The 115343-nt window shown below is 61.0% G+C and carries 103 protein-coding genes and 3 pseudogenes (2 of these 106 cut by a window edge); 52 read left to right on the top strand and 54 right to left on the bottom strand.

Annotation, left to right across the window (positions count from 1 at the left end; genetic code table 11):
- The 6 genes from paoA to ACIPSK_RS07940 all read left to right on the top strand — a co-directional run.
- Positions 1-175, top strand: the end of a protein-coding gene (paoA, locus tag ACIPSK_RS07965) for an aldehyde dehydrogenase iron-sulfur subunit PaoA (RefSeq protein ID WP_222313342.1). 473 nt of this gene lie to the left of the window's left edge; 175 of the gene's 648 nt are visible here — the last part of the coding sequence; its start codon lies beyond the left edge, outside the window; the stop codon is at positions 173-175.
- Positions 172-1122: an FAD binding domain-containing protein gene (locus tag ACIPSK_RS07960; protein WP_446532822.1), complete on the top strand. Its 951-nt coding sequence runs from the start codon at positions 172-174 to the stop codon at positions 1120-1122. The genes paoA and ACIPSK_RS07960 overlap by 4 nt, the downstream gene beginning before the upstream one ends.
- A 3-nt stretch (positions 1123-1125) precedes the next feature.
- The gene (paoC, locus tag ACIPSK_RS07955; protein WP_446532821.1) at positions 1126-3324 is read left to right on the top strand and encodes an aldehyde oxidoreductase molybdenum-binding subunit PaoC; all 2199 of its coding nucleotides are present in this window, start codon (positions 1126-1128) and stop codon (positions 3322-3324) included.
- A 55-nt stretch (positions 3325-3379) separates the two neighbouring features.
- Positions 3380-4306, top strand: a complete 927-nt coding sequence (locus tag ACIPSK_RS07950; RefSeq protein WP_446532820.1) for an XdhC family protein — start codon at positions 3380-3382, stop codon at positions 4304-4306.
- Positions 4299-4913 (top strand): nucleotidyltransferase family protein, encoded by a 615-nt coding sequence (locus ACIPSK_RS07945; RefSeq protein ID WP_170255586.1) that lies wholly within the window; start codon positions 4299-4301, stop codon positions 4911-4913. Before ACIPSK_RS07950 ends, ACIPSK_RS07945 begins: the two co-directional genes overlap by 8 nt.
- 373 nt (positions 4914-5286) lie before the next feature.
- Positions 5287-5772, top strand: a complete 486-nt coding sequence (locus ACIPSK_RS07940; protein WP_170255587.1) for a GFA family protein — start codon at positions 5287-5289, stop codon at positions 5770-5772.
- Between the two features lie 97 nt (positions 5773-5869).
- Here the strand turns inward: ACIPSK_RS07940 and ACIPSK_RS07935 are convergent, their stop codons facing one another.
- From ACIPSK_RS07935 to ACIPSK_RS07925, 3 genes are all read right to left on the bottom strand, one after another.
- Positions 5870-6451: a nucleoside 2-deoxyribosyltransferase gene (locus ACIPSK_RS07935; protein ID WP_170255588.1), complete on the bottom strand. Its 582-nt coding sequence runs from the start codon at positions 6449-6451 to the stop codon at positions 5870-5872.
- A gap of 222 nt (positions 6452-6673) precedes the next feature.
- The gene (locus ACIPSK_RS07930; RefSeq protein WP_446532819.1) at positions 6674-8011 is read right to left on the bottom strand and encodes an epoxide hydrolase family protein; all 1338 of its coding nucleotides are present in this window, start codon (positions 8009-8011) and stop codon (positions 6674-6676) included.
- 180 nt (positions 8012-8191) lie between these two features.
- Positions 8192-8791: a TetR/AcrR family transcriptional regulator gene (locus tag ACIPSK_RS07925; protein WP_162115825.1), complete on the bottom strand. Its 600-nt coding sequence runs from the start codon at positions 8789-8791 to the stop codon at positions 8192-8194.
- Positions 8792-8911: 120 nt separating this feature from the next.
- On the opposite strand from ACIPSK_RS07925, the gene ACIPSK_RS07920 reads away from it, so the two are divergent.
- Positions 8912-10138 (top strand): MFS transporter, encoded by a 1227-nt coding sequence (locus ACIPSK_RS07920; protein ID WP_170255591.1) that lies wholly within the window; start codon positions 8912-8914, stop codon positions 10136-10138.
- Positions 10139-10370: 232 nt separating this feature from the next.
- Here the strand turns inward: ACIPSK_RS07920 and ACIPSK_RS07915 are convergent, their stop codons facing one another.
- Both ACIPSK_RS07915 and ACIPSK_RS07910 read right to left on the bottom strand, forming a co-directional pair.
- The gene (locus tag ACIPSK_RS07915) at positions 10371-10673 is read right to left on the bottom strand and encodes a hypothetical protein (RefSeq protein WP_446532818.1); all 303 of its coding nucleotides are present in this window, start codon (positions 10671-10673) and stop codon (positions 10371-10373) included.
- Positions 10674-10766: 93 nt separating this feature from the next.
- Positions 10767-11687 (bottom strand): ADYC domain-containing protein, encoded by a 921-nt coding sequence (locus ACIPSK_RS07910; RefSeq protein WP_446532817.1) that lies wholly within the window; start codon positions 11685-11687, stop codon positions 10767-10769.
- 306 nt (positions 11688-11993) lie between these two features.
- On the opposite strand from ACIPSK_RS07910, the gene ACIPSK_RS07905 reads away from it, so the two are divergent.
- Positions 11994-13073, top strand: coding sequence for a LuxR C-terminal-related transcriptional regulator (locus ACIPSK_RS07905; protein WP_446532816.1), 1080 nt, complete (start codon positions 11994-11996; stop codon positions 13071-13073).
- A 52-nt stretch (positions 13074-13125) separates the two neighbouring features.
- Here ACIPSK_RS07905 and ACIPSK_RS07900 read toward each other — a convergent pair whose 3' ends face one another.
- From ACIPSK_RS07900 to ACIPSK_RS07880, 5 genes are all read right to left on the bottom strand, one after another.
- Positions 13126-14040, bottom strand: a complete 915-nt coding sequence (locus tag ACIPSK_RS07900; protein WP_446532815.1) for an SMP-30/gluconolactonase/LRE family protein — start codon at positions 14038-14040, stop codon at positions 13126-13128.
- Between the two features lie 14 nt (positions 14041-14054).
- Positions 14055-15005, bottom strand: coding sequence for an ABC transporter permease (locus tag ACIPSK_RS07895; protein WP_162115819.1), 951 nt, complete (start codon positions 15003-15005; stop codon positions 14055-14057).
- On the bottom strand, positions 15002-15949 hold the full coding sequence (locus ACIPSK_RS07890) for an ABC transporter permease (protein ID WP_162115818.1): 948 nt from the start codon (positions 15947-15949) through the stop codon (positions 15002-15004). The genes ACIPSK_RS07895 and ACIPSK_RS07890 overlap by 4 nt, the downstream gene beginning before the upstream one ends.
- A complete protein-coding gene (locus ACIPSK_RS07885; RefSeq protein WP_162115817.1) occupies positions 15946-17397 on the bottom strand; it encodes a sugar ABC transporter ATP-binding protein in 1452 nt (483 codons plus the stop codon). Before ACIPSK_RS07885 ends, ACIPSK_RS07890 begins: the two co-directional genes overlap by 4 nt.
- Positions 17398-17467: 70 nt before the next feature.
- The gene (locus ACIPSK_RS07880; RefSeq protein ID WP_260111402.1) at positions 17468-18484 is read right to left on the bottom strand and encodes an ABC transporter substrate-binding protein; all 1017 of its coding nucleotides are present in this window, start codon (positions 18482-18484) and stop codon (positions 17468-17470) included.
- A gap of 281 nt (positions 18485-18765) precedes the next feature.
- Here ACIPSK_RS07880 and ACIPSK_RS07875 point away from each other — a divergent pair, with 281 nt between their 5' ends.
- A complete protein-coding gene (locus ACIPSK_RS07875) occupies positions 18766-20004 on the top strand; it encodes an ATP-binding protein (protein WP_446532814.1) in 1239 nt (412 codons plus the stop codon).
- Positions 20005-20017: 13 nt separating this feature from the next.
- Positions 20018-20740, top strand: a complete 723-nt coding sequence (locus ACIPSK_RS07870; RefSeq protein ID WP_260111438.1) for a response regulator transcription factor — start codon at positions 20018-20020, stop codon at positions 20738-20740.
- A 57-nt stretch (positions 20741-20797) separates the two neighbouring features.
- Here the strand turns inward: ACIPSK_RS07870 and ACIPSK_RS07865 are convergent, their stop codons facing one another.
- Positions 20798-22123: an aminotransferase-like domain-containing protein gene (locus ACIPSK_RS07865; RefSeq protein ID WP_446532813.1), complete on the bottom strand. Its 1326-nt coding sequence runs from the start codon at positions 22121-22123 to the stop codon at positions 20798-20800.
- A 100-nt stretch (positions 22124-22223) separates the two neighbouring features.
- Between ACIPSK_RS07865 and ACIPSK_RS07860 the strand changes: the two genes are divergently transcribed.
- From ACIPSK_RS07860 to ACIPSK_RS07830, 7 genes are all read left to right on the top strand, one after another.
- The gene (locus ACIPSK_RS07860; protein WP_017967681.1) at positions 22224-23186 is read left to right on the top strand and encodes a nitrate ABC transporter substrate-binding protein; all 963 of its coding nucleotides are present in this window, start codon (positions 22224-22226) and stop codon (positions 23184-23186) included.
- Between the two features lie 74 nt (positions 23187-23260).
- Positions 23261-24151 carry an ABC transporter substrate-binding protein gene (locus tag ACIPSK_RS07855; RefSeq protein WP_162115812.1) on the top strand — a complete coding sequence of 297 codons (891 nt, stop codon included), beginning with the start codon at positions 23261-23263 and terminating at the stop codon, positions 24149-24151.
- A complete protein-coding gene (locus tag ACIPSK_RS07850) occupies positions 24148-25077 on the top strand; it encodes an amino acid ABC transporter permease (RefSeq protein WP_446532812.1) in 930 nt (309 codons plus the stop codon). The genes ACIPSK_RS07855 and ACIPSK_RS07850 overlap by 4 nt, the downstream gene beginning before the upstream one ends.
- A complete protein-coding gene (locus ACIPSK_RS07845) occupies positions 25074-25853 on the top strand; it encodes an amino acid ABC transporter ATP-binding protein (protein WP_170259482.1) in 780 nt (259 codons plus the stop codon). Before ACIPSK_RS07850 ends, ACIPSK_RS07845 begins: the two co-directional genes overlap by 4 nt.
- 71 nt (positions 25854-25924) lie before the next feature.
- A complete protein-coding gene (locus ACIPSK_RS07840) occupies positions 25925-27115 on the top strand; it encodes a M20 aminoacylase family protein (protein WP_017967677.1) in 1191 nt (396 codons plus the stop codon).
- A gap of 116 nt (positions 27116-27231) precedes the next feature.
- A complete protein-coding gene (locus tag ACIPSK_RS07835) occupies positions 27232-27711 on the top strand; it encodes an MEKHLA domain-containing protein (RefSeq protein WP_446532811.1) in 480 nt (159 codons plus the stop codon).
- Between the two features lie 149 nt (positions 27712-27860).
- Positions 27861-29981: a carboxy terminal-processing peptidase gene (locus ACIPSK_RS07830; RefSeq protein WP_446532810.1), complete on the top strand. Its 2121-nt coding sequence runs from the start codon at positions 27861-27863 to the stop codon at positions 29979-29981.
- An 89-nt stretch (positions 29982-30070) separates the two neighbouring features.
- On the opposite strand, the gene ACIPSK_RS07825 is transcribed toward ACIPSK_RS07830, so the two are convergent.
- The 5 genes from ACIPSK_RS07825 to ACIPSK_RS07805 are packed head-to-tail and all read right to left on the bottom strand — an operon-like array spanning position 30071 to position 35431.
- Positions 30071-31072 (bottom strand): ABC transporter ATP-binding protein, encoded by a 1002-nt coding sequence (locus ACIPSK_RS07825; RefSeq protein WP_446532809.1) that lies wholly within the window; start codon positions 31070-31072, stop codon positions 30071-30073.
- A complete protein-coding gene (locus ACIPSK_RS07820) occupies positions 31069-32040 on the bottom strand; it encodes an ABC transporter ATP-binding protein (protein ID WP_162115806.1) in 972 nt (323 codons plus the stop codon). The genes ACIPSK_RS07825 and ACIPSK_RS07820 overlap by 4 nt, the downstream gene beginning before the upstream one ends.
- Positions 32040-32957, bottom strand: coding sequence for an ABC transporter permease (locus ACIPSK_RS07815; RefSeq protein WP_446532808.1), 918 nt, complete (start codon positions 32955-32957; stop codon positions 32040-32042). Before ACIPSK_RS07815 ends, ACIPSK_RS07820 begins: the two co-directional genes overlap by 1 nt.
- Positions 32954-33874, bottom strand: coding sequence for an ABC transporter permease (locus tag ACIPSK_RS07810; RefSeq protein ID WP_017967673.1), 921 nt, complete (start codon positions 33872-33874; stop codon positions 32954-32956). Before ACIPSK_RS07810 ends, ACIPSK_RS07815 begins: the two co-directional genes overlap by 4 nt.
- Positions 33875-33910: 36 nt before the next feature.
- On the bottom strand, positions 33911-35431 hold the full coding sequence (locus tag ACIPSK_RS07805) for an ABC transporter substrate-binding protein (protein WP_170255605.1): 1521 nt from the start codon (positions 35429-35431) through the stop codon (positions 33911-33913).
- A 213-nt stretch (positions 35432-35644) separates the two neighbouring features.
- Here ACIPSK_RS07805 and ACIPSK_RS07800 point away from each other — a divergent pair, with 213 nt between their 5' ends.
- From ACIPSK_RS07800 to ACIPSK_RS07780, 5 genes are all read left to right on the top strand, one after another.
- Positions 35645-36430 (top strand): IclR family transcriptional regulator, encoded by a 786-nt coding sequence (locus ACIPSK_RS07800; protein ID WP_170255606.1) that lies wholly within the window; start codon positions 35645-35647, stop codon positions 36428-36430.
- Positions 36431-36500: 70 nt separating this feature from the next.
- On the top strand, positions 36501-37223 hold the full coding sequence (locus tag ACIPSK_RS07795) for a ribonuclease activity regulator RraA (RefSeq protein WP_017967670.1): 723 nt from the start codon (positions 36501-36503) through the stop codon (positions 37221-37223).
- A 426-nt stretch (positions 37224-37649) separates the two neighbouring features.
- Positions 37650-38480, top strand: coding sequence for a DUF6030 family protein (locus ACIPSK_RS07790; protein ID WP_446532807.1), 831 nt, complete (start codon positions 37650-37652; stop codon positions 38478-38480).
- Between the two features lie 204 nt (positions 38481-38684).
- Positions 38685-38963 (top strand): type II toxin-antitoxin system TacA family antitoxin, encoded by a 279-nt coding sequence (locus tag ACIPSK_RS07785; RefSeq protein ID WP_446532806.1) that lies wholly within the window; start codon positions 38685-38687, stop codon positions 38961-38963.
- Entirely contained in the window at positions 38960-39487 is a 528-nt protein-coding gene (locus ACIPSK_RS07780; RefSeq protein WP_446532805.1) for a GNAT family N-acetyltransferase, read from the top strand. Before ACIPSK_RS07785 ends, ACIPSK_RS07780 begins: the two co-directional genes overlap by 4 nt.
- A 114-nt stretch (positions 39488-39601) precedes the next feature.
- On the opposite strand, the gene ACIPSK_RS07775 is transcribed toward ACIPSK_RS07780, so the two are convergent.
- Positions 39602-40108 (bottom strand): hypothetical protein, encoded by a 507-nt coding sequence (locus ACIPSK_RS07775; RefSeq protein ID WP_446532804.1) that lies wholly within the window; start codon positions 40106-40108, stop codon positions 39602-39604.
- A gap of 256 nt (positions 40109-40364) precedes the next feature.
- Here ACIPSK_RS07775 and ACIPSK_RS07770 point away from each other — a divergent pair, with 256 nt between their 5' ends.
- Positions 40365-40886, top strand: coding sequence for a tetratricopeptide repeat protein (locus tag ACIPSK_RS07770; RefSeq protein WP_026154513.1), 522 nt, complete (start codon positions 40365-40367; stop codon positions 40884-40886).
- Between the two features lie 114 nt (positions 40887-41000).
- Here ACIPSK_RS07770 and ACIPSK_RS07765 read toward each other — a convergent pair whose 3' ends face one another.
- The 14 genes from ACIPSK_RS07765 to ACIPSK_RS07700 all read right to left on the bottom strand — a co-directional run bounded on the left by ACIPSK_RS07765 (position 41001) and on the right by ACIPSK_RS07700 (position 53885).
- Positions 41001-41561, bottom strand: a complete 561-nt coding sequence (locus tag ACIPSK_RS07765; RefSeq protein ID WP_170259489.1) for a hypothetical protein — start codon at positions 41559-41561, stop codon at positions 41001-41003.
- 79 nt (positions 41562-41640) lie between these two features.
- Complete coding sequence (locus ACIPSK_RS07760; protein ID WP_446532803.1) at positions 41641-42945, bottom strand: AAA family ATPase; 1305 nt, start codon at positions 42943-42945, stop codon at positions 41641-41643.
- Positions 42946-42960: 15 nt separating this feature from the next.
- On the bottom strand, positions 42961-43905 hold the full coding sequence (locus tag ACIPSK_RS07755; protein ID WP_222281325.1) for a type II secretion system F family protein: 945 nt from the start codon (positions 43903-43905) through the stop codon (positions 42961-42963).
- Between the two features lie 7 nt (positions 43906-43912).
- Positions 43913-44866 carry a type II secretion system F family protein gene (locus ACIPSK_RS07750; protein WP_017967661.1) on the bottom strand — a complete coding sequence of 318 codons (954 nt, stop codon included), beginning with the start codon at positions 44864-44866 and terminating at the stop codon, positions 43913-43915.
- Positions 44863-46308: a CpaF family protein gene (locus ACIPSK_RS07745; RefSeq protein WP_017967660.1), complete on the bottom strand. Its 1446-nt coding sequence runs from the start codon at positions 46306-46308 to the stop codon at positions 44863-44865. Before ACIPSK_RS07745 ends, ACIPSK_RS07750 begins: the two co-directional genes overlap by 4 nt.
- Positions 46309-46326: 18 nt before the next feature.
- Positions 46327-46890, bottom strand: a complete 564-nt coding sequence (locus tag ACIPSK_RS07740) for a L,D-transpeptidase (RefSeq protein WP_446532802.1) — start codon at positions 46888-46890, stop codon at positions 46327-46329.
- Positions 46887-48029 (bottom strand): pilus assembly protein, encoded by a 1143-nt coding sequence (locus ACIPSK_RS07735; RefSeq protein ID WP_446532801.1) that lies wholly within the window; start codon positions 48027-48029, stop codon positions 46887-46889. The genes ACIPSK_RS07740 and ACIPSK_RS07735 overlap by 4 nt, the downstream gene beginning before the upstream one ends.
- Before the next feature lie 29 nt (positions 48030-48058).
- The gene (locus ACIPSK_RS07730) at positions 48059-48682 is read right to left on the bottom strand and encodes a TadE/TadG family type IV pilus assembly protein (RefSeq protein ID WP_017967657.1); all 624 of its coding nucleotides are present in this window, start codon (positions 48680-48682) and stop codon (positions 48059-48061) included.
- Entirely contained in the window at positions 48676-49155 is a 480-nt protein-coding gene (locus tag ACIPSK_RS07725; RefSeq protein WP_017967656.1) for a TadE/TadG family type IV pilus assembly protein, read from the bottom strand. The genes ACIPSK_RS07730 and ACIPSK_RS07725 overlap by 7 nt, the downstream gene beginning before the upstream one ends.
- Complete coding sequence (locus ACIPSK_RS07720) at positions 49152-50750, bottom strand: TadE/TadG family type IV pilus assembly protein (protein ID WP_017967655.1); 1599 nt, start codon at positions 50748-50750, stop codon at positions 49152-49154. Before ACIPSK_RS07720 ends, ACIPSK_RS07725 begins: the two co-directional genes overlap by 4 nt.
- Before the next feature lie 91 nt (positions 50751-50841).
- Entirely contained in the window at positions 50842-51147 is a 306-nt protein-coding gene (locus ACIPSK_RS07715) for a hypothetical protein (protein WP_026154511.1), read from the bottom strand.
- Positions 51131-52618 carry a type II and III secretion system protein family protein gene (locus tag ACIPSK_RS07710; RefSeq protein WP_446532800.1) on the bottom strand — a complete coding sequence of 496 codons (1488 nt, stop codon included), beginning with the start codon at positions 52616-52618 and terminating at the stop codon, positions 51131-51133. The genes ACIPSK_RS07715 and ACIPSK_RS07710 overlap by 17 nt, the downstream gene beginning before the upstream one ends.
- A 55-nt stretch (positions 52619-52673) precedes the next feature.
- Complete coding sequence (cpaB, locus tag ACIPSK_RS07705) at positions 52674-53591, bottom strand: Flp pilus assembly protein CpaB (RefSeq protein ID WP_222281332.1); 918 nt, start codon at positions 53589-53591, stop codon at positions 52674-52676.
- Positions 53592-53690: 99 nt separating this feature from the next.
- Positions 53691-53885 (bottom strand): Flp family type IVb pilin, encoded by a 195-nt coding sequence (locus ACIPSK_RS07700; protein ID WP_130665663.1) that lies wholly within the window; start codon positions 53883-53885, stop codon positions 53691-53693.
- Between the two features lie 259 nt (positions 53886-54144).
- On the opposite strand from ACIPSK_RS07700, the gene ACIPSK_RS07695 reads away from it, so the two are divergent.
- From ACIPSK_RS07695 to ACIPSK_RS07675, 5 genes are all read left to right on the top strand, one after another.
- Positions 54145-54678 carry an A24 family peptidase gene (locus ACIPSK_RS07695; protein WP_446532799.1) on the top strand — a complete coding sequence of 178 codons (534 nt, stop codon included), beginning with the start codon at positions 54145-54147 and terminating at the stop codon, positions 54676-54678.
- 469 nt (positions 54679-55147) lie between these two features.
- Entirely contained in the window at positions 55148-56794 is a 1647-nt protein-coding gene (locus tag ACIPSK_RS07690; protein ID WP_162115784.1) for an acetolactate synthase large subunit, read from the top strand.
- A gap of 1 nt (position 56795) precedes the next feature.
- Positions 56796-58187, top strand: a complete 1392-nt coding sequence (locus ACIPSK_RS07685) for an aldehyde dehydrogenase family protein (RefSeq protein WP_446532798.1) — start codon at positions 56796-56798, stop codon at positions 58185-58187.
- Between the two features lie 307 nt (positions 58188-58494).
- The gene (locus tag ACIPSK_RS07680) at positions 58495-59619 is read left to right on the top strand and encodes a metallophosphoesterase family protein (RefSeq protein ID WP_446532797.1); all 1125 of its coding nucleotides are present in this window, start codon (positions 58495-58497) and stop codon (positions 59617-59619) included.
- A complete protein-coding gene (locus tag ACIPSK_RS07675) occupies positions 59616-62243 on the top strand; it encodes an AAA family ATPase (RefSeq protein WP_017996154.1) in 2628 nt (875 codons plus the stop codon). The genes ACIPSK_RS07680 and ACIPSK_RS07675 overlap by 4 nt, the downstream gene beginning before the upstream one ends.
- Positions 62244-62357: 114 nt before the next feature.
- On the opposite strand, the gene ACIPSK_RS07670 is transcribed toward ACIPSK_RS07675, so the two are convergent.
- From ACIPSK_RS07670 to ACIPSK_RS07630, 9 genes and pseudogenes are all read right to left on the bottom strand, one after another.
- Positions 62358-62633: a ribbon-helix-helix domain-containing protein gene (locus ACIPSK_RS07670; protein WP_017996155.1), complete on the bottom strand. Its 276-nt coding sequence runs from the start codon at positions 62631-62633 to the stop codon at positions 62358-62360.
- A 123-nt stretch (positions 62634-62756) separates the two neighbouring features.
- Complete coding sequence (locus tag ACIPSK_RS07665; protein ID WP_446532796.1) at positions 62757-64025, bottom strand: MGH1-like glycoside hydrolase domain-containing protein; 1269 nt, start codon at positions 64023-64025, stop codon at positions 62757-62759.
- 19 nt (positions 64026-64044) lie between these two features.
- A pseudogene (locus ACIPSK_RS07660) lies at positions 64045-65102 on the bottom strand (ABC transporter ATP-binding protein).
- 13 nt (positions 65103-65115) lie between these two features.
- Positions 65116-65973, bottom strand: a complete 858-nt coding sequence (locus ACIPSK_RS07655; protein WP_446532795.1) for a carbohydrate ABC transporter permease — start codon at positions 65971-65973, stop codon at positions 65116-65118.
- Positions 65970-66821, bottom strand: coding sequence for a carbohydrate ABC transporter permease (locus tag ACIPSK_RS07650; RefSeq protein WP_033183136.1), 852 nt, complete (start codon positions 66819-66821; stop codon positions 65970-65972). Before ACIPSK_RS07650 ends, ACIPSK_RS07655 begins: the two co-directional genes overlap by 4 nt.
- Positions 66822-66891: 70 nt before the next feature.
- Positions 66892-68166 carry an ABC transporter substrate-binding protein gene (locus ACIPSK_RS07645; RefSeq protein WP_446532794.1) on the bottom strand — a complete coding sequence of 425 codons (1275 nt, stop codon included), beginning with the start codon at positions 68164-68166 and terminating at the stop codon, positions 66892-66894.
- Between the two features lie 42 nt (positions 68167-68208).
- Positions 68209-69219, bottom strand: a complete 1011-nt coding sequence (locus tag ACIPSK_RS07640; protein WP_446532793.1) for a LacI family DNA-binding transcriptional regulator — start codon at positions 69217-69219, stop codon at positions 68209-68211.
- Between the two features lie 117 nt (positions 69220-69336).
- The gene (locus tag ACIPSK_RS07635) at positions 69337-69660 is read right to left on the bottom strand and encodes an antibiotic biosynthesis monooxygenase family protein (RefSeq protein WP_446532792.1); all 324 of its coding nucleotides are present in this window, start codon (positions 69658-69660) and stop codon (positions 69337-69339) included.
- A gap of 174 nt (positions 69661-69834) precedes the next feature.
- On the bottom strand, positions 69835-71370 hold the full coding sequence (locus tag ACIPSK_RS07630) for a sensor histidine kinase (protein ID WP_446532791.1): 1536 nt from the start codon (positions 71368-71370) through the stop codon (positions 69835-69837).
- Positions 71371-71729: 359 nt separating this feature from the next.
- On the opposite strand from ACIPSK_RS07630, the gene ACIPSK_RS07625 reads away from it, so the two are divergent.
- Together ACIPSK_RS07625 and ACIPSK_RS07620 are read left to right on the top strand one after the other, a co-directional pair.
- Positions 71730-73544: a putative bifunctional diguanylate cyclase/phosphodiesterase gene (locus ACIPSK_RS07625; protein WP_446532790.1), complete on the top strand. Its 1815-nt coding sequence runs from the start codon at positions 71730-71732 to the stop codon at positions 73542-73544.
- A gap of 79 nt (positions 73545-73623) precedes the next feature.
- Positions 73624-74583 carry an HD-GYP domain-containing protein gene (locus ACIPSK_RS07620; RefSeq protein WP_446532789.1) on the top strand — a complete coding sequence of 320 codons (960 nt, stop codon included), beginning with the start codon at positions 73624-73626 and terminating at the stop codon, positions 74581-74583.
- A gap of 237 nt (positions 74584-74820) precedes the next feature.
- On the opposite strand, the pseudogene ACIPSK_RS07615 reads toward ACIPSK_RS07620, so the two are convergent.
- Positions 74821-75489, bottom strand: a pseudogene (locus ACIPSK_RS07615) (redoxin domain-containing protein); the annotation flags it as partial.
- A gap of 192 nt (positions 75490-75681) precedes the next feature.
- On the opposite strand from ACIPSK_RS07615, the gene ACIPSK_RS07610 reads away from it, so the two are divergent.
- The 3 genes from ACIPSK_RS07610 (at position 75682) to ACIPSK_RS07600 (ending at position 76810) form a co-directional block, all read left to right on the top strand.
- Positions 75682-75867: a hypothetical protein gene (locus ACIPSK_RS07610; protein WP_017967633.1), complete on the top strand. Its 186-nt coding sequence runs from the start codon at positions 75682-75684 to the stop codon at positions 75865-75867.
- A 24-nt stretch (positions 75868-75891) separates the two neighbouring features.
- Positions 75892-76374, top strand: a complete 483-nt coding sequence (locus tag ACIPSK_RS07605; protein WP_170259513.1) for an NUDIX domain-containing protein — start codon at positions 75892-75894, stop codon at positions 76372-76374.
- Positions 76375-76528: 154 nt separating this feature from the next.
- Positions 76529-76810, top strand: a complete 282-nt coding sequence (locus tag ACIPSK_RS07600) for a hypothetical protein (RefSeq protein ID WP_446532788.1) — start codon at positions 76529-76531, stop codon at positions 76808-76810.
- A 35-nt stretch (positions 76811-76845) separates the two neighbouring features.
- Here the strand turns inward: ACIPSK_RS07600 and ACIPSK_RS07595 are convergent, their stop codons facing one another.
- On the bottom strand, positions 76846-77565 hold the full coding sequence (locus ACIPSK_RS07595) for a GntR family transcriptional regulator (RefSeq protein WP_446532787.1): 720 nt from the start codon (positions 77563-77565) through the stop codon (positions 76846-76848).
- Between the two features lie 139 nt (positions 77566-77704).
- On the opposite strand from ACIPSK_RS07595, the gene araD reads away from it, so the two are divergent.
- The 9 genes from araD to ACIPSK_RS07550 all read left to right on the top strand — a co-directional run bounded on the left by araD (position 77705) and on the right by ACIPSK_RS07550 (position 89776).
- Positions 77705-79441 carry an L-arabinonate dehydratase gene (araD, locus tag ACIPSK_RS07590; RefSeq protein ID WP_170256677.1) on the top strand — a complete coding sequence of 579 codons (1737 nt, stop codon included), beginning with the start codon at positions 77705-77707 and terminating at the stop codon, positions 79439-79441.
- A gap of 121 nt (positions 79442-79562) precedes the next feature.
- Positions 79563-80273, top strand: coding sequence for a ribonuclease activity regulator RraA (locus ACIPSK_RS07585; RefSeq protein WP_446532786.1), 711 nt, complete (start codon positions 79563-79565; stop codon positions 80271-80273).
- A gap of 386 nt (positions 80274-80659) precedes the next feature.
- Positions 80660-83305, top strand: a complete 2646-nt coding sequence (gene ligD, locus ACIPSK_RS07580) for a DNA ligase D (RefSeq protein WP_446532785.1) — start codon at positions 80660-80662, stop codon at positions 83303-83305.
- 122 nt (positions 83306-83427) lie between these two features.
- On the top strand, positions 83428-84156 hold the full coding sequence (locus ACIPSK_RS07575) for a FadR/GntR family transcriptional regulator (RefSeq protein WP_170256705.1): 729 nt from the start codon (positions 83428-83430) through the stop codon (positions 84154-84156).
- 19 nt (positions 84157-84175) lie between these two features.
- Entirely contained in the window at positions 84176-85162 is a 987-nt protein-coding gene (gene denD / locus ACIPSK_RS07570; protein WP_446532784.1) for a D-erythronate dehydrogenase, read from the top strand.
- A gap of 166 nt (positions 85163-85328) precedes the next feature.
- On the top strand, positions 85329-86396 hold the full coding sequence (locus tag ACIPSK_RS07565) for an ABC transporter ATP-binding protein (RefSeq protein WP_017967623.1): 1068 nt from the start codon (positions 85329-85331) through the stop codon (positions 86394-86396).
- Between the two features lie 146 nt (positions 86397-86542).
- Complete coding sequence (locus ACIPSK_RS07560; RefSeq protein ID WP_446532783.1) at positions 86543-87847, top strand: ABC transporter substrate-binding protein; 1305 nt, start codon at positions 86543-86545, stop codon at positions 87845-87847.
- Positions 87848-87932: 85 nt separating this feature from the next.
- On the top strand, positions 87933-88865 hold the full coding sequence (locus ACIPSK_RS07555; protein ID WP_017967621.1) for a carbohydrate ABC transporter permease: 933 nt from the start codon (positions 87933-87935) through the stop codon (positions 88863-88865).
- A gap of 11 nt (positions 88866-88876) precedes the next feature.
- Positions 88877-89776 (top strand): carbohydrate ABC transporter permease, encoded by a 900-nt coding sequence (locus tag ACIPSK_RS07550; protein WP_170256671.1) that lies wholly within the window; start codon positions 88877-88879, stop codon positions 89774-89776.
- A 151-nt stretch (positions 89777-89927) separates the two neighbouring features.
- On the opposite strand, the gene ACIPSK_RS07545 is transcribed toward ACIPSK_RS07550, so the two are convergent.
- From ACIPSK_RS07545 to ACIPSK_RS07500, 10 genes and pseudogenes are all read right to left on the bottom strand, one after another.
- The gene (locus tag ACIPSK_RS07545; RefSeq protein WP_446532782.1) at positions 89928-90881 is read right to left on the bottom strand and encodes a sulfonate ABC transporter substrate-binding protein; all 954 of its coding nucleotides are present in this window, start codon (positions 90879-90881) and stop codon (positions 89928-89930) included.
- Between the two features lie 281 nt (positions 90882-91162).
- Positions 91163-91509, bottom strand: a pseudogene (locus ACIPSK_RS07540) (DUF488 domain-containing protein).
- A gap of 251 nt (positions 91510-91760) precedes the next feature.
- Entirely contained in the window at positions 91761-93206 is a 1446-nt protein-coding gene (locus ACIPSK_RS07535) for an aldehyde dehydrogenase (RefSeq protein WP_446532781.1), read from the bottom strand.
- Between the two features lie 23 nt (positions 93207-93229).
- Positions 93230-94015, bottom strand: coding sequence for a coniferyl-alcohol dehydrogenase (locus ACIPSK_RS07530; protein WP_446532780.1), 786 nt, complete (start codon positions 94013-94015; stop codon positions 93230-93232).
- 40 nt (positions 94016-94055) lie between these two features.
- The gene (locus ACIPSK_RS07525) at positions 94056-95093 is read right to left on the bottom strand and encodes a branched-chain amino acid ABC transporter permease (protein WP_446532779.1); all 1038 of its coding nucleotides are present in this window, start codon (positions 95091-95093) and stop codon (positions 94056-94058) included.
- The gene (locus ACIPSK_RS07520) at positions 95090-96004 is read right to left on the bottom strand and encodes a branched-chain amino acid ABC transporter permease (protein WP_446532778.1); all 915 of its coding nucleotides are present in this window, start codon (positions 96002-96004) and stop codon (positions 95090-95092) included. The genes ACIPSK_RS07525 and ACIPSK_RS07520 overlap by 4 nt, the downstream gene beginning before the upstream one ends.
- The gene (locus ACIPSK_RS07515) at positions 96001-96729 is read right to left on the bottom strand and encodes an ABC transporter ATP-binding protein (RefSeq protein ID WP_446532777.1); all 729 of its coding nucleotides are present in this window, start codon (positions 96727-96729) and stop codon (positions 96001-96003) included. Before ACIPSK_RS07515 ends, ACIPSK_RS07520 begins: the two co-directional genes overlap by 4 nt.
- A complete protein-coding gene (locus ACIPSK_RS07510; RefSeq protein ID WP_446532908.1) occupies positions 96726-97478 on the bottom strand; it encodes an ABC transporter ATP-binding protein in 753 nt (250 codons plus the stop codon). Before ACIPSK_RS07510 ends, ACIPSK_RS07515 begins: the two co-directional genes overlap by 4 nt.
- A gap of 9 nt (positions 97479-97487) precedes the next feature.
- Positions 97488-98807 (bottom strand): ABC transporter substrate-binding protein, encoded by a 1320-nt coding sequence (locus tag ACIPSK_RS07505; RefSeq protein ID WP_446532776.1) that lies wholly within the window; start codon positions 98805-98807, stop codon positions 97488-97490.
- 67 nt (positions 98808-98874) lie between these two features.
- The gene (locus ACIPSK_RS07500; protein ID WP_446532775.1) at positions 98875-100308 is read right to left on the bottom strand and encodes an aldehyde dehydrogenase; all 1434 of its coding nucleotides are present in this window, start codon (positions 100306-100308) and stop codon (positions 98875-98877) included.
- Between the two features lie 291 nt (positions 100309-100599).
- Between ACIPSK_RS07500 and ACIPSK_RS07495 the strand changes: the two genes are divergently transcribed.
- The 4 genes from ACIPSK_RS07495 (at position 100600) to ACIPSK_RS07480 (ending at position 104098) form a co-directional block, all read left to right on the top strand.
- Positions 100600-101499 (top strand): AraC family transcriptional regulator, encoded by a 900-nt coding sequence (locus ACIPSK_RS07495; RefSeq protein WP_446532774.1) that lies wholly within the window; start codon positions 100600-100602, stop codon positions 101497-101499.
- A gap of 457 nt (positions 101500-101956) precedes the next feature.
- Positions 101957-102784 carry a DUF7946 domain-containing protein gene (locus ACIPSK_RS07490; protein WP_446532773.1) on the top strand — a complete coding sequence of 276 codons (828 nt, stop codon included), beginning with the start codon at positions 101957-101959 and terminating at the stop codon, positions 102782-102784.
- 66 nt (positions 102785-102850) lie between these two features.
- Complete coding sequence (locus tag ACIPSK_RS07485; RefSeq protein WP_446532772.1) at positions 102851-103411, top strand: AlbA family DNA-binding domain-containing protein; 561 nt, start codon at positions 102851-102853, stop codon at positions 103409-103411.
- Positions 103412-104098, top strand: a complete 687-nt coding sequence (locus ACIPSK_RS07480) for a hypothetical protein (protein WP_446532771.1) — start codon at positions 103412-103414, stop codon at positions 104096-104098. It abuts the gene before it with no gap.
- Between the two features lie 246 nt (positions 104099-104344).
- Here ACIPSK_RS07480 and ACIPSK_RS07475 read toward each other — a convergent pair whose 3' ends face one another.
- The gene (locus ACIPSK_RS07475; RefSeq protein WP_446532770.1) at positions 104345-105751 is read right to left on the bottom strand and encodes a DUF5939 domain-containing protein; all 1407 of its coding nucleotides are present in this window, start codon (positions 105749-105751) and stop codon (positions 104345-104347) included.
- A 123-nt stretch (positions 105752-105874) separates the two neighbouring features.
- Positions 105875-106360 (bottom strand): MarR family winged helix-turn-helix transcriptional regulator, encoded by a 486-nt coding sequence (locus ACIPSK_RS07470; RefSeq protein ID WP_162116223.1) that lies wholly within the window; start codon positions 106358-106360, stop codon positions 105875-105877.
- Positions 106361-106559: 199 nt separating this feature from the next.
- On the opposite strand from ACIPSK_RS07470, the gene ACIPSK_RS07465 reads away from it, so the two are divergent.
- The 6 genes from ACIPSK_RS07465 to ACIPSK_RS07440 form a co-directional block, all read left to right on the top strand.
- Positions 106560-108146 carry an AMP-binding protein gene (locus ACIPSK_RS07465; RefSeq protein ID WP_446532769.1) on the top strand — a complete coding sequence of 529 codons (1587 nt, stop codon included), beginning with the start codon at positions 106560-106562 and terminating at the stop codon, positions 108144-108146.
- A gap of 57 nt (positions 108147-108203) precedes the next feature.
- Entirely contained in the window at positions 108204-109028 is an 825-nt protein-coding gene (locus ACIPSK_RS07460; RefSeq protein ID WP_446532907.1) for a p-hydroxycinnamoyl CoA hydratase/lyase, read from the top strand.
- Between the two features lie 56 nt (positions 109029-109084).
- Positions 109085-110191, top strand: coding sequence for an NAD(P)-dependent alcohol dehydrogenase (locus ACIPSK_RS07455; protein ID WP_446532768.1), 1107 nt, complete (start codon positions 109085-109087; stop codon positions 110189-110191).
- 21 nt (positions 110192-110212) lie between these two features.
- Positions 110213-111652, top strand: a complete 1440-nt coding sequence (locus tag ACIPSK_RS07450; protein WP_446532767.1) for a coniferyl aldehyde dehydrogenase — start codon at positions 110213-110215, stop codon at positions 111650-111652.
- A 181-nt stretch (positions 111653-111833) separates the two neighbouring features.
- Positions 111834-113762 carry a diguanylate cyclase gene (locus tag ACIPSK_RS07445; protein WP_446532766.1) on the top strand — a complete coding sequence of 643 codons (1929 nt, stop codon included), beginning with the start codon at positions 111834-111836 and terminating at the stop codon, positions 113760-113762.
- An 81-nt stretch (positions 113763-113843) separates the two neighbouring features.
- Positions 113844-115343: the 5' portion of an FdhF/YdeP family oxidoreductase gene (locus ACIPSK_RS07440; RefSeq protein ID WP_446532765.1), read on the top strand. 795 nt of this gene lie beyond the right edge of the window; only the first 1500 of its 2295 coding nucleotides appear in the window; the start codon lies at positions 113844-113846; the stop codon falls past the right edge of the window.

Genomic DNA, 115343 nt, shown 5'->3' with positions numbered 1-115343 from the left:
CGTGCTCGAGGAGATCAAGGCGAACATACCGAGCCACGTCACCGGCGATCTTACGGCTCAGGCGGCTGTCACTCCGGCCGAGATCCGCGAGCGCATGAGCGGTAACATCTGTCGATGCGGCGCCTATTCCAACATTATCGATGCCATTTCGGAAGTCGCGGGGATAAAAGCATGAGAGCCTTCACCTACGAACGCGCCTCGTCCGTCGAGGCCGCGGCCAAGGCGGCCGCTTCCAATCCCGAAACAAAATTCATCGCTGGCGGCACCAACCTCCTCGACCTGATGAAGCTCGAGATCGAGACGCCGACGCACCTGATCGACGTCAACGGTCTCGGCCTCGACAAGATCGAGCCCACGCCGGAGGGCGGGCTGCGCATCGGCGCTTTGGTCCGCAACACCGAACTTGCCGCCCATGAGACCGTTCGCCGTGACTACGGCCTGCTCTCCAGGGCGCTGGTTGCGGGCGCCTCCGGGCAGTTACGCAACAAGGCGACGACGGCCGGCAACCTCCTGCAGCGCACGCGCTGTCCCTATTTCTATGACACGAACCAGCCGTGCAACAAGCGGCAGCCCGGCAGCGGTTGTTCCGCCATCGGCGGCTTCAGCCGCCAGCATGCCGTCGTCGGCACCAGCGAATCCTGCATCGCCACGCATCCGAGTGACATGGCCATCGCCATGCGGGCGCTCGATGCTGTTGTGGAAACCGTCAAGGCCGACGGCAGTCGCCGCGCGATTGCGATTGCCGACTTCCATCGGTTGCCGGGCGATACGCCTGATATCGAAACTGTCCTTGAGCGCGGCGAGTTCATCACGGCGGTGCTGCTACCGCCGCCTTTCGGCGGCAAGCACATCTATCGTAAAGTCCGAGACCGCGCTTCCTATGCCTTCGCACTCGTCTCGGTCGGAGCCGTAATCCAATCGGACGGCACAGGACGGATCGCCGTCGGCGGCGTCGCCCACAAGCCATGGCGCGTCGAGGCCGCCGAAGCCGAGTTGCCGAAAGGCGCGAGGGCGGCGGCAGGCGTTCTTCTCGCCGATGCCCATCCGACCGAACAGAACCGTTTCAAGGTCGATCTGGTCGAGCGCACGCTCGGCGCCGTCATTGCCGAAGCAAGGGGTTGAGCCATGCAGTTCGATACGCCAGCGACAACCAACCCGATCGACAATCTGAAGGTCGTCGGACAGCCGATCCACCGCATCGACGGCCAGCTCAAGACGACGGGCCGGGCAATGTATGCTTATGAGTGGCACGATCCGAATATGCGCTACGCCTATGGTTATCCCGTCGGCGCGGCCATCGCCAAGGGCCGCATCACCTCCATGGACGTTTCCGCCGCCAACACGGCTCCGGGTGTGCTTGCCGTCGTGACGACACTCGACGTCGGCGAACGGAAGAAGGGCAAGTTCAACACCGCCAAGCTCTTCGGTGGCGACGAGGTTCAGCACTATCACCAGATAGTCGCCGTCGTCGTTGCCGAGAGTTTCGAGCAGGCGCGTGCCGCAGCCGCTCTGGTCAAGGTCGATTACGCTGAAGAAAAGGGTGTGTACGATCTCGGCCAGGCAAAGGATAAAGCCGTCAAGCCGGACCAATCGCAGCAGCCCGATACCGCAGTCGGCGATTTCGAGGCTGCCTTCAGGTCAGCGCCCGTCACTCTGGACGCGACCTACACGACGCCCGACCAATCCCATTCCATGATGGAGCCGCATGCTTCCATCGCTGCCTGGAGCGGCGATGAACTGACGGTGTGGACGTCAAGTCAGATGATCGACTGGTGGCGCACGGATCTGGCGACCACACTCGGCATCGACAAGGAAAAGGTCCATCTGATGTCGCCGTTCATCGGCGGCGGGTTCGGCGGCAAGCTCTTCCTGCGAGCCGACGCCGTGCTCGCCGCGTTCGGAGCAAAGGCGGTCGGGCGGCCGGTCAAAGTCGCTCTTCCACGACCGCTCATGCCGAACAACACAACTCATCGGCCGGCGACAATCCAGCGGATCCGTATTGGAACCGAGCGTGACGGCAAGATAACCGCCATTGCGCACGAAAGTTGGTCCGGCGACCAACCCGGCGGTCAGCTTGAGACCGCCGTCAATCAGACCCGTCTTCTCTATGCCGGAGCGAACCGCATGACCGCGATGCGGCTGGCGACACTTCACCTTCCAGAGGGCAACGCCATGCGCGCTCCGGGCGAAGCCCCCGGACTGATGGCGCTCGAAATCGCCATCGACGAGATTGCCGAAAAAGTCGGTATCGATCCCGTGCAGTTTCGGATCGTCAACGATACGCAGGTCGATCCGGAGAAGCCGGAGCGGCCTTTTTCCCAGCGCAATCTCATCGGCTGCCTCAAGCTCGGTGCCGAGCGGTTTGGCTGGAGCGAACGGGGAAGACCAGGTTCCAAACGGGAGGGAAACTGGCTGGTCGGCATGGGCGTAGCCGCTGCCTTCCGCAACAACCTCGTGCTTCCTTCCGGAGCAAGGGTGAAGCTCGACCAAGAAGGCGTCGTGACGGTTGAAACCGACATGACCGACATCGGCACGGGCAGCTACACGATCATCGCCCAGACGGCGGCCGAGATGATGGGGGTCACGATCGACAAGGTTGCTGTCCAACTCGGCGACTCGCGTTTTCCTGTTTCGGCAGGCTCCGGCGGACAGTTCGGTGCGAACTCTTCGACGTCTGGCGTCTATGCAGCCTGCGTCAAGCTGCGTGAAGCCATTGCCAAGAAGCTCGGCTTCAATTCCGAAGACATCGTCTTCGAGAACGGAGAGGTCCGCTCGGGCAATCGTTCGGTGCCTCTTGCCGAGGCCGCCGGTCCGGATGGCCTTGTCGGCGAGGACACGATCAAGTGGGGTGATCTCACCGAGACGCATCAGCAATCGACATTCGGCGCGCACTTCGTGGAGGTTGGCGTCGACATTGCCACTGGGGAAAGCCGGATCCGCAGGATGCTTGCAGTCTGCGCGGCAGGTCGCATCCTCAACCCGATCACTGCCCGCAGCCAAGTCATCGGCGCAATGACGATGGGGGCCGGCGGCGCGCTGTCCGAGGAACTGGCGGTCGACACCCGTCGTGGCTTCTTCGTCAATCACGACCTCGCCAGCTACGAAGTGGCGGTGCATGCCGACATTCCGCACCAGGAGGTGATCTTCATGGAAGAGACCGATCCGATGTCATCGCCGATGAAGGCGAAGGGCGTCGGCGAACTCGGCCTTTGCGGCGTCGCGGCAGCGATTGCCAACGCCGTTTACAATGCGACCGGCGTCAGGGTTCGGCACTACCCGCTGACGCTTGACAAGCTGATCGGCGGCTTGCCGGACGTGGCCTGATCACGTCGACGGCGGTCCGAAAGCCGGACCGCCGCTAATTCCTGTAGGATTTCCCATGCATCACACACTTGCACCCGTCACGGCGCCAATTCCCGTCAGAGCCTCGTCCACCGACGACCCTGCGCAACTGCTTCGCTTCGCGATAGACGCGCATCGTCGTGGCGCGGCGGCACTTGCCACCCTCGTCGACATCCGGGGCGGGGCTGCGCGCGCGCTCGGCGCTCATATGGTGGTCGCCGCAGACGGGCGGTTCTGCGGCTATGTCTCCGGCGGATGTGTCGAAGCCGCCGTCGCTTCCGAAGCGCTTCTGGCAATGGCGCAAGGGCGCGACCGAATGGTCAAGTTCGGCGACGGCTCGCCCTTCTTCGACATCGTCCTTCCCTGTGGCGGAGGAATCTCTGTCGCAATCCATGTCCTGAAAGATGTCGGAGCTTTGCGGCATGTGCTGGAGCGTCTCGAACGCAGGCAGGCAGCCGGCCTTGCATATTCGCCAGAGCGGCAGGCGCTCGAACCGGTAGAACCGCTGCCACGGACGTGCTGGCTCGAACGAGATTTCCTGACCGTCTACCGTCCCCGTACCCGCGTCCTCATTTCCGGGCAGACGATCGAAGCGCAAGCCGTCGTACGACTGGCCGAGGCTTCCGGCTACGACGTGATTGCCGTGGCGCCGGGCGGCGTCCGGCCGGTTGCCGACATCATCGATCCCTTCACGGCCATCGTGCTCCTGCATCATGAGCTTGACGCCGAAGCTGCCATTCTCGAGACCGCACTTGCCTCGCCTGGGTTCTACATCGGCGCGCTCGGCAGCACCCGGACGCATCGTCGACGTGTCGAGCGGCTGAGAGCCATGGCTTTCAGACGGGACGACATCGCTCGCATCAAGGCGCCTATCGGGATGTTCGGCCCGACACGGGATGCAACGTCGCTCGCCCTGTCGGTTCTGGCTGATATCGCCGCGGCAAGACTGGTGGCTTATGCTTAAGGCATCGGTCTCGATCGTCGTTCTCGCTGCCGGCAAGGCAAGCCGCATGGGTGAGGGCGGGAAACACAAGTTGCTGGCCGAATTCGACGGCGTGCCGCTCGTGAGGCGGTCGGCATTGATCGCGCTCGGTGCGGATGCCGGATCCGTCATTGTCGTCACCGGCCATCGCAGGAGCGAGATCGAGGCCGCGCTCGATGGGCTCGATCTGATTTTCATCGATAATCCCGACTACGCTAGCGGCATGGCGAGTTCGCTGATGGCAGGTGTCTCATCAAAGCGGGCTAACGGTGCCGACGGCATTCTCGTCATGCTGGCCGATATGCCCGGCCTTTCCACCGCACATCTCGATGCCTTGATTTTCGCATTTCGCAATGCGGGCGGCGAGGCTGTCGTGCGCGCCGTCTCACGCGGCAAGCCCGGCAATCCAGTTATCCTTCCCCGTTCTCTCCACCGCGCAGTGTTGAGACTTGAGGGCGACGTCGGCGCGCGCGATGTCATTGCGACGTCAGGTCTGCCCGTGCTCGACATCGATGTCGGCGACGCAGCTTGCCTCGACGTCGATACGCCGGACGATATCGTGGCCGCCGGCGGCGCGATTAAGAACTAGTACGCGGACAAGGCGGCGAGGTGGTCCGGTTGCATTCGGTCTGGAACCACCACGGCTAAAGGTGGGTCGAGATATGTTTGTTCACAGGTGACGTTGACGTCCGTCAGAACACGTCGTCACAGACGGGTTTCGATCCCGCGAAATAATTGTTATTGAGGACCCGGTTGCAGGTGTGAAAAACCTGCTGCAATGGAGAAGTGAGGACCGGCTCTATGCTCACTGAAGACGCTACTTTTTGGTGCCGGCAAGGCGCCTCCGCCCTGGACACACACCCTTACCAAACGGGGGCACCGTTTCAACCATTTCGCCCCCAGGTGACACGTACTCCGCCAATACAACGCGAGCCAGCGCGATCTTTCCATGGTTTGTCCGCATGCAGACCGTCGTTCTAACGGGTGGCTGCCAATGTGGCGCCGTGCGGTACGCGCTGGAGGAGCCGCCGCAAAACGTCCATATCTGCCACTGCCGGATGTGCCAGAAGGCTGTGGGCGGTCCGTTCGCGATCATCTGCCCGGTGATGAAGCCCGCTTTTCGCCTGACGCGTGGCGCAATCAGCTATTTTCGCAGCTCGGACGTCGGCCGACGTGGTTTTTGCCGTGACTGTGGCACCCCACTCACCTTCGATTATCCCGATGGTGACGACATCGGAGTTTTGGTCGGTACCCTCGATGAGCCCGATCGGGCGCCGCCCGAAAACCAATACGGCAACGAGAGCCGGGTATCCTGGTACGCCAACCTGGCCCAAGTGCCGGGCGAGCGACCGACCTACGCCGACGATCCCCAGATGTTGCACCGGATCAGCAGCACCAATCATCAGCATCCTGACCATGATACCGACCATTGGCCGCCGTCCGGCTAACTCTCAAACTTGTCCACCCACACAACGCGCGACTGGAGCGGCGACCCCCTCGGGCGGCGTGAAGCGGGCTGCAAGCCGTCGACCGAGGGACTACAGCTTATTGAGCGCCTGAGCGCAGTTTTTCAACGGCGACGGCAAGACAGGCCTTGAACGCGGCAAGATCCGTATAGAGCGCATCCCGCGCCGCGTCTCCGACGATGAGGACACCACCGCGCCGCTCGATCCCAGCGTGCAGCATCAGATTGTCGGCCAGGCCGAAATCCTCGACCGCAATTCCATTCGGGTCTCGCAATCGACCGTCGCCATCATAGGCGATGGCCCCGCCATAAAGATCGCTCACTCGTCCGCTGTGATCGCGAGCCACATTCGTGTAAGCGAATACAGGCTTACCGCTTGCGCACATAAAGCCGAGTTCGAAGGCTGTCCCTGTATCGGCCGCAATGCCGCGAAAGGGCGTCAGGTTGGCGATGATCGCGTCAGCCTCAATCATCATCTTCTCGTCCACTGCGTTTATCGCAGCCGCCCGCTCGCGCTTCGAGTTTGTGTGCGGGATTTCGAGGTCGCCGGGCGAGAGCGGGATAAGTCCCGCCTCACGGGCAAGTGCCGCCTTGCGGTCGAGCATTTCACGGGCATTGGGAAGGAAGACCTCCGGACCGGCGAGATAAACTTTTTTTGTCATAAAATCGCACCTAAAAGGGATGGGTTTGGCATCAAAATACCTTCCTCGCTCTACAGCGAAGTAGGATCACAATCCAGTGGGCGAAACCGCCCACTGGATTGTAAGGGCTGCGTCGGCAGCGCAACGCCATCGCCACATCGGGCCTGCTCGTGCTCGATGTCGAGATTGGCGACGCGGCCCCGCTCGACGTCGACACGCCGGACGGGTATTACCGCCGGGGTATCAACGCGCCGGCCGGAACGCCTCTCGCAATTCCTCAGCGAAGAGTTTGGGCTGTTCCCAGGCGGCGAAGTGACCGCCCATATCGACACGGTGGTAATAATGCAGCGTGGGATAGGCCTGCTTGCTCCAACTCTCCGGCGCCTGGTAGATCTCCTTTGGGAATACGCTGATGGCCACCGGGATCTTGATCTCTTTGGTCTTCTGGGCGTCAGCGCTGAAATTGTTGTTGTTGTTTTCCCAATAGAACCGCGACGAGGATGCCCCGGTGTTGGTCAGCCAGTACAGCGTGATGTCATTGAGCATTTCGTCCTTCGAAAAAACGCGTTCAGGAATGCCCTCACTGTCGCTCCACTGCGCAAATTTTTCGTAGATCCATGCAGCCAGGCCAGACGGCGAGTCGGAAAGCGAGTAGCCGATCGTCTGCGGACGCGTCACCATCACGGCCCCATAGGCGGCATTCCGGCCGAAGAAGGTGCTCAACGATTCATAGGCATTCCGCTCGGGCGCTGACAGTTCCGCAGGAGCCGGGTCTCCGCTGTTGATCGCCCTCGTGAGATTGCCCGGAACGGTCGCCGGCATGTTGAGATGGATACCAAGCAAGCCCTTGGGTGCCTGGCGCGCCAGCGCGTCGGAGATAACGGAGCCGTGGTCGCCACCCTGGGAAACGTAGTGCGCGTAGCCGAGCCGCTTCATCAGGATGTCCCATGCTCGGGCAACGCGGTCAGGCCCCCAGCCAAGCTCCGTGGGCTTACCCGAAAAGCCGTAGCCGGGGATGGAAGGGATGACGACATCAAATGCGTCCTCCGCTTTACCGCCATAAGCAGTCGGATCTATAAGAGGGCCGATCGCCTTGATGAACTCAAAGGTCGAGCCCGGCCAGCCATGGGTCAGAATGACCGGAAGGGCGTTGGGATGACGTGATCGTACATGAATGAACTGGATATCGACCCCGTCGATCGTCGTGATGAATTCCGGAAGTGCATTGAGCTCAGCCTCGGCTTTGCGCCAGTCGTAATCAGTGCCCCAGTAACGCACCAGATCCTGGACGCGCGAAAGCTGAATGCCTTGCGAGGCGTCGCTCACCGTCTCCTTGTCTGGCCAACGCGTTTCGGCAATGCGCTTGCGCAGGTCGTCAAGCTGTGACTGCGGAACGTGGATCTGGAACGGGCGGATCGTTTCGTCGGCCCCGATCGGCGTCGCCGCCCCGTCCGATGTGAGGTCGGCGGCACTCGCTGGCACAAGGTAGCCGGCTGAAAACAGCAACATTGGTCCAACCGCCATCACCATTGCACCGCGGGCAAGGCGGCGCCAGGCGAGAATATTGTCTATCTTCTTCATGAGGCACTCCATGTTGTTGTCGCCCAGGGGCGACATTTCGTGACGGAGTGATGTCTGACGGGTCTGCGTATCTGGCATGTTTCAAGAAATGCCAAAAAAGTATCGGAGTGTGGCGGCTACACAGAGGCGGGAACACGATCGTCATGGAACGACCTGGTACCACTGCGCCTGAATAGGAAATCAAACACCTCTTTGCTGCCTGCGGAGGCTCTCCAGCATAGCCTTGAATCCCGTGACCGCCCGCTTCGAAACCCCCTCCGGATTCTCGGCATTGGCGATCCAAAGCGCCATATGGCTGCTGGCGCCATTGATGAGGCGGGCGGCGGTTTCGGTGTCGATGTCGATGATCTCGCCATCGGCCTTGAGTCGGTCGAGGCTGCGGGAGAGGGCGGCGATACAGCCGGGGGTGTTCTGCCATTGCGAGATGTCGCCGAGGACAGCCGGGCCATCGCGAAACATGATACGGCGGATTTCCGGTTCAAGCGCCATTTCAATATAGGCGGAGCATTCGTCGACAAAGCCCTGCCAGCGTGTCGGAGCGGCGGCCGAGACCTCGTTCAACCGCTCCGTCATCTCAGCATCGATCTCCACGATGACAGCCTGCAGCAGACCCTTCTTGTCACCGAAGTGGTGATAGAGGGCCCCGCGCGTCAATCCCGCTTCGCCGGTGAAATCGTCCATCGACGCTTCCGCGTAGCCGATCGTGCCAAAGGCACGCCGCCCGGCTGCGATAAGTTTGCCGCGGGTCTCTGCGATCATCTCCCGGCGCGGTTTGCGCATGGCTTCTCCACTGGCATACGCCGCGTATCTTTTTCATTGACATACGGAGCGTATGCATTATTTCTGAACACATACGCTCCGTATATAAGTGTTCTATCCGATAGCTGGAAGGATCGTCCCATGTCAAATCCGTATAGGCAAATATTCGCGGCACCTGGAGCCAAGGGCTTCTCCGCAGCCGGCTTTTTCGCACGCCTTCCCATCGCCATGGCGCCGATTGGCATCGTTGCTATGCTCTCCCAGGCACATGGCGAATATTGGCTGGCAGGCGCCGTGTCGGCGACCTATGCACTCACCAATGCGGTGGTCTCGCCGCAGATTTCGCGAGCGGTCGACCGGCTGGGCCAGACGGCAGTGGTCGTTCCCACAACCATCGTATCGGTGCTGGCGTTCATCGCGCTGATCGCCGCGGCCAACCAGAACTGGCCGGTGTGGACGCTCTTTGCCTCAGCCTTCCTCGCGGCGGCTATGCCAAGCATTCCGGCGCTGATGCGGGCCCGCTGGACGGAACTCTTTCGCAACCGGCCCGAGCTCAACACGGCCTTCGCGTTCGAAAGTGCCGCGGACGAACTGGTCTATATCGCCGGCGCCTCGCTGTCGGTCGGGCTGGCCGTGGCGCTATTCCCGGAAGCCGGCATGATGGTGAGCACGGCTTTTCTGGCGCTCGGGACGGCCGCCTTCATCGTGCAGCGCGGCACCGAGCCGAAGGTGCGTCATGTCGCCGGCGCGGCTTCGGTTGGCTCCGCGATCCGCCAGCGTCCGGTGCAGATCATCACACTCGCGCTGATCTTCGTCGGCGCGATCTTCGCAACCGCCGAAGTGAGTGTTGTCGCCATCACCAAGGAGCTTGGTCAGCCGAATGCGGCAAGCCTTGTCATCGGTGTCTATGCCCTCGGTTCCTTCCTAGTGGGTTTGACCCTCGGCGCGCTTAATCTGCGCATCCCCTTGCACCGTCAGTTGCTGATCGCTGTTGCGATCCTCGCACTGACCTCGCTGCCGCTGCTCGTCGCCGGCAGCTCGGTAACCCTGCTTGCTATCGCCGTCTTCGTCAGCGGCATCGCGATCTCGCCGACCTTTATAACGGCCTTCGGCCTGATTGAGCGTCGCGTGCCGGAATCGGTGCTGACGGAAGGCGTCACCTGGGTGATGACCGGCATCGGCATCGGGATGGCGCTCGGCGCCTTCGTCTCGGGCTGGGTCGTCGACACCTACGGTCCCCAGAGCGGGTTCTGGGTGTCTGCGGCGGCCGGGGCCGCCACCGTCCTTATCATCGCGCTCGGTCAGCGTACACTTTCGGGAGAGTGCACCGACGGGGAAGATTGCGCAATGCTGGAGCCGGCGCAGTAGGGTGGGCGATCGAAAGGAACGGCGCAGGAGACTTCCGAAACGCAGATGTGACTGACCTTATGCTGCAGGATATTCTGGCGGGCGTTCTGTTGCCCGGAACCAGGCTGAAGCAGATCGATCTGGAGCGCTGATCGACGCCATCGCCGTCTGCATCGAGGAATGCAATCCAACCAAGTCAAAACATCGCCTTCGCCCCGAGAGCAGGGGCGAACAGCGTTCGCCCCTCCCTGGCTCATTTCGTGATCGTCTTGCCGCTCGGCAGTTCCACGCCAATGACGTCATCGACACTACCGGCGCCGGTCTCTCCGACGGGTGCGACAGTCGCGGCTGAAAGAGCGTTCGTGTTGAGGGCATTGGCCGTAATGGCGTTCGCGGTGATGGCGTTGGCCGTTATCGCGTTCGCCGTGATGGCATTCGCGGTAATGGCATTTGCCGCTATCGCGTTTGCAGTGATGGCATTACTGACGGTCTCCGCAGATGCCGGAACTGCTGACGCGGTGAGAAGTGCGGCAACGACGAGTTGGCGGATTTTCATGATCATTTCCTTTGGTTGAAGAGAACCGAGGACAATCCAGCGGTTTTGAATTCCTGCGCTTCAAGGATTTGAAGACAGGAAACGGTGTTGCCGCTAGTGGGAGCGGTTGAAAATCAACGCCTTGCCGAACAGTCCGCTTTTGGCGTTCTGTGCCGTGCAAAGCACCGAGCCGAGGCGGTTGGCGAGGCGGGGACAGGAGCGCTGCAGACCGTCGAGCGTCATCCTGTCCGGGACACGGGTATGAGCCACGCAGACAGCACCCGCGGTACTCCATCCCGCTTCGAAACTCAGCTCATCGCTCCCGGAACTCTCGGCCTCGCGTTGGATGCCGCGATCGTCGTAGATGTCGATCTTCATGCCCGTTCGGGTCGTGGCGCGATCGCCGCAATAGTCGGCACGGACCATATTGACGCAGGCGCGGTGATACTCCGCCAGATCCGTCCCGTCGGACAGGGTTTTCCAGGGCTTGTAACCGAAGCGGACGCACTTCCCCTGTGCTCCGGCTGAACATGTAAGGGTAAAACCGGACTGCGAAATCATCTTTCCCTCCGAATTCCATTGCCCCTTGAGCGGAAACATCCAGCGATTTCCATCAGGATCAGGGTCGCAGAGTTCGACCGGTGTTCGCCCGTCGACAACGGTGACTTTGTGCAGGAGCACCTCGCCGTCGGGATCACGGCTGTCGGTCACGATGTCATCAATGCGGACACGGTGGGCAACAGCATCGCCGGACAAGCGTAGCGACAGGGTTGCGCCAACGAGTTCCTTGCCCTGAAGAACTTTGCCGCTCGAGAAGGTAAATCGGAACGCAGTTCCGACCACCTCGGTTTTCTCGATCCGCTCCGGCGGCGACGCCGCGGCCGCAGCCGGAAGCGAAGAGCTCGCGAACGCCGCGCAAAAGAGCAGAGCGCCAACAGCCAGTTTCATAAATGTTGCGATCATTATGGCCACACGATCACAATAAGTACCGCAACGGCTCTTGCGCGTTGGCGCAGTTGATAGTGGCGGATCCATGGAAGGTCTCGAGATCGAAGTTCTATGAAAGAGCGCGTCGCGCCTTGAGCAACGACGTCTAAAGGACCCTCCCGGCGCCGTCGTCATCCGCAAGTATGACGTCTTAAGCTTTGTCTCCCGCAGAGCTTGCGCCACGAAAGCTTTCGATTGCATATCTCCCAGTATTCCTGCCAGTGTCTGGCTGGCAGAGGTGGAAGAAGCGATTGCGCAGGGGACCGCATGAGTAGGCTGGGTGACGAAATACTGTCTTCGATAATCGGCGATATCTATGATTGCGCTTTGAGCCCGGAAGGCTGGACGGGTGTCATGACCCGCATTACCAGCACCATCGACGCGGCCTATACGACGATTGCACTCACTAGCGTCACGGATAGCCGAGGTAGATTTGCGGCTCAGTCTCCCTGGGACGCCGAGCAGTTGAGAGCGCTACAGGACTATGAGCTCGACGCGATACCGGGCCTGAGGGCCGCGGTCATTGGCGACATTGATCTGCCGCAGCGGACATTGTCTCTCGTCAGCGAAGGGGAACTGGAGCAATCCGCATTCTTCCAAGAATGGGCAAAGCCTCAAGGCCTACGCGAGGCGTGTACGACGAAGTTCGTCCATACTGCCGACCGGATTGGACTATTCAGTACGACGACGTGGGCGAACCGGCCGCCCATCAGCGCCGAAGAACAGCGCTTTCTGGCCTTGCTTTCACCCCACCTGCGGCGAGCTTCCCTGATTGGCGACCTTTTGGATCAGACGCGCGTCACCACCGGCATGTATCGCGGTGTCCTCGACAGCCTCGCAGTTCCCGTCATTCTCACTGGGGCAGATGGGGCGGTTCTTCACGCCAACGCCCATGCGGCAAAATTGCTTGACGAGCGTATACTTCTGCGCTCGCGAAACGGCGTTCTTCAGGCCCAGACACCCATGGTTTCACGGGCTTTGCTGGAAGCAATCGGGGCCGCAGCCCATGCGGACGCCCTGTTGGGGTCGCGCGGTATCGGCCTTCCGATTTCCACTCCGGGCCAGTCTCCGGCGGTCGCCTATATCCTGCCGTTGAGCGAAGGGACGGCTCGAGCAGCTTTTAGGCCTGCATGCGCTGCCGTGTTCATATCAACCACCATTTCGGCTTCGCCTCCGCCAGAAGAGGTGTTGATCACGCTTTACGACCTGACCCCGGCCGAGGCGCGGGTCGTCCTGCAGATCGGCAGAGGATTGAGCGCTGCGCAATGTGCTGCAACTCTGGCAATCAGCGAGAATACGCTGAAGACCCATCTTGGCCGGGTCTATGCAAAGACCTCCACCGCACGTCAGGCCGATCTCGTCGCCCTCGTTTCGACGATCGCATCACCAATCATGCACGGGATGTCGCTGGCGACATCGGCTAACACCACGTGATACGGATTGCAGGGTCGATAACTCGATCTCACCCATGGCGACCGTCAAGACCTCACGGCACCTGCGCCCCACTCACCGCGACATAGACCGAATAAACCGAATGCGTCGCTGCAATAAACAGCCGGTTGCGTTTAGGCCCGCCGAAGGTGAGGTTGGCGACGGTTTGCGGGACGCGGATCTTGCCGATCAGTTTGCCCGCCGGGTCGAAGCAATGCACGCCATCGGCCGCACTCGACCAGAGGTTCCCGCTGGCGTCGGTGCGGATGCCGTCTGGGATGCCGCTATCGATGAGGCAGAAGACGCGGCCGTTTGCCAGACTGTTGCCGTCGATCACGTCGAAAGCGCGGATGTGGCGCGGCAGGCTTTCGTCGTGGCTTGCGGCCGAATCCGCCACATAGAGGATTGTCTCGTCGGGCGAGAAGGCGAGGCCGTTCGGCTGGATAAAATCCGTAACGACAGCCGCAAGCGCGCCGCTCGTCGGATCGAGCCGATAGACGTTGCGCGTCGGTTGCTCCGGCTCGGCGCGAAAGCCTTCGTAGTCCGACATGATGCCGTAGGTCGGGTCGGTGAACCAGATCGTGCCGTCTGATTTCACCACCACGTCGTTCGGCGAATTGAGCCTGGCGCCGTCAAAATGGTCGGCGAGCACGGTGATCGAGCCGTCGACCTCGGTGCGCGTGACGCGGCGCGTCCCATGTTCGCAGGAGATCAGCCGCCCCTGCCTGTCGCGCGTATGGCCGTTGGTGAAGTTGGAGGGTTGGCGATAGACGGAGACGCCGTTCTCCGGCGTCCATCGCAGCATGCGCTGGTTGGGTATGTCGCTCCACAGCAGCTGGTTGGCGTCGTTGAACCAGACGGGACCCTCCGCCCAGCGGCAGCCGGAATAGAGTTCGTCGAGAGCGGCACTGGTCACGATCATCTGCCGGAAGCGCGGGTCGTGGATTTCGTAAATGCTGGCCTCGGCCATGGCGGTCTTCCCGTTTATCGCATGCCAGCCCGGCGACCGCCGGCGAGCATGATGACGCTGATGATGATGAGGCCGGTCAAGATCAGGCGGATGCCCGCGCCGAACCCGTAAGTGTTGAGCATGGAGACGACCAGGAACATGAAGAGCGATGCGCCCCAGATCCCCGGCACATTGGAATCGCCGCCGGCAACCGCCGTGCCGCCGATCACCACGACGGCGATCGACATCAGCAGATATTCCGAGCCCATGTTGAGCGCTGCGCCGCCGGAGAAGCAGGCAAGCAGATAGCCTGCGACCGAGGCGAGCACGGCACAGAAGAGGTAGGTGACGAAACGCGTGCCGTCGACGGGTATGCCGGCCATGCGCGCGGCCGGCATGCTCTGGCCGATCGCTGAGATCCAGCGCCCGTAGATCGTCTTCTCGAGCAGGAACCAGGCAAGCAGCGAGATGAGGAATGCGACGATCGCCGCGTTCGGCATGCCGAGCGTGTTTGACGTCGTGAATTCCGCCAGCACGCTCGGTGGTTTGATGCGCAAGCCTCGGTTCGTCCAGATCGCCGCGGACTGGACGATGAAGCTCATGGACAGTGTGGCGATGATCGGCGGAATGCGCAGCGCCTTGATGAGCGCATAGTTGCCAAGACCGACAACAAGACCGATGACGATGGCGACAAGAAGACCCGGCAGGATCATGCCGTTTTCGACATTCATCAGCTTCAGTGCCACCGTGCCGGCAAGCGTCATGGTGGCGGGAACCGAGAGATCGATGTTGCCGGGGCCGAGCGTGATGACGAACATCTGGCCAATGCCGACGATGACCGAAAAGGCGGCGAAGGTGAGGGCTGCCTGCGACAGGCCGAGCGTGCTGGCGCCGAGTGTCACCATGATCGTCAGGAACCAGACGACAAAGGCGGCAAACCAAGACCAGATCCAGGGTTTGCGGAAGAGGCGCGAGAGCCGGGTCATCTACGTTTCTCCCGCTTCTCCAGGCGATTCAGCATCAGCCGAAGTGCCAGCACGATGATCAGGATCGCGCCCTGAGCCCCGATCTGCCAGTCCGGCGAGATCCGCAGGAAGGACAGGAACGAGCCGGCGAGCGTCAGCGTCAGCGCGCCGATGACGGCACCGATCGGGGAGACGCGGCCGCCGATGAACTCGCCACCGCCGAGGATCACGCCGGCGATCGACAGCAGCGTGTAGCGCAGCGCGATATTGGCATCGGCCGAGGTGGTCAGCCCGACGAGAGCGATGCCGGCAAGCACCGCGAAGAGGCCCGCAAGACCATAGGCGGCAGCGCGCGCGCCGACAATCGACCAGCCGGCGCGCTCGACCGAGCGTTGGTTACCGCCGATGCCACGCATCAGCACGCCGAGCGACGATCGCATGACGAGAAGATGGGCGACCAAGGCGATGACGATGCTGGCAACGATCGCCATCGGCGCCAACGGCGGCTTGACGGTCATCAGCCAGCGCACCCAGTCCGGCGCCTGCCCGCCCGGTGCCGGCAGCAGCAGGACGGCAAGGCCACCCCAGACGAAGCTCATGCCGAGAGTCACGACGATGGACGGCAGGTTGCGCAGATAGATGACGACGCCGAGGCCCGCGTAAGTTGCGATCGCGCCGGCAAGGATCAGCACGCCGGTCACCGGGGCATCCCGCAAAAAGGTCGCGGTGACGCAGGCGACGAAGCTGACGAAGGCGCCCATCGAGAGATCGAGATCGTTGACCGCCATCACGATCATCTGGGCGATCGTCGCAAGCGCGATCGGCACAGCCAGGTTGAACAGCAGGTTGAGCCCGACATAGCTCATGGCGCGCGGCTGCAGCCAGAAGACGGCGGCGAGCAGCAGGGTCAGCGACAGGGCGGGAATGGCAAGACGCAGGGCGTCGGACGACAGCCGGAACGTCATGCGGCGACCCCTTCGAAGGAGGCGGCGATGATGTTCTTCTCGTTGACGGCATCACCGGCGAGTTCAGTGGTGATGCGGCCTTCGCGGAAGACGTAGACGCGGTCGCAGAGGCGGACCTCGTCCATCTCCGTCGAGTACCAGATGAAGGTGCGGCCGCGCGCCGCTTCCTCGCGGATGATCGCGTAGACCTCCTGCTTGGTGCCGACGTCGACGCCGCGCATCGGATCGTCCATCAGCACGATTGGCGCGCGCGTCGCCAGCGCGCGAGCAAAGAGCACCTTTTGCTGGTTGCCGCCGGAAAGCGAGAGGATGCGGTTGCCCATATCGGGCGTGCGGATCTCGATCCGCCGCTTCCAGTCGGCGCCCTTTGTCTCCTCTTCACTTTCAAGGATGAGGCCGCGCCGGGACAGGTCGCCAAGCGAGGCGATGGAGAAGTTGCGCAGGATGCTCCACAACTCGAAGACGCCGTTGAGGCGGCGGTCGCCGGCGACAAAGGTGACGAGCGGATCGCGCTCGGGCAGCCAGTTGCCGGACTGGGCGGTATGCAGGGCAAGCAGCAGCTCGGTCTGCCCATGGCCCGCCAGGCCCGCCAGTCCGATGATCTCGCCCTTGCGCGCCGCAAAGGCAAGGCCCTTCCCCTGATGGGACAGAATGAGCGGAGCGGTGGATTGTTCGCGCCCCGAGCGCTGCTTGGTCTCCTCCTTCGCGACGGTGCCCATCGCTTCCACGAGGCCGTGATGGTCAAAGCCTTGCGCCGGGCGCTCGGCGACGACGCGGCCGTCCTTCATGACGACGATGCGATCCGAGGTTTCGAGGATCTCGTGCAGGATATGCGAGATGAAGATGACGGACCCGCCCGTGGCGATGAAGCGGCGGACATGGTCGAGCATCTGCCGGGCAAGGCTTGCATCGAGCGACGAAGTGGGTTCGTCGAGGATCACCAGCCGCGGGGGAATGCCGGCGTCGGAAAAGGCCATTGATATCTCGACCATCTGCCGCTCGGCGATCGAAAGATCCCCCACGGCCCGGCTGCTGTCGATGCCGTGGCCGGGAAAGACGGCGTCGAGGCTCGTCTCGATGATATTTGCGGCGCGCCTCCGCCAGCCGAAGCCTCCAAGATGGCGATGCATGATGCGCGTGTTCTCGACGATCGAAAGGTTGGGGCAGAGCGAAAGCTCCTGGAAGACGCAGCGCACACCGCGGGCACGCGCCGCGTTGATGCCATAGCGCTCCAGCCGCTCGCCGTCGCTCGCCACACTTCCTTCGTGTGGCATGAGGCCGCCGTTGATGACGCTGACGATGGTCGACTTGCCGGCGCCATTGTGTCCGACAAGCCCGACGCATTCGCCCGGCATGACGCGGAGGGTCACGCCATCGAGCGCTCTGACCGCGCCGAAGCTCACCTTGGCGCCATCGACGGCGATCACCGCCTTCACAACGTCATCCATGCTGCCCGCCATGCCTGCTTGCAAAAAATGCCGCGCGGCATCTGTGGCCGCGCGGCAGTCGCCGGGAGATTTACTTTGCCGACTCGATGACCTTGATTGCGTCTGCCTGCGTGTATTCCACGTTGGCGACGCCGCCGGCCTGGGTATTGGCGAGGTTGGTTTCGAGATTGTCCTGGTCGATGCGCAGGAAGGGCACGACGAGGTCTTTCTTGACTTGCTTGCCATCCAGGATCTGCTGCGCCACCCAGAAGGCAAGCGTCGAGACACCGGGCGCGATCGACACGGACATGGTCTCGTAGCCCTTCGCGTCCTTCTGCTCCTTCCACCACTTCAGTTCGTCTTCGCGGTTGCCCATGATAATGATCGGCATCTTCCGGTCGGTCGCAGCAATCGCCTGTGCGGCGCCATAGCCATCGCCGCCCTGCGTTACCACGCCGGCAAGGTCGGGCAGGCTCGGCAGGATGCCGGCAACAGCCTTCTGCGCCACGTCCTGCGCCCAGTCTCCATGAACGGAGCCGACAATCTTGAACTGCGGGTACTGTTTGACGCCGTCGTGAATGCCGGCCGAGATCTCGTCATCGACGAAGACACCGGCAAGACCACGGATCTCGAGCAGGTTCCCGCCTTCCGGCAGTTTCTTCGACAGGTACTCGACCTCGCTGCGGCCCATTTCCTTGAAGTTGACGGCGATGCGCCAGGCGCAGGGTTCGGTGACGATGCCGTCGAAGGACACGACGGTGATGCCGGCATCGCAGGCCTCCTTGACCGCGCCGTTCAACGCCGTCGGCGAGGCGGCGTTCAGCACGATGGCGTCATAGCCCTGCAGGATCATGTTCTGGATCTGCGCGGCCTGTTCCGTCGCCTGGTTCTCGGCAGTGGTGAAGGGGTCGGCTGCAGCAACGGTGCCGGCCTTTACGGCTTCGCCCGTCACCTTGCCCCAGCTCGTCAGCATGGCCTGGCGCCACGAATTGCCGGCATAGTTATTGGAAAGGGCGATTTTCTTGGCCGCGGTATCGGCAAAGGCCGAAACGGGCATCGCGGCGCAAGCAATAGCGGCCGATGCCAGAAGCATCTTACGGATTGTCATGTCTTCCTCCCTGATGATCGCGCTGGTCGGCGGATCGTTTCACTCCTGCCGGCCCAATTGGGTCCGAGTGAAAATTGTTCTTGCACTGAGCTTCCTCCTCTCAGTAAGGGCAGGATGCGGGAGATCGATCGGCCTGTACAGGGGCAAGGCGGCAATCCGTTTGCGGGATTTGCGCAACAAGCTGCGGGTTTACGCAAGACGGAGGCGCTTCCGCAGGCGCTTACTGGGAAGGGGGCGCGGCGGGTTGAGGAGCCTGCCGCCGTCTCGGGGAGGAACTGACGATGCTGCATCTCGTACCGGCAGCCATGTTCGACCATTATCTCGGCATTTCCCGGCTGCTCGCGGGCCAGCTCGACTTCCGCTCGGCTATCCGTTCCGTCGCGGCCGAGGTCGCCCATATCATCCCGCACGACCATCTCGATGTCTGCGTGCTGCTTGAGGGCGGCAACTATCACACGGCCTACGAGACGGGCATCGAGACCGCCTGGGGCGGGCTTGCCGGCGCGCCCGTTGTCAACAGTCCCATCCGCTCGCTGCTCTGGGGCGAGGTGGATTTTCTGCTGGCGGATGACGCCATGACCGACCCGCGTTTCCACTTCGAGGGCGCCTTCAAGCGGCCGATCGTCGAACAGTCGCTGAGGAGCCGCTTGCATGTGCCGATGAAGGTGCAGGGCACGATCATCGCAGCACTCTCCTGTTCGTCGCACAAGGCGGGCGCCTATACAATGGAGGATATCGAACGCGCCCGCATCATTGCCGATTTGCTGACGCCCTATTTCTTCGCGCTGCAGGCGGCCGAGCAGGCGCAACGCTCGGCCATTGTCGAGGCAGAGGCCCGCGCTCGCGAGGAGGGCCTGCGGCAAGGTGCGCTGAAGCTTACCGAAGCGCTGGAGCAGGAACGCCAGCGGATCGGCATGGATTTGCACGACCAGACACTCGCCGACCTGACGCGGCTCGCCCGCCGGATCGATCGGCTGTCGCGCAACGGCGAGGTGGCGCCCGAGACGCTGGAGCCGATCTCCCGTTCGCTGCAGCATTGCATGCAGGATCTGCGGCAGATCATCGAACAGGCAAAACCCTCCGTGCTGCAGCTCTTCGGCCTCGCCCAGGCGATCGAGCATCATCTGGACCGATCGACCCGCGACAGCGGATCGGGCATCGAATGGGGCCTTGTCGACGAGACGCACGGCGCGCTGGAGCGACTGGAACCAACCGTCAGCGTTGCGCTGTTCCGGATCGCGCAGGAGGCGATCAACAATGCGGTGCGCCATGCCGCGCCGCTCGCCGTCACGGTACGGCTCGAGGCCGACGAGGAACGGCTTTCGATCGAAATCTCCGACGACGGAACCGGGCTTGCCAAGGCGCGGGGACGGATCGGCGGCGGCATCGACAATATGAAGACCCGTGCGCGGCTGATTTCGGCGCGGTTCACGACCGGGCCCGGTCACAACAATCACGGGACTGCGGTGCGCGTCGTGCTACCGCTTGTCCCGCACGACCCGGCAATCGGGGCAAACTGAGGACAAGGGCATGATGAAGGTTCTGATCGTCGAGGATGACCCGCTGCACCGATCCTATCTGCACGAGGCGGTCAACGCGGCTCTGCCGGAATGCGACACGGTGATCGAGGCGGAGAACGGAACCGTCGGCGAGAAGCTCGCCCGCGACCACAAGTCGGCGCATATCGTCATGGACCTGCAGATGGCGAGCCGCAACGGCATCGAAGCGGCGCGCACCATCTGGAAGGAGCGGCCGGAGACTCGCATTCTGTTCTGGTCGAATTATTCGGACGAGGCCTATGTGCGCGGCGTTTCCCGCATCGTGCCGGACGGCGCCGCCTATGGCTATGTGCTGAAATCCGCCTCCGACGAGCGGCTGAAGCTTGCGCTGCGCTCGATCTTCATCGAGAGCCAGTGCGTCATCGATCGCGAGGTGCGGGGCCTGCAGCAGAAGAGCCTCGGCCAGACGAACGGCTTCACCGATTCCGAATACGAGATCCTCGTCGATATCGCTCTCGGCCTCACCGACCGGGCCATCGCCAAACGTCGTGGCCTGTCGCTGCGCAGCGTTCAGAACCGACTGCAGCAGCTCTACGACAAGCTCGACGTCTACCAGAGCGCCGGCGACGACCACGAGGATGGCCGCTTCAATCTCCGCGCCCGCGCCGTCACGGTCGCTTTCCTGCGCAAACTCCTGAATTACAGCGCTCTGGAGCGGGCTGAGGCAGAGCTGCAGGAGTGGCTTGAGGGAAAGTAGCTCTGGACTTGGGTGGAATGGCTGGGGACCAGAGACTTGGGCTGCGGCCCCTGCTTTTCACGGCGTATGAGCCAGCGCGATCGCATCGGCGGCTTCCTGATAGCGATGGCTGAGCGTGCTGGTCGCCACTCGAATATGACTGCTTGGCAAGACGGAGAATTTGCTGCCCGGGTTGACGGCGATATTGCGCGCAGCAAGCGTCACCATCGCGAATGGTTCGGAGACGACGGGCACCCAGAGGCACAGGCCCTGGCCCGCCGGTATCGGTATTCCCCGTTCGCTGAGCGCATCGGCAAGGGCGTCCCGCCTCTGCTGATAGATTTCGCGCGCCTCGCCGATAAGCTGCCAAGTTGCCGGATCGCGTAGCAGCCAGGCGGCGGCACCTTGCAGGATACGGCTGGTCCAGCCGGCGCTGAAGGAACGGTAAGACTGGATCTGGTCGACGATCGGCGCGGAACTCGACAGAACCGCGAGACGCAGATCCGGGCCGAGGCTTTTCGAGAGCGAGAGGATATGGATCGTCCGCTCCGCAAATCGGCCACCGAGCGACTGCGGATTTGCCGCCGACACGTCGCCGACGCCGTCATCCTCGATGATAAGCGTATCGCTGTCTTCCAGCACATCTCCTAGCTGATCGAGGCGGGATGAACTGACCGCAACGCCGGTCACCGAGTGCAGCCGCGGCTGGAACAGGAAAGCCGCCGGACGTTGCCGCAATGCGTCGCGCAGCGAATCCGGCAGGGGGCCTTCGCCGTCGCAGGCGACAGGGATGATTTTCACGCCGAGATCTTCGAGAATATCGAGCAGTCGCATGGCTGTGGGATGTTCGATCGCGACCGACGAGCCCGGGGAGACCAGCGCATGCAATATCGTATAGACGGCGTTGTAACCGCCATTGGTGGCGAGAAAGGCTTCAGCCTCATAGGGCCATCGCTTGGAAATGGCATCCTTCAACTCAGGGACGATCCGGCTGCGCTCATAGCTGTTGAGATCATCGACGGACGCGCCATAGGCCATTGCGTCGGCGAGGCGCGGAAGAAGTGCTGCATCAGGCCCGGCTAAGGTAAGGTCGAGCACACCTGCCCTATAGTTTCCCGAGCTGGCGAGGCGTTCCGGCTTGGCGACAAAGCGGTCGCCGCTGACCCAGGTGCCGTTGCGCCCCCGGCCGCTGATGATCTTCTGCCGCCGCAATTCGCTCCAGGCTTCGGAGATCGTTGCCGGACTGACATGCAATTCGTAAGCGATATCGCGGATCGCCGGCAGGCGCGTCCCAATGGGCAGGACACCGGCACGGATCAGCGCACTGGTTTCAAGAGCAATCCCCCGGATGCTGCTGTCGGCTATTTTTTCGGCAAACCAGGAGGCTTCGACCATGTCGTCCATTTTTCTCACTTTAAATGTTCAATAACGTAATAACATTTGTACTCTATATTTTGAACATTTAATTTGCCCCTCGTCGAGCCATTTCAGCGAGTTTTTTTGCATGCCTGTGCCGCTTCGCATCGCCCTTCGAGATTGGGATTACATGACACCGCTTGTGCTCGGTGATGTCAGCTCTTCCCGTCTTAATATCAAAGTGGATCGGGTGGGCACGCTGGTGTCCAGCCTCGCCGATGATGAGGCGCATGACGCCGCGGAAATGTCCTTCAGCCGCTATTCGCAGATGCGTCATGATGGCGATGATCGGGTTCTGGGCATGCCGAACTTCATCATGCGCGGCTTCCGTCATCGCTGCATCATCACCGCCAAGGGGAGTCCGCTCCGCACGCTGTCCGATCTGGCCGGCAAGAACATCGGCGTGACCGGCTGGCGCGATTCCGGAAATACCTGGACCCGTGCCGCTTTGCGCCGGGAAGGCGTCGGCGTCGAGGATGCGATGTGGTATGCCGGGCGCCTGACCGAGGCTCATCCGATCGTCGACCGTCTCGATGGTTTTGGACGGCCAGGCCGCATCGAGGCTGCTCCCGGCGAGCGCCCTATGGTCGACCTTTTGCTGGATGGCGGGCTCGATGCCGTGTTCACGCCTTTCATGCCGAAGGGTTTCTTCGATCAGGAATCGCCGCTCCGCCAGCTGCTGGATGACTTCCGCGCCGCTGAAGTCGCTTACCTCAACGAAGTCGGCTACATCCCGGGCATGCATCTGATCGGCTTCAAGGCTGATATCGTCAAGGAGCATCCCTGGGTCATGGATGAACTCAGCGAGTTGATCGACGAGTCCCAGCGTATGTGGCTGGAGAAGCGCGAGAAATACGCCGACACCACGCCCTGGATGATCGACGAACTGCGCCGCTGCGCGGCCGACCTGCCGCCAAGCTGGAACGTCAGCGGGCTTGCCGCGAACGAGGCGATGATCGCAGATTTTGCCGAGGAACTCTACGAACAGAAGATCATGCCGCGCCTTTTGACGCCCGCCGATCTGTTTCCGTGGCACGCCAAGGCCCGATGAACAAAACCCGGTGAAACCTTCAGAGGCCTCATCGTTGAACCACCCACTTTCGCAAACCAAAAAAGGGGAATGACATGCATTCGAAACTGATCGCTTCCGCCGCCCTGCTGGGTCTGATGATGACGACGTCGGTCTTCGCTGAGGAAACCGCCGTACCAAAGCAGACCGTCAATGACGCGCTTCGGGCCCGCCTGCCGGAGAAGATCCGCACCGACGGCAAGATGGTTTCCGTCAACAATGGTTCCTTTCCTCCCTATGAGATCGTCACCGGCACGAAATTGAGCGGTGCCAGCGCCGACCTGACTGATGCGATCGGCCAGATGCTCGGCGTCGAGATCGACCATGAAACCGTCAGCGGACTGACCGCATTGCTCGCCGGCATCAATTCCGGCCGATACCAGTTCGCCTTCGGTCCGATCGGTGACTTCAAGACCCGTGAGGAGGCTAATGATTTCGTCGATTGGGTTCAGGAATTCGTGGTCTTCTCCGTTCAGAAAGGCAATCCGAAGGCCATCGGCTCGCTCGACAGCGCCTGCGGCAATCGCATCGCCGTCATGGCCGGCGGCTCCGCCGAAAAGGTGATCCAGGCCCAGGTCGAAAAGTGCAAGGCAGAAGGCAAGCCTGCGCTCGAAGTGCAATCCTACACCGACCAGCCGAGCTCGATCCTGGCGGTCCGCTCCAAACGCGCCGACGCCTTCTTCTCCTCGCAGGCGCCGCTGACCTATTTCGTGTCTCAGGCAAACGGCCAGCTGGAACTGAGCGGCGTCGGCCAGAAGAATGGCTTCGACGATCTCTATCAGGGCGCCGTCGTGCCCAAAGGCTCGCCGCTCGGCCCCGTTCTGCTCGACTCGATCAAGGCGTTGATGGATAACGGCGCCTACGCCGCCATCATGAAAAAGTGGGGTCTTGAGAACAACATGATCAAGCAGCCCGGCCTCAATCTTGGTGGAGCCCTGCCGAAATGACCAATAACCGCACGACTGCCGCACCGCCTTCTGGCGGTGCGGACTTCCGGGATGTTGCCCACGCCCACAAGCCCTTTCAAACGGGCCGGCTCCTCCTGTGGGTGGTCGTGCTCCTGATTGCCGCAAACTTCCTGTGGATCGTCGCCCATAATGAGAATTTCGGCTGGCCTGTTGTCGCGGCCTATTTCTTCGATCCGACTGTCATCAGTGGCCTTTACGTCAGCCTGGGCCTGACGGTGGTTGCGATGGCCATCGGCATCGTGCTCGGCCTCGGGCTGGCGATCGCCCGGCTTTCGAATGACCGGCTCGCACGTTCGCTGGCATCGCTGTTCATCTGGTTTTTCCGCGGCACGCCGCTCCTGGTGCAGTTGATCTTCTGGTACAATCTCTCGACCCTTTTCCCCGAACTTTCGATCGCCATTCCGTTCGGCCCGACGCTGGCAAGCTGGGAGACCAATTCGGTGATCACGCCGATGACAGCGGCGATCGTCGGCCTGGCCTTGAACGAAGCTGCCTACATGGCCGAGATCATTCGCGGCGGTCTGCTCTCGGTCGATCGCGGCCAGTTCGAGACGGCGGAAGCCTTCGGCATGACCAAGGCGAGGGCGCTGTGGCGGATCATCATTCCGCAGGCGATGCGCTCGATCGTACCGCCGACCGGCAACCAGCTGATCAGCATGATCAAGGCAACGTCGCTCGTCAGCGTCATCGCCATGGCCGATCTGCTCTATTCCGTTCAGTCGATCTACAATCGCACCTTCGAGATCGTACCGATGCTGCTTGTCGCAGTCCTCTGGTACTTGCTTATCACCTCGATCCTCAATGTCGGCCAGAGCTATATCGAGGCCTATTACGGCCGCAGCGAACGGCGCAATAGTGTCGCTGCCGCAAAGCCCGAGGCCGTTGTCCAGGAGGCAAACCATTGACCGCCGCCGAGACCATAAAACCTCTCGTCAGAGCCCGCAACGTCCACAAATCCTTCGACCAGCTCGAGGTGCTGAAAGGAATCGACCTCGACGTCATGCCGGGTGAAGTCGTCGTGGTGCTCGGCCCGTCCGGGTCGGGAAAATCCACCTTCCTGCGCTGCATCAATCACCTCGAAGCGATCAATAAGGGGTTCATCGAAGTCGATGGCGAACAGATCGGTTATCGCCTCCGCAAGGACCGGCTGGAAAAGCTGTCGAGCAACGGGATCGCCCACCAGCGGCGCAAGATCGGTATGGTGTTCCAGCAGTTCAACCTCTATCCGCATATGACGGTGCTGCAGAACATCATCGAGGCCCCGGTCGGCGTGCACGGAGAAAGCCGCAAGGCCGCGACCGAGAACGCCATGCGGCTTCTGGAGCGGGTGGGGCTGTCGGAAAAGGCGGGCAGCTATCCCCGCCAGCTCTCGGGCGGTCAGCAGCAGCGCGTCGCCATCGCCCGTGCCTTGGCGATCAAGCCGAAGCTGATGCTGTTCGATGAGCCCACCTCTGCGCTCGACCCGGAACTCGTCGGCGAAGTTCTTTCCACCATGCGCGATCTCGCCAAGCAGGGCCTGACCATGATCGTCGTGACCCACGAGATCGGCTTCGCCCGCGAGGCGGCAGATCGTGTCGTGTTCATGGACGGCGGCAATGTCGTCGAAATGGGCAAGCCCGAGGATGTCATCGGCGATCCGCAACATCCCCGGACCCAGGCCTTTCTCGCCCGTTTTCTCTGACTGGTGTCAGCTTCTGCTTCGACCCTCCGGGCCGGAGCAATGGTTCCTTTCGATCAAAACTGGATGTTTTCATGCCCACGCTCGACAATGCCTATGCCCGCCTTCCCGATTTCGAAGCGATGGAGGCGGAGCTGAAGGCGACCCGCCAGTACCTGCATGCCCATCCGGAACTCTCTTTCGAAGAGGCGGAGACGGCGCGCTACGTCGCCGAAAAGCTGGAAGGCTGGGGTTATCAAGTGACCCGCAATGTCGGCGGACACGGCGTGGTCGCCCGGCTCAGCGCCGGCAAGGGCAGCAGGGGCATCGCCATCCGGGCCGACATGGATGCGCTGCCGATCGTCGAGGAAACCGGGCTACCCTATGCCAGCAGCACCCCCGGCAAGATGCATGCCTGCGGCCATGACGGCCACACGACCGTGCTGCTCGGCGCAGCCGAATATCTCGCCCGCACCCGTCGCTTCAGCGGAACGGTGACACTGATCTTCCAGCCGGCGGAAGAGGCGGGCAAGGATAGCGGCGCCCAGGCGATGATCGCCGACGGATTGTTCGAGCGGTTTCCGTTCGACGCAATCTTTGGCCTCCACAACCACCCCGGCGCTCCCGAAGGCACCATCCTGCTGCGATCCGGCCCGATGATGGCGGCATCGGATACCGTCGAGATGACTATCAAGGGCAAAGGCGGTCATGCCTCACGGCCACACCTGACCATCGATCCCGTGGTCGTGGCCTGCAATCTCGTCGTCTCGCTGCAGACGATCATCTCGCGCAACCTCGATCCGACCCAAACGGCTGTCATCACCGTCGGCACCATCCATGCCGGCGATGCAGTCAACGTCATTCCGGAATATGCCAAGCTTGCATTGAGCGTGCGCTCCTTCGAGCCCCGCATTCGCGACCTCCTGCAGGAGCGCATCACCAAGCTCGCCCGCTCTGTGGCCGAGGGTCACGATGCTGTGATCGAGATCGACTACGATCGCGGCAATCCTGTCGTCGTCAACTCGCCTGCCGAGACGGATTTCGCCCGGATCGTGGCGGCGGAACTGGTCGGCGAAGACAAGGTCGCGACCTGCCCGCTCATCCCCGGCAGCGAGGATTTCGCCCACTTTCTCGAGCACAAGCCGGGAAGCTTCCTGCGTCTCGGCAATGGTACGAATTCCGCCATCCTGCATAGCCCCAAATACGACTTCGCCGATGCCAGCCTGACGGTTGGCGCGGCAATGTGGGCAAGGCTTGCGGAACGCTACCTCCAGGACGACGCCTGAAGTCTCGGTCGCCATGCTTTACAGCGTCGCATTTGGAGCTTGCATTTTCTGCAGCGCAAAAGGAATTTGTAGCCCCTTGAAGTGAGGATCTCTCGCCGCAATCCAGGGTGCGCAGGATGATTGCCGATTATAACGACGCCGGACTCGACCTGTCTTACGATCTCCAGTTTTACGCACTGATGGCGGAAAGCTTCGAACGAAGTGTGGGACGCCGTCTGGCGCCGCGAGGCGAGGGTGCTGAATGGCTCTACGACCATTCGCCGGCAGTTGTCCTTGCCCACAACACCGACGCCGATCCGCGCTTTATCTATGCAAACCGCGCGGCCCAGGCTTGCTTCGAATATTCGTGGGACGAGTTCATCACTTTGCCATCCCGTCTGTCGGCGGAGGCGCCCGATCGCGCCGAACGTGACAGGCTGTTGAGCGCCGTAACAACGAATGGCTTTATCGCCGACTATCGCGGAATTCGCATCGCCAAATCAGGACGGCGTTTCTATATCGAGAAGGCCATCGTCTGGAATCTCGTCGACCGCAGCGGATGCCGTCGCGGTCAGGCTGCGACATTCGACTCCTGGCAAGACGTGCAGGCGGATTGAGCGTCGGCTGCCGAGACGCCGACCATGCGCCGCATATGTTTCCGCGACTTTGCAAACCATGTCGTTTGCCACTCGGTTGCCAAAAAACCATGATTGCGTCACATAGATCGCATATCGACACTCGGCATTAAGAATTGGATCAACGCTGAATGCGCATAGCCTACGTTTTCCTTGGTGCATTTCTTGCAATTGCACAGTCCGCATATGCTGAAGTCGCATCACCGCCTGTTTTGGCGCCGCTGAAGCGACAGGCACAAGCCGCGGATTTGAGCGCACAATTTCTTTCGCGGTATAGCTACAAGCCCGTTCCACTTGACGACGCCCTGTCGGCCAGGATCATGGATGCGTTCATCAAGTCACTTGATCCGGACCGCATGCTATTCCTGCAGGCTGATATCGACAGGTTCATGGCTGACCGCACCGAGATCGACGATGCAATAGAACGGAAGGACTTGAAGATCCCATTTGCGATTTTCAATGCCTATGAACAGCGCGTTGTCGACCGCATGAACTACGCGCGCGGCCTGCTCAAGCAGGGCTTCGATTTCAGTGCGCAGGAAAATTATTCGGTGCTGCGCGATAAAGCGCCGTGGCCACAGTCGGAAGCCGAGAGCAATGAGCTCTGGCGCAAGCGCGTCAAAAGTGACTGGTTGCGGCTGAAGCTGGGCGGCAAAGCCGACGCGGCTATTCGCGAAACACTCGACAAACGTTATGAAAACACGCTCGAGCGCGCTTACAAGTTTAAAAGCGACGACGTTTTCCAGTCGTTCATGGACGCCTATTCAAACTCGATCGACCCGCACACGGACTATTTCGGCGCGGCCGCTTCAGCCGACTTCAATGTCTCGATGAAGCTTTCGCTGTATGGTATCGGTGCTGTACTGCAGGAACGCGACGACTACACGACGATCCGTGAACTCGTGCCTGGCGGGCCGGCGCAGCTGTCCGGCAAGCTCGCGGTCGGAGACCGCATTACCGGCGTTGGTCAAGGCAAGGATGGGGCGATCAAAGAAGTGGTGGGCACGCGCCTTGATGAAGTCGTGCAGATGATACGAGGGAAAAAAGACTCCGTCGTGCGGCTGGACATCCTGCCGGCGGATGCCGGAGCAGATGGCACGCATCGGGTCATCAGCCTGGTCCGCGATAAAATCAGTCTCGACAAGCAGGCCGCCAGGAAGACTGTGCTGTCCGTTAAGGCGGGCGACGCGACGCGTAAAATCGGGATCATCACTCTGCCGGTATTTTATGAGGACTTCGACGCCAAGGGCAAAGGGGACCAGGATTACAAAAGTGCAAGCCGCGATGTCGCCAAGCTTCTCGACGAACTGAAGCAAGAAAAGGTCGACAGCGTGCTCATCGACCTGCGCAACAATGGCGGCGGTTCATTGGACGAGGCGATTGATTTGACCGGTCTCTTCATCGGCAGTGGCCCGGTCGTTCAGCAACGTGGCAGCAACGGCAAGATCGAGGTCAAAAGCGCTGAGTTTGCAGCGCCTGTCTGGACAGGTCCGATGGGTGTCCTGATCAATCGCGGCTCGGCCTCGGCTTCGGAGATTTTTGCTGCGGCAATCCAGGATTATGGTCGCGGTGTGATCGTCGGCGAACCCAGTTTCGGGAAAGGCACCGTTCAAACCGTCGTCGATCTTGACCAGATTGTTCGCAACAGCAAACCCGAGTTCGGGGAGCTGAAAGTGACAATTGCCCAGTTTTTCCGGGTCAACGGTGGTACGACGCAGTTGCACGGTGTGACGCCAGATATCAGCTTGCCAGGACTTTCCGATCCGACAAGTTTCGGCGAGACCAGCTATGACAATGCCCTGCCGTGGGCTGAGATCAAGCCCGCGAACTACACGCCCGCCGATACGATCACGACGTTGCTGCCGACATTGAAAAGCCGCCATGATGCGCGGGTTGAGAGCAATCCGGACTTCCAACGCCTGCTAAAAGACATTGCCGACCTCAAGGCGCAGCGCGAGAAAGGAATTGTTTCCCTCAATGAGGCCGAACGTCGCAAAGAAGCGGCTGCTCGCGAGAAACGGTTCAAGGATCGAGCGGAAGCAGGGGATGGCGAGGGCGAGGATCTTGGAGATGATGGCCTGGAGGCAGGCGAGCGCAGCCTGAGTGCTGATATTGCCATTGAAAATGCTCGCAAGAATGCAAAAGACGTCTTGCTGGACGAGACCGTCGCCATTCTTGCCGACGAGGCGGGTCTGCAGGAAGGCGTGCTAAGGGCAGCCACGAAAGAACCGGGAAACACGAACGGAAAATAATCGTCGTTGACCGGCGCAACGGTGCGCGCAGCTTTGCGATCACCTTGGCATAATGGGCCTGGGTTCAGCTCCCTTCAAGGCGAGGGAACTCATGCAGTGTCCGAATCAGGCGCTGTGTTGGCGATTTCCGGGTCGGCGTGATGACAGGCGGTCAGAAGACCAGGGGCCGGCGTTCGCGCGGTCAGGGCAGGTTCCTGTTCTGCGCAGATCGACGTCGCTTTCCAGCAACGCGTTCGAAAACGGCATCCGCTGGGCGGATTGGCGGGGCTCGGCAGATCGCCCTGCAGGACGATGCGCTTGCGCTGCGCGCGACGCCTCGGATCGGGTGTCGGGACCGCCGACATCAGGGCCTGCGTGTAGGGATGAGCCGCCGCGCTGAAGATCGATTGCTTCGGCCCCGTTTCGATGATCTTGCCGAGATACATGACCATCACACGATCCGAGACATGCCGCACGACGGCGAGATCATGCGCGACGAACAGCATCGCCAGATTGCGCTCGCGCCTCAATCCGGCCAGCAGGTTGATCACCTGCGCCTGGACCGAGACGTCGAGGGCCGATACAGGCTCGTCGCAGACAAGAAGTGTCGGATTAAGCGCGAGAGCGCGGGCAATGCCAAGGCGCTGCCGCTGGCCGCCTGAAAATTCCGAGGGATAACGGTCCGCATGCTCGGCGCGCAACCCGACGGATTCGAGCAGCTTGACCGTCTCTTCACGCCAGTTGCTCTTGGGCACGACCCCCGGCTGCAACGCCCAGGGTTCGGAAATCAGCCGATCGACCGACATGCGGGGATTGAGCGACTGGTAGGGGTCCTGGAAAACGACCTGCATCTTGCGGCGCAATTCATGCAGCCGCCGGCCACTGGCTGTCGTAATGTCCACACCGTCAAGCAAAGCGCTGCCGCTTGTCGCCGGTCCAAGCTTCAAGAGCGTCCGAACCAGCGAGGTTTTGCCGCAACCACTTTCGCCGACGAGGCCGAGCGTCTCTCCCTTGGCAATCTCGAAGCTGACATCGTCGACGGCACGCACCGGCGCCGAGGCGCTGCCGAAGTGCCGGGAGAGGTTTTGGACCTTCAGCAGAGGTTCGATCATACTGGTGATACCGGGAAGTGGCAGGCGGCCTGGCGGCCCGACCCTACGGTTTCAAGAGAGGGGACGACCTCGGCACAGAGCCCTTCGGCGCGTGGACAGCGCGTTCTGAATGCGCAGCCGGAAGGCAGGGCGACAGGATTGGGTGCGGAGCCGGGGATCGGCACCAATTCGTCTTCATCCGTGTCCATGCGCGGCTGCGAGGCAAGCAATCCGACGCTGTAAGGATGGCGGGCATCTTCGAACAGTTCGAAGACGCTTGCGGTCTCCACGACGCGGCCGGCATACATGACGGCGACGCGATCGGCGAGTTCGGCGACGACGCCGAGATCATGGGTGATGAAGATCATGCCGGCATCGCTGCGTTTGCGGATCGTCTCCAAAAGATCGACCACCTGCGCCTGGATCGTGACGTCGAGCGCCGTCGTCGGCTCGTCTGCGATGATGACATCCGGTTCCAGTGCCACGGCCATGGCGATCATGATGCGTTGGCGCATGCCGCCCGAAAACTCATGCGGATATTGCCTGGCACGACTTTCAGGGTCGGGAATGCCGATGGCCGTCAGAAGGTCGATCACGGCTTCTTCGACACTACCTTTCGGAGTGCGGCCGTGGATGCGGAACATTTCTGCGATCTGCCAGCCCACGGAGTAGACCGGGTTGAGCGCTGCGAGCGCATCCTGAAAGATCAGGGCGATCCGATCGCCGCAGAGATCGCGCCGCTCGTTTCGCGAGAGCTGCAACAGCTCGACACCGTCGAATCGAATCGATCCTTGATTGATTTCGCCCGGCGGGTTGGGAACGAGATCCATGATCGCCGACGCGGTCACCGACTTGCCGGAGCCGCTTTCGCCGAGAAGCGCCAGGACCTCTCCACGCTCGAGCGAAAAGGAAACGCCGTTGAGCGCCAGAATGCGGCCCGCGGCCGTATCGAAACTGACCTGCAAGTCCTTGACTTCGAGAAGAGCCATCAGCGCCTCCGGCTGACAAGACGCCAGTGCTGCGACGGGTCATTGACGATCCGGAACCAGTTGGCGAGGAGATTGAAGGACATCGTCGTGAGCATCACAGCCAGGCCGGGGAAAAAGCCCAGCCACCAGGCGGATGACAGATATCCCTGGCCTTGCGCCACCATCAGACCCCAGCTCACGGCAGGCGGCTGGATGCCGAGACCGAGATAGCTCAGCCCGGATTCGAACAGCATGACCATGGCGAGATTGACCGAGGCGAGCGTCAGCATCGTGGGAGCGACGCTTGGGAGAATGTGATTGCGCAATATCCAGACAGGCCCGCCGCCGAAGACGCGCGCCGCATCAACGAAAAGCCTCTCCCGGACTTCCAGAGTTTCGGCTCTTGCGACGCGGATATAGGCAGGCATACGGGTAACGGCGAGCACGATGATGAGGTTGCCGACGCTCGGGCCGAACAGATAGAGCCCGAAGAGCGCCACCAGCAGCGTCGGGAAACCCAGGATGATGTCGCATATCCGCATGACAAGGTTGCCGATGATGCCACCGAAGTAACCCGCGATCACGCCGAGCAGCGTTCCGCCGATCAGGCTCGTCAGAACGGTCACAAGCGCTATGCCGATGGTCGTCGATGCCGCCTGCATGAGGCGAACGAGGAGTGGGCGCCCAAGGGCGTCGGCGCCCAGCCACAACGTCCAGGACTGGCCGAAATCGAAGGGCGGCAGGTTGCGCGCCTTCAGCGAAATGCGGTTTCCGCCTAGCAGCGACGATGCATCCGCAAGGATGGCAAGGACGACGATCAGCAGCCAGATTGTCGCAGCGATCGCCATCGGGTCACCCGCGAGCGCGCGCACGAACCACAAGATGCGACGGCTTCGGCGCTCGTCGGCAGGGAGGATGTCGACGGACGTGCTGGTCATTCGACCCTCACGCGCGGATCGATCGATGCATAGAGCATGTCGACCAGGATGTTGATGAAGAAGATGACGACGGCGACCGCGAAGATCGATGCCTGGACGATCGCGAAATCGCGCTTCAGGATGCCGTCGATCAGCAGCTTGCCGATGCCGGGAAACCCGAAAACAACCTCGACGACGCCACCGCCACCGGCGAACTGGGCGGCGAGGTCTCCGGTCACGGTCACCGCGGGCAGGAGGGCATTGCGCAGTGCATGCACGAAGGTCACCCGGCCGCCGCGCGCGCCCTTGGCCCGCGCAGTCCGGACAAATGTCGCATTCAGTGCTTCGATCATCGAGCCGCGGACAATCTGCACCAGCGTCCCGAACGGTCTGGCAAAAAGACAGGCAACCGGCAGGATCCAATAGATCGGACCGCCGAAACCCGATGTCGGCAGAATGCGCAAGGTGACGGCAAACAGCAGGACGCCCATCAGCCCGAGCCAGAAATCCGGCACGCTGGCCGCTGCCTGCGACAGCACGTTGATAGCCCGGTCGATCCAGCCGCCGGCGTTCACAGCGGCAATCGATCCAATGATGACGGCAGCGATAAAGGCCAGGGTCAAGGCAATGGCGCCGAGCGCCAGCGTATTCGGCAACGCCTCAAGGACAACATCCATGGCCGGGCGGTTGTGCCAAAGCGACGTGCCGAAATCGAGGCTCAGCATGTCCCCGGCCCAATCGAGGAATTGCCACGGGAGGGAACGATCGAGGCCGAGACGGACGCGCATGGCTTCGCGGGCCGCATCCGAGGCATCGACGGGCAGGTAGAGATTGACGGGATCGCCCGTCAACCGCACCAGGAAGAAGGCGGATGTCATCAATGCTGCAAGCGCGAGTGCCGCAAAGGCCGCACGTCTCAGGAAGTAGGTGAAGGACATCCGCTCTCCTCAAGGTTCGGCGACCAGTCCGGGCGGTCAGCGATAGCTGATCGATTTAAGCTTGATCTCGTTGCCGGCCTGCACATCGGGCGTATAGGTGACGTTCTCCGCGACGCGGGCAATCGTGACCATGTGGAAGAGCGGGACGATATTGATCGCATCGACGGCGATGTAGCTGAACGCGTCCTCGAACAGTTTCTCGCGTTCGTCGCCGGTTGCCTTCGACGCGTTGGCAATCATCGCGTCGAGTTTGGCATCGGCGATGGTCGACTGGTTGCCGTCGGTGGTAAAACGGTTCGGCAGCGTAAATACGGCATCGCCTTCGGTGTTGTCGATCTGCGTCTGCAGGATCGACGGCTGACGTTCCTTGTCCCAAGGTTTCAGCAGCTTCTTCAGCCACGGGCTCGTTTCAAGCATTTCGAGCCGGGCATTGAAGCCGGCATCCGCGAGCATCGCCTGAATGGCTTCCAGGCTTTCGGACGAATTGGGATAGATGCCGATGCGGCCGTAGATGACGATTTCCTTGTCGACCGGCACGCCATCGGCTTTCGCCGCGGCGAGCAGGGACTTTGCTTTTTCGGGATCATACGTCCAGACGGGGATGTCGGGATTGAAGCCGAAGACGGACGGCGGCACCGCCTGCATCGCCTTTTGGGCATCCTGGTGGAAGATGGTGCCGACAAGGCCGTCCCGGTCGATCGCAAGATTAAGGGCTTCACGCACGCGTTGGTCGTTGAGCGGCGGAATTTCCGCGTCGATCCTCAGCAGCGAGGTTTCGGCGTTGGGGAAGGCATGATCCCGTTCCGTCGTGCCGTCCTGGGGCGCTATTTCATAGGCGATCTGCGCTTCCCCAGTGGCGACCATCGCCGCGCGAACAGCGGATTCGGCGCGCCAGATGATGGTTGCGTTCTTGATCGCCGGCTTGTCGCCCCAATAGCCGTCATAGGCCACGAGGTCGACCGATTGCCCGGGCGTCCACGCTGCAAGCTTGTAAGGTCCGGTTCCAGCCGGGGAGCGCGACTTTCCGTCGTTCGGGGTCGCCGGCGAACCGATGTCCACGGCGGACATCTTGTTCGGCAGGATCGGCTCGACGATATCGGTTTTGATGAGGAGGGTGGTCGGGCTCACCGCTTCTGCATTGAACTTGACGCCCTTCAGCGTCGCAAGTCCGACTTCGCAGGCCAGTGCCGGATCCTGCGCCCGCTTGAGAGCGGCAACGACGGCATTGGCATCGAAGGCCTTGCCGTCGTGGAAGGTGACGTCGTCGCGAAGCTTGAATTCCCAGGTCAGTTCGTCCACTTGCCGCCAGCTGGTGGCAAGGCTCGGGACGACCGATCCGTCGGCCGGACTCAGGTTGACGAGCGCTTCGGTGATGTTGTTGTGCAGAATGCGAGAATTGCCCGAAAGGTCGGTATCACAGGGATCGAGCGATTTCGGTTCGTCGGTCACCACCACCGTCAGCTTATCCGAGGCAGCGTCGGCGCGAATTGCGCTGGCCGGAGCCAGCAGAAATGCCAACCCCATGCTCAGCGCGCCAATACCCTTCATCTTCTTCATGAAATCCCTCCTCCAGATCCAAACGAGCGGCATCCCGTCCATCGCGGTGCCGTCTGTGTGAAAACCATCCGGTTGCGCACCGCCTGAGCGGGCATCCAATGGCTTTACTTCCTCCGCCAAGCGCGTAGTGTCAAATGTGACACTCACGCCACTGAGCATGCCCGCTCGGTCCGGCGAAGTCAATATCACATTCTCATTTGGAATTCAAAGTTCATGATTGAACCAAAACATGGGTCACCCGTCGTCGAAAAGACCGCCCACCTGCTTGAGGCCGTTGCCGATGCGAAGACGGGAATTTCCCTGGCCGCGCTGGTTGATCAGCTTGGAGTTCCGCGTTCGACCGTCTATCGGATCCTCAATTCATTGGCAGCGCATGGGCTTGTAGCGCGGGTGAATGGTGGAGCGTCCTACGAGTTGGGGCCAAAATTCGTCGAGCTTGCGCGGCGCATCTCGCCCGGCGCCGACAGGGCAACGGTAATCGAGGCGGCAAGGCCGATCCTGACGGCTGCGGCTGACCGCATTTTCGAATCCTTTCGGCTGGCCGCCCCCGAAGGCAACGAGATGATGACGATATTTGCAGCCTCCAGTCCCGGCGATTATTCGCTTTTCATCAAGGTCGGCAGCCGCTCGCGTAAACATGTCGGCGCCGCCGGCAAGCTCGCCCTTGCCTATTCGGACTACGGTGACATCGAGGCCTATTGCAGCGGCGGGCTGGAGTCGAAGACGCCATACACGATCACCGATCCGGAGGCGCTGAAGGAGGCACTCGTTGAAATTCGGCGCAATGGCTGCGCCGAGGACAATCAGGAATCCAACCTTGGCCTCCGGGCCTTTGCCGCCCCCGTCTTCGATTCCGAAGGTCGACTCGTCGCGACGATCAGCGTCCCGTTCATTGGTGAAGCGACGCCGGACAGGGCGCGCGCAATCAAGCGCGAGGTTGTGGAGGGTGCCGCCATCTTGACAAAGGCGATCAATGGCAAGCAGCTATTGTCCAAATAGGAAACATAAAATTCTTTATTGAACTATCTTCTCGTTATGCTAGAGCTTCCACCGGACAATGGAGGATCTCATGACGGCTTTGGACCCATCAGTTTACGCAAAGCTTTTGCGGACGAATTCTGCAAGTCTCAGCACTCTGTTGCTGAAGCGTGGCCTGAAGAATACCGCGGTTCGCGGCGTGCGGCCGCTGGCGAACGCCGGCAGGCCGATGATCGGCCCGGCGGTCACTGTACGCTATATCCCCGCACGGGAAGATATCGACGGTTCGACTTATAGTTCGGATCCATCCAATCAACAGCGCAAGGCCATCGACACGATCCCCGACGGCCATGTCCTCGTCTTCGATTGCCGCTCCTTGGCGGAAGTCGCCGGCATCGGCGCCATGCTCGCCCGTCGTCTCGTCTATCGTGGCGCCGCCGGTCTCGTGCTCGACGGCGGCGTCCGCGATACGGCCGATGTCGCGCAGCTGGGGCTCCCGACTTACTGCATGGGACCGGCTGCGCCGGCGAACCTGGTTGCCCACCATGCCTCAGACATGAATCAGCCAATCGCCTGCGGCGGCGTCGCCGTTTATCCCGATGACATCATCTTTGGCGACAGCGAAGCGGTGATCGTTATTCCGCGGGAATATGTCGATGACATTGCCGAAGAAGCTGTCGCGATGGAGGAGCAGGAAGAGTTTCTCAAGCTGGAAATCGAGTCAGGCAAATCAACCTTGGGCGTATACCCGCCAAACCAGCAGACCCTAGAGCGTTATGAGGCCTGGCGCCAAGCGCGTCAAATGACGGCATGACAGCATTGCTTCAAAGCATTGTCTAAGGCTTCGTCTGCTCACAGATTAACCCGTGCGTTCGTTCTTTTGAAACGCTCTCCGGTGCTGCCGACATTGCAAAGCCGCCGCGGGGATATTAGGGAACGAGCGCCATCAACTAGCGTTGCTGCTTGACGCTCCATACACGCCACTTCACAATTACTGGGTCGAAGGTGAGTCGGACAGACTGTACCGTTTTTCGCATCTGTTGCTCATCTCAGAGGGAGGCGTCAGCAGGGTTGCTTGGTCCGTGCCCCGACCGACACCGGTTGATCGCAAATAGGATCGAGATTGATTGAGTTCGAACTCGCAGCCGCTCCTATTTGCTTGTGAGGTCGCGCCGTGGATAAAGTGCCATCAGCAGTCGATCCTCGTCGCGAAAGTTCCCGTTGGCAGCGGATTTTCCCAATGCCGAGGAACCGCCGGTCCCTCCTTTGGCCAGGGCTTTTGATATCAATTTTGCTTCTTGCGGGCATCGTTGTTTTTTACCATGAAATCCACGAAGATCTCGGGCGCGTTGACGATCGCGCTCTCGATAAGGCTGCACGATCATCTCACACAGCCGCCCGCCCGGATCCTGCGGTTCCTTCTCCCCTCCCGTCGACGACGATATCGCTGCAGCTGATCGAAGTCCCGAAGCTGGAGCTGGCAAGTCAGTTTATGCGGGTGTGGCGGGTCTCGGGGCGGAATATGTGCGGCGCTCTTCGAGAGGCCGGCATCGAGATGAGCGAGTGGAAAGCCGCATCGATGCGCAATCGCAGCTATGAATGTTATTTTCAGCGCATCTACGAACGGGACGAGGTGCGTCCCATCAGTTCAACCTTCCTTAAGGTTCGTGGAGATGAAATGGGCAATATTCTTGAGATCCGCGCCAAGATCATTGGGCCGTCGACCGACGCCCAGGGACGTCTCGCCCCGGCGGTCCTGCGCATATTCGAGATCATTGTGAAGCAGGCGTGCTGGCATGATTTCGAGGATACTCTTGCGTCGATCCAAGACCTTCGAAACGTCGAATACGAACGATTTGGCTCCTATCTCAGCTTCACGCGCGAAGCCGGCAGCGGAAATAACTTCAATTTTGTGCTTGGTCTTAAGGCGACGTCAGGTCCGCAGGTGAGGACGAAGACCTATTTTTCGACTGAGCGCTGGCTAGCCGCAACAAATTCCCGCAATGTTCCCGCAAACCTCATCCTCACGGACCGCTTGGGCGCGTCGAAATCTGCCAATTGCGCTCAATGACGTAGCAAGTGCCAGTCACATCCAGGATCAGGCTGGAGCTTGTCTGAACGTTGACGATTTCAACGTTTCGAGCGATGAGCGTCACCACCTTTAAGTATGAGACGTGAGACCGCCGTGTGATTTCGGCCCTGAATGCTGCGATCAATCAGGAAACTTCTTGTACACATACAATGTGTACATTATATTGAGACCAAGGAGATAATCATGCCGAGAACCGCGGACAGTAAAACCGAACGCTACCAGCTGCGCATCCCGCCAAAGCAGAAGGCAATGATCGCGCGCGCGGCTGCCCTCTCGAACAAGGATATGGCCGATTTCATTCTCGATAAGATCGTACCTGAAGCCGAAGCCGTCATCCAGGCTGCGGAAGTTGAGACCGTTTCGAGCCGCGATTTCATCCGCATCCTCGATCTGCTTGAACACCCGCCCAAACCGAACGCGAAACTACGAGCCGCGATCTCTGCTCTACCGGATACCTTGTGACCCTCCCCGTCTGGCATGAAGAGCCGATCGCTAAGTCGCACGATCGGGCCGCATTCGATTGCGGTGATGCGGCAATGAACGAGTTCATTCGGCGCTTCGCTCGGCAGAGCCATGAGCAGAATGCGGCGAAGACCTTCTGCGCTATCGACAAGGCCCAACCTGATTGCATCCTCGGATTCTACACAGTCGCGCCTTCGGCCGTTACGCATGAGGCCGTGCCTCCGAAGATGACGAGAGGCCTCGCGCGCCATGAAGTCCCAGGCTTCAAGCTCGCGCGTTTGGCAACCGACATAAAGGTGGCGGGAAAAGGTTTAGGCGGCCAGCTCATCGCCGCTGCGGCGCTCCGTTGCCTGCGGCTCGCCAGCGAGGGCGGCGGGATCCTGCTTATCATCGATGCCAAGAACGAACGCGCCGCCCATTGGTATGCCGGCTACGGCGCCGAACCGCTGCAAGGGAAACCGCTCACCCTCGTTATGCCGCTTGCCACCTTCGCCGCCGACTTCAAGGCCAAGGGGCTCTTGTAGCCGCTTTGCCGCCAAGCGATTGGTTTCGTCCCTTCAGCACGCTGCTCAGGCAATACTCACGGAAGGACCTCGATACTGCCGATTGTTACTGAGCGGGGGCGGTTCGCCCCTTTTCTATCGTGCCGATTTTATACGATTGATGATTGTTAAATGGCAGCAAATGCAAGCCGACAATACGGATATGAAAAGGAAGGTCCCAAGCGGGGAGTGGGATAGCGGCAGGAACGACCAGTCGCCTCGCTGAAGCTGAGGCATCGCCAAGTCGGAAAGGCCGGCTTGCGCAACTGCTGCCCGCCCCAGCGTTAGACCGGTCGCGATCAGCGCGATATGCGCATGGATGAATCCAGACCGGTGGTGTCTTTGCGGCTGCAGAGCCACTCGAACCCCGAAAATCGATGCAAGCATCAACAGGACCGTGGCGCTCCAAATTCCAACGCCGGGTACCGCCAAGAGCAGATAGATGGGCTCGCGCATGACCGGAAGTATCGTCATATGCAGCCACCAGGCGGACGCACTTGATGGGTGGCTTTCCAACAGCGGTATACTGAGAACGAAGATCGATGCTATCGCGTAAGCCAGCGATGGCCCAAGTCGCATCAGCGTGAAAATAGCGATCCGCATACGGCGTTCCATCTTTGACCGACGAGCAGGGTAGGTGACGTTGATTAATTTTCTACGCTGAGAATCACTGGGCACACGATGCCAACTTTGAATAGTCGCATTTATCACCTTGGCGCGTTCCGCGCGAAGACGGTATCTGTCGCTTTTTTGCGACTACTCGCTTAAATTCTTGAGTTGTTAGCTTTTTTTTATGATGATTTCCGGTGAACACATCCGAGTCTTGGGTAAGAATGTCTGATGGGGGATCAAGTTGTCAATGTTGCAAATCAGAGCTGGGACTAAATGCATTGCGTTTTTGATAGCGACTGGCGTGATCTTAGCTGGTTGCCAGTCGTCCAGCGTTGATGGTCTGGCTGCTTATGGCGACAGTGCAAAGACCCTCGAGGATGACTCAGCCGTCGCCTTCTATAAGAACGACGAGTTGATAACGACCGGCAAACTGCAGTTTCAGGAAAAGAACTACGGAAAATCCTACGCCATTTACAAGCGAGCGGTTGACGTTTTTCCGGAAGATCCGGCCGCCTGGCTAGGCTTGGCAGCCTCCGCCGACATGGTTGCCCGCTTCGACACCTCCGACCGCGCCTACCAGCAACTCTCGCGCATGATCGGCAACACCCCAGTCTACTACAACAATATCGGATATTCTCACCTGCTGCGCGGTGACTTGCGCACTGCCAGACGGTATTTCCTGAAAGCCTATGAGCTTGATCCCGGAAACGAAGTCACTGCCCGTAACCTCGAATTGATGAAGAACAGCGTGAACTACGCTCAGCGGTGATGGGGCTTTCAGCGATCTGCATCGAGACGAGAGTGCCCTTGCCGCGTTGCGAGCATCGGCGCGGCGCCTCTGGCTGCGTCCAGAGACTGCTTTTTTGGAGGTGAAGTCGTTGTTTTACCGTGCCTTCCGAAGGATGAGCTGGCCCTCCGGCGAGAGGGTTCGTTCGTAACGCGGCAGGTCGTTGACTGCAATGCCCCCAGCCGCCATCGACGCAAGACTGCTATCCGGAGTTAGAGTTTCCGCTGGGGCGGCACGGGGTGCGAAAAATTGTGCCGATTCCTTGCCGGGTGCGCTCAGGACCAAAGCTGAACCCATGCGAAGACCGCTTGTGTCGTTTCGCCGTTCGTTCATCATAGTCTTTTGCAGCCCATCCATCCCCTGGCGGATAAGTGCGACTTCGTCAGCCTTGGCATTATCCGCGATGTTGCGCGACTGCTTTTCCATTTGTCCCCTCAGGCCATCGATGGACCTTTTAAGCGCGGCGATGGTCTCGCGGCTCTCGCGAACATCCGCCGAGTTTTTGGCGGTATAGATGAGAACGCCAGCATTCACGGGCAGGAGCATCAGCAGCAAACCGACGAATAGCGGGCTTTTTGAGCCCCGCTGCTCTATCGCTCGCAAATTGCTTGGTTCTGCGCGGTCTGCTTCGACCTCAATACCCGGAATGCTGGTCATTCGTTTGCCCCCCATAAGTCATCAAATCTGCGTTGGACACGTAGTCCAGGAACACCCCGTGTCAGTGACAAGCCCGCAATCATTCCGACGTAAATACACCTTCCCACGCCCGTTCGAGCATACGGAGCGATGCGATCCCGGCTATGCCGTTGAACTCGCAGTAAGAACTGACGAAATCCAGAAGATATTTTGGATGATAGCAAGACGCTAGCACATCGCCACCATACTTGCGATCGTAGAAAAGATTCAGGTCTGGATCACAGACAACCAATCCGGTGCCGCTGGCATAGGATTTGAAGATTCTGATATATTCGTCGCGCGACGGAGTGTTCACAAAGATCTTGTATTTGAGGCGCCGCAAGCCCGCCTCGTCGGAAAGGTCCTTCGGTGCGATATTCGTCGAAAATACGACCAGCTCGTCAAAGGGAACCCTGAACTTCTTGCCGGTGTGCAGCGTCAGGAAGTCATATCCGCGCTCGAGCGGCACAATCCAGCGATTGATAAGCGCCTGCGGCGCCACTTGTTGACGCCCGAAGTCGTCGATGATGAAAACGCCGCCTGATGCCTTCAAGTGGATGGGCGCTTCATAGACATTCGGTCCCGCGTTGAAGGTGAGATCGAGCTGATCGAGGGTCAATTCCCCGCCCGTCTTGATCACCGGACGGCGGCATTCGATCCATCGTCGATCCGCTTTCGGATGGGAATCTGTTTCGGCATCCGATACGGGATGATGCACGGCTTCGTCATAGAAACTGATAACATGGCCGCCGACTTCGATGGCGTAGGGCACCCAGATTGTTTGGCGAAACAGTTGCGACGTCCGCTCGGCGATGCTCGTCTTTCCATTTCCGGGTGGTCCGTAAAGCAGGATAGAGCGACCGGAGTTGATGGCCGGGCCGAGCTTTTCGACCAAGGCGTCTGAGAGCACCAGCCCGGCAAGGCTCTCGGTCAGCCGCTCCGGGGTCACGCGCTCGTAATGGATGGACTGCAAGCCTAGTTGCCGGCAGAAAGCGTCCAGCGAAACCGGCGCCGGCCCGACATATTGGCTTTGACGCGACGCCGCGTGGGCATATTCGAACCCCTTCATTGAAAGCGCATATCGAATATCGGATCTCACATCCTCACCAGCCAGGCCGCGCGCCTCGAGGTATGCGAGTTTCACGAGTTCCTTGATCAGGATATTGACGATCACTTTCGGCAATTTCATCCGGTCAGCCAGATGAGATGCCGTGGTTGTATCCTGCTCGGCTGCACATTTTGACGCCAGCCGAAGCAGGAACGACGGATCCAGTCCGGCTTGTTCTATGTTTGCCGGAGCCATTGGTAGGCGTGGATCGAGAGAAATGATGGCATCGTTACGATCCTGTTCGAGCGAATACTGCATACGACCTCGCTTGGCTCAACCGCCGGGGTTCATGCTGAGAAGAAGACTGATGACACGGATAACAACGGGAACGAGAACGATGATGAGGCTTACCGGAAAAAGGAACGCGCCGAGCGGCAGCAGCATCTTGACCGGCAGGGCGTTTGCCTTTTCCTCCGCGCGAATAATGCGGAAGTCGCGCATTTCCTTGCAGTAGACCCGCAACGTCTGCGTTACGCTGGTCCCGAGCTCCTCCGATTGGCGGAACAGAACGGATAGGGCCCGGGCTTCGTCAATCCTCAGGCGGACGGCAAGGTTGGCGAGCGCTTCGCGCAATCGCCGGCCACCTCGCACTTCCAGCATCATGATCGAGAGGTGCAGGCCGAAGTCCTGCCGCTTGTCGACGAATTCCCGGGCAACACGGTTCGCGGCTGCCTCAATGCTCATGCCCGCGTCGAGGCAGACGATCAGCATATCCATGAAATCGGGAAAGAGGCGGCGGTATTCCCTCTCCTTGGCGGCGCCGCGCCGGTCGATATAGATGTTGACCAGAATAAAGGTCATGCCCGCAGCAAACATCGCAACGATCAGCGTAGCGAACCGTGACATGTCCGGTATGGCCCAGTTCAGAGCCCAGACTGCCGCGACCAGCACGCTGATACAGACCACCGCACGAACCACCTGGAAGGTGGTCACGGCGCCGGCGGCGAAATAGCCTGCCCTGATCAGCCTGTTCTGGGTGGAGTTCGCATTCGTGTCACGTCGCGTAATCTCGAAATAGCGACGGATCAGGCGGTTTTCCGCCTCGCCGAGATCGGCAATCGTCGTATCGCCAAGGTGGAACTCCTCGCCTGTTGCCGCCGAGCTCTTCGAAACCCGAACCGAGACCTCGCGCTGTCGAAAAAACAATTCCGATGCTGCTGCAGAAAAGATCAGCACTGCAAAGAAGACGATGAGGTAAATTCCATACTCACTCGACATAACCGCCTCAGTACTCGAAGTTGACCATCTTGTAGAGAATGACATTCCCGATCGCCATGACGGCGAGCAGCACGCTCACCACAGTGGCTCCGTGGCCGCTCTCCCAGACGGGATCGAAGTAGGTCGGCGACAATATCTTGATCATCGCGTAGAGCAGAAACGGATACATCGACATGAAGATCGCCGTGATGCGTCCTTCCGAGGAAATCGCCCTGACCTTTGCCCTCAGCAGCGTCCGGTCTCGCAGCGTCTTCGAAAGGTTCTGCAAGATCTCCACCAGATTGCCGCCGGTTCCCGCCTGTACGCTCAGCGATATCGCAAGCAGGTTCAGATCCTCGACGCCGACCCGGTCCGCCAAGTTGACGAGAGCATCGTCAAGCGTCACGCCGTAGGTGAGTTCATCGGTGAGGATGCCGAACTCGGTGCCGATCGGATCAGGCATCTCGCGTGCCACCAGGGAAATCGCCGCCGGCAACGGGTGGCCGGCGGCCAAACTGCGATTGGCGACATCGAGCGCTTCAGGAAGCTTCTGTTCGAATTTCCTCATGCGGCGCACCCGGGCGCGCCAGACGACGAGTGCGGGGATGAGAAGGCAGATCAGCAGAAAGGCGGGCACTCTGAACAGAGTGCTCGGCAAGAGGACCTGAACGACCAGCCACGTCAAAAGAGCGCCCGCGATCGCGAAGAGAGCAAATCGCTTGGCATCGAACTTGATTCCCGACTGGGCGTAGAACTGCATCAGCCGCTGCATCAAGGGGGTCTGCCGCCAACTGCCGCCGGCCCCGCGCTCCTTGAGCATATCACTATAGGTCTTGCGATGATCATCGCTGACCTCGAGCAAGCTCAGCCGATGGTTCACAGCGCGGTGGCGTTCGGACGTCTTGAAATAGCCGCGCATGATCGCTTCGACAGCAACAAGGGCGGCGGTAAAAACGGCCGCGTAAAGGAGAAGCAGGATCATTGGACAGGTCCCGTCTGCAGCGGTTTACCGGGATCAAAAATCATCACAGGGATCTCGATCCCGAGTTCGGCAAATTCCTCGACGAACCGCGGCCGAATGCCGGTGGCGCGGAATTCTCCATGGATTCGCCCGCCTTCATCGGTGCCGAGTTTCTTGAATTTCATAATCTCCTGCATCTGCACGACTTCGCCCTCCATGCCGGTGATCTCGGAGATCGAGACAACCTTGCGGCTGCCGTCGCTCAGGCGCTGGACCTGCACAATCATGGTGATGGCGGACGATATCTGCGAGCGAATGCTCAACTGCGACATCGGCATCCCTGCCATGCCCACCATCTGCTCAAGTCGGCCGACGGCGTCGCGGGGCGTGTTGGCGTGAATGGTCGTCATCGACCCCTCGTGGCCGGTATTCATCGCCTGCAGCATGTCGAACGCCTCGTCGCCGCGGACTTCGCCGACGATGATGCGGTCGGGGCGCATGCGCAGGGCGTTTTTCAAAAGTTCGCGTTGACGGATCTCGTTGCGTCCGTCGAGTGTCGGCGGTCGGGTTTCCAAGCGCCCGACATGCGGCTGCTGCAGCTGAAGCTCGGCCGCATCCTCGATCGTAATCAGGCGCTCCCTTGGAGAAATCTGCGACGAGAGGGCGTTGAGCAAGGTGGTCTTGCCAGAACCGGTGCCGCCTGAAATGACCATCGATACCTTGCCCTTGACCGCGGCGCTGAGAAGGATGCGCATTGCATCGGCCATGGCGCCGTATTGCACCAGGCGCTCCATTGTCAGCGGCTTGCGCGTGAATTTGCGGATGGAAACGAGCGGTCCATCGACCGAGATCGGTCGGATGGCGACGTTGACACGCGAGCCATCCTTGAGGCGGGCGTCAACCATCGGCGTTGACTCGTCGACGCGGCGGCCAACCGCCGAGACGATCTTGTTGATCACCCGCAGGAGATGGTCCTCGTCTTTGAACCGCACAGCGGTGTTCTCGAGCTTGCCGCTCCGCTCGACATAGACGCTGTTGTAGCCGTTGATGAGAATATCTGCGATTGTGTCGTCGGCCAGCAGCGGCTCGATCGGTCCGAGCCCCAGCATCTCGTCGGTGATGTCACGGATCAGATCATTGATTTCCTTGGCGTTCAGCGGAAAGTTGTTCGTCCGGATATAGTCCTTGACCAACGGCCGGATCTCGGTGGCGATCTCCTCGTTGTCGAGCGTGTCGAGGATCCCGAGGTTGATGCGATCGAGCAGGTAGCGGTGCAGATTGACCCGCTCGGAAACCATGTCCGGCCCGAGCGAAGCCTCTTCTCCACTCGCCGCGGCGTTATCAGAGGCCGGTTGGGCGGGCATGTTCTGAACTGCGCCGACCAAAGATGGTTTGGCTGCCTCCAGTTCCCGGCTTTCCGGCTCCCCCTGCTTGTAAAAACGCCCCATGATACCGCTCGCCATGTGCCCACCCCTGAACGATTAATTTACAATGACCGTGGAACCGACTTTCACCCTCTTGTAGAGATCGATGACGTCGGCATTGCTCATGCGAAAACAGCCCGATGACGCGAAACCGCCGACCGTCGACTGCTCGTTCGTTCCATGAATGCGGTAGAGCGTGTCTGTCCCACCCTTGTAGAGATAGATCCCGCGAGCACCCAAAGGATTGAGCGGTCCGGCGGGTACCAGGTCCGGAAGTCCGGCCGAGCGCGCCTTCATCTCGGCAGGCGGGCGCCAGTCGGGCCACTCTGCCTTGCGTCCAACCTTGACGGTGCCGCTCCAGCGAAATCCGTCTCGCCCGACTCCGATCTTGTAACGGATCGCGCGTCCTTCGGAGACGACGAGATCCAGCGTCCGACTCGCGCTGACGACGACGATCGTTCCAACCGCGTAGGTTTTTTCGATCGTCACTACGGTGCTTGTCGTCGGCCCAAGGCTTCGTGGTACAAGACCGCCTGCCGAGGCATCCCCGGCAACCATCAGAACGACCAGAGCCGCAAGGCCGACGCAGGACCTTATGCGCCCACTGTCAACTGCCTTCATCGCACCAATGCTCCAAGTTTACCGACCGCGCCGCAGAAGCGCGCTCGGGAATTCACCTGAAATGGCAGCACACCGCGGTTGACCGCCTCGCTCAAAGTCTCCCAGTCATCCGCAATGACATGCGTCGGGATATCCTTGAATATCTTCTCCGTTTGTTGTCGACGCAGGCCGAGGCCGAAAAGTTTGGCGCGGTATTTGTTGATGACGATGAACATCTGATCCGAACTGCCGCGCAACCGTACCAGATTGGCAAACAGATCCTTGGCTTGAGAAAGCGCAGGCACCGTCATTTCGGTGACGATGCAGATGCTGTTGACCGAAGTGAGCACCTCGTATTTCCATGCCGTGTCATAGTAGGGAACGTCGATGATGGTATGGTCGCTTTCGAAGGCGGCCACGTCGAGCATACGCAGCACGAGTTCACGGCCCTTCGGCGCCAGAAGGACGGATGGCTGCTTGAAAGACAGCAGTGAAAAGCCCCCCGAATGCCGCTTTCGGACCAGATCGATGAATTCCAGATCGACCCGGGAAGGATTGGCGATGACGGGTTTTAAGTCGTAGTCGTTGACAAGGTTGAGATAATAGCCAAGCGCCCCGGAGCAAAAATCCGTGTCGAACAGGTCAATCCTCGGCGTGGAATTCTTGGTCGGCTGGGCCAGTACATGAGCAAGCGACGAAGCGATCACGCTGGCGCCGGCGCCGCCGACGGCCGAGACCACTGCATGCACCCGGCTGTCGCTCGCTCCGGTGCCCGGCGCATGGGTCGAAATCATGTCGATCAGTGCCCGGCGCTCGAGTGGCTTCTTCAGCCAGTCATTGCCGTTCAGGCGGAAGAGCAGCCGCAGCATGTCATCAGGCAGGTCTTCGGAAACCACGACGAGCGGAATGTCCCGATAGCTGGTGCGAAACGTGAAAAGCTCCGGCTGCTGCAGCAATGTCCCATTGTCGACGTCGAGAACGATCAGATCGAACTGCGCCGGATCGAACCGGCCCTTTTCCGCGAGCGCCTTCAGCGCGAGATGGCGGACATCGTAACGCGAAAGCGACCCGAACGTGTCGAGCATGAAGCTCGCCGCCGCCGCGTCGTCGGAGAGGACCAGGATTTTGCTGGATGCGGCAATGTTCATGTGAGCTGTCATTTTCGCTTTCCTACGCGTAATTTAAGGAGTCAGCAGGTTGAGCAGGTCTTCAGATCTTCCGTCGTGATCGTCACCGGATGGGCCGGGATGGTGACGTCGTTCAGTCCCAACAAGCCGCCAAGGACCGGCAGATCGAAGGTGATGTTGCGCACCTCCAGCCGCATCGTCAGCACAGGCCCGTCCGGCCGGCCCCAATAGCCGAGCCCCGATCGCTGATAGGTGACCATCAGCTTATCCGGCGTGATGCGCCAGTTTAGGTCGCAAATGCCGGGGCGAGGATCAGTACCCGCGTTGCAGACGCCGTCGCTTCCCAGCACAATCCGGTTCAATGCCGCCGTGCAGTTTGCAAGAGCCGGCCCGCAGGTCGAGGATATCGTGGCATCGTTCGGTGCCGCTTTGCCGTTGTTGAGCGGATCGGCGGCATCTGTTGGGAAAACGGCATTGAAATTCGTGGTCAGCGGATCGGATACCGCCGCCAGACGGGCACCATATTGTAGCGCCTTGACCGTCTGGTTCCACTGCGACATGGCATAGCCGAACTCGATGAAGGCGGCGAACACCAGCATGACGATCGGGAAGGTCAGCAATGCTTCGACGAGGCTGACACCACTGCTATCCTGCCAGAATGCCTTGATTGCCCTAGAAGTCACCATCCGATGTATCTCTCTTCATGGAAGGAACTGATGGTGATGGCGCCGATTCCGAGAAAGCCGAACACCGGCGAACTCTGGTAGAGATGAGCCGTGGAAATGGTGATGTCCCCGTCCGCGTCGGGTGCGGTGATGGTGATGTCGGCAGGGTCGTTCCAGCCGGGGACGCGGGGTGTGGCGCCTGCCGCAGGTGTTTGCGTTCCGTAAAAGGCGATCGTCTTCGCAGTCGCCTGATTACATGTCGGCACATAGGTTCCCGACAGCGGCCGGCATCGCGAGAGGTAACGCCCCGCATCGCGCAAGCCTGCGTCGATCTGCATACGCTCCCAGAAGATGCTGCCAAACTCGAGTATCCCAGCCGCAAAGAGCGTCACAAAAGGGATCGCGAGCAGCGCTTCGGCAAGTACTGCGCCTTCCTCCCGCTGCCAGAAGCCGAGGCAAAGCCGATGCCGGATAAAATTGCGGAGCGCCATCATCTGACCAGTTCCGCTTCTTCCCGCAGGAATTCGTCAAGCGTGCCGCGGCCACCCTTGCCGGTGATGTCGATCATCTCCAGGGAAAGGTATCGTTCGCCGGAATCCTTTATCGCCGGCTTGGTCAGGAACATGCGCGCGAAGGCCACGGCGCGCGTGGCCTTGTGACCGTTCAGGTGGCCGACCGAGGCTTCATAGCCGCAATTGACGATGGCTGAGAAGATCTCGCGCCGATCGCCATATTCGGCCGCCGTGTAGCTCGAAAGGTCCGGGCCGCTATAGCACTGGCCGCCAGTTTCCGGCGTTCCGGTCTCACCATTTGCCGAGGCATGACTGATGAGAGACGGGCTTGCAAGCTCGTAGCGATAAACATCGTAAGCGGAAGGCTGGCTTGGTGCTCCGGTCGCCTGCGCGGGATAACTGGAATAGTTGCTAAGGACCGTGCTCGCCGAGGGTACGGCCGTGCCCTGAGCGACATTCCAATAGGTCGTATACTGCCAATTGTTGCTGCTGCTGATCTTGCCGCCGGCAAGCGAGGTCATGCCCGCTCCGTAGCCGAGCGGCAATGCCTTGGTGGCATCGCCGACAACATCACCGACCGTGACCGGATCGTAAGTATCGCAGCCCTTCTTTCCGGTGATTGACTGGGCGGAGCGCACATTTTGCGCAGGTCTGTAACGATAATCTCCGTTCGCCTTGTTGAACGATGAGGAATAAAAGCCGAAGCGCGTATTCACGCCGTCCTCGACCGGCCCCGCCTTTGCGCCGGTCTCCGTGTCGAGATTGTCCTGTGTGTAGCAGGTACCGGGATTGCCGGTGGCAAGAGCCTCCGCCAGCACGGACGCACCATTGCCCAATGGGGTGCGCAGGAACCCGAAATTGCCGGGACCGGGATTGGAGGCCGCGGTGCTGTGAAGCTCGATCTGCCGCCCGTAGAGATTGCCGGCCGCAAAATTGGTGTGCAGGGCCGCAGCTGCAACTTCGCTGGCGCTTTCACTCGTGTTCCCCGCCGGCTCGAACGGATTGCAGATAAAGATCGGCGTCACGTCGCAGGCGCTGGCATGGTATACGGCCACGGCATCGGCAGCGATGTTGATCGTATTGCGGGTGAAGCCGACCGGGACCGGAAAGATCGTCTGCATCGCCTGCGGCTTGGCGATGACCCAGGCATAGGACGCCTCGCTGGCCACTGTCGTCTTCATCGAAGCCGGGATTGATGTATCGTCACTGGCCGGGATGTTCTTCAGAAAAAACACGTTGACCGTGCTGCCGGCGTCATTTGCGGCGTCGTAGGTCACGCTGATGTGCGAGCCAAGGGACATGCCGGCCCCGCCCCCGGAAAAAGCCGCGCTATTGGCGATTTTCTCGATTGCCGTTTGCGCCCTCGAAATGGCATCGTCGCGGCCGTCGAGTTCGCGGGCTCCGGCGAGCGCCATCGCATCGACCGCGTTCTGGAGATCGGTGTGCAGGTTGCTGCTGCGGCCGACATCGATGACCAGCAGCGAAAAGCCGAGAAGCATAGGCATGGCAATGAGCGTCAAGGCGATGACATAGCCACGATGATCGTTCCAGAACCGTCTGACAACCCTGCTCAGCATTGGCCTACCCCCATCACGGCTTCTGCCGTGACGACCCTTTTTCGTGCATTTCCCTTCCGGCGCGCTGCCGCCGTTCATGCCTTTCGAACCACTACTGGCTGATGGTGGCCCCATTGGACGCACCGTTGGCCTCCATAGCGGGGGAGGGCTGAATGACCCCCACCCCACCGTTCTGGTACTCGGTCATCACCCTGCGGATCACCTTGCCGTCGCTTGCGATACGGGTTCGCTGGGCTTCCGGCGGGAACGGGTCCTCGGTATGGATGGCTTTGTTTGCTTCCATGGCGTTCCCGGCCCCGAAGGTGATCGTGTCGCGATGGTTCATGTAGTCGGCGCAGCCGGAAACCAGGCCGGCGGCGGCAAGGACGAGAAGGACGCGCTTAGCGTTTTGTAGCAACAACTTGGCCTCCCTGGTTCAGGTCGAGACGATGGCCATAAGGCCCGGTCACGCCTTCGCCGTTGCGAAAGCGCCGGAGCATGTCCTTGTCGACTTCCAGGACACCGAGTGCGAAAAGCTCGACGTCGTTGGACGACCGCGTCTGATCGAGTGGACTATAGAGGTCCTCACCCGGGCGGGCAGGCCGCACAATGTGCGGAGTGACGACGATAACCAGGTCGGATTCCTTCTTCTGGAAACTCGTCGAACGGAACAGTGCGCCGAGGATCGGTATCTTCCCGAGGCCCGGCAATTGCTGGATGTCCTTGGCATTGATCGACTGCAGCAGGCCCGCCATGGCAAAGCTCTGGCCGTCGCGAAGTGCGACCGTGGTGCTGGCCGCGCGCGAGATGAAACCCGGATTGCCGTTGACGTTGATCGACGGATCAAGCTCGGAAACCTCAGGCTCGATTTCCAGATTGATGACGCCGTCATCAAGCACCACCGGTTTGAAGGTCAGCCGCACACCGAAGGGGCGATAATCCGTCTCGGTGGCGACTGTCGTGCCGTTGTTGGTCGTCTTCAGGATCGGCACTTCACCGCCGGCATGGAAGCTGGCGGTCGAGCCGCTCATCGCGATCAGGTTCGGCTGAGCCAGGCGACGCACCAAACCCTTTTGCTCGAGGGCGTTGATGACCACGTCGATGCGGCCGCCCGAAATTTCCAGAACCTTGGCGATCAGCTGGCCGAAGGGCAGCATGCCGGTTGCCGCACCCTTGGGGTCAACGAGGGTACGGACGAGGCTGCCATTATCGTCCACGCCGATACCCTGGCTGGTCGTTGCCTTGCCGATGCCGTTGTTACCGCGCCCGGACCAGCCGATCCCGAGGTCACGACCCGTCTGGCGTGACGCTTCGATGACACGGACCTCCAGCATCACCTGCTGGCTGTCACTGACGCGCAACTGGTTCAGCACTGGTTGATCGGAATAGGACTGGGCAATTTCGATCACGCGCTGCAATTCGACGCCGTCACGAACCATACCCGTCAGGCGAATGCGGTCGTTGGAATTGGCCACGATAACCCGGGCCGAGGGCGCGGCAGAGCGAATGGCGGCGGCGACTTCGCTGAAATCGCTGGCAACGCGGACATCGATGACGCCGAGAAGCGACTTGTCGTCGCCATAGACAGAGATATTGGTGGCGCCGACTTTCTTACCGCGAATGAACAGCGACTTGTCGGAAAGCGGCACCACGTCGATCATATCGGCGCTGCCGATGACGAGATCGCCGAAGGGCTGGCCGGTGTTGAGCGTCAGCGTCGCGTTCGGAGCCAACGTCACGCGCTGGACCGATTTGCCTAAGGTGACCGACTTTTCCTGTGCGTTGGCGCAGCCGGCAAATCCGGGACCTAAACACACACAGGCCGAAAACACTGCCGCCAGTGCCGCAAGCCTTTTCGTACTTGCGATTCTTCTCTTGCCATCCGCCATGCCTGCTGTTGCCCCCTCATTCGGCTGGCCGCATCTGCGGCATGCCGCCTAAACATCACTGGACCAGGCCGACTCTGTGCTCCTCGCGCTTCGTCGTGTTCCAGACCCCCACCGTCACCCACTTCGGCTCGACCGGCAATACCGGTTCGACCTTTGGCTCCACAATCTGCACTTGTTTTTCAGGTTCTGGCAACTTATTCTTTTCCAGATCATTGCCTAGTTCGGTCGCCATCGCCCCGCCACCAAGGTCGGCAACGGTGATCGGCCGGGTTTGCTCGATGGAGGCAGAGGCAATATTGCGAAGCGCCAGCGAGAGCGTGCCGATGCTGGAGCCGAGGGTAAGGCGCTGCGCCTCATCGGTCGTGACTTCAAAAGTCACGGTTTTCACGACGGATGGTTCGTCCTTGCGCTCGTCGGCCGTCTGGTCCACCGCCAGCACCTTGACGCCCTGCAGCAGCACGTCGACGAAGGTCTGGTCGTTGCCGGTCGGCCCGCGTACGACCCGCGTCAGAAGCACGTCGACGCGATCGGAAGGCCTGACGAAGCCGGCAACGCCGAGCACGTCGTTGACGCGGATGGAAACGGCCTTCATGCCCTGATCGAGGGCCGCCGACAGCGTGGCGCGTTCGCCGGTACCGGTGATTTTCGAGGATAGCACCGGCTCGCCGGGGTCGATCGCCGCCATGGCATAGCGCGGCTGGGCATCGCTGCCAACGACCAGCTCGACGCTGACGAACGAGCCTGCGGGTGTTTCATTGGAGGGCCATGGGATGGCTCTGAGATTTTCGGGCCGGATCCGGTCGCCGAAGCGCATCGGTTTGGCGGCGACAACGAGTGTCCGTTCCTCGGCCTTCACGCCGTTCATCGCCAGCAGCCGGGCCTTCTGATCGGAGAGATACTCGCGCATGCCGAAAACTGCTGCGGCGGCAAGTACAAACGCAATAACGAGACTTAAGATCGTTGAAGAACGCATCGCGGTTACTCGCTACACTGGACGGAGTGCATCCATTCATTTTTGCTAATTTAGAGGAGAGGGGTTAACAAAAACCCCTCCCTTCTTAGAACGCCAATATCAGGCTGGGACAGCCAGTTTGGTGGTGAACCACCCTGCCCATCCCGTCCAAACGGCAGCCAGATTGGTGCCGGCCAATGTCACTGCCGTAATCACGCCGCCGACCAGCAAGGCAAGCAGAATGAGGTATTCAGTGAGTGCGACGCCGTCTTCTTCCCGCGCGAAAGCGCGTACGCAGTTTACAAGTGCTTTCATCGAGAATTACCTCCCAGGTAAGTTGTGCGCCGTAATTTCCCCCGGCCGCCCTGTCGTCGAGACCGCCCCTTCGACTGGTTGTATTAATAATCTGTTAAGTCTAATTTAGTCAATTGTTTTATACGCGGGCGATCGGCATCTATACTTTTATGGTTAAGACGAAAGTCCCGGGTCACTTCGTAAAAACCGATTCACTTCTACGGGATTTATTTAGAGTAACTTGCAAATCTGGCTGCGATAACCCAAAAGGTTGAATACTATGGTTAAAATGATCGATGTTATTAGCTCGATTTCAGTATTACTTTTTCTCTACGCCGCCTGGACCGATTTCCGCACATGGAAGATCCCCAACACGATCGTGCTTGCGCTCGTGACACTTTATGCGCTGCGCGCGGTGGGTGTGATGCTTGGCTCCGAGGATGTCGGAGCTGCTCTCTTTGCTTCGAGCGGAATTGGCGGCGACGTCGCGGCCGGTCTGCTGATGTTTATGCTCGGAGTGGCGCTCTGGGCGTTCCGGCTGTTTGGTGCAGGGGACGCCAAGCTTTTTCTGCCGATCGGCCTTTTTGTCGGATGGCATGGAATGCTGCCGTTTTCGTTTTTCCTCCTCGTCCTTGGCATCGTCACACTGCTGGCCCTGCGGCTGCCGGTGCCATTGCCCGTCGCACACCTAGCCTTTTTCATGCGCATCGAGGAAATTCGGGCGAGCCGGAAGATACCTTATGGCGTCGTCATGGTATTCGCCGCGCTCCTCACCTTGGCCTTGCCCATTATCCGACAGCAACTGCTACGGTGACCCGGCGTCGACAGAACTTCCTCGCAAGAGCCCCTTCGCATTCACGATCGTTTTCAGCAAAATCTGTTTTATCAGCTCACAGAGAAGACAGGCCTATCGCGCCCACAGTCGATGCGGCGCGAACGGACTTGGGGCGGTATCAGCGAGAATGCGACGGGTCGCGAGAGTGGTCGTTTCAGCTATAGGCGGTGCTCGCAATTTACAGCGAGGCACCTGATCTCTTGCCGGCAACCGCGTGAGATGCCGACCTGAACTGCAACATCTCACACCATCAGTCAAGCTGTCTGCCGGCAGAACTGCGAAGAGCTTTTTTATTCCCGCGGCAAATCTTATCTGCAAATTCCCGGTCGCCAGGATTGAGGTCAACCGCCAATGCCGTCGAACGCATGGACGAGCGCGAAAAAGAACTTATCTTCGAGGGGTCCTTCCTTTCTTGAAGCCTCAAACCAAACAGCACGGGCACACATCCATGACCAAAGGCTCCGATCTTCTAGTGGCAGCGCTTGAAAACGAAGGTGTCGATCGCATCTTCGGCATTCCCGGCGAAGAGAATCTCGACGTTGTCGAATCCATCCGCAAGTCGTCGATTGAGCTCGTGCTCACCCGACACGAGCAGGCAGCCGCCTTCATGGCGGCGACCTATGGTCGCCTGACAGGCAAGCCGGGCGTCTGCCTGACGACGCTCGGCCCCGGCGCCCTGAACCTCTCGACGGGCGCCGCATACGCTCTGCTCGGGGCGATGCCGATGGTGATGATCACGGGTCAGAAAGGCATCCTCTCGTCCCGCCAGGCGCGGTTCCAGGTGGTCGACGTTGTGGCGTCGATGAAGCCGCTGACCAAGCTTGCAAGGCAGATCGTGTCGCCGCAGATGATCCCGACGACGGTCAGGGAGGCGTTTCGCATCGCCCAGGAGGAAAGGCCGGGGCCGGTGCATCTGGAGCTTCCGGAAGATATCGCGGCCGAGGAATGCCAGGAGGTGGCGCTGATTGCGCCGCATCAGCTCGAACTGCCGACGGCAAGCGACGCGGCGCTTGACCGCGCCGCCGCACTCATTGCGGCAGCCAAACGTCCGCTTCTGATGTTCGGGGCCGCCGCCTCCCGTCCCCGCTCGACCTCCGACATCGCCCAATTCGTGATCCGCACGCGCATCCCGTTCTTCACGACACAGATGGGGAAGGGAACGGTTCCGGGCGGAACCGAACTTTACATGGGCACCGCGGCGCTATCGGAGCGGGATTATGTCCACGAGGCCATCGAACAGGCCGACCTCATCATCACGATCGGCCATGACACGATCGAGAAGCCGCCGTTCATCATGGGCAAGGGCGGCCCGAAGGTCGTCCATATCGGATATCAGCCGGCGACCGTCGAGCAGGTCTATTTCCCGCAATCCGAGGTTATCGGCGATATCGGCCCTTCGCTGAAGGCGCTGGCGGATCGCCTCGAGGGCAAGCTGCCGAATGCGCAGGCGCTTCTTCACCTGCGCGAGCGCATTCTCGAGCGCATCGCCGCGCGGGCGACGGAGGATCGTTTCACGCCGCAGCGGCTGGTCCACGATATAAGAGAAGTGATGCCGCATGACGGCATCCTGGCGCTCGACAACGGCATGTACAAGATCTGGTTCGCGCGGAACTACCGGACGCGGATGGCGAACACGCTGCTGCTCGACAACGCTCTTGCAACGATGGGAGCCGGACTGCCGTCGGCGATGGTTGCCTCGATGTTATACCCAGAGCGGCGGGTCATGGCCATCTCAGGCGACGGCGGCTTCATGATGAACTCCCAGGAACTCGAAACCGCCGTCCGGCTCAAACTCAACCTCGTCGTGCTCGTGATCGAGGACAATGCCTACGGCATGATCCGCTGGAAGCAGGCGGTGGACGAGTTCCCGGATTTCGGGATGACCTTCGGCAATCCCGACTTCGTGAAATATGCCGAATCCTATGGCGCCAGGGGAACGAGGGTCGACGATATCAGCCAGTTCAAACAGGTGCTCGAAGAGGCTTTCTCCGGCGGCGGCGTGCATCTGGTGAATGTGCCGGTGGACTATTCGGAGAACGAACGCGTGCTGGTGAAGGAGCTTCGTGAACGGCTCCCCCAGATCTTGGAGGCCTGAGATGCAGTCTACCATGAAGGTCTACCAGGCGTTCGACCGCGAACCGATAACAGAGCTGCCGGCCGATGACGCGGCTGCACTCGAACGCAAGCTTCAGATCGCCGCCAATGCCTTCGCCGATCGCGACGGCTGGCTGCCCGCGCATCAGCGGATGGCGATCCTCAGAAAGGCGTCGGTGCTTTTGCAGGAGAACCGCGATCGTTTTGCGATGATGATCGCCCGTGAAGGCGGCAAGCCGCTGACGGATGCGATCATCGAGGTGACGCGCGGGATCGACGGCCTGGTGAACGCGGCGGACGAGCTGCGCAATTTCGGCGGCAAGGAAATCCCCATGGGGCTGACTGCGGCCAGCGCCAACCGATGGGCCTTCACCACCAAGGAGCCGATCGGCGTCGTGGCAGCGATATCGGCCTTCAACCATCCGCTCAATCTCATCATCCACCAGATCGCGCCGGCGATCGCCGTGGGTTGCCCGGTGATCATCAAGCCGGCAGCGACGACCCCGATTTCCTGTATCGAGATCGTCAAGCTGTTCTGGGAGGCGGGTCTCGACGAACGCTGGTGCCAGACCCTCATAACCGAAGACAATGCGCTTGCCGAAGCCTTGGCAACCGATCGTCGTGTCGCGTTTCTGAGCTTCATCGGCTCGGCAAAGGTCGGCTGGTACCTCAAAGCCAAGCTGCCGCCGGGCACCCGATGCGCGCTTGAGCACGGTGGAGCAGCACCCATCATCGTCGACCGCAGCGCCAAGGTCGATGCGATTGTCGGTACTATCGTCAAAGGTGGCTATTATCACGCCGGGCAAGTCTGTGTGTCGGCCCAGCGTCTCTTCGTGCATGAAGATATTCTGGCTTCCTTCACCGAGGCTCTCGCTGCAAGGGTGGCAGCCCTGCATGTCGGTGATCCCACGCTTGCGCAAACAGAAGTAGGTCCGCTCATCCTGCCACGCGAGGCAGACCGCGTCACGATCTGGATCAAGGAGGCGACGGACGCCGGAGCCAGGCAGATCGGCGGTGGGCGGATGTCCGAGACGACACTTCTGCCTTCGGTTCTGCTGGACCCGCCTGCTGAGGCGAAAGTGTCCATGCTCGAGGTCTTTGGACCGCTGACCTGCGTCTACGGCTACCGCGACCTCGACGAAGCGATCCGCATTGCCAACTCGCTGCCTTATGCCTTCCAGGCGGGCGTCTTTTCCGCCGACATAGCGGTTGCTCTCAGGGCGGCAAAACACTTGGATGCATCGGCCGTTCTCGTCAACGACCACACCGCGTTCCGTACCGATTGGATGCCCTTCGCCGGACGCAGGCAGTCAGGATACGGGGTCGGCGGCATTCCCTGGACGATGGAAGAGATGGCCGACGACAAGATGGTGGTGTTCAACCAGGTCACTTAGGGGCAGCGATGATGGGATCAACTGTTCGATTTCCATCGGCGGGTAAAACCCTTGGATAATAGACGATGCCTTCGCCGACGTGGTCGGTCCCGCGTCTGCATAATTCTAGTGCGGCGACGGGATTGACGTCGTGCACCGCTCAAAATGAGACAAATATTGGATAACCGCTTGCTCGGCCAGGATGGACTTGCCTCGCCCATAGCCGGGAGGCATGGTCTGCCTCGGAACAACGGAATCATGAAACTGTGGACGAGAGGTCCTTGGCCATGCTCGAAAGCTCGCGGCGCATCGCAAACATGGCTGATTAATGTTTTCCTTCCTGCACAGTTCGGACCTTCATATTGGCAAGCGATTTGGCAATCTTCCGGAGGATTTGAGAGGGCGCCTGCGCGAGGCGCGGCATGGTGTCATCGCCAGGCTTGCCAGCGCGGCACGAGAGCATGGGACGGATGTCATCCTGCTCGCCGGCGACACCTTCGATACCGAGACGCCGACGCCTGCCGTGCTTCGGCAAGCGCTTGGCGAGATGGCCCGGAATACGCCGCTGCGCTGGGTCTTGCTTCCCGGCAACCACGACTCGCTGCTGGCCGATCAGCTCTGGAGTGCGGCGCGCGGCGTGGTGCCCGACAATGTCATCCTGGCGACGGAGGCGGCGCCCCTTCCGCTTGAACCTGGTGTCATCCTGCTGCCGGCGCCTTGCACGACCAGGAGGCCGGGCCGCGACCTGACCGAATGGATGACGGGTGCTGCCACACCTGATGGCTCTATCCGCATCGGCCTCGCCCATGGCCCAATCCAGGAATTCTCGGAGGATGCCACGGCCACCAACGTGATTGCGCCGAACCGCGCGGCGCTGGCCGGCCTCGATTATATGGCTCTCGGCGATTGGCACGGATCGGTAGCGGTGGACGCCAGAACATATTACAGCGGCGCTCCCGAGCCCGACCGTTTTAAGCATGACCGGCCGGGGCAGGCGATGGTCGTTTCCATTGCCGGGCAGGGAGCGATGCCGACGACGACAGCGGTGACGACCGCCAGCTTTTCCTGGCAGACGTTACAGCTTCCGCTGCTGGCATCGGAAGACGGTGTTGAAGCGCTGAAGGCCGCGCTGCCGGAACCGTTCGCGCGGCGACAAACCCTGTTGCGCGTCGCGCTGTCCGGCCGTGCCCGGTTGAACGGGCGGACGGCAATGATCAGCCTGTTGGAGCAGGTCGCGCCGGAATTTGCGCATCTGGAGATCGATACCGACCTTCTGGGGACCGACTGTGAGAGCGATGATCTCGAGACCATCGACCGAGCCGGCGCGTTGCGCGATGCTGCGGAATTGCTGCTTTCCGAAAGCCTCGACCAATCCCGCTCCGGCGATGACAGGGGCGTGGCGCGCGAGGCATTGATCCGCCTGTTTTCCTATTGCGAGGCGATTGATCGATGAAACTTAACGCTCTTCGCCTTCACAATGTCAAACGCTTCGCCGGCCGCGGCATATCCGTCGAAGGAATCGCCGACGGCGTCAATGTGCTGAGCGCCGCCAACGAACATGGCAAATCGACCTGTTTTGAGGCGCTGCATGCTCTGTTCTTCCAGCCGCACAGCGGTAATCCAAAGAGCGTGCAGATGCTGCGCCCCTATAGCGGCGGCAATCCGATCGTCGAGGCCGACATCACGATCGAAGCCGGCCGCTACCGCCTGACCAAGCAGTTCCATAGCGGACGGCGCGCCAGCGTCACCGATCTCGGCAGCGGCCGGATCGTCGCCCAGGCAGACGAGGCCGAGGCTTTCATCGGCGATCTCATTTCCGGCGGAACTGCCGGCCCGGCAGGCCTGCTCTGGGTGCGCCAGGGCATCACCGGCATCGAAAATCGTAGCAAGAGCGAGGAAGAGAACGACAAGCGGGTGCGAGAAAGCCTGCTGACTTCGGTGCAGGGAGAGGTGGAGGCGCTGACGGGCGGACGGCGCATGTCGGCGGTGCTCGAAGCCTGCGAGGATGAACTCAATCGCCTGGTCACCGCGACGCTCCGGCCAAAGACCGGAGGCCGCTTTGCCGCCGCGCTCGAGGAGCGTGACCGGCTGCAGGCGGAGGAGGCGCGGCTGGCCAAGGAGGTGGAGATGCTGCACGGCGCGCTCGATCGCCGCCGCTCAGTGCAGGCGAGACTCAGCGAACTGGAAAACTCTGATGAGGAGGCCGGCCGGAAGACCGCGATTGCCAATGCCGAGTCGGCGCTCGGAGCTGCTAAACTGCATGACAGGGAACTCAAAGCGCTCGATGCCGAGGCTGCCTTGGCCGCCAGCCGCCGCGACGACGCGCAGCAGGCATTCGACCGCTTCCACGCAGCATTGAACCGCAGCGGCGAACTCGCGCGGCGTTTCGCCTTGGCGGAAAAGGACCTTTCAAATGCAGCCGAGCGACGCACGGCATCGCTTGTTGAAAGCGAGGCTGCAACGGCGGAGGTTCAGGCGGCCGAAGAGGAGGAGCGGGTAAACCGCGAACTTCTCGCGCGGATCGAGGCAGCGCTACGTTCACGCCACGCCGCAGAGCGCTTGGCCGAGGTCCGCCTGCGTCTCGAACAGGCGGAAGCCGCGCGCCAGCAGATCGAGGATGGGGATGCGGCGCATGCATTGCTCGCCATTCCAGCCGATGCCATCGAACGGCTTGAAGCGCTGGACATCAAGATCGTCGGCTTGCGCGCAGCCGCCGAAGTCGGCCTTCCCACGCTCCGGATCGATTACCTGAAGGACGTCTCCGGATTGGTGAGCATGGACCGCCAGCCTTTGATTGGGGGCGAGGATAAGAGCTTTGCCGGGATGGCGAGGCTCGACATAGCAGGCGTCGGCACCCTGACCATCCATTCCAACCGGCAGGCCGATCACAATGGGGCGCTGGAGACCGCGGAAGCCATGCGCCAAACATTGCTTGCCAAGCTCGGTATCGACAGTCTGCGGGCGGCGCGGCAGCGCGAAATTGCCGCGCGGAACAAGCAGGAGGAACTGGTGCGGGCGCGCCAGCGGCTCGCCGATCTCGCCCCGAATGGCATTGACGCACTTCACCTCGACGCCGCACGCTTTGCCGAACTCAGCCAGGGTGCGGTCGAACTCGACGCCAACCCGGAAGAGGTGCGTGCCGGTCTCGCGGATGCGACACGGCGCATCGAACTGGCGCGCAACCGGGCGCGGGAGGCGTCAATGATGCGCACGGAAGCCGGCGAGGCCATATTGCGCGCGCAGACCGAGCACGCCAGGCTTGGCCAGGAACTCGAGGCCATCGAAGCGGTCATCGGCCCCGAGTCCGGCCGAACTGAATTGCAGCAGGACCTCGCCATAAAACTTTCCAGCGCCAGAGAGCAGGTCGATGCTGTCGAACTTCGGGCCGCGCCTTTGCGCAGGACAGGGCGGGACCTCGCAGGCGCAGAGGCCGCCCTTGCCAGGGCGCGCTCGGTCGCCGACGCCGCAGGCCGCGAAATTGCCAGGCTCCGCGAAGAGCTTGCTGATCTCGGCGGTCAGATCCGCACCCGTTCGGACAGTGCGCTGGAAGAAAACTGGTCGGAAACGCGCGATTCTCTGGCAGCGGCGCGCGAACAGGTGAAGCGTTTCGAGACGGAGGTCGGCGTGCTCGATCGCTTGCGCAAGGCGCTGACGGCGACGCGCGCGGCGGCGCGTGACCTCTATCTCAAGCCGGTCATGAGCGAACTAGCCCCGCTGCTCGGCCTGCTGTTCGACGACATCTCGATCACCTTCGACGGCGACACCTTGCTGCCGCAGATCGTGCGCCGCAACGGTCTGGACGAAGATGTCGACCGGCTGAGCGGCGGCATGCGGGAGCAGCTCTCGGTGCTGACCCGCCTCGCATTCGCCCGGCTGCTTGCCCGCGATGGCCGGCCGGCGCCTGTCATCCTCGACGATGCGCTTGTTTATTCCGACGACGACCGAATCGAGCGGATGTTCGATGCGCTGCACCGCCAATCGCGCGACCAGCAGATCCTCGTCTTCTCCTGCCGCCAGCGCGCCTTCGCCAAGCTGGGCGGCAATGTGCTCACCATGCAGCCGTGGCAGCCGGATTAGGGAGAGGTCCTGAGCCGCTGAAACTTCAATCGCAGTTGGATGAAGGTTCGGGTGCAAGCTTTCGAGGTCGTCGCTCGCCTTGGGCGCAAATGACGTTGTAGTTCATGCCCTGCGCTATTTCTTGGCGTGAGCGGCCATACGGGCATCGAGCCGCCGGCCGACGTCCTCGGCAGAAAGGCCGCGCTCGGGGTGGGCTTTCGTCTCGTCATAGGTAGGCACGACCTCGTCTCGCAGCCATTTCTCAACGGCGGCGTCGCGGGCGGCCAAGGTGCGCAGGCCGTCGCGGATGACTTCGCTCTCGGTCGCATATTCGCCGGAGCTGACTTTGGCCTTCACCATCTGCGCCATTTCCAATGGAAGGGTGATGGTGAGGGGTTGGGTTGTACGCATAGTGTGTGTCCTCGGTTATCTCCTTATAACAAAGTGTATGATTAAATCATACACTTTACATTTAGGCGACCTGGAGGGGTTAAGCCAATCGTAGAAACGGCTTAGTTGGGCGCGGCTCTACGCTCAGGCGAGGACGACGCCTCGCTCAAGCCATAGATAGGCGGCAGCCGTCCAGGAAAAGCCGAGGCCACCGCAGCCCTGGCCGGTGACCGGGTCGAAATATTCGGCGAAACCTTCCGTTTCGATCGCTGCGATGGTGGATTGCCGCAGCTCTTCGGCGACATCCGCGTAGCGATTGCGCTTAAGGCCGTCGATCAGCAGCCAATTGATGATCGCCCAGGCGGGGCCGCGCCAGTAGCGCTTCGGCTCCCAACTGGCGATGCCGGGTTTGGTCGTGGGGAAGGCAACCTTGAGATCCTTGGACCAGGCCTTCATTTCGGAGACCAGGGCGTCCGCAACCTGCTTGTCGAGGTCCAGCGAGAGGAGGGGGATGAAGCCGGCTTGCGTGGCGGCTTCGACATCTTCGCCGGAGATCAGGTCGCGCGAGACGAAGCGGACAAGCTCCGGCCGCCATTGGACCATCATCGCCTTGCGGCTGCGGTCGTTGAGGGCGGCGATCTCGATCGCGTCCTCCGTCCGGCCGAGGAGGCGGGCGAGGTGTTCGAGGTCTTCGCCGGCCTTGAGCAGGATCGCGGTCGTCTGGATCTCGGCGACCTTGAACGGCGCCTTTTCCCATTGTTTGGCCGGATCCCACCCGCAGGCAGCATAGGTATCGACCAGATGAATGAAGCGGCGGTAATCCTCGTCGCGCGGGCGCATGTCGGCATCGACATGGCCGGTATCTTTGCGCACCACCGGCGTGTCGGTGGTGGTGGGTACACGAGCGAGCGCGATGTCCCAGGCCGGAGAATTGTCGCTGCCGCTTTCCCATGGATGCAGGAGTGCCACGAGCCCGGTACCTTCAGGGTCGCGGGCGGAATGCCACCAGCGATGCCATTTCAGCGCCGCCTCGTAGAGGGGCAGGGTGCGCGCTTCGCCCTCCTTGCCGGCGGTTTCGTGCAGCTTGCGCAGTGCGATTGCGAAGACCGGCGGCTGGGTTATGCCGGAGGTCGGGATCTTGTGCTGCGTGCGCCAGACGGTCGGTCCTGGGAAATAGGTTTCGCTCGGCGCATGGAAGACGATATGCGGGATCATCCCGTCCACCCATTGGCCTTCGACCAGCCGCTCCAGCTCGCGATAGGCACGATCGATATCGTAGAGCGCGAAGCCCATGGCGACGAAGGCGGAATCCCAGTTCCACTGGAAGGGGTAGAGCCTGTCGGTCGGCACGGTATACCCGCCGCGATCGTTGGCAGCGAGGATGCGCTTCGCCTGGTCGATATGCATGTTCATGTCGGGTACTCCGGTATTCTTAGGCCAGGACGGACGGAAAGGACTTGCCGCTTTCGGACGAAAGCCAGGTGATGCGCTTCTGGTCGAGCTTCAGGCCGATCGTATCGCCGCTCTTTACGGTCTCCGAAGCCGGCAGGATGACGCGCACCGGCTGGTCGTGGATCGAGCCGGTCAGAAGCAGGTGCGAGCCCATCGGTTCGGCAACGCGTACCCGCATTTCGAGACCCTGCGGCAGCGGCGCGAGTTCAACGGCTTCGCCGCGCAGGCCAAGGATCACTTCATCGCCGGACCCCTGCGGCGCTGCAAGCTGCTCGGCGCCTGCCGCCACCTGGCTGTTCGTCACCGGCACCTTGATGAAGTTCATCGGCGGGTTGCCGATGAAGCCGCCGACGAAACGTGTTGCCGGGTGATTGTAGATCTCGACCGGATGGCCAACCTGCTCGACCACGCCGCCATGCATGACGGCGATGCGGTCGGAAAGGCCCATCGCTTCCGTCTGATCGTGGGTGACGTAGATCGTCGTGGTGCCTGCCGATTGCAGCACGGTCTTGAGTTCGGTGCGCATTTCCAAGCGGAGCAGCGCGTCTAGGTTCGAAAGCGGCTCGTCCATCAGCAGCACCTTCGGTTCGACGGCAAGGGCACGAGCGACCGCGACGCGCTGGCGCTGGCCGCCGGAGAGCTTGTTCGGTATCGGTCGAGATATGGCTCGATATGCAGGAGGCCGGCGGCCTTCTCGACCTGCGCCTTCACGCGTGTGTCGTCGGCCTTCTGCATCCGCAGCCCGAAGGCGACGTTCTCGTAAACCGTCATATGCGGAAAGACGGCGTAGTTCTGGAAGACCATCGCAAGGCCGCGATCCCGAGGTGCAAGGCCGATTACCGACTTGTCGCCGATGCGGACATCTCCCGATGTGGCCGTCTCGAGGCCGGCGATGATGCGCAGCAGCGTGGTCTTGCCGCAGCCGGATGGACCGAGCAGCGAGACGAATTCGCCGTCGTTGATCGTCAGCGAGACCTCTTTCAGCGCCTCGAAGGCTCCGAAGCTCTTGCGGATGCGGTCGATGACAATATTGGCCATATCTCTGGTCCCGTTACTTGGAGGAAATGCCCCAGATCGCGAAGAGGTAGCGCCTGACCGCGAAGATGAAGACAACCGAGGGAAGGATGAGCATCAGCCCCCCGGCAAAGCGGTAATACATCGGGCTTTCCGAAAGCACGGTCAGCAGGTAGGCGGTCAGCGTGCGGTTGCGCACCGTCAGCACCGAGGCGGCAAAGACCTCGTTCCACGAGATGACGAAGGCAAAGACCGCAGTTGCGACGATGCCGGGAAGCGCCAAGGGTGCCACCACCTTGAAGAAGGCCTGGATGCGGGTGCAGCCAAACACCCAGGCGGCTTCCTCCAACTCCTTGGGCACGCCGAGGAAAATGCCCTGGGTGACGAGCGCGGCGAAAGGCAGCGCCAGCACCGTATGGATGAGGCCGACGCCGAGGATCGTATCGTAGAGGCCGAGCCGGATGAAGGAGACCGTCAGCGGCAATGCCAGGATCGCCAGCGGGAAGGCGCGGGTCAGCAACACCAGGAGGCGGTAGCTGTCCTTGCCGCGGAAATCATAGCGGGCGAGCGCATAACCAGCCGGCGCACCGAGCAGGATCGAAAGCGCTACCGTGATGCCGGCTGCCCCCAGCGAATTGAGGAAGGACTGAACGACGCCTTCGGTCTTCAGGAAGAGAAAAAAGGGCTCCAGTGAAATGCCGGTGGGAAGGCCGGTCTTCGGCCAGACATAGACGCCCTGGCGTCCGCCGAGGGCGCCGAGCGCGACCAGATAGATCGGCACCAGCACCCAGGCGCAGAGGGCGGCGATGCCGCTCCAGAGCAGCCAGCGGCGCGAGGAGACGAAGCCGGTGGCGTCGGGGGTGTCCGCGGTCATGCTGATGGTATCCGTGGTCATGGCAGGCGCTCCGGATCGACCTTCAAGGCCTTGAGATAGATGAGCGTGGCGGCAAGCGAGATGATCATGATCAGCACCGCGTAGGCGGCGGCGACGCTGTAATTCTGGTTCTGGTTCTGCCAGTTATAGGCCTCGCCGACGAGGACCGGAAAATTGCGCCCGCCGAGCGCATAGACTACCGCGAAGACTTCGAAGGCAAGCACGGTGCGCAGGATCAGTGCCGATTGCAGGGCGGGACGGATCAGCGGCAGCGTGATGCGCCAGAAGCGCGTCCACGGACCCGCGCCGAAGATTTCGGCAGCCTCCTTGAACTCCTTCGGCACCTGGTTCAGACCGGCGACGATGATGACCATGACGATGGCCGTACCGCGCCAGATTTCGGCAACTGCAATGGCGAGGAAGAGCGCGACCGGCGTCTGGTAGGAGAGCCAGCTTGCCTGCCTGCCGATGATACCGAGGCCGAAGAGCAGCGAATTCAGATAGCCGGTATTCTGCAGGATCGACAACCAGACGAGACCGGCGGCAAGGTCGGAAATGCCGAGCGGGATTGTCCAGATCCACAGAATCGTCTCCCGCCCGCGGCCGACCTTGGCGACCATCGTGCCCATGGCCAGCGCCAAGGCGATCTGCACCGGCACGACCGCGATCGTCAGCAGGAAGGTGTTCTTCACTGAGCGGGTGAAATTGATGTCGGTTACCATGCGCTCGGCATTGGCGAGCGATGGCGCGCCATTATCCGAAACCGCCAGCCAGATCGTCTGCACCAGTGGCACGACGAAGAGCAGTGCCAGGAAGGCGACGGATGGCAGGATCAGCAGATAGGGGATCCAGGGTCGGCTATTGGTCATCGGCTCCCGCCTCGACGAGCAGAGGGTTGAAAGCGCCCGGGCAATTCGCCCGGACGCGTCTCGGGCGGATTTATTCTACCGGGCAGGGGCCGTCGCTCTTGGCATCGGGCGCCCAGCAGGCAGCTTTCGTATCGGCCATCAGCTTGGCCATCGTCGCGCCTTGGGCCTTCAGCACGTCTGCAATGGGCTCGTTCTGCAGCACGATGCGCTGGAAACTGTCCATGTAGACCTTGTTGAACTCGCCGCCCTTGTCGCCGAGGCCGACCGGGAGCAGCGAGATGACCGCGTCCTTGGAAGCCTGGGTGGCCGTGACCGCACCGGCGAGCAGGGCGACGCCGGCATCGAGATCCGGCGGCAGCTTGATGTTCAGCGTCGGGAAGAAGCCGACCTTGGAGGCAGTCAGGAGCTGCGTCTCCGGCATGGAAAGGTGTTCGATGATCTTTTCTGCGCCGGCCTTATCAGGTGCACCCTTCGGAATGGCGAGACCGGCAACGACCGGCATATAGCCACGGCCCTTCGGACCCGCAGGCGCCGGAAAGACGACATAATCGTCAGGTGCTGCGGAAATGGCATTCTTCAGGCGGGCGATATGGTCCCAGGCGACCATGACTTCGCCAGCAGAGAGCGGCTCCTGCATGAAGTCGTAGCTGGTCGAGTTCGGCGTCACATAGGCCCAAAGGGCCTTCAGCTTCTCCCAGCCGGCGGCCGCATCGGCACTCTGGAAAGTACGCACAACGCCGCCGGTGAAGGAGGGATAGAAATAGCCCTGGAAGTAACGCGCCATCAGCCCCTTCGGGCCCGCCGGGAACCCGATCTGCGGCTGGCCGGTTGCGTCCTGCATATTCTTGCCCCACACGATCAACTGATCGTAGTTCAGCGCGTTCACGTCGGCGCCGGCAGGCAGGTATTGCAGCGCTTCCTTCTTGGCGGCCATCACATAGGTTGCCTGCATCCACGGGATGTACTGCTGGGTCGATTTGCCGAGCCTGCCGAGGTCGAGCAGCGATTGCGGCATGCCGCTCGCTGCCAGCTTCTTGGCGAGGTCATCGAGCGGTTCGAGCGTCTCCTTATCGGCAAGCGGCGAAAGCTCGCCATGCAGTGCGCCTACGAGGCTGACGGTGTGCTTGCCGGCCTGGCGCTCGGCTTCCATGCGGACGGCAAACTGCGGTGGTTCCTCGACCACGTAGTCAACCGAGCCGACGTCCTTCAGGAGTTCCTCGCGGACGACGGTCGCCTCCTCGATCGGACGAAGCTGGGTGGACACAAAAACGGTCTGGGCAAGCACCGGCGAGGCGAAGGCCAGCACGGTGGAAGCCAGAATTCCAAATGACATGATATGTTTCATCTTCTCCTCCTTCATTGTTCTTTGTTTGAGATACACTTCTGTCTATGCCGCCTTGGCGGGACGGCGATGGCTGTCGCGATCGACAAATTCGATCGCGTGAAGCTCCTGGAGTTCTTCGGCGGGTTCGCCGGCAATGGCGCGCAGCAGCAGCGAAGCGAAGCTCGCGCCGAGGTTTTCACCGGTCATGCGCATGGTCGAGAGCGGCGGGCTGGTGAAGGCGCCCATCGCCAGGTCGTCGTGGCCGACAATGCTGATCTGGTTGCCGCCATCGACCTCGCGCAGCGCCCGCAGCGCCCCGATCGCCATTTCGTCGGTAGCGCAGACGAGTGCGGTCGGACGCGACGGTTGGCGCAGAAGTTCGAGTGCGGAGAGATAACCGCCCTGTTCCAGCGGAGCGCCTTCGGCGCAGAGATCGGTCGCGAGACCGCATTCCTCCATCCCCGCCCGCCAGCCGCGGCAGCGGTCATGAGCGAAGTAATATTCCTGCGGGCCGGCGATATGGCCGATGCGGCGGTGGCCGGCGGCATGGAAGCGCAGCGTCGCGGCCCGGAAACCGGCAAAGCCGTCGCCATCGATAAAGGGGTGAGGCAGCAGGCTTTCGGTGCGGCCGTTGGTGACGAAGGGAATGCCGCGCGACTGCAGGAATTCGACGCGCTCGTCCTTCCGCTTGGTGCGAACGAGAAGCATGGCATCGACGCGGCGGCCATCGACGAAACGGCGGCAGATGTCGAGTTCGCTCTCGCCGCGCGGCACCGGCGCAATCACCAGATTGAGGCCGGCAGCGGCAAGATGTTCGGCACAGCCGGACAGCATATCGAGGAAATGCGGAGGACCGATATGGCCGGGATCGCTCGGCAGCGTGACGGCAACCAGCTCGGCGCGCTGCCTGCGCAGACGGCGGGCCGAAGCATTCGGCCGGTAGCCGACCTTGTCGGCAGCCTGACGAACCCGTTCGCGCGTGGCGGCCGACACATCGGCATAGCCGTCGAGCGCACGCGACACCGTGGTGATCGACAGTCCCAGCGATTGCGCGAGCTGTTTGAGATTGGCCAAGATCTTCCTCCCGAAGTGAGGGAAACGATTCTCCAAAACGTTTTGGGAGTCAAGCCAAAACGTTTCGGGTATCATGCGGATGATCTTCGACACCAGCATCGAAGAGGCGGGGTATTTTCAGCGCAGCCTAGGAGGGACCACTATCCTATGTATCTGGATACGCTCGGGAAGTTCGCAAAGTAGTTCTGCGTCTCGCTCCAGATGATGAACCTGCCGTGGATCGCCTTTCGTAAACGCGGTCATGGATTCCATATCGGTCCAGTACGAAATTGTCGTGAACCAGGTCTCATCCTCACGGTCTTCGCGCAACAGTTGAACGTCGAGTGCTGTCTTTAGCAGTGGAGGAATTCCCTCTGCGCGGTTGTAGGCTTCATACTCATCAGCGAGTTCCGGCTTTGTGCGGCCGCGCCAGATACGAGCTATGGTTGGAACTTTCGTCATGTTCTGCTCCCAGTGACATCGGAACTCAGCAAAGCCGATGCGAGGAAATTCCGCGCGAGCGGCAGGGCACCTGGAAAATGTGTCGGCCCAGCACGATGAAAAGTCTTCCCCTATGCCGCGGGTATAACCGAAGGCTTGCTCTGGGCAGGGAGATGGCTTCGAATGAACTCTCGCTCAATCGGTCAGCTTGAGTGTTGCCGTAAACTGCGTCCCTTCCAGGCGATTGTATCTCGCCTCGCCATGCAGTTGATTGACGAAGGCTTTGATCAGCCGCGTCCCCATCCCGGCGCTGTCCGATCGGCCATCAAAACCAATCCCGTCATCCGCGACGGTAAGTTGAGATTCCTCTCCTTCAGTCGCGTGCAGCATGACGCGAATATTTCCGGATTCCCGGCCGTCGAATGCGTATTTCATGCTGTTGGCAATCAACTCGTTGAGCAGGAGGGCAAACGGCGTTGCCTTGTCTGCTGCAATCACGATGTGGTCGATTTCAAAGTCGACGGAAACGGCGCGACCATGGACGTCGACGAGCGTCCTGACGAATGATGGGATGAACTCCCGAGCAGATATTCCGCTAAACTGATCGAAGCCGTACATCTGCTCGTGGACGGCGGACATTGCAGAAATGCGCTCGTTTAATTTTTGAACGGCCTCCGGTTCAAAACCCTGCAAGCGCAGCAGGGCCATCACCGTCTGCAGGTTGTTCTTCACGCGATGGTGTATCTCGCGCATGAGCGTTTCATTCGACCGCAACGCATCCGCAAGCTGCCTGGTGTGCAATGTGTCCACTTTGATGAGGTTCTGAATCCACAATGCAGCGGCTAAGGCACCAACCAGGGCGAAAGCGACCAACAAAGACGCAATTTTGGCATCCTCCCAAAAGGGCTGCATGATCACATGGATATCTGCCGAAGCGATGGCCACAAAAGGGGTGCGTTCGAGGATTCGGTATCCGACCAGGCGGTCTTCATGGTCGACTGGCGACACGGAGCGATATGTGCCTGATGTCGCCTTCCTCATATAGTCGGTAAACAGCTTGTGGTTCCGCATATCGACCGGTCCGGCGGGTTCCGGGTATCGGGCGATAAGTTGCCCGTCGCGTCTTATGAGGCTGACAATCGAGTTCTCGCCTATCGCGACCGCGTCCCATATTGGTCTTAGGATGCTCGCGTCGAAGGCAATTACGGCGACGCCGGCGAATACGCCATTTCGTTCGAGCCTGCGGCTGAAGACGAATATCTGCCGGTGGGAAAGACGGCTGATGATCAGCGGGGATGTATATTCGTCAGCACCGTTTCTCAGCCGAACGAAGTAGTCGCGGTCCGTAACGTCGACCGGCCGGATATCGCGGTCATTTGAATAGAGCGTTTTTCCATCGGCCCCGATGACATAGGCAGTCGCCTGAGGAGGCAAGTCGTAGACGGCAGTGTCGAGATCGCGCACGCGGTCCGCGCCGGGCAAAGTCGTGCTCGGCCCCAGAGCATCATCAATTCGGTGCAGGGTCTCCCGAGCAAGGGAGTTCAACCAGTTCGCGTTCGCTGCAACGATTTTGGAGGCGGCGCTGACACGCTCATCGCCCCGGCGAACAGCTGTCTCGTAACTGGATATGAGCCAGAGCGACAAGAGGGTGGTCACTGACAGAAACATCAGCGCGATGATCGCGAGCGATGCTTTGCCTACGGAGCCAACGTATTTATCGCCACCGATCATCTTTCAGGCCAATTTCCATTGTGCGGCGACGGCCATATGGGCCATTGCAACGCATTCCGAACCATATCCCATAAGCTGATTTCTGACTCTCGAAAATTATGCCGTGCCCACTCACTCGGGGCTCTCAAGAGCACGACTGCGGATTGTATTTCATAATCGTCTTTAGAGAATGACCGTGACATCGGTCAATCTCGCTCCGTTCGAAAGGAGGTCAGAACGTAGAGAAAACCCCTTTCGCACGCGACGTCGGCGCGACTGAAATGATCATCCGGCGCCTATTCGATCAAAATCTAATCAACGGCGTAACCTGATTTGAAAGTCGGTTTGGTACGGAGGGTCTCCTTCCGGGAAGTGACGTCATGATCCTTGAGTTGCAGAATGCCATTCTGGAAATGATTGCCAAAGGGGAACCGCTGGCAGCAACGATAGAACAACTTTGCCTGAAGGTTGAGGCCGCCATTCCTGGGATCATCGCTTCGGTGCTGACGTTCGACGGGAGCCGTCTTCACACACTGGCTGGCCCCTCCCTTCCGCCTCACTATTCAGGGGCGGTCGACAATCTTGAGGCCGGTCCTCTTGCGGGCTCCTGTGGCGCTGCTGCCTATTTCGGAGAAGCGGTCATTGTCACCGATATCGAGACTGATCCTCGTTGGCAGGACTTCAAGTCCCTGGTCCTTCCGCTGGGGTTGAAGGCTTGCTGGTCCAGCCCGATCAAGCGTGGCGACCGGGTGATCGGCACCTTCGCCTTCTACTATCGAGACCACCGCGGTCCAAAGGCCCTCGAACGGGATCTCGTCGATGCTTGTGTCCATCTCTGCACAATCGCCATCGATCGCGAAGAACGGGTGATGGAACGCCAGCGGCTCACATACAGCGACGCGATGACAGGCCTGTCGAATCGCGCTCGTTTCAACCAGCTTCTCACCGAAGAGCTGCCTCGATCCCGACGCGCCTGGGGCATCTTGCTGGTGGACATCGACAACTTGAAACTCGTGAACGACACGTTCGGGCACGCAGCCGGCGACGCATTGATTCAAGTGGTTGCAGACCGGGTCGCCAAGACAGCAGGCGCCAAGAACACCTTTAGGCTCGGTGGCGATGAGTTTGCTGTGATTGTGTCGGACGACAAAGACCTTGATCTCAATGCGAGGGCGACCGACATCTTCAAAGCACTGTCTTCTCCTTCAACGTGCGACGGTCATGTTGTCTTTCCTGCCGCCACGATTGGCGGCGCGTTGGCAGAGACCGAAACAAACCCTGACCAGATCCGCCAGAACGCCGATGTGGCGCTCTATCATGCGAAAGAACACAACCGCGGCCGGTACGTGCAACACTATCCCGGCCTGGGCACTGCCCTGACCCGACGTTTCAGGGCGGTTCGCGATGTGGGTGTCGCCCTGGAAGACGATCGGATCGACGCGCATTACCAGCCGATCTTGCGCTTCGATACGCGGGAAATCGTCGGTTTCGAAGCCTTGTGTCGAATGACCACGCCTTCCGGCGAAATCATCGCCGCAGCGCATTTCCATGAGGCGACGAAAGACGCGCATATTGCTGCTGAGCTGACCCAACGAATGTTGCTGAGGGTTGCGAGGGACATCCGCATCTGGCTCGCCCGGGGCCTTCCCCTCCAACATGTCGGAATCAACCTGTCCGCCGCAGATTTTCGCGGCGGTAATCTGCAAGACAGGCTGTGCCGAATTTTCGGGGAAGCGGAGGTTCCCCTCAAGCACATCATCCTCGAAGTGACGGAATCGGTTTATCTCGGACAACGGGACTATGTCGTAGCGAACGAGATCAAGGCTCTTCGGTCCAAGGGTTTGCGGGTAGCCCTCGACGACTTCGGCACGGGCTACGCGTCTTTGACCCACCTGCTGACGGTGCCGGTCGACATCATCAAGATCGACAAGTCCTTCATCGACCGCATGGTGCCGGGCGACGCTGGGACCGTCATCGTTGAGGGCCTGATCGGAATAGCTCACAAGCTGGGAATCCGGGTCGTCGCAGAAGGGATTGAAACAGAACCCCAAGCTGATCAATTGAGCCAGCTCGGCTGCAAGCTCGGACAGGGCTATCTGTTTTCGAAAGCCGTCGATCGAACGGTTGCCGCGGCCATTTTAGAGCAGCAGGGACAACGGCTCAACCAAGACCCGTGCCGGAGCCCTGTAGCCTGAATGAGGTTTATGTGCTCGGACCAGCCCCGGATACCCGAGACAACGCTTAAGTACCAAGATCATTTTGAACGGATCAGAGATGCGAAAACGGATACATGTCAGCCAATTGCGGGTCGGAATGTATGTCGAGGACGTCGAAATTGAGGGAGAAGACAGGACACGCCGGTTCAAGCCGTTCCTGATCTCGGCAGCCGGTCAGGTTGATAGTTTGATGGCAAGCCGCCTGATGACTGTCGTGATCGACGTCGGAAAAGGCGCGGATGTCGATCCGGGCGGGGCACAAGACATCGACCGGGCTGCGTTTGACGCCCAGCTTCGCGCGGTGTTTTCGGCACAGGATGTCAAGCAGGCGAGGGAATGCGTCGAGGATACACGGCCGCAGATCCGTCAAATGCTTGCCCACGCCAGGATCAAAGCCTCTTTTGCCAGCGATGCGGCAAGCGCGGCTGTGGAGCGGATCATGTCGGCAGCCTTCGACAACGCCGGCGCCTTGATCGCAGTCGCGAAGCTGAAGGAAAAGGATGAGCTGACGTTCCTCCACTCGCTGGCTGTTAGCGCATTGATGATCACCCTGGGGCGCAGCCTCGGTCATGGAGAAGAGGATGTGCGGGTCCTGGGACTCGGCGGACTGGTTCACGATCTTGGAAAAATGGCGCTCCCGGACGACATCTTGACGAAACCCGGTAAGCTGACGGCCGAGGAAATGGATCTTGTCCGCGGGCATCCTCAGCGGGGATATGAGCTGATTTCTCATGTCGCCCATGTCCCAAGGCAGGTGCTCGACATTTGTCGCTATCACCACGAAAAGTTCGATGGGTCGGGCTATCCTGGCCGGCTCGCCGGAAAGAAGATCCCTTACGTCGCCCGGCTTGCGGCGATTTGTGATGTTTACGAAGCGCTGACCACCATCAGGCCGTATAAGCGCGCCTTCTCGCAAGCGGAGGCGATCAATATGATGATAAATTCGCCGGGCCATTTCGATAGCCAGCTTCTTTCCGCATTCGTATCAAAAATGGTGATCAGCGGCACGCTCCACTAGAACCGGATGATTTTAGGCCGGATCGGCCTAAAATCTGAATCCTGTTCTACGTTATATAGTTGGAGCGTGATGTCGTCCTAAAACCGCTCACACTTTTCGGCATCATGCTCCAGAGCCGTCATTTGCCGAACGGCGCGTCGTACCGGCCAAACGTCAATTGCAACTCCGCTCCGGATGGGCGGTCATTTCGGCGGCAGGGGCCGGTTCATAAGAACGATCCATCGTGCAGCAACGCTGGCTGCCGGCGGCGGCGATGATCTCCGCCGCGGTCGGGAAGATGGAGAGGTTGTTCGGTCCGTCGAGCGACTCGATTTGTGCCCAGCAGATGGTGCCCGTCGCATCGACCAGGAAGTGGCCGACGAGCTGGGTAGCGTGGTTCGCGAAGATCGCATGATCGGTCTCGTCAAGTTCGAAGCCGTCCTTGGCGTTGAGCACCGTGTTGGCTTCCATCGGGTGCAGCGGTTCCGGCAGCTCGCCCGTGGGGTTGATGCGTGCCGCCTGGAACTGGGCCATCGTTGCGCCATAGGGCCATTCGGGCTGCTCGCAACTCCCATCGGGCAGGAACTCGCCATGCGGCACGCCGTAGGCCCGATGCGTGCGGCAGTCCGGGTCACACAGAAGCGTTATCGGCGTCGGCCGGTGGCGGAAATACAGGCGGGCACGTTCCACCGGCGTGTTGATAACGGCGACGGTCTCCACCCCGGCGGCGCGCAGGGTCGGCTGTACGCCGGCAAGCTGTTCTAACTGGCGTCGGCAGAACGGGCAGTGCAAGCCGCGAAAGAACCCGATCACGAACGGGCGACCGCTCAAGTCGGCGAAAGAGACCGTTCCGTCGAAGTTGGCCGTGGCGAGTGCGAAGGCGGGGGCAGTTTCTCCTGGTTGCAGCGGGCGTTTCTGGTCTCCCATGGAATAGTTCCTTTGTCGCATCGTCCAGGTGGACGACCGAATTTTGACTATAGCACTTGTCGCAACAGGGCCCAGCGCTCCATGTTGAGATCGCGAATGTGGTTGCCATTTGGCCCTCCGACCGGCGCTGAGAGCTTGCCGGTAGCGATTGCCGCTCCTATCTTATTTAGAATAGACTAATGGAGCAACGAGATGGCGGAACTTGTGGCCGAGACTCTACTTGTGGCCGACACTCTAATCGGCACGACGATCGAGATCATTCCACCGGAAGACAAAAAGGAACAACCCGACAGTCGTGCTTGCCTTTGCTGCAAGCGCCGGCGTCAGTGGATGGACGATGACGGCTGCGGCATCTGTGAGGAATGCCTGGCCTCATGATCGACACAAGAAGGGCACAAGGCGATGGCAATCCGCAGCGCCGGACTTTTGATATACCGGCGCGTTTCCAGCGACATCGAAGTGCTTCTCGTGCATCCGGGCGGTCCTTTCTGGGCTAGGAAAGACGAGGCTGCTTGGTCGATCCCGAAGGGGCTGATCGAGCCCGGAGAGGACGAACTCGCGGCGGCAATCAGGGAAACTGCTGAAGAGTTGGGCGTAGTAGTCGATGGCGTGTTCACATCGCTGGGCGAATATCGGCAACCTGGCGGCAAGATAGTCGTCGTATGGTCGATCGAAGCCGATCCGATCCTGGACGTGAACGCGATACAGAGTTCCGAATTTCAAATGGAATGGCCGCCACGATCAGGCCGGGTAAAGAGCTTTCCGGAGGTCGATCGGGTGGAGTGGTTTTCTCTGCCCGACGCAGCCGTAAAGCTGTTGAAAGGACAGCAACCAATGCTTGCCGACCTTCTGAAGCATCTGGAACAATCGGGTTGGAATTATTGATTGAGCCGTCCGACCTCGCTGTACTCATGCGTGAGACGCGCGGCAGCCATGAGTTGCTTCTGAAGACAGCCATCCTATCTGACAGTCACCGCCACATAACTGAAATCGAGAAAATCGGCGCTGCGACGCGCCCTGGGCGCGCGAGGAGACAACCATGAACGGTATTTCCAAAACCCTGAACGACATGACGCTTGTCGAACGCGCGAGCCTGCTCGACACCGTTGCCGACGCCTTGGAAGCAACGGCCGAGGAGGCAGAAGGGGAGGGCGACGCCCGCTTCGTCGCCAACTCCATCTGCGTCGCCAATACGATTCGCGGACTATCCGGCGATCTCACGCCGCGTGATTTGCACGCGGTCGAATTGCTGCTTGAGCAGGGCATCATGCTCGTCCACCAATTCTCGAACCGGGCGAAGACGAAGGGAGTGGTCCACTAGCCGTGGCGAGGGCAGCTCGTACGCAACGCGGCAGATCAGACGAAATAATCCGGGAACGCCTTCCGCAGGTCTTCCACCTTTGCAACGGTGTGGCTGAGATGCTCGCGGATTGCATCGACAGCGCCCTGTTCGTCGCGAGCGGCAATCGCGTCGATGATGGCGTGGTGGCCATCGAGAATGCTCATGATCTTGCCCTTTTCGGGCAGATGCAAACGACGGATACGCTCGAGATGGCCGGACCGCTCGCGTATCAGCTGGTGGAGGCTGCTGCGCTTGGCGCCTGCGAACAGTGTCTGGTGAAAGAGTTCGTCAAGCTCCTGGAAGATTGCGATCTGATCTGCGTCGTCGGCGACTGCCGACTGCATCTTGATGATCGACCGGGCTCGCGTGATGACGCTCGAATCTGGATCCGGATCGGTTGCGAGGCGACGGCAAACTTCGGTTTCCAGCGCAACGCGAAGGAAATGTGCCTCATAAATTTGCGGGATGTCGATCCTGGTCACCACAGTGCGGGACTGCGGGTAAATGCGAACCAAGCCCTCCTGTTTGAGAAGCTGCAGTGCGTCACGGATGGGCGTCTGGCTGACTTTATAGGTGTCCGTAAGCTCGGTGCGCGACAAGGTGGTGTCCGGCGGCAGCTGAATGGTGACGATTCGCTTGCGCAGATCATCATAGATCCGCTGGACAGTACTGCCGGCGACGGCTGGAAAGCCAGGTGCAGTCAGGCCAAATGCGGAGGCGAACCGGGAATTCATTGGGGCATCCTTTTAGTCCATTCATAGCTTTGCGCGGCCCAACGCACAAGAACGCAAACTTCCATTGATATATATGTCAAACTAAAATATCAGTTTTGCAAACGCGCAGGTGAGCAAGCGAAAAGGTGGGGAGAAAGCCGTGACCGCGAGGAAAACCTACGAGCAATTGCGGTCCGCCCGATGGATGCTGCCGGATGATCAGCGCTCATTCGGCCACCGGTCGCGGACCATGCAGATGGGTTATGCACCGGAGGACTGGCAGGGTAAGCCCATCATTGCGGTGATCAACACCTGGTCCGACGCCCAGCCGTGCCACATGCATTTTCGTGAACGCGCCGAATGGGTGAAGCGCGGAATTCTTCAGTCGGGTGGGTTCCCCATGGAACTGCCGGCTCTTTCTCTTTCTGAAAACTTCGTCAAGCCGACCACAATGCTCTATCGCAATATGTTGGCGATGGAGACCGAGGAGCTCCTGCGGAGCCATCCTGTCGATGGCGCCGTTTTGATGGGTGGCTGCGACAAGACCACACCGGGCCTTGTCATGGGCGCGGTCAGCATGGGCCTTCCCTTCATTTTTCTCCCCGCCGGCCCGATGCTTCGCGGCAACTATGCCGGCAAGACGCTCGGCTCCGGTACCGACGGCTTCAAATACTGGGACGAGCGTCGCGCCGGTACGATCACCAAGGAGGAGTGGCAGGGCATCGAAGGCGGAATAGCCCGCAGCTACGGTCATTGCATGACCATGGGCACGGCGTCGACGATGACGGCAATCGCCGAGGCCATGGGATTGACGCTGCCGGGTGCTTCCTCGATCCCGGCAGCCGACGCCAACCACCAACGCATGTCGGCAGCCTGCGGCCGCCGCATCGTTGATATGGTGTGGGAGGATCTGACGCCGGATCAGATCATCACTGCCGCAGCCATCGCCAATGCGGTCACCGTCGCGATGGCGACCGGCTGTTCCACCAATGCGATCATTCACCTGATCGCCATGGCCCGCCGCGCCGGCGTCCCGCTGGAACTGGATGATCTCGATCGCATCGGTCGCACGACGCCGGTTCTCGCCAACATCCGACCTTCCGGTTCGACCTACCTGATGGAGGATTTCTTTTATGCAGGTGGCCTGCGCGCCCTGATGAAGCAACTCGGGGACAAGCTGGATCCGTCGGCGATCACCGTCACCGGCAGATCCTTGGTGGACGGCCTCGACCAGGTGAAGATCTACAATGACGACGTTATCCGCCCATTGTCGAACCCGGTCTATCACGAAGGTTCGCTGGCCGTGCTCAAGGGCAACCTGTGTCCCGACGGCGCGGTCATCAAACCGGCGGCCTGCGACCCAAAATTCCATCGCCATCGCGGTCGGGCGCTGGTTGCCGACAGCTATGCGGAGATGAAGAAGATCATCGACGATCCCGATTATCCGCTGACGCCGGACACTGTGCTCGTTCTACGCAATGCCGGCCCCCAGGGTGGACCGGGCATGCCGGAATGGGGCATGATCCCAATGCCGAAGGCGCTGTTGAAGCTCGGCCTGCGCGACATGGTGCGTATCTCGGACGCCCGCATGTCCGGAACAAGTTTTGGCGCCTGCGTGCTGCACGTCGCACCGGAATCTTATGTTGGCGGGCCTCTGGCGCTGCTGAGAACGGGCGACATGGTCGAGCTCGATATCCCCGCACGCAGCCTCAATATGGTGGTTTCCGAAGAAGAATTGACGGCGCGCCGCGCCGCCTGGGTGGCACCCGCGCGGCACTACGAGCGCGGTTATGGCTTTATGTTCTCCAGCCATATCGAGCAAGCCGACAAAGGCTGCGACTTTGATTTCCTGAAGACGGAATTCGGCGGCAAGACGTCGGAACCGGCCATCAACTGAGACAAGACCTTTTTGACCGCGGTCAACGAACAATCCCCGCACGGCTAAGCTGGCTTCGCTGCCGGTCCCTTCAAGCTGGATTCGCAGCTTCTGCGTCCGAATTAAACGAGGAGAAGGAAATATGAACTCGGCAACCCGTGAAAAGCTGATGGGTGTCTCGGTCGCGACGCTCTGCTCGGCGCTTTATAAACGCGGCCTGAGAAACCAGGCGATCCAGGATGTTCGGCCGGTGCAGCCGAAGGGCCGCAATATGGTAGGGCCGGCCTTCACGCTACGCTACATGCCGGCGCGCGAGGATCGCAATGCGATGAACGTCTTTCGAAACCCGAAACATCCGCAACGGCTTGCCATCGAGACTTGTCAGGAAGGCCATGTTCTGGTGATGGACAGCCGCAAGGATCCGCGCGCAGCCTCTGCCGGCGACATCCTGATTACTCGTCTGATGATGCGCGGCGGCGCCGGCGTCGTCACGGATGGCGGTTTCCGGGACGCCATGACGATCGGCGGTCTCGATATTCCCGCTTATCACAATCGTCCCTCCAGCCCGACGAACCTGACGCTGCACGAGGCAATCGACATCAATGTGCCGATAGGCTGTGGCGATGTGGCGGTCTTCCCGGGCGACGTCATTGTGGGCGACGACGACAGCGTGATCGTCATCCCGGCCGAGATCGCCGACGAGATCGCCGACGAAGCGGTGGAGATGACCGCTTACGAGGATTTCGTCACCGAACGCGTCAAGCAAGGCCACACGATCATCGGCCTCTACCCGGCCACCGACGAAAGCAATCTGACGCTCTTTGCCGAATGGCGGAAAGTGAATGGCCGCTAATAGCGCATCGACCCGAAATCGTAATCGACTTTCGGACAGCACGATGCGAGGGTTGAAAGAGTTGGAACGTCCTTTGTGCGTCCGAGGACGCACAGTGCTCTAAGGCGGACCACCTGAGAGCCATTCCTCGTCGAAATCTCGTGTCAGTTACCATCGGAAGCCGGCATGCCGGCCGTTCTGGCCCCTTGGAAGAGGAAGCCTGCCTCGCATCCGCCCCGGCCAGTGCGCCACGCGGCCATCTAGGGTATCAATGATGATCTCGCCTCCGATGAGGCGAGGTCTTGCCGAAGCGCGCGTTTTCCCGATGAGCGCCGCGATAAAGGCCGTGATGGAACTTCCAGCCGTCGGCCGGCATTTCGCTGTCGGGGTTGCTTTGGGGAACGACCATGGCCAGTGACAAACTATCGACTTATCGATCGAAGCGCGATTTCCAAAAGACGGCCGAGCCGAGCGGTGAAAAACGCCTCGCGCGCGGCAACCGTCGTCGCTTCGTCATCCAGAAACATGACGCCACCCGACTGCACTACGATCTGAGGCTCGAGCTGGACGGCGTCTTCAAGTCGTGGGCTGTCACGAAAGGCCCATCGCTCGATCCGCACGACAAGCGGCTGGCCGTCGAGGTGGAGGATCACCCGCTGGACTATGGTGATTTCGAAGGCACGATTCCGAAAGGCCAGTATGGCGGCGGCACGGTGATGCTATGGGATCGGGGCTATTGGGAACCGGAAGGAAAGAAGAGCCCGGAGCAGGCGCTGGCAAAAGGCGACTTCAAGTTCACCTTGGAAGGCAAACGCCTGCACGGCAGCTTTGTGCTGGTACGGATGCGCAACGATCGCGACCGTGGCAAGCGCACCAACTGGCTGCTGATCAAACACCACGACGAGTTTTCGGTCGAGGAGAATGGCGAAGCGATCCTTGAGGAAAACGACACCTCCGTTGCCTCCGGCCGAACCATGGAAATGATTGCCGCCGGCAAGGGACGAAGGCCCCAGCCTTTCATGGTCGCGGATGGCGATGTTCAGGCCGATGCCGTCTGGGACAGCAACCGCGGACTGGCTGCCGAACAGCGAAAAGAGGACGCCAGAGGCGGTCGGAAATCGAAACCGATCACAAAGGTCGATCTGCCGGATTTCATTGCGCCGCAGCTCTGCCAGACCCTGGAGCGCCCTCCGGCGGGCACCGGCTGGATTCACGAGATCAAGTTCGACGGCTACCGGATCCAGATGCGCGTGCTGGATGGTGAAGTGACGCTGAAGACCAGGAAAGGGCTCGACTGGACGGCCAAATATCCCGAGATCGCCGAGGCGGCATCGGCACTGCGCGATGCGATCGTCGACGGCGAGATCTGCGCCCTCGGCGACAATGGCGTACCGGATTTCGCAGCCCTGCAGGCGGCCCTATCGGAAGGCAAGACCGGCGCGCTCGTCTATTTCGCCTTCGATCTTCTTTACGAGGGAGGGGAAGATTTGCGATCTCTGCCTCTCGTCGAGCGCAAGGCCCGGCTTCAAAGCCTTCTGTCCGATGCCGGCAGCAACCCGCGCATCCGTTTCGTCGAGCATTTCGAGACCGGCGGCGATGCAGTTCTCCGGTCTGCCTGCAAGCTCTCGCTGGAAGGCATTATCTCCAAACAAGGGGACGCACCCTATCAATCCGGCCGTACCGAAAGCTGGGCGAAGTCGAAATGCCGCGCCGGCCATGAGGTGGTAATCGGCGCCTATGCCAAGACCAACGGGAAATTCCGCTCCCTGCTGGTCGGCGTCTATCGTGGCGACCACTTCGTCTATGTCGGCCGCGTCGGTACCGGATATGGCGCAAAGAAAGTGGAAATGCTGCTGCCGAAGTTGAAAGCGCTCGAGACGGCGAAATCGCCATTCACCGGCATCGGCGCGCCGAAGAAGGAGGCCGAGGTCACCTGGCTGAAGCCCGAGCTCGTGGCGGAAATCGAATTCGCAGGCTGGACCGCCGACGGCATTGTCCGGCAGGCGGCCTTCAAGGGACTGCGGGAAGACAAGCCGGCGAGAGAGGTCAAGGCCGAACGGCCGGCGAAGCCCGCACAAATTGACGTGCCGCAGCCGGCGGCGCAGGCGAAGGCTAGGCCCGTCCGCCGAAAAAGCGCCAAGGCCGAGGTCATGGGGGTGCTGATTTCAAACCCGGACAAGCCGCTATGGCCGAATGCCAATGACGGCGAACCCGTCACCAAGGAAGAGCTGGCTCGCTACTACGAAACTGTCGGTTCCTGGCTGATCGAGCACATCAAGGGACGCCCATGTTCGGTCATCCGCGCACCCGACGGGATCGGCGGCGAGCAATTTTTCCAGCGCCATGCGATGCCCGGCACCTCGAACCTTCTCGAACTGGTCAAGGTCTTTGGCGACAAAAAGCCCTATCTGCAGATCGACCGTGTCGAAGGCTTGGCTGCCGTCGCGCAGATCGGCGCCGTCGAGCTGCATCCCTGGAATTGCGAACCGCATCAGCCTGAGGTGCCGGGCCGGCTCGTCTTCGACCTCGATCCAGGTCCGGACGTGCCATTCTCCGCGGTCGTTTCAGCGGCCCGGGAAATGCGCGACCGTCTCGACGCGCTGGGCCTGATCAGCTTTTGCAAGACGACCGGCGGCAAGGGTCTGCACGTTGTCACTCCGCTTGCGGTCAACAAGCGCAAGCCGCTTTCGTGGGCCGAAGCGAAGGGTTTCGCCCATGATGTGTGCCAGCAGATGGCGCGCGACAATCCCGATCTCTATCTGATCAAAATGACGAAGAGCCTCAGGGACGGCCGGATCTTCCTCGACTATCTGCGCAACGACCGGATGGCGACGGCGGTGGCGCCTTTGTCACCGCGCGCCCGGCCGGGTGCCACCATCTCGATGCCACTGACCTGGACCCAGGTCAAATCGGACCTGGACCCGAAGCGCTTCACCATCCGCACCGTTCCGGCCCTGCTGTCGAAGTCCTCTGCCTGGGAATATTACGGCGATGGCAAGCGTCCACTGGAACAGGCGATCAAGCGCCTCGGCAGAATCTCCAAAGCCGCTTGAACTCGGCGCTGATGATATCGATTGACCAGGTTGCGGACATGAAGCGTTGACAACCTTCGTAAGCTCGGTTCTACTGGTCCACTAACCGGACCAGTAGAACTATGGGCGAGGAGGGGAAAGCAATAGATGTTCGAGCGATGCTCGAAGACGACGTTGCGACGCTCGGCGGGGCGCCGAAGACCTCGATGAAAGACTTCGTCGTCCAGAAGATCACAACATTCATTGCAACCGGTATTCTCAAGGTGGGCGATCCGCTACCAGGCGAACGCGAACTGGCTTCCGCGCTTTCGGTCAGCCGCGAGACCGTGCGTGGCGCGATCCTCATCCTTTCCACCCACGGCATCCTCTCCGTCGCGCAAGGGATGCGAACCGTGGTGGCATCCGTGGACGTCGGCGAACTGGCTGTTCAAGCGGCGCGTTATCGCGACATTGCAGCCTACAATCTCGATGATGTTCATGAGGCGCGGCTTCTTATCGAAGCGCGAGTAGCAAGGGCGGCAGCCGTCAAGATCGAGCCTTCAACTCTCGATTATCTTCGCAATTCGATCGCAGCACAGGAGGCCGCGTGTGACGATCCTGTCCGTTTTCTAATATGCGACCGGGAATTTCACACGGCCATCTACCGTTCCAGCGGCAACGCGGTGCTGGCTGATGTAGCCGCCGACCTTTACTCCTATCTCCTGAGCCACCGAAAGCGCGTCGTTTCGCAGCCGGGGACTATCGCTGCGAGCATCGCCGACCACCGGATGATCCTCGCCGGCTTGGAGACGCGCGATCCCGACGCAGCATCCGCGGCCTTCGCGACCCACGAAACCCGTATTTATACGACGACCAAGTTACTCTTCTCGTAGTTGGCAGGGAGGCGACACGATGCATATTCTCATTATCGGGGCAGGAGGAATGATCGGCCGGAAGCTCGCCGCCACGCTAGGGCGCAGTGGTTCCCTCGGCGGCGACACAATCACGCGCATGACGCTGGTGGATATCGCGCCTCCACCGATACCCACGGGTGTGGTTGGGCCGGTGGAAGCGCTGGCTGCCGATATTTCCGAAAGCGGCGCAGCGGAAGCCCTGGCGGCTCGCCGTGCCGACGTGATCTTCCATCTCGCCGCGATTGTTTCCGGCGAAGCCGAGCGCAATTTCGAACTCGGCTACCGGGTCAATCTCGATGGCACGCGATCGCTGTTGGAAGCGATCCGCCGGGAAGGAAGCCGTCAGGCCTATGTCCCGAGGTTCGTATTCTCCTCGTCGATAGCGGTCTATGGCTCGCCGTTTCCCGATCCCATTCCCGACGATTACGTGCTCGCACCTCTCACCAGCTACGGAGTCCAGAAGGCGATATCCGAGCTTCTGCTTGCCGACTATTCGCGGCGCGGCTTTATCGACGGCGTCGGAATTCGGTTGCCGACCATCGTGATCCGGCCTGGTGCGCCGAATGCCGCCGCATCGGGCTTCTTTTCCGGAATCCTGCGGGAACCGCTTGCAGGCCAGCGGGCTGTTCTCCCGGTCGAAGAAACGGTCAAGCACTGGCTGGCAAGCCCGCGTTCCGCCATCAAGTTCCTGATCCATGCTGCGACGCTCGACACGGCGGCGCTGGGTGTCCGGCGCACGCTCACCATGCCGGGCGTCGCCGCCACCGTTGCCGACCAGATTGCCGCGTTGCGCCGTGCAGCCGGTCCCGAGGCAGCGGACTTGATCGATCGCCGCCGCGACGAGGTCATTGAAGGGATCGTCGCCGGATGGCCGAAGTCCTTTACGCCTGAACGCGCGGTGCAACTGGGTTTCGTCGCCGAAACCACGGTGGACGAGTTGATCGAGGTCTACCTCGCCGAAGACGCTCCGGGTGCGTCCGGATGAGATTGAGCGGGGCTAAAACCGCCCCATAGGAGGAGAGTACCGCCCGGGCACACCCGCATATGCGGGACTGCAGCGGCTGAGGGCCTTGAGAAGATGAGGCCGCCGGCAAGATATACGAAAATACGAAGACATAGCATGTAGCGCTCGATTTCTGGGAGGAGTGGGTATGGCAGGCGTTCAATTCGCGGATGTGCGGAAATCATTCGGGTCATTTCCGGTCATCAAAGGCGTGGATATCGACATTGCCGACGGGGAGTTCGTGATCCTGGTCGGCCCGTCTGGTTGTGGAAAATCTACTCTTCTGCGGATGCTGGCGGGACTTGAGAATATTTCCGGCGGTGAGATCAAGATCGGCGGGCGTGTCGTCAACACGCTGCCCCCCAAGGACCGCGACATCGCCATGGTGTTCCAGAACTATGCGCTCTATCCGCATATGACGGTACAGGAGAACATGGGTTTCTCGCTGATGCTGAACAAGGCGCCGAAGGCGGAAGCCGAGAAGCGGGTGAAATACGCCGCAGGCATCCTCGGTCTCGATAAATTGCTCGACCGTTATCCGCGCCAGCTTTCCGGCGGCCAGCGCCAGCGTGTCGCCATGGGGCGAGCGATCGTCCGCGATCCGGAAGTCTTCCTGTTCGACGAACCGCTCTCCAACCTCGATGCGAAGCTGCGCGTCGCCATGCGCGCCGAAATCAAGGAACTGCACCAGCGGCTGAAAACGACGACGGTCTACGTCACCCATGACCAGATCGAGGCGATGACCATGGCCGACAAAATCGTCGTCATGCATGACGGCGTCGTCGAGCAGATCGGCACGCCGCTCGACCTTTACGACAAGCCGGCCAATCTCTTCGTTGGCGGTTTCATCGGTTCACCGGCGATGAACATGATCAAGGGCAGGCTCGACCCCGAAAACCCGACACGTTTCAAGGCGCCGGATGGCACCGCGCTCCCGGTTGCCAATCCGCCCGCCGACGCCATCGGCCGCGACCTCGTCTACGGGCTTCGCCCGGAATACATTCTGCTCGATGCTAATGGCCTACCCGGTGAAATCGTGGTGATCGAGCCGACTGGCTACGAGACGCATCTTATCCTCAGGCTCGCTGGCAGCGATCTCAGCTGCGTCTTCCGCGAACGCGTCAGCGCGCGGCCGGGCGAGACCCTGCGCGTTGCGATCGACGCCGCGCATGTTCATCTCTTCGATGCCGAGAGCGGCCGGAGATTGACCGACTGACGCCGTCCGGCGGCGCCCCGGAGGAGGAGCCCCCGTCGCCCGCAGACCGGCAGCACCCCGTTTCAGGGATGCAAGGGCCGTCGTTCACCAAGCGGGAGGTGAATGCCGGAGAGTTCGCGCCCGCTGTTTTGAAGAGGAGGAGTACCATGAGGATTAAGAGACGTGACTTTCTTGCCGCCTCGGCTGCCGTCGCCGGCGCCGCCGGCATCGGCATCCGGCCGACCTTCGCGCAGGCCGAACCGATCTATACGCCGGAAAGCGGCGCCAGCCTGCGGCTGCTGCGCTGGACACCTTTCGTCAAGGGTGACGAGGAGGCCTGGCTTGCAAACACCAAGAAGTTCACAGAAGCGACCGGCGTCCAGGTGCGCATCGACAAGGAAAGCTGGGAAGATATCCGCCCAAAGGCGGCCGTCGCGGCCAATGTCGGCTCCGGCCCGGACCTCATCATGTGCTGGTTCGACGACGCTCACCAGTATCCCGACAAGCTGGTCGACCTGACCGAGCTCGCCAACTATCTCGGCAACAAGTATGGCGGTTGGTATGATGGCCTGAAGGGCTATGCCGCGCGCGGCGACACCTTCATCGCCATGCCGCTGACTGCAATCGGCAATGCGGTGGTCTATCGCGACACTCACGTGAAAGCGGCCGGCTTCAGCGAATTCCCGAAGGATACGGCGGGTTTCCTCGAGCTTTGCAAGGCGATGAAAGCCAAGGGCACGCCGGCCGGCTTCCCACACGGCAAGGCCGTCGGCGACGGCAACAACTACGCCCATTGGCTGCTCTGGAGCCATGGCGGCAAGATGGTCGACGAGGGTAGCAAGGTAACGATCAACAGCCCGGAAACGCTGGCTTCGATCAACTACGCCAAAGAGCTCTATGCCACCTTCATTCCGGGCACGGAAAGCTGGCAGGACGTCAACAACAACCGCGCCTTCCTCGCAGGCCAGGTCTCGCTGATCGCCAACGGCGTCTCGGTTTACTACACCGCCAAGAACGACCCGAAACTCGCCGAGATCGCCAAGGACATCCGCACGACGAATTTCCCGATCGGTCCGGTCGGTCAGAGCGCCGAGCTTTTCCAGACGAGCTCGCTGCTTCTCTTCAAGCACACCAAGTATCCGGAAGCGGCGAAGGCCTACATCAAGTTCATGATGGAAGCCGACCAGATGAATGCGTGGATCCAGGGCTCCAGCGCCTATTGCTGCCAGCCGCTCAAGGCCTTCGCCAACAACCCGATCTGGACATCCGATCCAGTCCATGCGCCTTACGCGCGCGCCTCGGAAAAGCTGCGTCCGAACGGCTATGCCGGACCCCTCGGCTATGCCTCGGCAGCGACCATGGCCGACTACGTCCTGGTCGACATGTATGCGGCCGCCGTCACCGGCCAGATGTCACCCGAAGATGCGATGAAGGAAGCTGAACGGCGGGCAAACCGCTATTATCGCGTCTGAGCCGCGCTTCAAAACAAGCGGCATGCCGGCCTTCGGCATGCCGCAAAGTCCTTTGGGAGTTCAAGTGCAATCTGGGAGATAGGCAATGTCGATGGCGAATTCGGAGGATAGACGCGGGCCGATCTCTTCGCTCCTGCAGAACAACAATGTGCTCGGCTTCCTGTTCATGCTGCCGGCGGCAGTGTTCCTCGTCTGCTTTCTCACCTATCCGCTGGGGCTCGGCGTCTGGCTCGGCTTCACCGATACGAGGATCGGCCGCGACGGCATCTTCATCGGGCTGGAGAATTACCAGTTCCTGATGGACGACAGCGTCTTTTGGCTGTCGGTCTTCAACACCATTCTTTACACCTCCGTCGCCTCGGTGCTGAAATTCGCGCTCGGCCTCTGGCTGGCGATGCTGCTCAACCAGCACCTGCCGTTCAAGTCCTTCTTCCGGGCTATCGTGCTGCTTCCCTGGGTGGTGCCGACGGTGCTTTCGGCGCTGGCCTTCTGGTGGATCTACGATTCCCAGTTTTCGATCATCTCCTGGTCGCTGATGCAGCTGGGGCTGATCAGCGGGCCGATCAACTTCCTCGGCGACCCGATCAATGCGCGCATATCCGTCATCGTCGCCAACGTCTGGCGCGGCATTCCCTTCGTGGCGATCTCGCTGCTTGCGGGCTTGCAGACGATTCCGGCATCGCTGCAGGAGGCCGCCTCGCTCGACGGCGCCACGAGCTGGCAGCGTTTTCGCTATGTGACGCTGCCGATGCTGACGCCGATCATCGCCGTGGTGATGACTTTCTCGGTGCTCTTCACCTTTACGGATTTCCAGCTCATCTACGTGCTGACGAAGGGTGGACCCGTCAACGCGACGCATCTGATGGCGACGCTATCCTTCCAGCGCGGCATCCCCGGCGGTCAACTCGGCGAGGGTGCGGCCATCGCTGTCGCCATGGTGCCCTTCCTGCTCGGCGCGATCATGTTCAGCTTCTTCGGCCTGCAGCGGCGCAAATGGCAACAGGGCGGCCAGGATTAGGGAGAACAACGATGTCGATAAATTCAAATGCCGCCGATCAGGTCGTGACCGACAATGCCGAAGGCATGAGCTATCTGAACCGCCTGCCGCGGCGGATCGTGATGCTCTACCTGCCGATGGCCGTCTTCGTCTTCGTGCTGCTCTTCCCATTCTACTGGATGGCGATCACCGCGGTGAAGCCAAACGAGCAACTGACCGACTACAGCAACTACAGCCCCTTCTGGGTGGTGGGACCAACACTCGAGCACATCAAATACCTGTTCCTCGAGACATCCTATCCGGGCTGGCTGTGGAACACGATGCTGGTTGCGGTCTGCTCCACCTTGCTCTCGCTGGTGGCCTCGGTCTTCGGCGCCTATGCCATCGAGCGCGTGCGCTTCACCGGCTCGCGTTCGGTCGGCCTGGTGATCTTCCTTGCCTATCTCGTGCCGCCGTCGATCCTCTTCATCCCGCTTGCCTTCATTGTCTTCAAGCTCGGGATTTACGATTCGCGTCTGGCGCTGATCTTCACCTATCCGACCTTCCTCATTCCCTTCTGCACCTGGCTGTTGATGGGGTATTTCCGTTCGATCCCCTTCGAGTTGGAGGAAAGCGCTCTGGTGGATGGCGCCAACAGATGGCAGATTCTCACCAAGATCATCCTGCCGCTCGCTGTACCCGGGCTGATTTCCGCCGGGATCTTCGCCTTCACGCTGTCCTGGAACGAATTCATCTACGCGCTGACTTTCATTCAGTCGTCGGAAAACAAAACCATCCCGGTCGGCGTGCTGACCGAACTGGTGCGCGGCGACGTCTTCGAATGGGGATCGCTGATGGCGGGCGCGCTGTTCGGTTCGCTTCCGGTGGTCATCCTCTACTCGTTCTTCGTGGACTACTACGTCTCATCGATGACCGGTGCGGTGAAGGAATAACAGGTGGCTGGATCTTGTTGATGGTCGGTGCACTGCCCGACCTGAGGCGAGGGGGATGGCTCGGTCGACAGATTGCTCAAGCTGACCAGTGGAACCATCATGCTACCTTCCCTCTGCAGGTGGACATCCGCGTCTTCCACGTCGATGAGCACTACGCCTTGCCCTTGCGGACAACGTCCGCAATCGTCACCTCCTTGGGAATGAGCTTGAGTTTGAAAAAGGTGTCGGCGATGCTCTGCTGCTGCGCGACGACAGAGTCATCCAGGCTCTTGATCCCATAGGACTGACGTTCGAGCGCCTTGACGAGGACAGGTTCGGGGATGCCGACCGACGGTGATAGCTCTGCCGCCGCAGCCGCGGTGTCGGACTTGGTCCATTCGTCGATCTCGGAAATGGCGTCGATCAAGACATCGATCGCCTGGGCGTGGCCGTCAACCAGCGCATTCGTGCCGAGATAGAACTGGTGATTGGGAACGATGCCCTCGCCGTTTCTGAGCTCTCTCGCTTCGATCGCCACTTCCGCAGCTGCCTGGAAGGGATCCCAGATGACCCATGCATCCACTGCGCCCTTTTCGAAAGCTGCGCGGCCGTCGGCTGGAGCGAGGAAGGATGGCTCCACGTCCTCATAGGTCAGGCCGGCTTCTTCGAGCGCCTTAACGAGCAGGTAATGCACGTTCGAGCCCTTGTTGAAGGCGACCTTCTTGCCCTTCAGTTCTGCGACGGACTTTATGGGGCTATCCCTGGGGACCAGTATGGCTTCGCCGCGCGGGGCAGGCGGCTCGTGTGCGATATAGACAAGCGGAGCGTTCGCGGCCTGGGCGAAGATCGGTGGTGTTTCGCCGGTCGATCCGAAATCGACAGCACCGGCGTTCAGGGCCTCGAGGAGCTGCGGACCGCCCGGAAATTCGGTCCATTCAACCGTGGAGTCGATGGATTTAAGTTTCTTCTCCAGCAACCCTTTGCCCTTGAGAAGCACCAGAGTTCCATATTTCTGGTAGCCGATACGCACGACCTTGTCAGCCGCGCCAGCCGGCCGGACATGCGTCAAAGGTGTCGCGATGGCACCTGCGACCAGTGCAGTGAAAGCTCGTCTTGTGATCTTCATCATACCCTCCGGAATAAGACGACGCCAAATTAAAGTGTCTCTACATTTTTACTAGATTATACGTGCTCCTGAGCCCGCTTCTCCGGGATTCGCTTTTTTGTTCTGTCCCGACAGCGAGCAAAAAGAACTGCGCCTGCTGGTCAGTTCCCCGCGCACGTCGTTTCCGCGGTTTCAGGAGAGTGAGGATTGAGCAGAGTTTTCCGCCATCGGCTGCAGTATTCGCGGGAGATATCGCTCCGCTGAGCGAATTTATCGTAGATCCATGCGGCCACGCCGACATGTCAGCCTTCGCCGACGAAGCGCTGAAGAACGATAGCGTGATTGTGGTGCAGGTCTTTCGCAGCGTAGAGAAGCGTCGCGTCCGATTGCCCCATTGGCGTTTCAGTTCCTCGACGGTCGATGGGTTCTTTTCCAGCTCGTCTCGATAGCGGCGCTGGAATTCTGTCCATTTGGCGGGGTCGTGGCCAAACCATCGGCGTAGCGCCGGGCTTGGCGCGATATCCTTCAACCAGATATCGACTGCTGCATCCTGCTTGGTCAACCCGCGAGGCCATAGCCTGTCGACCAGGATGCGCATGCCGTCCTTGTCGTCTTTCGGCTCGTAGATACGTTTGATGTGCAAGGCCATTTGCTCACCCGCCACAAGATCGAAACCCATTCTCGAACGAATACGTGTGACAAGTTTTGGTTCCGGATTGGAGCCCGAGAACAGGTCCTGGAACCTTTTCAAACAGGCGCGGCGCTATTTCGCGGGCCCACGCCATATCGGACCGCTGAAGCATCTTCCCAAGGGCGGTGCGAAATCCCTTTTGCCGTCTGAGCATAGACCGTGCCACGACCGCAATGGCGTCGTGGCACGGTGAAGCCTGTCAAACCGGCTCAGAAGGGATAGTGCTGGGCGGAATCCTCGACCGTGATCCAGCGCAGGTCGGTGAATTCGGCGATCGCCGCCTTGCCGCCGAAGCGGCCGTAGCCACTGCCCTTGACGCCGCCGAAGGGCATTTGCGCCTCGTCGTTCACCGTCGGGCCATTGATGTGGCAGATGCCGGATTCGATCCGCGCCGCAACCGCCATTGCCCGCTGGACATTCCGGCTGAAGACGGCGGACGAAAGGCCGTATTCGGTGTCGTTGGCGATGCGGATGGCTTCTTCTTCACCGGAGGCGCGAATGATCGGCTTGACCGGGCCGAAGGATTCTTCCGCATAGACGCGCATCTGGGGCGTCACGTGATCGAGCAGCGTCGCCTCGACCACGGTGCCGGAGCGCTTGCCGCCGGCCACGAGCTTTGCCCCCTTGGCTGTCGCATCGGCAATCAGCTCTTCCATTTTCTTCGCGGCGTCGAGGCTGATCAGCGAGCCGAGAACGACGTGGCCGCGCGGGTCGCCGGCCGGGAGCTGGCTGGCGCGGGCGGCGAGTTTGGCGACGAACTGATCGGCGATCGTCTCGTCGACGATGATGCGCTCCGTCGACATGCAGATCTGGCCCTGATGCATGAAGGCGCCGAAAATGGCGGCACTGACGGCGCCGTCGATATCGGCGTCATCGAGGATAACCAGCGGCGCTTTGCCGCCGAGTTCGAGAAGGGCGGGCTTGAGATATTTGCCGCAGGTCTCGGCGATGATCTTGCCGACCTTGGTCGAGCCGGTGAAGTTCACGCGCTTGACGGCCGGATGGGCAATCAGTGCGGTGACGATCTCAGGCGCATCCTCCGGCGCGTTGGTGATGACGTTGATGACGCCGGCCGGCAGGCCGGCTTCGGTCAGCGCGGTGGCGATCAGCCGGTGCGTGCCGGGGCATTGTTCGGAGGCCTTGAGGACGACGGTATTGCCGCAGGCGATCGGCATGGCGATGGCGCGGGTGGCGAGGATGACCGGCGCATTCCAGGGAGCAATCGCCAGGCAGACGCCGGCAGCCTGGCGGACCCCCATGGCAAGCGTGCCGGGTTTGTCGGAAGGGATGATTTCGCCTGCGATCTGCGTCGTCATGGCGCCGGCCTCGCGCAGGATGTTGGCGGCGAGCATGACATTGAAGCCGGCCCAGGGCGCAGTTGAGCCCGTCTCCTCGATCATCAGCCGGGTAAACTCGCCGACTTTGGAATCCATGATATCGGCAGCCTTCATCAGGATCGCGCGGCGCTGACCGGGGCCGGTCTTCGACCAGGCGCCGAAGGCGGCGGCGGCGGCGTCGACGGCCGCGGCAACATCGTCCAGGCCTGCTGCGGCGGCGCGGCTTGCGAGCTTCTCGGTGAAGGGATCGATGCGATCAAAGGTCCGGCCGCCGGAGGCCGCGCGGTCTGCGCCGTTGATGAGGAGGGAAATATTCATCGGAGGTCTCCTTGGGACAAGAACTAGAAGCCGAGGACTTCGGCGTTGATGGAAGCTTCGAGGCCGCCGTCGACGGCAAGATTGGCGCCGTTGATCCAGCGCCCGCCATCCGAGCAGAGGAAGAGGATGGCAGGCGCGATATCGGCAGAGGTGCCGGCGCGGCCGACGCGGGTGATGTCGCTATCGACCCTGGCATCGCCGAGCACGGCGCGAAACTGCTTGAGGATCGGCGTTTCCACCGGCCCGGGGCTGACGGCATTGACCCGGATCCCGCGGTTCTTGAACAGCGGCTGATGGGCTGCGCGCATCGTCCAGAGCAGCAGCAGCTCCTTGGAGAGCGGGTAACCTTCCTCATCCTTGAGACCGTGTTCGGCGACAACTGCCGCCACTTCGGGAAAGCCTTCGATTGATGTCAGCGACTTCGCCCGCTCGAGATTGGTGCGCCAACCGTAGCCGGCGATCGAGGCGACATTGACGATGGCCCCGCCTTCGCGCAGGCGGGGGGCCACGGCTTCGGACAGGGCACGAAGCCCGTAGAAATTGACGGCAAGCGTGGAGACGACGCCGGTGCTGCCGGAAAGGCCGGCGACATTGGCGAGCGCGTCGAGGCGGGCCGGAAGCCGTGCCGCGATCTCGGCAACGCCTGATGCTGTGGAGAGGTCACCCTTGATGAAGGCGGCACTTCCACTGGCAGGCTCGCGCAGATCGACGCCGATGACCTCGGCACCCATATGGGCGGCCAACTCAGCTGTGCGGGCGCCGATGCCGGAAGCCACGCCGGTCACCAGGATCGTTTTACCAAAAAGCATGAACGTCACCTTTCGCGAGAGAGCCCGGAAGCAAGCCGGCTCATTCTTTCCATTGGATCTTGGTCGGGCCGGGCAATTTCAGCCGGTAGCCGACCGGCAGAAGTTGAAAATCGAAGCGGCGCTCGATTTCGCCCCAAAGGCCGCGCGGCAGGTAGAGCGAGAATATCAAGGCGGTAGCGCCGAGACCGATCAGGTACCAGACGCCGGCTGAACCGAAGACGGTCTCGATCACGAAGAACAGGATGGCGCCGAGGATCGCGCCTTCGAACTTGCCGATCCCGCCGACCAGCACCATGAAGATCATGTAGGCCGTCCATTGGACGCTGAAATAGGTCTTCGGCTGGAAGGTCGTGGCTGTTGCCAGCCACAAGCCTCCGGCAACGGCGATGCCGAAGGCGGCGAGCACGAAGAGCAGCCTCTTGGTTGCGATCACCCGCACGCCGAGCGAGGTTGCCGCCTCCTCATTGTCGCGGATCGCCTGCATGGCCGCGCCGGCGCGGCTGCGCATCAGCATGAAGAGAGCGCCGAGCAGCGCGGCCATGGCCGTCAAGGCGAGCCAGTAGATCGTCGCCCGCCGCGTCGCGCTGCCATAGACGTTGAGCGAGATCAGCGAGGTTCCCGTTTCACCCTGGATCAGCCGGTCGAGATTGACCAGCAGATGGGCGAGCTCTGATATCACCCACATGCCGATCGCGAACTCGCCGCCCTTCAGGCGCAGCATGAACAGCGAAAGCGGGATCGACAGCGCGCCTGTCACGATCGCAGCGGCAAAGACCGCGACGAAGGGATTGAGCCCGGCATCCGCCAGCCGGATGGTGAAATAGGCGCCGAGGCCGAAGAATACCTGCTGGCCGACCGAGACCAGCCCGCCGAAGCCGGCAAGCGCATTCCACATGGCGGCAAGGATCACGTAGATGAACAGGGCCGTCATCCGGTCGATCGCGCCGGCGCCGAGGACCGTGGGGGCAAACATCAGCAAGGCAAGCACCGCGGCCATGCAGCCAAGCGCCACCCGCGATGACTTCGTCCAGCGCTCTATCGATATTCCGTTGGAGGCAAGGGTCGCGTTGGGGCTCATGTCGGGCTCCGGAGACGGGTGCGCTGTTTGAAACGTGCGCCGAGTTTGTCGAAGATCGGCATGCCGGACCGTGACAGCCTGACGAAAAGCACCAGCAGGAACACGGCATGGCCGCCGATCAGGAAGCCTTGCGGATGCAATTGCGCGCCGAGCGATTGGGCAAGACCGAGAACGATGCCGCCGGCAAGCGTGCCCCATAGCGATCCGGCTCCGCCGATGACGGCCGCCTCGAAGGCGAAGAGTAGCTGCGGGCCGCCGGCATAGGGGCTGAAGGTTGCCCGCATCCCGAGAAAGGCACCGGCGATCCCGACCGTTACCATGGTGATCGCGGTGGCGACGGCGTTGACCCTGCGGGCGTCGATGCCGACCAGCCCCGCCGTATCGGGATCTTCGGCCGTGGCGCGGATCGCGCGGCCAAGCGCAAAGCGGCTCAGGAAGAACTGCAGCCCGCCGAGAATAAGGACTGCCGTCACCATCATCATGACGGCAAGCTTGCCGACGAAGATGTGCCCCGGCAGTTGCCAGGATGCATAGGACAGGTTGCCGATGAACGGCGCGAGCGAGCGGGTGTCGGCGCCGAACTGCTCGAACAGCAGATTGTCGATGACGATCGACAGGCCGAAGGTCGTCAGGATCGGCAGGAGCGTGCCGCCGCGGGCGCTGCGTTCGAGAATGAAGCGCTGCAGCAGCCAGCCGGCGGCCGCCATGATCGGCAGCACGATCAGCAGGCCGGCGAAGGGTGGAATGCCGGCTTTGGCGGCGAGCAGCCACAGCCCGTAAGCGGCTGCGACCGCCAGGCTGCCATGCGCGAGGTTGATGATCCGCATCACCGAGAACATGAAGGACAGTCCGCAGGCGATAACGGCGTAATAGCCGCCGAGCAGGATGCCCTGGAGCAGGGTGTTGATCACGATGCGCTCCTTTCGCCTGATGTCCGGTGCAATCCGAAATAGGCTTGGGTGACGGCCGCACGCGTGACGTCGGCGGCCGGCCGGTCGAGGACGATACGCCCTTCCAGCATGCAGATGACGCGGCTCGCAACGCTCATGGCGCGGGCGAGATCCTGTTCGACGAGCACGATGGTCGTTCCTGAGGTGAGCAGTGCCTGCAGCTGGGCGTAGACGCGGTCGACGACCAGAGGCGAAAGTCCGAGCGAGACCTCGTCCAGGAGAAGAATATCGGGATTGCTCATCAGCGCCCGGCCGATGGCGGTCGCCTGCTGTTCCCCACCCGAGAGATGACCCGTCTTGGCGTGGCGGCGGGGTTTCAGGTTCGGAAAGGCGTCGAGGATGCGGTCGATGTTCCATTCGCCCTTGCGGCCGGAGGTCTTTCCGAGAAGCAGGTTTTCCTCCACCGTCATCTGCGAAAACAGGCGCCGGCCTTCCGGCACCAGGGCAATGCCCTTGGCAATCCGCTTGTGGGATGGGACGGCGGCGAGATCTTCATCGTTGAGAAGGACGCGGCCGGAGGATGGCAGATGGGCGCCGGCGATCGATCTGAGCAGCGTCGTCTTGCCGGCGCCATTTGCGCCGACCAGCGCCAGCACCTCGCTCTTGGCAAGATCGAAACTGACGCCGCGCACCGCCTGGAGCAGCCCATGGCGGACGTCGAGGTCGCGGATGGAGAGAAGGCTCATGCGGGTGTCCCTCCGAGATAGGCCTTGACCACTTCCGCGTCGTTCATGACCGTTTTCGGTTCGCCATCGGCGATGATCCTGCCTGCGTCCATGCAGATCAGCCGTTCGGCCACCTGCAGGAGGATATGAACGATATGCTCGATCCAGACGATGCCGATGCCGCGGCGGCGCAGTTCGAGGATGGTCTCCACCAGCTCGCTCGCCTCGCCATCGGTCAGGCCGCCGCCGATCTCGTCGAGCAGCATCAGCCTCGGCTGCGTGGCAAGCGCGCGGGCGAGCTCCAGCCGTTTGCGGTCCAGCAGGCCAAGCGTGTCGGCCGGGCGGTTGGCGACTCCAAGCATGCCGCAGAGCGAAAGCGAATCCACCACCCGCTCATAGGCCTCGTCGCGGCTTGCGGCATTGCCGTGCGACGCGGCGACGAAGACATTTTCGAAGGTCGTCATGCCGCCGAAGGGCTTCGGAATTTGATGGGTCCGGACAAGCCCGGAGCGGCAGCGCTCCGCCGCCGTCCGGCGCGTGACGTCAGCACCGTCGAAGGTGATGCTTCCCTCATTCGGCGGGAAGGCGCCGGCGAGCACGCTGAGCAGGGTCGTCTTGCCTGCGCCGTTTGGCCCGACAATGCCGATCGCCTCGCCATCGCCCATGGAAAAATCCAGATTCTCCAGCACCACCAGCGCGCCGAACCGCTTGTGGATCCCCTTGGCCGAGAGAAAGGCTCCCCCCGGCCGTCCTTGATCTTCCCGCTGCAGCACTGTGCGTTACCCGTTGTAAGCGGTGAGCTTGGCGCCGACCGGGACATTCGGGTCGGTGGCGTTTTCGGTAACGACGTAGTCGAGCGCGAATTTCGACCCCTCCGGCGCTTTCACCCATTGCGTGCCGATGATCGGCCCGGGAGAGACGTTGGCGACCGGGCCGCTGGTGAAGTCGACCTTGCCGGCGATGGTGGTGGTCTTCAGCGTGCTGATCGCCTTGGCGACGGCCTCCTTGCTCTTGACGTCGGTGCTGGCCTTCAGCGCATCGAAGCCGGCGTCGAGAAGCGCCAGGCTGGCGCCGAGCTGCTGCGTCCACTGCTTGCCGCTTGCGGTTTCATAGCCGTCGGCGAGTTCGGTGCCGGAAACGCCCGTCAGCGTCGATTTGTAGGGAAAGGCCTTGTGCCAGTAGGCGGCGCTGCCGATGTTCAGGCCGAGATCGCCGAGCGCCTCGATATCGGACGGAAACAGGCCGGTCTTGGCGATCTGGCAGATCTTGATCTGCTGGGTAAGGCCTTGCTGTGCGGCCTGACGCCAGAAGGCGGCGAAGTCAGGCGGTATCGGGAACGAATTGAAGATCTCCACGCCCTCCTGTCTGAAGAGAGCGATCTGCGCGGAAAAGTCGGTGGTTCCGGTTTCATAGGCTCCGGGATCGACGATGGTGAAGCCCTCCTTGGCGAGCGCCGGCGCCAGATGGGTGCGGATCGCATTGCCGTCGGCGTCGTTGGGATACATGACGCCGACCTTCTTGTTGGTCTCGATCAGGTTCCATTGCGAAACATAGGCCTTGTGGAACTCTTCGACGCCGAAGCCGAAATGATAGGTCCATTTGAACGGCGAGGGTGCGCCCGGCTTGGCGCCGCGGCCGAAATACCAGGCTTCCCAGGGCATGACCGTCGAGAGGCAGGGAATGCCGGCGGTTTCGCAGGCATCGGCCACCGGATTGATGGTTTCGGGCGTCGAGACGGCGAGCATCAGGTCGATCGCCTGGTTGTTGATCAGGTCCTTCGCCAACTGGCCGGCGCGCGAGGGATCGGACTGGGTGTCCTGGTCGAGAATATCGACCTTCCAGGTCTTGCCGCCCGCCTGCAGGCCGTTTGCCAGCGCCTTGCGCGCCAGTTCGAGCACATAGCCGTCCGTTTCGCCGAAGCCGCCGAGAGGGCCGGTGCGCGGGCTGATGAAGCCGACCTTCAGCGTATCGCCGCTTGCAGCGAAGGCCGTGCGGCCGGAAAGCGCCAGCGCCGCGCCGCCCGCCACGGTCGATGCGATGAAAGAGCGGCGGCTCAGCGATGCCGTGTTGAATTTGCCGTTGCGGAAAATGCCGTTCATGAAATCATTCCTCCCTCTTGATCGGGCCTCCCAGCCCGTTCCCAGTGTTCATCTCGGCCGATCTCAATCAGATCGGGTAGTGCCGTTTTCCCGAGGCCATGGTGATCCATCTGAGCTCGGTGAATTCATCGATCGCGGCCTTGCCGCCGAAGCGGCCGTAGCCGCTTGATTTGACGCCGCCGAACGGCATTTGCGGCTCGTCGGAAACTGTGGCTTCGTTGATGTGGCAGATGCCGGATTCGAGCCGCATGGCGACGGCAAGTGCTGCATTGACGTCGGCGCTGAAGACGGCGGCCGACAGCCCGTATTCATTGTCGTTGGCAACCGTCACGGCCTCGTCGACGCTGCCGACCCGGACGATCGCCGCCACCGGTCCAAAGCTTTCCTCGCGGTAGATGCGCATGGCAGGCGTCACGTGATCGATGACGGTCGCGTCCATCAGCGTACCGTTGGCCTGGCCGCCGCAGACGAGGACCGCGCCCTTCTGCAGGGCATCATCGACGAGCGACCGGACGCGGCGGACGGCCTCAGTGTTGATCAGCGTGCCGAGCGGCGTGTTGCCGTCCCTGGGATTGCCGGCGACGAGGGTTGCCGCTTTCGTACGGAACTTGCCGACAAAGCCGTCGGCAATCTCGTCCATCAGGATGATCCGCTCGGTCGACATGCAGATCTGGCCCTGGTTCATGAAGGCGCCGAAGGCGGCCGCACTCACGGCCTCGTCGATATCGGCGTCGGCAAGGACGATGAACGGCGCCTTGCCGCCGAGTTCGAGCAGGCAGCGCTTGAGATGCCTTGCCGCGGTTTCGGCGATGATCCTGCCGACGCGGGTGGAGCCGGTGAAGTTGATGCGGCGCACGGCGGGATGGGCGATCAGGGCATCGACGACAGCGGCGGCATCGCTCGGCGCATTGGAAACGACATTGACGACGCCGCGCGGAAAACCGGCGTCACGCAGGATGTCGCCGATCAGGCCATGGGTTTTCGGGCAGAGTTCGGAAGCCTTCAGGATGACGGTGTTGCCGCAGGCAAGCGGCATGGCAACGGCGCGGGTGCCGAGAATAATAGGCGCGTTCCAGGGGGCGATGCCGACGCAGACGCCTGCCGGCTGGCGTACCGCCATGGCGAGGCTTCCCGGAATGCCCGAAGGAATGATCTCGCCGGATATTTGCGTGGTCATCGCCGCCGCCTCGCGAAGAATATCCGCGCCGAGGCCGCAATTGATCGCCGCCCATTGCGCGGTGGCGCCGGTTTCGCCGGTCGTGGCGGCAACGAGTTCGGATGTGCGGGCCTCCAGGATATCGGCTGCGGCATTCAGAAGCCTGCGCCGTTCGCCCGGGCCGGTCTGCGACCAGTCCGGAAAGGCCGCTGCCGCCGCATTGGCTGCCCTTGTCATGTCGGCAACCGATCCTGCCGAGGCGATCGTCGCGACATCGCCGGTCAACGGATCGATGCGTTCGAAGGTGGTCCCTTCGGAAGCATCCATCGCCTCGTTGTTGATCATCAGCTTTGCCGAAAACACTGTTCACCCAATTCGCCATGTGTTGGTGCCACACATTGGCGCCACATGTTGGCGCCGCATGTCGGTTTGCGTTGTTGCCATGGGAGAAGACGAGCGGACGCGGCGCCACGAGGGCTGCCCAACTGTTCCTGCATCTGTTGATGTGCCTCCTCCCAAAGGCTGATGGAGAAAAGGTTACGCCGATCTGGTGCAGATGGAATGCGATTTATTGGGTTAATATTGTAATTATCCGGCGATTGCGGCATTGTTTGACATGGGAGCGGAGGGGAAGCGTTGGCGACGAACGGCGGGATTCATCATTATGCCAGGGGCGAATGGCACGCTCCGTCGCTGTCGCACCGGCGCATCCGTCTTCAAAAAGGGCTGTATACCGATTTCCATCACTTCCTTCTGCTCGGGGAGGGCAGTGGGGAGCTTCACTTCGACAATGGCGATCATCGGCCGCTGCACGGACCGCTGCTTGCCTTCCTGCCGCCGCAGGCGCGGTGCGACCTGTCGATATCAGCCGGAACCGCAGCTCATCTGGTCGGCGCTTCGCCGCAGATCATGGTCGATGCTATTGGCGACAAGGTGGAATCCTATTCGTTGCGCATCTTCACAGAGCAGCGCAAGCTGGTCGAGGCATTGGATCCCTTGGCGGTGGCCGAAATCAGCCCGCTGATTTCTGGCTTCGTGCGGGAACTCAGCGATCCCTCCCGCTCCTCCTGGATGGTCGCATCCGCCTATATCAGGCTCATCTTGATGGCGCTGTGGCGCGGCTCCGATGGCGAGAGAAGCGAGCAGCGCGGGCAGGGCGAAGTGGGATCGATCCTGCAGCGATACCGGCAACTGGTCGAGGCCGGTTTCCGCCAGCACCGGCCGATCAGCGATTATGCCGCGGAATTGGGCGTCACGGCCGACAGGCTGCATTCCACCTGCCAAAGAGCGCTCGGCCGCTCGCCGATCCAGCTCCTGCACGAGCGCCTGGTGCAGGAGGCGAAGCTCAGATTGGAGCGATCGGCCCGCAATATCCAGGAAATCTCCGACAGCCTCGGCTTTCGCGACCCGACCTATTTCAGCCATTTCTTCAAGCGCAAGACCGGGCTTTCACCCGCCGGCTACCGCGAAATCGCCCGCGCTTCGGCCGGCTCGGAAAATAGCATGCTGTCTTCGGGTTATGCGGATTGGCCTTAGATTAGGCTCTGGGCTCGTTGGTCAACGCTAGAATTTGCCGGTCTTGGATCGCGATGATGCTGACTTGGAATCCCAAGCCAGACTGCAATGCGCCGTTAGAAGCGCACGTTCAGACAGTTTAGCTGAAGGTGCTGCCCAAGTAGAACATTTAACCCAATCGGGCACGCAAACCGCATAAGCCTGCTACGTACGCAAAGCTATACTCTTACGGACTGTACCCCATACCCCGCCTTATGCTCTTTCCATCCTGGCGACGGCGGGTAAAGAAAATCGTACGCATTGCTGGGAGAGAATAAGAGGCTGCCGGCGGCACCTATGGGGGAAATGGCTATTCAAGGTACCTTGAATACCCCCTCGTAAATTTTATCAACCTTCAGCATAAGGTGTTAACTAATGCACCCATCCATTGACAAGCTCGTTTTACTTTACAACCATGGCGTCGGCTGGGGGTTGGTGAATGGAAACACTTAAATACGAACTGGTATATGATGGTGGCGTAGCTACCGGAGGACAATTGCCTGCTCACAACGGAGCCACCTCATTGGAGGGTATGACTTGGACCCTGACGTTGATAGGTCACTACGCAGCAACCGGGAAGATCAAGGCGCGAGGCGAACTCTCCCCAGAGGTGCGGATATATCTCGTTCCGCCGCGTCAGGGTTCGTTCGTTCAAGAGGTCTGGGTACAGCTTACAGAGCCGAACAACCTCTTCCTTACATCAGTTGCAGGCAGCTACATTGTAGGCTCCGTCAGTCAGACTTTGAACAGCCTGATAACGACCACAATCAAACAGGTCTGCGGCCTGACAGTCGATCTCCTAAAGGGAGAGCAAGACGCTTTAGGCAGGCTTCCATCCGGCGACCGCGAGGCTCTTGTCGATAAAATTGAACCCTCAATGAGGCGCGCCCATACAGTCATTGGCGAAGGCGCAAACATTTTGGACATCAGAAAAGACAAGAAGCCTCTGTTGCGGCTCGACCAAAATACGAAGGCATATGTCAACGCTGATTTCCTGACGGACGAAACCCTCATGGTGGTCAGCGTAGGGGCATACAACGCTAACTCCGGCAATGGCAGCGCCTACCTACCTGAGATCGGGAAGACGGTGCGTTTCTACGCGCCCAAAGGGCTTGATACCGACACCTACGCAGCCTTGAGCTACAGTTTGGATAAATACGTCAACGGACTGCCGAGCCAAATCCAAATCGCTTGCGTGCCAACAGTGTCTTTGGATGACCGCTACAAACGTCTGAAAATTGTCAGAGCGTTCAAGACCATTATTTAGATTGCCCGATGAGAACTATTCCAAAATTCCGGAGCAATACGTTGTTTTCACAAAAGGCTTCAAAGCATGACTACCGAAGAAATAGAGGCTTTGCTTGACGGAGCCGAAGAAACAGACCGACTTGAATTTAAAGGCGCTATGACGTGGAACAAGAACCAGCTTGTGAAGGACATTCTCGCGATGGCCAACGTACAAGATGGCGGACGTATAGTCATCGGCGTTGAGGACGAGACATTCAAGCGGGAAGGCGTATCAGAAGAACAGGCCGGTACTTACAAAATCGATGACATGAGGGATCAGATCGCTCCATATGCTGATCCAAAAGTGATCTTCAAAACGTACTCTGCAACAGACAGAAACGGCTTGCGGTACGTCGTTATAGATGTCGCACCATTTGAGGATCAGCCGGTCATCTGCAAACGGGATGGTTCAGATGTGCAGGCGGGTACAGTATACTTCCGCAGCCAAGCGCAAAAGCCGCAGAGTGCGCGTGTGTCCAATGCAGGTGATATGCGTGAAATAGTGGATAGAGCAGTCGTCGGAGCGATGCGCCGACAGCAAAGACTTGGCTTCACCGTTTCAGCAGGAAAAACATACGACTACGACCAAGAACTAGGAGGACTGTAAGTGCAGGAGGGACTTGCCGAGAAAATCAAAGCTATCGGCCATTGGCGTGTAAATATCAGGCCTCTTCAACCTATCGATCCGCCGCTCGCCATGAATGAATGTCACGAAAGAGTGGCTAAGGCGAACGTGTCTTTGCGGGGCTGGGACTATCCGCACATCCAGCGAAATACGGAGCATGGCGGTGCAGCCAATGTTGGCACATATGCCGAGAATTGGTGCGACTGGAGCAATCATGTTGAGTTTTGGAGAATGTACCGAAGTGGCCAGTTTCTCCACTACAGGGCTCTATCGGAAGATTTGAGTAACGAGGGTCAAAACCGACCAGCAGGCCCGGCACTTAGCGTGCTTGGGGCGGTGTACACTGTTACCGAAGCAACCGAGTTCCTTAGTCGCCTGTACAACGGCGGTCTGTATAAAGACGGCGCATCAATCAATGTAACACTTGGCAAGTCAGCAGATAGGCAGCTGTGGATTAGCGAGTTTGATCGCATGCCATTTTACGACGAGAAACGCACCAACGCAGAAGAGCTGGTGATCGAGCGAAGCCTACTAGCCGCTGAACTAGAGGGCGAAGCTGGGGCTGTCTCGCTATCTATATTGCTCGAATTGTTCGACCACTTCGGATGGAACCCTGACACCTCATTAATACAGCGAGACCAAGAACGCTTCTACAAGCGACAATGGTAGGCTTGCACGGCATGGAAGGACTAATGTCACCGGTTCGATGTTGATGATATTGCCAATCCGCTGCGACTGTGCGATTGGCGAGACAGAAAAGGGGGCATCGTGTTCCCCTAGTCATCCCTGAAAGCCCGGTCTCCAAGGGTTTTGACCGATGGTGGGCGCTCCCTCCCAACCTACGACTTTGCCCGCTTCGGCCCCCTAGCGGAAAACCGCTCAAGCTGGCTTGACGTCGAAGCAGCAGACGAAACCTCACGACAGCGCAAAAATCCTCACCTCGCGCCCGATGCCCTGAAGCTCCGCCATCCGGGAGGCCGATGTGATGCCGCTGTCGCGGAGGATCTCTGAAACCTGGGCATCCCCGACGATCGCCTCCGTCGTCATGATCACGTTGGGATCGGCAAGGCCCTGGACGCGGGAGGCGATATTGACGGTTTGGCCGAAGTAGTCCTGCCGGTCGTTCAGGTTGACGGCGAGGCATGGTCCCTCATGGATGCCGATCTTCAGGAGAAGATCGTCGCTGCCGTGTTCGGCATTCAGCCGAAGCATCGCCTCCCGCATCCTGAGGGCCGCCGCCACCGCGCGGTCCGGGCTCGGGAAGGTCGCCATCACCGCATCGCCTATGGTCTTGACGACTGCTCCGGCCTCTGTGGCGACGATCTCGTGAAGAACCCGGAAATGCGCTCGCACCAGATCGAAGGCGGCAAGATCGCCGACGCGCTCGTAGAGCGCGGTCGAGCCCCTCAAGTCGGTGAAGAGGAACGTCAGGCTGGTGATTTTGAGGCGTTGGTCGACGTCGAGTGTGTCGGTCCGATAGATGTCCCGGAAGCTCTGGTTCGTCAGCAGGCGCTTGGCCGTCAGGAAAGGCCGCCTGCGGCCCAAGAGGTCGTGCAGGTCATCGCCTGCGATGCAGACGTTCGGCACCACCCTGCGATCGGTGTGGTTCTCGAGGGTCAGCCGCAGTGAGCCTGGACGCAGGGTCAGCGTTTCGTTCAGCGCATGCGTCCGGCTGATGATCATCGAGAGGGTTTGACGTTCGTCGGTGGGCTCGCCCTGTACGTCGATGAATTGCGCCGAGTGTGTGACCGCATCGAAGATGATGACGAATTGCGCCGGCAGCTGCAGAGAGACAAAGGCCTTCTCGCCCGGATCCAGCTCGATCATCTCCAGCTGGATGCGCGCCAGCCTCGCTTCGAGATCGTCAGGCAGGTCGACCCCGGAGCTGAAGAAGATCTGGCGGTAATACTCGAGCGGCGACAACCGATCGGGATCGTGAGCGGCAATCCTGCGCACGCGCGGACTGACCGTAAACGTGACCTCGACCATCTCGTCGAGGGTCGGCTCGTATCCGGCCGCGCAAAGCGCGCAATGGTACGTCTCGTGGACGACGGTTTTGAGGGTTGCGCCGCTGTCGAGGACGCCGCCGCATCCCGGGCAAAGGACATTCCAGGTCATCTCGAATGCGCCTATGCGGGCTGCATGGAGAAACGCGGCGATGGTTTTTTCTTCATCGAGATGGTGTGTATCGGCGAAAGCGAGCGCATTGATGCGATTGAGCTCGCGATCCGAGCCATTCATGACGACGTTTTCGATGCACTCCACCGTCTGCGGGTCAGCCGCCTGTCGCAGGGAGGCAAAAAGGACGTCCACTTCGCTCATGAGACAAGTCTCCGTGTGCAGAACCCACGGCGGACAACGCCAGGACCGGGATCATAACACGGGAGTGTCCCAATAGAAATCTACAGGCTCGGATGCTGCTCGCTTCCCAAGCGAAGGCGGGCTTCAGCTCCCCTTGTATATCCGCTTCAGCGCCGTCAGCAGCGCATCCAGTTCCTCGCGCGAAAACAGCTCGATGAAGCGCTGCTCATGCCTATCGATCAGTTCACGCGCCCGGGCGAGCATTGCGCCTCCCGCCGTCGTCAGATGAAGCTCCTGGCGGCGGCGGTCGGCCGCGGAGGGCCGGCGCTCGATCAGGTCGCGGGCGGCCAGCCGATTGACGAGGGCCATCATCGTCGCCCGGTCGGTGCCGAGCGTATTGGCAAGATCGATCTGCGATGCGCCCGGATTGCCGGCGACGAGTTCCATCACCGCCAGCTGCTTCTGCGTCAGCGCCAGAGCCGCCATGGTTTCGGCGAAGTCGCGATAGACTGCGACATGCGCCATGCGCAGATGAAATCCCAGCAGATCGCCAAGCCGGCCGACGTCGAGGCCCGGCGTCGCGGGAGCATCGTCGCCCTCGAAATCGTCCTGCGGTGGTTTGGTGCTCATCGTTCGCTCTCGCCTCATCCATCATCATAACCATCAAAATCAGCAGGTTAGTCAATATCCGTCGTGCGGATTTCCGCGCGCCATTCGAAGATTCGAATTTGCCTTAAACAGCCTCTTGCATCATGGGAAAAAGATATTAGTATGTGTTACATACAAATTTGATGCCTGCCGCGGGGAGCGGTGGGCATGGGAGGAGAACATGGCGCATTCCTCTTCCGGGGTGGCTTCGTCGGCGGATTGCGGACTGGTGACGGATGATCCGATCCTTTACCGCGCCCGGGTCGCACCGGACCGTCCGGCTCTGTTCGAGATCGCCACCGGCCGGCAGCTCACCTATGCCGAGCTCGATGCGCGGATCGCCCGCTGCGCCGGCTTACTGAGCGATTTGCTCGAAGCGCGCCGCGACGGGGCGCGTGTCGCCATGCTGGCGCGCAACTCCATCGATTCGATCGTGCTTGCCTTTGCCTGCCAGCGTGCCGGCGCCATCTACGTGCCGCTCAACTGGCGCCTCAACGCCGCCGAGCTTCGGCCGATCCTTGCCGATTGCGCGCCGGCTCTGCTCGTTCACGACGAGGAGTTCGCGGCAACCGTCGCCAACGTCACGAGCACCGATCCTGAGATGGCGGTGATATCGACGGCCGACGGTCCGGCCGGGCTGGCCGCGCGGATCGAGGCGAGCCTTCCGGCCGCTCCGGTGACCGCCGATGCCGACGCACCTTGCGTCCTTCTCTACACCTCGGGCACGACGGGACAGCCGAAGGGCGTCGTCATCACCCGCCGCAACGCCTTCTTTGCAGCGATCAATTTTTCGGTCGTCGGAGAAATCGGGCCAAAATCCGTCGCCCTGTGCGACCTGCCGTTCTTCCACACGATCGGGCTGATCGCGGTGGCGCGCACCACATTGATGCTGGGCGGCACGCTCGTCGTCTCCGACCGCTTCACGCCGGCGCGCACACTCGCAGCCCTTGCCGACCGGCAGCGCGCCATCACCCATTATTTCGCCGTGCCGCAGATCGCGCTCGCCTTGCGTGGCGATGCCGCCTATAGCGCCGCGGCGCTCGCCGGCCTGCATGCGCTTTTCGTCGGCGGCGCGCCGCTGACGCAGGCGCTGATCGAAAGTTATCTCGATGACGGCGTGGCGCTGGTCAACGGTTACGGCATGAGCGAGGCGGGAACGGTGCTGCACGTGCCGATCGACCGGCGCGCCGTACAGGACAATCCCGGCAGCGTCGGTCTTCCCGCGCCATTGCTCGACATTCGCATCGTCGACGAGGACGGCCGGGAGGTTGATGAAGGTGAGATCGGCGAACTCTGGCTGCGCGGGCCGGCAGTGACGCCGGGCTATTGGAACAAGCCTCAGGAAACCGCTTCCGCCTTCACCGACGGCTGGTACCGCACCGGCGATCTCGGCCGGCGTGAAGCGAACGGCTTCTATCGCATCGTCGACCGGCTGAAGGACATGTATATCAGCGGCGGGGAGAATGTTTATCCCGCCGAGATCGAAGCAGCGCTCGCAAGTCATCCCGATATCCTCGACGTCGCGGTCGTCGGCATTCCCGACATCCGATGGGGCGAATGCGGTGTTGCCTATGTGGTGCTGCGGCCGGGTGCCGTGGCAACGGGCGATGAGATCGCCGGCCATTGCGCGGCAAGGCTCGCCGCTTTCAAGCGCCCCGCGCGCATCCTCTTCGTCAAGGCCATTCCCCGCACCGCCTCCGGCAAGGTGCAGAAACATGTCCTGCGCCAGTTCCATTCCGACGAAACCCCTCAACGACAGGCCCCGTAAAGCGGCCCCCGGCACTCACGCCGAAACCCATGGAGTAACCTCATGACTGAAGAGAACATGACTGACAGGCAATCGCCGGTTCTGGTCGAATTCGATAACGGCATCGCCTTCGTCACCCTCAACCGCCCGGAAAAGCGCAATGCGATGAATCCGGCCCTGAATGCTCGGATGCTCGAGGTGCTCGACGAGCTCGAGGGCGACGAACGCTGCGGCGTCCTCGTCCTGCGCGGCGCCGGCGAATCCTGGTCGGCCGGCATGGATCTGAAGGAATATTTCCGCGACAATGACGACAAGCCTCGCAGCGCGACGCTGAAGGCGCGGCGCCAATCCGGCGGCTGGTGGAGCCGGCTGATGTATTTCGAAAAGCCGACGATCGCCATGGTCAACGGCTGGTGCTTCGGCGGCGCCTTCACGCCGCTCGTTTCCTGCGATCTCGCCATCGCTGCCGAGGAGGCGAATTTCGGCCTTTCCGAGATCAACTGGGGCATTCTGCCGGGCGGCAACGTCACCCGCGCGGTCGCCGAAGTGATGCGCCATCGTGACGCTCTCTATTACATCATGACCGGCGAACTGTTCGGCGGGCGCAAGGCCGCGGAAATGGGTCTCGTCAACGAGGCCGTGCCGCTGGCGGAGCTGGAAACCCGGGTCCGCAAGATCTGCGCCAGCCTACTCGAAAAGAACCCGGTGACGCTGAAGGCCGCCAAGGACACCTACAAGCGCGTGCGCGACCTGCCCTGGGATCTTGCCGACGATTACATCTACGCCAAGCTGGAACAGATGCTGTTTCTCGACAAGACCAAGGGGCGCGACGAGGGGCTGAAGCAGTTCCTCGACGACAAGACCTATCAGCCGGGGCTCGGCGCTTACAAGCGCGGCCGCTGAGGGCGAGCCCGGTTCGCTGGTCCGTTCGCGAGCCGATCATCTGGAGGAGGAAAGCAATGAAGATCCATGCCGCGGTGGCGCGTGCGCCCCATACGCCGTTTTCGCTGGAAAGGCTCGATCTGGAGGAGCCGCGCGAGGGTGAAATCCTGGTTCGTGTCGTGGCAACAGGGGTTTGCCACACCGATATCGTCATGCGCGACCAGCATCTGCCGGTGCCGCAGCCGGTCGTGCTCGGCCATGAAGGCGCCGGCATCGTCGAGCGTGTCGGGCCGGGCGTTACCAAGGTCAGGCCCGGCGATCACGTGGTCATGACCTTCAATTCCTGCGGTCACTGCCCGAGCTGCAACGATCATGAGGAGACCTATTGCCACGAATTCTTCCCGCGCAATTTCTTCGGTGCGCGCGCCGATGGTTCGAGCGGGCTCTCATACGAGGGAGAGCGGGTTCACGGCAATATTTTCGGGCAATCCTCCTTCGCCAGCCACGCGCTGTGCCATGAGCGAAATATCGTGAAGGTGCCTGAGCATGTGGATCTGGCGCTGCTCGGGCCGCTCGCCTGCGGCATCCAGACCGGCGCCGGCGCGGTCATGAACGCGCTGAAGGTCGAACCGGGAAAAGTGCTCGCGGTTTTCGGCATGGGCTCCGTCGGTCTTGCCGCGGTGATGGCGGCGCGGATCGTCGGCGCTTCACGGATCATCGCCGTCGACGTCAACGAGACGCGGCTGGCACTCGCGGCGGAACTCGGCGCGACCGACATCGTCAACGGCAAGGCGACCGATCCGGTTGCCGCGATCATGGCGCTGACCGGCGCCGGCGTCGATTATTCGATCGATGCCTCCGGCGTGCCCGCCGTCATCGACCAGTGCGTGCGGGTGCTGGCGCCGCGCGGCACCTGCGGCATCGTCGGGGCCTCGCCCCATGGCGCGACACTGACGCTCGACCTCACCCATATCCTGTCCGGCGGGCGGCGGGTCCGCGGCATCGTCGAGGGCGATTCCAATCCCGACGTGCTGATCCCGTTGTTGATCGACCTGCATCGGCAGGGCCGCTTCCCCTTCGACAGGCTGATCACCTTCTATGATTTCGCCGACATCAACCAGGCGGTGGAGGATTCGGAAAAGGGCATCGTGCTGAAACCGGTCGTGCGCCAGCCGGCCGTCTGACACCGTTCAAGGGAGGAAACAATGAACACCGTCACCCCAATCGCCACCGATACCAGCCCCGATGTCATGAAGGCGATGCTGGAGCGGCAAAGGGCGTCTTTCCTGAGGGAAGGGCCGCCGAGCATCGACACCCGCCTCGATCGCATCGACCGCGTCATCGCCCTTCTCGTCGACCGTAAGGATGCGATCGCCGCTGCCCTGTCGGAGGATTTCGGCAGCCGCAGTGTCGAGGCGAGCCTGCTTCTCGACGTCTTTACCTGCGTCGGTTCGCTCAAATATGCCAAGGCCCATCTCGCCGAATGGCTGAAGCCCGAGCAGCACGAGGCATTATTCCCGGACGCGGTGGCCGAAGTGGTTTATCAGCCGAAGGGGGTTGTCGGAATCCTCAGCCCGTGGAATTTCCCCTATCAGCTCGCCCTTGCGCCGCTTGCCGGCATTCTCGCTGCCGGCAACCGCGCCATGATCAAGCCGTCGGAGGTGACGCCGGCCTCGGCCGCCTTGATGGCGGACCTTATTGCCGGCGCTTTCGACGAAACGGAAATATCAGTCGTTCAGGGCGGACCGGCCACGGGCACGGCCTTTACATCACTTGCCTTCGACCATCTGATCTTCACCGGCGGAACCGCGATCGCCCATCACGTCATGCGCGCGGCGGCGGAAAACCTGACGCCGCTGACGCTCGAGCTCGGCGGCAAGTCGCCCGTCATCATCGGCCGCTCGGCCGATCTCGCCGACGCGGCGCGGCGCGTCATGACCGTCAAGACGCTGAATGCCGGCCAGATCTGCCTTGCACCTGATCATGTCTATGTGCCCGAGGAAAGTGTCGAGGCCTTCGCCGCGCATGCGGTCGCGGCGGTCGGCGCGATGTATCCGGCGCTGAAGGAAAACCCTGATTACACTTCGATCGTCAATGCCCGCCATCACGCCCGCATCCAGGGCCTGATCGACGATGCCCGGGCTAATGGCGCGAGGATCGTCGAGATCAATCCGGCGGCAGAGAATTTCTCCCAGCAGTCGGCCCACCGCATGCCTCCGACCCTGATCCTCGATCCGACGGAAGAGATGCGCGTGCAGCAGGAGGAAATCTTCGGACCCGTGCTGCCGGTCCTTCCCTATCGCGATATCGCCGACGTCATCGATCGTATCAATGCCAGGCCGCGCCCGCTCGCTCTCTATTACTTCAGCCAGGATCAGCAGGAGGAGGCCCGCGTCCTCGACAATACGACCTCCGGCGGGGTGACGGTCAACGACTGCATGAGCCACGTCACGGCGGAAGGCCTGCCCTTCGGCGGCGTCGGCCATTCGGGCATGGGCGCCTATCACGGCAAGTTCGGCTTCCTCGCCTTCTCGCATCCGCGCGCCGTCTATCACCAGAGCAGGATGGTGGAAGCGGAATACATGATGCGGCCGCCTTATGGCGAGGCGATGCGCGGCTTCTTGGCGGCGGCGATCTGCAAGTAGAAGAGAAGCGGCGGACGATGCGCAGCCTCGGCTGCTGACGGCATGGGACGGGCCTGCGGTCGTCGCAGTAGTCGCCGCTTTCCTGTCGTCGCATTGCTGCCGACCGGCCTGGAGACGCAACCGCTGACGAATATAGCCTGACGGGTCTGCGACTTAACGAAGCTCAAACCAGTATTGCCTTATGATTGGTTCGGATGACGTATTGGAAGGTGGATCCAACGCAGTGAATGGCATCTGGACGCAATTCGGTGGCAACCTGTCATTCGTGTGCCTGGCGATTTCGCTCTGGGCGCATTTCTCGATCCAATTTCAGCGTCGTTCGGTCACACAGGAAAAAATCGCCTTCGGAATTGTCGCCGGCTGCGCTTCCATCGGATCCATATTGCTGGCCGTCGAAGTCAATCCGGGCATTTATATCGACATGCGCTTCTCGCCGCTTGCTTTGGCAGGTATGTTTGGCGGACCGATCGCGGCGGGTTTTGCGGCGTCGCTGGCAATGGTCTTCCGCTTCTGTGTCGGCGGCACGGCAATGATCGATGGCCTGATCGCAATTGCTGTCGCGACCGGTATCGGCCTGGCTGCCAATGTCTGGATCCGGAAGAGATCTCCCGAGCTTATGGACGTTGCGATGCTGAGCCTCGCGCTCGGCGCCGCGCTTATTGTATTGATGGCGGTGCTTCCCACCCTGGTGCACGCCCGCGTGCTGGCCATCATCGGTCTGCCGATGACGGTATTGAATTGCATGGCGACGGTGCTGTGTGGTTTCGTTCTGTTGAAGACGCAGCAATGGGAGCTGGAGCGGAGCATCTTGGTGACCGCGTTTTCGCAGTCGCCCGACTATCTCTACGTGAAGGACAGAAACAGCCGGTTCATCACCGTCAATGAAAATATGATCCGCCTTTTTCGTTTCAGAACCACGGCGGAGATGACCGGATTGTCGGATTTCAATCTTATCTCGCGGCCGCGCGCCGAAGAATTTTATTATCTCGAACAGCAGGTCATGGACACCGGAGTGCCCCTGATCGACTCCGTCGAGCGTGTCGAAGACAGATACCTGCTCGCCTCCAAGGTGCCGCTGAAGGATAGGCAGGGACGGGTGATCGGCCTTGCCGGCGTCACGCGTGACGTGACGGAGCGGACTGCTCTGGAGCGGGAATTGCGCAATAGCAAGAACTTGCTGTCACATGCGATGGCCGGCATGTCCGATGGCATCGCCATGTACGACAGCAAGGGTTTTCTCGTTTTTTGCAACGACCAGTATCGCGCCGCCTTTCCGCTATCCGGAGACGCCCGCGTGGTTGGCGCTCATATCAGCGACATCCTTCGCCGCGTTGCCGAAACCGGCGAGCGCACGGGTATCCCGGATAATGACCGCGAAGAGTGGATCAGGTCCGTCAGTGCTACGTTGCACAGCAACAAGGACGAAGAGGTTCAGCTTCACAACGGTAATTGGCGCAGCATCCGGACAAGGTTAGCGGAAGACGGCACGGCGATGGCCGTTGTCTCAGACATCACGGCGACGAAGCAGGCGGAAATCGCCCTCAGGCTGTCGGCGGAGCAGCTGAAGTCCCTGGCTGAGACCGATGGGCTCACCGGCATGGTCAACCGACGGGCCTTCGACGAAGCTTTCGCGCGCGAGACCGCTGGCAGCGCCAGGAAAAACACGCCGTTCAGCCTCCTGATGGTCGATATCGACCGCTTCAAGGCCTATAACGACACCTATGGTCATCCCGCCGGAGACCGATGCCTGCGTGTCGTCAGCCAGTGCCTGCGCCAGTCCGTAAGCCGCCCGGCAGATATCGTCGCGCGCTACGGCGGAGAGGAATTCGTGGTTCTGCTCCCCGCAACCAGTGCGAAAGGGGCGATGATCGTTGCCGAGCAATTCGCGCGTCTCCTCAGCCAGGAGAATATCGTTCATTCCGGCAGTGAATTCGGCCGGGTGACCGCCAGCATCGGCATATCCTGCGCGACGGGAGCCACCTTGAGGGTCAACCCGAACCGCCTCCTAACCGAGGCCGATGCCGCGCTCTACGACGCCAAGACCCAAGGCCGCAATCGCATCCTGGCCCATTCGCCCGACGACCGGCATGCCATGAAGGACGTCGGTTAGACCGAATCCTTGATAGGTTTTTCCTATCGAACCATCGATCATCTGGCCTTGATGTTTCCGCCGCTTCGACAATAAGGGCGCATGGACATAAAATTCATTGGTAAAAAATCGGCGGCAGCCGGCGGCTGGGGCGCTTTGAAGAGCTGCGGCAAGCAGTTGCTGCAAAGCGGCATGCCCATTTCAGGGGCGCGGACGATGCTGAAGGCGAACCAGCCGGATGGGTTCGATTGCCCGGGCTGCGCCTGGGGCGATCCGGAGCACGGATCGTCATTCGAGTTCTGCGAGAACGGCGTAAAGGCCGTCGCCTGGGAGGCAACGGAGAAACGGGCAACGCCTGCCTTCTTTGCTGACAATACGGTATCGCAGCTTCGCCAGCTGACGGACTATGAACTGGAACTCAACGGCCGCCTGACCCATCCGATGCGCTACGATGCGGCGAGCGACCGTTACCTGCCGGTCGCGTGGGAGGATGCTTTTGCCGAGATCGGCAGCATTCTGACCGGCCTCGATAATCCCAACCGGGCGGAATTCTACACGTCGGGCCGGGCGAGCAACGAGGCCGCCTTCCTCTACCAACTGTTCGTGCGCGTCTACGGCACCAACAATTTTCCCGATTGCTCCAATATGTGCCACGAGGCAAGCGGCATCGCCATGCGCCAGGCGGTCGGTGCGGGCAAGGGTACCGTTCTGCTGGAGGATTTCGAAGAGGCCGACGCGATCTTCGTGATCGGACAGAACCCGGGCACCAACCATCCGAGGATGCTCGGCGACTTGCGCCGGGCGGCGATCCGCGGCGCGCGCGTCGTCGTCTTCAATCCCATCCGCGAACGTGGGCTGGAGCGCTTCTCCGACCCGCAGGACAAGGTCGAAATGCTGCGCGGCGGTTCGACCGATATCGCCAGCCTTTATCTGCAGCCGCAACTCGGCGGCGACATGGCCGCGGTGCGCGGGATGGCGAAGGCCGTGCTGAGCGCGGAAGAAGCAGCCCTCGCCGCCGGCCTGCCCTCCGTTCTCGACCATGCATTTCTTGCCGAACACTGCGAGGGTTTTGCAGAATACCGGGCAGCGGTCGAGGCGACGAGCTGGGCAGAGATCGAGGACCAATCGGGACTGAGCCGGCAGGAGATCGAACGGGCGGCTGATGTCTACATCAACGCAGAGCGGGTCATCTGCACCTGGGCGATGGGCGTGACCCAGCATCTGCATTCCGTTGCGACGATCCGCGAGATCGCCAATTTCATGTTCCTGCGCGGCAATATCGGCCGGCCGGGGGCTGGCCTTTGCCCGGTTCGCGGCCATTCCAACGTGCAGGGTGACCGCACCGTCGGCATCAACGAACAGCCAGCGGACGATTTTCTCGATGCGCTGGAGAAGCAGTTCCGCTTTACCGTTCCCCGCGAACATGGCCACAATGTCCTTGCCGCGATCGGAGCAATGCTCGACGGCTCGGCGGAAGCCTTCATCGGGCTTGGCGGCAATTTCGCGCGCGCCACGCCCGACAGCGCACTCGTTGAAAAGGCACTGCGGCGGCTGAAGCTGACGGTGCATATCGCGACCAAACCCAATCATTCGCATCTGATG

Source organism: Rhizobium sp. LARHSG275 (assembly GCF_052871115.1).
The sequence above is the reverse complement of the archived record's forward strand: the minus strand, read 5'-3'. Positions and strand labels throughout refer to the sequence as shown.

What these genes read in the sequence shown, in the direction of transcription:
- ACIPSK_RS07600 (WP_446532788.1), top strand. Translation starts at nt 76,529, where the DNA reads ATGAACGGTATTTCCAAAACCCTGAACGACATGACGCTTGTCGAACGC.
- ACIPSK_RS07445 (WP_446532766.1), top strand. Translation starts at nt 111,834, where the DNA reads ATGATTGGTTCGGATGACGTATTGGAAGGTGGATCCAACGCAGTGAAT.
- ACIPSK_RS07865 (WP_446532813.1), bottom strand. Translation starts at nt 22,123, where the DNA reads ATGGACGACATGGTCGAAGCCTCCTGGTTTGCCGAAAAAATAGCCGAC.
- ACIPSK_RS07625 (WP_446532790.1), top strand. Translation starts at nt 71,730, where the DNA reads ATGATCCTTGAGTTGCAGAATGCCATTCTGGAAATGATTGCCAAAGGG.
- ACIPSK_RS07555 (WP_017967621.1), top strand. Translation starts at nt 87,933, where the DNA reads ATGTCGATGGCGAATTCGGAGGATAGACGCGGGCCGATCTCTTCGCTC.
- ACIPSK_RS07930 (WP_446532819.1), bottom strand. Translation starts at nt 8,011, where the DNA reads ATGAAGAAGATAGACAATATTCTCGCCTGGCGCCGCCTTGCCCGCGGT.
- ACIPSK_RS07620 (WP_446532789.1), top strand. Translation starts at nt 73,624, where the DNA reads ATGCGAAAACGGATACATGTCAGCCAATTGCGGGTCGGAATGTATGTC.
- ACIPSK_RS07470 (WP_162116223.1), bottom strand. Translation starts at nt 106,360, where the DNA reads ATGAGCACCAAACCACCGCAGGACGATTTCGAGGGCGACGATGCTCCC.
- ACIPSK_RS07680 (WP_446532797.1), top strand. Translation starts at nt 58,495, where the DNA reads ATGTTTTCCTTCCTGCACAGTTCGGACCTTCATATTGGCAAGCGATTT.
- ACIPSK_RS07770 (WP_026154513.1), top strand. Translation starts at nt 40,365, where the DNA reads ATGTTGCAAATCAGAGCTGGGACTAAATGCATTGCGTTTTTGATAGCG.
- ACIPSK_RS07730 (WP_017967657.1), bottom strand. Translation starts at nt 48,682, where the DNA reads ATGGTGACTTCTAGGGCAATCAAGGCATTCTGGCAGGATAGCAGTGGT.
- ACIPSK_RS07935 (WP_170255588.1), bottom strand. Translation starts at nt 6,451, where the DNA reads ATGACAAAAAAAGTTTATCTCGCCGGTCCGGAGGTCTTCCTTCCCAAT.
- paoC (WP_446532821.1), top strand. Translation starts at nt 1,126, where the DNA reads ATGCAGTTCGATACGCCAGCGACAACCAACCCGATCGACAATCTGAAG.
- ACIPSK_RS07890 (WP_162115818.1), bottom strand. Translation starts at nt 15,949, where the DNA reads ATGACGTTCCGGCTGTCGTCCGACGCCCTGCGTCTTGCCATTCCCGCC.
- ACIPSK_RS07850 (WP_446532812.1), top strand. Translation starts at nt 24,148, where the DNA reads ATGACCAATAACCGCACGACTGCCGCACCGCCTTCTGGCGGTGCGGAC.
- ACIPSK_RS07675 (WP_017996154.1), top strand. Translation starts at nt 59,616, where the DNA reads ATGAAACTTAACGCTCTTCGCCTTCACAATGTCAAACGCTTCGCCGGC.
- ACIPSK_RS07515 (WP_446532777.1), bottom strand. Translation starts at nt 96,729, where the DNA reads ATGAGCCTTCTCTCCATCCGCGACCTCGACGTCCGCCATGGGCTGCTC.
- cpaB (WP_222281332.1), bottom strand. Translation starts at nt 53,591, where the DNA reads ATGCGTTCTTCAACGATCTTAAGTCTCGTTATTGCGTTTGTACTTGCC.
- ACIPSK_RS07830 (WP_446532810.1), top strand. Translation starts at nt 27,861, where the DNA reads ATGCGCATAGCCTACGTTTTCCTTGGTGCATTTCTTGCAATTGCACAG.
- ACIPSK_RS07870 (WP_260111438.1), top strand. Translation starts at nt 20,018, where the DNA reads ATGAAGGTTCTGATCGTCGAGGATGACCCGCTGCACCGATCCTATCTG.
- ACIPSK_RS07840 (WP_017967677.1), top strand. Translation starts at nt 25,925, where the DNA reads ATGCCCACGCTCGACAATGCCTATGCCCGCCTTCCCGATTTCGAAGCG.
- ACIPSK_RS07805 (WP_170255605.1), bottom strand. Translation starts at nt 35,431, where the DNA reads ATGAAGAAGATGAAGGGTATTGGCGCGCTGAGCATGGGGTTGGCATTT.
- ACIPSK_RS07895 (WP_162115819.1), bottom strand. Translation starts at nt 15,005, where the DNA reads ATGACCCGGCTCTCGCGCCTCTTCCGCAAACCCTGGATCTGGTCTTGG.
- ACIPSK_RS07915 (WP_446532818.1), bottom strand. Translation starts at nt 10,673, where the DNA reads ATGAAAATCCGCCAACTCGTCGTTGCCGCACTTCTCACCGCGTCAGCA.
- ACIPSK_RS07790 (WP_446532807.1), top strand. Translation starts at nt 37,650, where the DNA reads ATGCCGAGGAACCGCCGGTCCCTCCTTTGGCCAGGGCTTTTGATATCA.
- ACIPSK_RS07605 (WP_170259513.1), top strand. Translation starts at nt 75,892, where the DNA reads ATGGCAATCCGCAGCGCCGGACTTTTGATATACCGGCGCGTTTCCAGC.
- ACIPSK_RS07665 (WP_446532796.1), bottom strand. Translation starts at nt 64,025, where the DNA reads ATGAACATGCATATCGACCAGGCGAAGCGCATCCTCGCTGCCAACGAT.
- ACIPSK_RS07545 (WP_446532782.1), bottom strand. Translation starts at nt 90,881, where the DNA reads ATGAAGATCACAAGACGAGCTTTCACTGCACTGGTCGCAGGTGCCATC.
- ACIPSK_RS07690 (WP_162115784.1), top strand. Translation starts at nt 55,148, where the DNA reads ATGACCAAAGGCTCCGATCTTCTAGTGGCAGCGCTTGAAAACGAAGGT.
- ACIPSK_RS07905 (WP_446532816.1), top strand. Translation starts at nt 11,994, where the DNA reads ATGACCCGCATTACCAGCACCATCGACGCGGCCTATACGACGATTGCA.
- ACIPSK_RS07645 (WP_446532794.1), bottom strand. Translation starts at nt 68,166, where the DNA reads ATGAAACATATCATGTCATTTGGAATTCTGGCTTCCACCGTGCTGGCC.
- ACIPSK_RS07720 (WP_017967655.1), bottom strand. Translation starts at nt 50,750, where the DNA reads ATGCTGAGCAGGGTTGTCAGACGGTTCTGGAACGATCATCGTGGCTAT.
- ACIPSK_RS07745 (WP_017967660.1), bottom strand. Translation starts at nt 46,308, where the DNA reads ATGGCGAGCGGTATCATGGGGCGTTTTTACAAGCAGGGGGAGCCGGAA.
- ACIPSK_RS07685 (WP_446532798.1), top strand. Translation starts at nt 56,796, where the DNA reads ATGCAGTCTACCATGAAGGTCTACCAGGCGTTCGACCGCGAACCGATA.
- ACIPSK_RS07785 (WP_446532806.1), top strand. Translation starts at nt 38,685, where the DNA reads ATGCCGAGAACCGCGGACAGTAAAACCGAACGCTACCAGCTGCGCATC.
- ACIPSK_RS07900 (WP_446532815.1), bottom strand. Translation starts at nt 14,040, where the DNA reads ATGGCCGAGGCCAGCATTTACGAAATCCACGACCCGCGCTTCCGGCAG.
- ACIPSK_RS07735 (WP_446532801.1), bottom strand. Translation starts at nt 48,029, where the DNA reads ATGACAGCTCACATGAACATTGCCGCATCCAGCAAAATCCTGGTCCTC.
- ACIPSK_RS07670 (WP_017996155.1), bottom strand. Translation starts at nt 62,633, where the DNA reads ATGCGTACAACCCAACCCCTCACCATCACCCTTCCATTGGAAATGGCG.
- ACIPSK_RS07490 (WP_446532773.1), top strand. Translation starts at nt 101,957, where the DNA reads ATGGAAACACTTAAATACGAACTGGTATATGATGGTGGCGTAGCTACC.
- ACIPSK_RS07740 (WP_446532802.1), bottom strand. Translation starts at nt 46,890, where the DNA reads ATGAAGGCAGTTGACAGTGGGCGCATAAGGTCCTGCGTCGGCCTTGCG.
- ACIPSK_RS07750 (WP_017967661.1), bottom strand. Translation starts at nt 44,866, where the DNA reads ATGATCCTGCTTCTCCTTTACGCGGCCGTTTTTACCGCCGCCCTTGTT.
- ACIPSK_RS07650 (WP_033183136.1), bottom strand. Translation starts at nt 66,821, where the DNA reads ATGACCAATAGCCGACCCTGGATCCCCTATCTGCTGATCCTGCCATCC.
- ACIPSK_RS07775 (WP_446532804.1), bottom strand. Translation starts at nt 40,108, where the DNA reads ATGCGGATCGCTATTTTCACGCTGATGCGACTTGGGCCATCGCTGGCT.
- ACIPSK_RS07885 (WP_162115817.1), bottom strand. Translation starts at nt 17,397, where the DNA reads ATGGATGACGTTGTGAAGGCGGTGATCGCCGTCGATGGCGCCAAGGTG.
- ACIPSK_RS07505 (WP_446532776.1), bottom strand. Translation starts at nt 98,807, where the DNA reads ATGAACGGCATTTTCCGCAACGGCAAATTCAACACGGCATCGCTGAGC.
- ACIPSK_RS07465 (WP_446532769.1), top strand. Translation starts at nt 106,560, where the DNA reads ATGGCGCATTCCTCTTCCGGGGTGGCTTCGTCGGCGGATTGCGGACTG.
- ligD (WP_446532785.1), top strand. Translation starts at nt 80,660, where the DNA reads ATGGCCAGTGACAAACTATCGACTTATCGATCGAAGCGCGATTTCCAA.
- ACIPSK_RS07810 (WP_017967673.1), bottom strand. Translation starts at nt 33,874, where the DNA reads ATGTCCTTCACCTACTTCCTGAGACGTGCGGCCTTTGCGGCACTCGCG.
- ACIPSK_RS07760 (WP_446532803.1), bottom strand. Translation starts at nt 42,945, where the DNA reads ATGCAGTATTCGCTCGAACAGGATCGTAACGATGCCATCATTTCTCTC.
- ACIPSK_RS07630 (WP_446532791.1), bottom strand. Translation starts at nt 71,370, where the DNA reads ATGATCGGTGGCGATAAATACGTTGGCTCCGTAGGCAAAGCATCGCTC.
- ACIPSK_RS07485 (WP_446532772.1), top strand. Translation starts at nt 102,851, where the DNA reads ATGACTACCGAAGAAATAGAGGCTTTGCTTGACGGAGCCGAAGAAACA.
- ACIPSK_RS07910 (WP_446532817.1), bottom strand. Translation starts at nt 11,687, where the DNA reads ATGGATCCGCCACTATCAACTGCGCCAACGCGCAAGAGCCGTTGCGGT.
- ACIPSK_RS07700 (WP_130665663.1), bottom strand. Translation starts at nt 53,885, where the DNA reads ATGAAAGCACTTGTAAACTGCGTACGCGCTTTCGCGCGGGAAGAAGAC.
- ACIPSK_RS07855 (WP_162115812.1), top strand. Translation starts at nt 23,261, where the DNA reads ATGCATTCGAAACTGATCGCTTCCGCCGCCCTGCTGGGTCTGATGATG.
- ACIPSK_RS07535 (WP_446532781.1), bottom strand. Translation starts at nt 93,206, where the DNA reads ATGAATATTTCCCTCCTCATCAACGGCGCAGACCGCGCGGCCTCCGGC.
- ACIPSK_RS07920 (WP_170255591.1), top strand. Translation starts at nt 8,912, where the DNA reads ATGTCAAATCCGTATAGGCAAATATTCGCGGCACCTGGAGCCAAGGGC.
- ACIPSK_RS07710 (WP_446532800.1), bottom strand. Translation starts at nt 52,618, where the DNA reads ATGGCGGATGGCAAGAGAAGAATCGCAAGTACGAAAAGGCTTGCGGCA.
- ACIPSK_RS07475 (WP_446532770.1), bottom strand. Translation starts at nt 105,751, where the DNA reads ATGAGCGAAGTGGACGTCCTTTTTGCCTCCCTGCGACAGGCGGCTGAC.
- ACIPSK_RS07765 (WP_170259489.1), bottom strand. Translation starts at nt 41,561, where the DNA reads ATGACCAGCATTCCGGGTATTGAGGTCGAAGCAGACCGCGCAGAACCA.
- ACIPSK_RS07795 (WP_017967670.1), top strand. Translation starts at nt 36,501, where the DNA reads ATGACGGCTTTGGACCCATCAGTTTACGCAAAGCTTTTGCGGACGAAT.
- ACIPSK_RS07460 (WP_446532907.1), top strand. Translation starts at nt 108,204, where the DNA reads ATGACTGACAGGCAATCGCCGGTTCTGGTCGAATTCGATAACGGCATC.
- ACIPSK_RS07525 (WP_446532779.1), bottom strand. Translation starts at nt 95,093, where the DNA reads ATGAGCCCCAACGCGACCCTTGCCTCCAACGGAATATCGATAGAGCGC.
- ACIPSK_RS07450 (WP_446532767.1), top strand. Translation starts at nt 110,213, where the DNA reads ATGAACACCGTCACCCCAATCGCCACCGATACCAGCCCCGATGTCATG.
- ACIPSK_RS07960 (WP_446532822.1), top strand. Translation starts at nt 172, where the DNA reads ATGAGAGCCTTCACCTACGAACGCGCCTCGTCCGTCGAGGCCGCGGCC.
- denD (WP_446532784.1), top strand. Translation starts at nt 84,176, where the DNA reads ATGCATATTCTCATTATCGGGGCAGGAGGAATGATCGGCCGGAAGCTC.
- ACIPSK_RS07455 (WP_446532768.1), top strand. Translation starts at nt 109,085, where the DNA reads ATGAAGATCCATGCCGCGGTGGCGCGTGCGCCCCATACGCCGTTTTCG.
- ACIPSK_RS07815 (WP_446532808.1), bottom strand. Translation starts at nt 32,957, where the DNA reads ATGACCAGCACGTCCGTCGACATCCTCCCTGCCGACGAGCGCCGAAGC.
- ACIPSK_RS07585 (WP_446532786.1), top strand. Translation starts at nt 79,563, where the DNA reads ATGAACTCGGCAACCCGTGAAAAGCTGATGGGTGTCTCGGTCGCGACG.
- ACIPSK_RS07500 (WP_446532775.1), bottom strand. Translation starts at nt 100,308, where the DNA reads ATGATCAACAACGAGGCGATGGATGCTTCCGAAGGGACCACCTTCGAA.
- ACIPSK_RS07800 (WP_170255606.1), top strand. Translation starts at nt 35,645, where the DNA reads ATGATTGAACCAAAACATGGGTCACCCGTCGTCGAAAAGACCGCCCAC.
- ACIPSK_RS07635 (WP_446532792.1), bottom strand. Translation starts at nt 69,660, where the DNA reads ATGACGAAAGTTCCAACCATAGCTCGTATCTGGCGCGGCCGCACAAAG.
- ACIPSK_RS07530 (WP_446532780.1), bottom strand. Translation starts at nt 94,015, where the DNA reads ATGCTTTTTGGTAAAACGATCCTGGTGACCGGCGTGGCTTCCGGCATC.
- ACIPSK_RS07945 (WP_170255586.1), top strand. Translation starts at nt 4,299, where the DNA reads ATGCTTAAGGCATCGGTCTCGATCGTCGTTCTCGCTGCCGGCAAGGCA.
- ACIPSK_RS07565 (WP_017967623.1), top strand. Translation starts at nt 85,329, where the DNA reads ATGGCAGGCGTTCAATTCGCGGATGTGCGGAAATCATTCGGGTCATTT.
- ACIPSK_RS07925 (WP_162115825.1), bottom strand. Translation starts at nt 8,791, where the DNA reads ATGCGCAAACCGCGCCGGGAGATGATCGCAGAGACCCGCGGCAAACTT.
- ACIPSK_RS07835 (WP_446532811.1), top strand. Translation starts at nt 27,232, where the DNA reads ATGATTGCCGATTATAACGACGCCGGACTCGACCTGTCTTACGATCTC.
- ACIPSK_RS07595 (WP_446532787.1), bottom strand. Translation starts at nt 77,565, where the DNA reads ATGAATTCCCGGTTCGCCTCCGCATTTGGCCTGACTGCACCTGGCTTT.
- ACIPSK_RS07820 (WP_162115806.1), bottom strand. Translation starts at nt 32,040, where the DNA reads ATGGCTCTTCTCGAAGTCAAGGACTTGCAGGTCAGTTTCGATACGGCC.
- ACIPSK_RS07550 (WP_170256671.1), top strand. Translation starts at nt 88,877, where the DNA reads ATGTCGATAAATTCAAATGCCGCCGATCAGGTCGTGACCGACAATGCC.
- ACIPSK_RS07725 (WP_017967656.1), bottom strand. Translation starts at nt 49,155, where the DNA reads ATGATGGCGCTCCGCAATTTTATCCGGCATCGGCTTTGCCTCGGCTTC.
- ACIPSK_RS07655 (WP_446532795.1), bottom strand. Translation starts at nt 65,973, where the DNA reads ATGACCACGGATACCATCAGCATGACCGCGGACACCCCCGACGCCACC.
- ACIPSK_RS07940 (WP_170255587.1), top strand. Translation starts at nt 5,287, where the DNA reads ATGCAGACCGTCGTTCTAACGGGTGGCTGCCAATGTGGCGCCGTGCGG.
- ACIPSK_RS07610 (WP_017967633.1), top strand. Translation starts at nt 75,682, where the DNA reads ATGGCGGAACTTGTGGCCGAGACTCTACTTGTGGCCGACACTCTAATC.
- ACIPSK_RS07695 (WP_446532799.1), top strand. Translation starts at nt 54,145, where the DNA reads ATGGTTAAAATGATCGATGTTATTAGCTCGATTTCAGTATTACTTTTT.
- ACIPSK_RS07755 (WP_222281325.1), bottom strand. Translation starts at nt 43,905, where the DNA reads ATGTCGAGTGAGTATGGAATTTACCTCATCGTCTTCTTTGCAGTGCTG.
- ACIPSK_RS07880 (WP_260111402.1), bottom strand. Translation starts at nt 18,484, where the DNA reads ATGACAATCCGTAAGATGCTTCTGGCATCGGCCGCTATTGCTTGCGCC.
- ACIPSK_RS07560 (WP_446532783.1), top strand. Translation starts at nt 86,543, where the DNA reads ATGAGGATTAAGAGACGTGACTTTCTTGCCGCCTCGGCTGCCGTCGCC.
- ACIPSK_RS07860 (WP_017967681.1), top strand. Translation starts at nt 22,224, where the DNA reads ATGCCTGTGCCGCTTCGCATCGCCCTTCGAGATTGGGATTACATGACA.
- ACIPSK_RS07875 (WP_446532814.1), top strand. Translation starts at nt 18,766, where the DNA reads ATGCTGCATCTCGTACCGGCAGCCATGTTCGACCATTATCTCGGCATT.
- ACIPSK_RS07950 (WP_446532820.1), top strand. Translation starts at nt 3,380, where the DNA reads ATGCATCACACACTTGCACCCGTCACGGCGCCAATTCCCGTCAGAGCC.
- ACIPSK_RS07825 (WP_446532809.1), bottom strand. Translation starts at nt 31,072, where the DNA reads ATGATCGAACCTCTGCTGAAGGTCCAAAACCTCTCCCGGCACTTCGGC.